Origin of the sequence: Bacillus sp. SW14, from assembly GCF_047608225.1 — a bacterium.
Lineage (GTDB): Bacteria > Bacillota > Bacilli > Bacillales > Bacillaceae > Bacillus > Bacillus subtilis_G.
In genome coordinates this window covers 3732501-3847070 of sequence record NZ_JBLKRW010000001.1, presented here as the reverse complement: position 1 = coordinate 3847070, position 114570 = coordinate 3732501, and the positions used below count along the sequence as shown (strand labels likewise).

Genomic DNA, 114570 nt, shown 5'->3' with positions numbered 1-114570 from the left:
AATTGTTGGGCACTGTTTATTTTTTGCCGAAAAAGGAGGAAGGCTTTATGGCTGAGCCGATTTTACATATTAAAGGCCTCGATAAAAAGATCGGGTCTAAACAGATTTTAAAACAGATCAGCATGGACGTCATGGAGGGAGAAATCATCGGCCTGCTCGGCCCGAATGGTTCAGGGAAAACAACACTCATCCGTATCATCGTCGGGCTGTTAAAACAAAACAGCGGAAGTGTGACAATCAGCGGATTCCAGCATGATACAGAGTTTGAACAAGCGATGGAAGCTGTGGGGGCGATCGTCGAAAACCCAGAGTTCTATCCGTACCTGACAGGCTGGGAAAACCTCAAGCACTTTGCGAATATGCACAAAAAAATAGCGGATGAACGGCTTGATGAAGTGGTGGAACGTGTCGGGCTGACGTCAGCGATTCATGATAAGGTCAAAACCTATTCCCTTGGCATGCGCCAGCGACTTGGCATTGCGCAGGCGATTCTTCACGGGCCGAAGCTTCTTATTTTAGATGAGCCGACAAACGGTCTTGATCCCGCGGGCATGAAGGATTTTCGCGATCATATTAAAGAGCTCGCGGAAAAGGAAGGGACAGCAGTCCTATTCGCCACCCATTTATTGCGCGAGGTTGAAGATCTGTGTGACCGTGTCATCATCATTCAAAAAGGCGAGATCAAAGCGGAAGTCAGCTTATATGGAACAGATCAAACAACAGAAAAAGCAATCATTGAAGTGCAGCCGGAAGAAAAAGCACTCAATTGGCTGACAAGCAATCAATATCAAGCTGAGCGGCAAGACGGGGCGATTGTTGTTGAGGTAGCAAAAGAAAACATTCCGGAGCTGAACCGCTCACTTGTCGGACAAGACCTGGATGTATTTTCCGTTATGCCTTACACGCAATCACTGGAAGATGAATTCATAAAAGCGACAACTGTCCATCAAGAGGAGGGAGAAGAGCTTGTCTAAATTAGTTTGGAATGAACATATGAAACTGTTTAATCGGAAGGTCACATTGATATCTCTTATCTTGATGGCGGTCTTTCAATTTTTCATGGCTTTGATCATTAAACGGATTGTCATCAGTGCCGGGACAGATGAAAACTTCATCGGCTATTTTTCGTATACACCGAGCCTGAACATCCTGCTGCAGGCGTTAACGATCGTGATTGCAGCGACAATTGTTTCGATGGAGTTTGATAAAAAGACGATCAAATTTCTGCTCATTCGTCCGGTTAAACGTCAAAAGGTTTTTTGGTCAAAATTAATCACAATTGTGATGGCCAGCTTTTATTTGTATTTGGCATACTACATTCTGGCATTATTATTCGGTCTTATCTTTTTTGGCACATCCGTGACTTCAGAATCACAGGCATTGCTGATCAACACTTTGGAGCTGATCGGGTCAAACTGGCTTGAAGCCGTAATGATGGGATTGTTCGGGCTGCTTTGTTCTTCGCTGTTCCGCAACAGCGCGGTAGCTGTCGTCGTTTCTTTTGTCGTTTTATATGGAGCGAGTACACTTGTCCAGCTCATGAAGCTGTTTGAAAACAAATGGGGCAGCTTTTTACTTTTTGCGAACACTGACTTTACCCAATACAGCAGCGGCCAGACCGTGTTGTTTTCAGGCATGACACCATTGTTTTCAGTAGGGATTATCGTCATACATGCCATATTTTTCATTGCGGTTGGCTGGTGGTGCTTCTGTAAACGGGATGTCCGGGTATAAAGGCAAGGAATGACACTTTTGTGAAAAAAATTACGCAAATCAATATCAGCTGATATTTTGGTTTATACTAAAGGTACTGACGGAGGTGTCTCGATTGAGGAACTTTATTACCGCTTTACCGATCGTATTGCTGCTTGGATTCTCATTTGTGTCATTCATGTTTCAGTTTGAGCATCTTGTTTATTTCAGACTCGCGCTTGGATTGTTTTCTCTCGCGGGGCTGTACATGATATATAAAATGAAGACGGGCATCCGTTATTTTATCATCTATCTGTATGCAAGCTGGATTGTGCTTGCGGCAGTAACCGCTTTTGAAGAGCCGATTTTCTCGAGCTTTTTCTTTGGCGGCTTGGTGATGACAATGGGGTACCTGACATATATGCTGATTTATCTCGGCATGAAACAAGACCGGGATGCAAATCCTGTCTAATCGCGCTGTTCCCTTGCGGAACGGCGTGTTTTTTTTATCCCCGAAAAAAGGTTAACAGTTGCGGAATAATGGCAGGAAATCTATAATACATATTAAATTTATCGGAATTAAAACCTTGGGGGGCTGCCGGATGTCATTATTTATACAAAACGATCAACAGCGGCAATGGATGGAGAGAATCGGACGGATTGCGGATGAATTTCAGCAAACGGCCGCTGAAGATGACGAACAGGGACGTTTTCCTGCAGAAAAAATACAAAAACTGCGTGAAGCTGGGTATACGGCTTTAACATTGCCGGCATCTCATGGAGGAGGGGGCATTTCTGTTTACGATATGCTCCTGTATCAAGAACGGCTGGCACGGGGAGACGCTCCCGCAGCGCTGAGCATCGGCTGGCATATGAGCGTAATCGGAGAGCTCGGAGAAGGCAACAGCTGGGATAAAGACGTGTTTGCGTTTATTGCAAAGGAAGTTCAAAACGGAGCCGTTATCAACAGGGCGGCGACAGAAGCGAACACCGGAAGCCCGACAAGAGGAGGGCGCCCCGGTACAAACGCCGTCAAAAAGGATGGCAAATGGGCAGTGAACGGAAGAAAAACCTTTACGACGATGTCGCAAGCACTGGATTATTTTTTAGTCACGGCATGGATTGAAGAAAAACAATCAACAGGCGTGTTTCTTATTCATAAAGATGATCCCGGATTGTCGATTGAAGAAACGTGGGATATGATGGCGATGCGGGCTACTGGAAGCCATGATCTTGTACTGAATGGGGTAACGCTTGCTGAGGATAAACTGGTGGAATTGCTTCAAGGGCCTCGGGGAGCAAAGCCAAATGGCTGGCTGCTTCACATCCCGGCGATTTATCTTGGCATTGCTCAAGCAGCGCGAGACTATGCGGTGCAATTTGCGTCTGAGTATTCTCCAAACAGTTTGAAGGGACCGATCAAAAATGTTCCGGCCGTACAGCAAAGAACAGGCGAAATGGAGCTTGAACTGACTAATGCCAGACATTTTCTTTTCCATATCGCCCAATTGTATGACGATCCCGAGCGCCGCTCTCACTTGAGAAGCGAGCTCGGTGCGGCGAAACATATCGTCACAAATGCTGCGCTGGCTGTTGTCGATAAAGCGATGAGAATTGTCGGAGCCAAAAGCCTAGAACGAACCAACCCGCTTCAGCGCTATTATCGTGATGCGCGCGCAGGCCTCCATAACCCGCCGATGGATGATGCGGTAATCCAAAAGCTGGCCGCAGAAGCGTTTGAGTGATGAAAAAGAGCCTTCCCGGCTCTTTTTATGTATTGTTTTGCTCTTGCAGATTTTTTTGATGCTTGCGGTCGATTCTGTCATAAATGATATTCATCAGCTTTGGGTTGCCCATAATCGCCTCTTTGTTTTCCTGGATCAGCTGCTGGTAGGTTTTTACTTTACGCTTCGACATGCTCTGGTTCCCTCCTGACATGTTTGTATTCACTTTCTAACTCTGTAAGCGACAATTCATATAAATGACGCGTGGACTTTTTGTATATACCATTCTGTATTAACAGATGAATGAGCTGTTTTTTTCTGATTTCTCCAGACTGAGGTGTCATTGTGTCACCAACCTCCAATCGAACGATATTGATAATCATTATCAATTAACCACAGTATACAATGTCCCCAATAGCCTGTAAAGGTGAAAACAGTCCTATTCTTTCATGAATTTGCAATTATTCAACAGATCGACAAAATGTTTCCCGGGCAATAATTGCTGTCGAAATGTTCCTGTGCATTGAATGCTGCTGCTATTTTTTATGTTTTGAACCATACTATGTAACAGATTGGAGGCTGGTATTCAATGGAGCGGACAAAAAATCTGAAAAAGGGAGAAAAAGGGGCGCTCCTCAATATTTTCGCATATCTCATCCTTGCTGTTGTGAAGCTAGTCGTTGGGATTCTCTATCACTCCGAAGCGCTGAGAGCAGACGGATTAAATAATGGAACAGATATTGTAGCGTCAGTAGCGGTACTGATTGGATTGCGTATTTCTCAAAGGCCGGCTGACAACGATCATCCATATGGCCATTATCGGGCTGAAACGATTTCGTCCCTCGTTGCGTCTTTTATAATGATGGTTGTCGGCATTGAAGTGTTAATTGGCGGAGGAAGAGCGATTGCGGACGGAACAACAGAAACGCCAAGTCTTATTGCAGCATGGACGGCGTTAGGAAGTGCTGTGTTTATGTATGGCATCTATTTATATAACAAAAGGCTGGCGGCATCCATTAAAAGCTCTGCTCTGATGGCGGCGGCAAAAGACAGCAGGTCAGACGCCTTTGTAAGTGCCGGAGCGTTTATCGGTGTGATGTCAGCCCAGCTGCAGCTGCCGTGGATCGATCCGGTAACAGCTTTTATCATCGGCATCGTGATTTGCAAGACGGCGTGGGATATCTTTAAAGACGCTTCACATTCTTTAACAGACGGCTTTCACTTAAAAGATCTTGAGCCTTACAAACAGACTGTCGGCAGAATTGAGAATGTGCATCGTCTAAAAGATGTGAAAGCGAGGTATTTAGGCAGCACAGTTCATATTGAGATGGTCATTACGGTTGATCCGAAGCTTACAGTAGAGGAAGGCCATGGTGTGGCGGATGAAGTAGAAGACAAAATAAAACATGAACACGATGTTACTCATGTTCATGTTCATGTAGAGCCCGACGACATAAAATAAGGCTGTTTAACGAATTAGCTTATATGTTCAGATAAAAATTCAGTCACTTCTTCAGGCGTTTTGGCATTGGCGCTGTGAAGGTGAGCTGTTTTTTCACCGTTTTTGAAGATAAGTAAGCTGGGAATGCCCATTACTTGGTATTTTTCAGCCGGCTCAGGAAGCTCGTCCTTATTCAGCTCATACCAATCGTTTTGATTGTACTCTTCCAAAATATCGCCGATGAACATATTCATGCGTGTGCAGTCTGGGCACCAATCTGCATAAAACTTCACAATAATTTCTTTATCAGATTGAATCAGTTCATTAAATTGTTCGTTAGTCGTGATTTTTTTCATATGTCACATCTCCTTTTCAATGCCATTTTAATATAAAATAAAAAGGAATTACATACAAATGCATTCAGCATCAGCATGCCCAAAAATAATTAGATCATTTTCTCGTGAAAGTGATAAGATAGTAAAGATGAATTGTAGTGGGGGGAGTATCCATTGAAAACAAGTCTAGGATTAGTGTACGGAGGAAAGTCGGCTGAACATAATGTTTCACTGCAGACGGCTCTGGCTGTAATCAAAGCGCTTAATACTGAGAAGTTTGATATACATCCGATTTATATAACTGAAAAAGGCGAATGGGTAAGAGGCGCCCGTTTAACTGAGCCTGTTTCAAACGTGAAAATGCTTCAATTTGAGCAAGGAGGCAGTGCTTTTTCTCCAGCTGCCCTGAATCAGGAGATGTTTCCGCAGGAAGCGTCACAGCAAAATGAAGCCATCGACGTCGTATTCCCGCTCCTCCACGGACCGAACGGAGAAGACGGTACGATTCAAGGAATGCTCGAACTGTTGAATATTCCATATGTCGGAAACGGCGTGCTTGCTTCCTCAGCAGGCATGGATAAAGTCGTGATGAAACATCTATTCGCGCAAGCCGCCCTAGCTCAGGCTAAATACGCAGCTTTCCTTAAGAAAGACTGGACTCGTTCTCCGGAAGAAAGCTGTGAGCAGGTCGAACAGGAATTAGGCTATCCTTGCTTCGTAAAACCGGCGAACCTTGGCTCAAGTGTCGGAATCAGCAAATGCCGAAACCGTGAAGAATTGCAAAAAGCGTTCGAGCTTGCATTCCAATATGACCGCAAAGTTGTCGTTGAAGAAGGAATTAATGGCCGAGAAATAGAAATCGGCGTACTTGGAAATGATGATCCTAAATGCTCTGTTGTGGGAGAAATCGCACCGAAGACAGATTTCTACGATTACAAAGCGAAATATGAGGATGGAGATACTGATCTGGTGATTCCGGCAAATGTGACCGATGAGGAATACGCAAAAATCAGTGATATGGCAATTAAGGCGTTTAAAGCGATCGATGGTTCAGGACTTGTCAGAGCGGACTTTTTCTTGACTGCAGACGGCGAAGTTCTGATCAATGAAGTTAACACAATGCCTGGCTTTACTCCTTTCAGCATGTTCCCGCTGCTCTGGAAAGAGGCGGGAGTGGAATATGCTGACCTTATTGAACAGCTTGTGGAGCTTGCAAAAGAACGCCACGCTGAGAAACAATTGATTAAGCATACATTCTAATGAAGATGGACACTGCCGGTAAGAGGGCAGTGTCTTTTCCCGTATACAAAAAGAAAGAGAGGGACCGCACTTGATTAAGCGAACCATAAAAAATATTGCAGAGATGGTCAAAGGCACATTGATAAATCCGAAATACGAACAAACAGTCATTCATGGAGTGGCAACTGATACAAGGAAACTGGAACAAGATCAGCTTTTTATCCCGCTGAAAGGGGAACATTTTAACGGACACACATTTGTGCAGCAGGCTTTTGACGCCGGTGTAGCGGCCGTTCTTTGGGATCGGTCAGAACCAAATCCGCCCGAGGAACAGGCCGTCATCTTAGTTGACGACACCCTTTCCGCTCTTCAGCAACTTGCAAAAGCTTATTTACAGGAGCTTGGCACGCGTGTCATCGGGGTAACCGGAAGCAATGGCAAAACGACAACAAAAGATATGATCCACGCCGTCTTGGGAACCCAGTACCGTGTTCACAAAACAGGAGGGAACTTTAATAATCACATCGGATTGCCGCTGACGGTTTTAGCCATGCCTGAAGATACGGAGATCGCCGTATTGGAGATGGGAATGAGCGCTAGAGGAGAAATTGACCTCCTGAGCCGTCTGGCAAACCCGGATGCGGCTGTGATTACAAATATCGGCGAATCCCACATGCAAGATCTTGGCTCAAGAGAGGGCATTGCAGAGGCGAAGCTTGAAATCATTAACGGGCTTAAAGAAGACGGAGTGCTGATTTACATCGGGGATGAACCGCTCCTTCAAAAAGCATACAGCTGCCAAACGAAAACGTACGGATCGGGAGCGCAAAATGATTATCAGCTTCAGGATGTCAGCCAGAGTGAAGCGGGAACCCATTTTACAATCAAAGGGATGGAAAAATCGTTTTTTATTCCGGTACTCGGCAAGCACAATGTCATGAACGCTATGGCTGCGATCGCCGCGGGGGCTTATTTCGGCATCACTGCTGATGACGCGGCAAAAGGACTGAGCGGACTAAAGGTAACCGGCATGAGACTCGAACTCATCAAAACAGACAGCGGCCTTTCGATTATCAATGACGCTTACAATGCCAGCCCGACTTCAATGAAGGCTGCCATTCAATTGACAGAAAGCCTTGAAGGCTACGGGAAAAAAATGCTTGTGCTCGGCGATATGCTTGAACTCGGTGATCTTGAAGAAACATTCCATAAAGAGTGCGGCGCAGTCATCAGCCCTGAGAAAATCGACCGCGTCTTTACGTACGGAAAGCTGGGCGCTTTTATTGCGGAAGGCGCACTGAACCACTTTGAGAAAGAACGCGTCAGCCACTTCACCGAGAAAAAAGATCTCTTTCAAGCCGTGAAGGAAAGCGCGTCAAAAGGGGATTTGATTTTATTCAAAGCGTCCAGAGGTATGAAGCTTGAAGAAATCGTTAAAGATTTAATAGACAGCCCGCTTTCATAAAAAAATCCTGCGAAAAAACGCATATTGCATCATAAAATAGAATGATGTGCAAACACTAATGTATGCCGGCCTGAAATAATGTATGTCTGGCTGGCTGCGGCTATGATACAATAAATACAGGTTATTTTGCGATACGAAAATATTTGTCCGGACTTTCATTCGCCTGCCCGAAGTTCTCCCGCCGGACATTTGGGAGCGGATGAAACAGCAGCCGGCATATTCGAGAAGCCAATCTGCTTCTCATTTTATTGAAAAACAAATAGTGTAATGGTAAGATAAAACTTAGAAGTAATTCGGGCTTTGTATACGTATGGACCTGTCCTTTTTGTGGAAAGGGCAGTTTTTGGTGGTAAATCACGACATTACTGACACAGCAATTAGAAGGAGTTTGAATAATTTGACTATAACGTTTCAAGATTTTAATTTAAGTTCTGATCTCATGAAAGCAATTAACCGTATGGGATTTGAAGAAGCAACGCCGATTCAGGCACAAACGATACCGCTCGGACTTTCAAATAAAGACGTCATTGGACAAGCGCAAACAGGTACAGGTAAAACAGCTGCGTTTGGTATACCCCTTGTTGAAAAAATTAACCCCGAGTCTCCTAATATTCATGCAATCGTAATCGCGCCAACCCGTGAATTAGCCATTCAAGTATCTGAAGAATTATATAAAATCGGACAAGATAAGCGTGCGAAGGTTCTTCCTATTTACGGCGGACAGGATATTGGACGACAAATTCGGGCTTTAAAGAAAAACCCGCATATCATTGTGGGAACACCTGGACGTCTTCTTGATCACATTAACCGCCGCACAATTCGTTTAAACAATGTAAACACTGTTGTAATGGATGAAGCGGATGAAATGCTGAACATGGGATTCATTGACGACATTGAATCTATTCTTTCAAACGTGCCGAGCGAGCATCAGACACTTCTGTTTTCTGCTACGATGCCAGCGCCGATCAAACGTATTGCGGAGCGCTTCATGACTGAGCCGGAACACGTGAAAGTAAAAGCAAAAGAAATGACGGTTTCTAACATTCAGCAGTTCTATTTAGAAGTGCAGGAGCGTAAAAAATTCGATACACTGACTCGTCTTCTTGACATTCAGTCTCCTGAGCTTGCGATCGTCTTCGGACGTACAAAACGCCGTGTCGATGAGCTGGCTGAAGCTTTGAACCTTCGCGGATATGCGGCTGAAGGAATTCACGGTGACTTAACGCAGGCGAAACGTATGGTTGCGCTTCGCAAATTTAAAGAAGGCGCAATCGAAGTTCTTGTTGCAACTGATGTTGCCGCTCGCGGACTTGATATCTCTGGTGTTACGCACGTGTACAACTTCGACGTGCCTCAAGATCCTGAAAGCTATGTTCACCGTATCGGAAGAACAGGCCGTGCAGGAAAAACAGGTATGGCGATGACGTTCATTACACCGCGTGAGAAAAGCATGCTTCGCGCAATTGAACAAACAACAAAACGCAAAATGGACCGGATGAAGGAGCCTACACTTGATGAAGCGTTAGAAGGCCAGCAGCAGGTTACGGTTGAACGCCTTCGCACGGCAATCAGTGAAAACAACCTGAACTTCTACATGACAGCGGCAGCTGAGCTGCTTGAAGATCATGATGCAGTGACAGTGGTTGCGGCGGCTATCAAGATGTCTACAAAAGAGCCGGACAACACACCGATTCGCTTAACAGACGAAGCGCCGATGGTCGGCAAACGCCACAAGAACCAGCGCTCTTCTAAACGCAGAGACGGACAAGGCGGCGGCTATCGCGGCGGAAAAGGGAAAAACAACAACCGTTCTTCCTACGACAAAAAGCGTTCAAACGATCGCCGTTCTTCAGGTGACAGACGCCAGAAAAAATCTTACTAATTCTATCGATTAGAAGCCCAAAACATGTCGTTTTGGGCTTTTTTATGTTTACGACTTGGTATTCAGCAAACTTTCAGCTGACGGAAGCCGTTTTTCTCTGTATGCTTAAGAATGAAACCTTTCTGTATAAGAGACGTATAAGTAAAGATAAAAAAACGGGAGGTAGGTATTTTGAGAGAGCAGCCTAAAAACCAAATCAGTCCAGACGGATTAAAGGTTTGGCGACTTCAAGAGATCATCATATCCGCTGTCTGCTTGCTTATCGTCATAGCAGTTGCAGTGTTAAGCTATTATTTTCATTGGCCGTACTCGATCAGCGGCGTGCTCGGCGGGATTTGGCTGCTGGGTTCGATTGTGACGGTCTTTATCATTCCAAAGATCCGTCATAAAGTGTGGCGCTATGAAGTCCATGAACATGAAATCGATATTCAGTCAGGTATCTTTGTGGTGACGCGTGTGATTGTCCCGATGGTCAGGGTTCAGCACGTCGATACGTCACAAGGGCCGTTATTGAAAAAGTACAACCTGGCAACTGTGAAAATTTCCACGGCCGCGACCGTTCATTCGATCCCCGCTTTAGAGATGGAGGAAGCGGATCGACTGAGAGACTCTATTTCCCGTCTGGCAAGGGTGACTGAAGATGATGTCTGAACCGAAACGCTTGCACCCGGCGGCAGTCATTTTGAATTTATGCCATACCATTATTCAAACGATTAAAAATATCATTTTGCCATTCTTTTTTGTGTATATCGTTAATTCAAACCATACGATCCGTTTTTACGGAGCTATTGCGCTTGGTGTGCTGTTTATCTGGCTTGTGGCCGCAAGCATCATCAAATGGAGAAAGTTTACCTATCGAATCGAAGATGACGAATTCAGAATTGAAGAAGGCTTGTTTGTCACGAAAAAGCGATACATATCGATCGATCGGATTCAAACGATGAATACGAGCGCGGGCGTGATCCAGCAAATCTTTAAGCTTGTGAAGCTGCAAATTGAAACGGCAGGCGGAGGCAAGGAGGCGGAAGCTGTTCTGTCTGCTATTTCTGTTGAAGAAGCCGAACGCATCAAGGAATCCGTCTTTAAGAAAAAAGCAAAAAGTCACGAAAGCGAAAACGATGAAGAGCTGCTGGAAGCAGAACAGGAGCAGACTCCGGAAGTTGAGCCGCAAGAGCGCTATCGCATGAACATGAAAGAGTTGCTCATGGCCGCCTCTACCTCCGGCGGAATCGGAGTGATTATCTCCGCTGTATTTGCGCTTATTTCTCAGCTTGATGAAGTGCTGCCGATGGATTGGTTTTTCGATAAATTCTCCTTCCTTCAGCACGCCAGCATCGGTATTTATGCGGTACTGATTTTTATCGGTTTATTTATCGTCTGGATATTCAGCATCGCCGGTATGATGTTTAAATACGCGAACTTTCAAATTATAAAAAAAGAGCAGGAATTGGTCATTTCAAGAGGGATTATCGAAAAACATCAAGTCACGATCCCGCTCCGAAAAATACAAGCCATTAAAATCAAAGAAAATATCATCCGCCAGTTATTCGGCTATGTGACGGTGTCCATTGTCAGCGCGGGCGGCGGCGACCGGGAAAAAGAAGAAGGCGCTTTGACGATTCTTTTTCCGATGATTCATAAAAAGAAGCTTCCGCACATGCTTCAGGCATTTACGCCGGAATACACGCTGGAAGAAAACGTCCGCCGTCTGCCGCGGCGCGCGTTGAAACGATATTTGTTCCGCTCCGTCATTTTTTCATTTTTTTTGATTATCCCAATATGTATCTTCTTTCAGCCATGGGGCTACCTGTCGATCATGCTGCTGCCGATTGAATTGTTCTTCGGCTACCTCGCATATAAGGATGCAGCATGGACGATCAACGGGGAGCGTCTTCAGCTGACGTCAAGATTTATCGGCAGAACAACCGCGATTGTGCTGAAAAGACGAATGCAGATTTGCAAATTCAGCCAATCCTATTTTCAAAAGAAAGGCCGTCTGTATACCATTTCTACCGCGGTAAAATCGTCAAGCCATATGGAAGAATTAACAGTGAGGGATGTAGGTGAAAAGGATGCGGACTTCATTTTGAACTGGTACTCATATGAAAAAGCGGACGGTTAATACCGCCGCTCTTTTTTTTGCACACATAAAAAGGAGAGAAGAAACCCGCCGCAAAGTCCAAACAGATGGGCCATCATGTTAATATTGGAGTTGATAAACGACATTAGAACGGCAAATGCGAGCAGTGTGACAATCATTTTGGAGTGCTCCTGCCCGATCAGTTCTTTGTGAAAAAGAACCATAAACAGATACACGCCGAACAGCCCGAATATCGCGCCTGAAGCCCCGACATGCACGTAATCAAGCGGCTCTGTCACATATGTGCCGATATTGCCGATGATGCCGGAGCCGGCGTACACAAGGAGGAAACGCGCTTTTCCCAGCATACGCTCCAAAGCCGGGGCAAATAAAAAGATCGACATGGAATTAAACAGCAGATGGGTAAAACCGGCGTGCAGCAAAACCGGTGTGATCAGCCGCCACCATTCACCGTTTGCAACGCCTAGATTATAGCCTGTGACGGTATCTCTCCATAACACGACTGAATGGACAGGAAGTGAAAAAAATAGCCAGAGAACAGCTTGCAAAGCCAATATAAAGGTGACAACGGGATAAAGCCTGATAAACGTTTGAAAATTTTCGGTCCGTATAAACATTCCGAGCCCCTTTTCTTCATTTTGGTATTTCTATAGTAACACGTTTATGAGACAAACCATTCAAATAGTACATACGCAAAGGAGGTTATCACCCATGATATACGGCATAGGACTAGATATCACCGAGCTTAAACGGATCGCTTCTATGGCCGGCCGTCAGAAACGATTTGCTGAGCGGATTTTGACGCGAAACGAACTTGATCAATATGATGAGCTTTCAGAGAAAAGAAAAATCGAGTTTCTCGCGGGCAGATTTGCGGCAAAAGAAGCTTTCTCGAAAGCGTTTGGCACCGGTATAGGAAAGCAGCTTAGCTTTCAGGATATTGAAATTAAGAAAGACCAAAATGGCAAGCCTTATATCATTTGCGCAAAACTAAGCCAAGCCGCCGTTCACTTATCAATCACCCATACAAAGGAATACGCGGCCGCGCAGGTGGTGATTGAAAGGTTGTCAAGCTAGTCTGCATATTAGGGGCGCCCCACTCATATATTTGATAGTGCATTAAGGGAGACAAGTTGTTTGAGGCTTTTATGGTACGCATCCGTTCTGCCTAACGTGTACCGAGCGTACCGTTAAAGTCAAACAAGCGATTTCTTCCTTTTACATCAATTGAGAAAAAGGGGTTGAAAAAGGTGAGAAAAAGCTTTGTTTTGCTTTTAACGGGACTGCTTGCTGTCCTTATTCTTTCTGCCTGCGGGCAAAAAACACAGCAAGATATTGTGACCGGGTTAGATGAAAAGGCGAAAGAATATACCTCGTACAAAGCAAAAGCGAAAATGACCATCGAGACAGGGAGTGAGCCTCAAGTATACAATGTGGAAATCTGGCACAAAAAGCCGTCTCTGTACAGGGTTTATTTAGAAAATCCGAAAAAGGACCAAAACCAAGTCATTTTACGAAATGAAAACGGAGTATTTGTTCTCACGCCGTCTTTAAATAAGAGCTTCAGATTTCAAAGCGACTGGCCGAACAACAGCAGCCAGGTCTATCTGTTTGAATCGCTCGTAAAGGATGTTCAAAACGATTCAGATGCGGTTTTCACTGCGAAAGAAAAGAACTACGTATTTGAAACAAAAACGAACTATCAGCATAACAAAATGCTGCCAACGCAAGAAATCACGTTTAACAAAAAAGATATGAGCCCGTCATCTGTCAAAGTGATGGATACTGACCGAAAAGTCATGGTGAAAGTAGAATTCAGCAGCTTTGAATTCAATAAACATTTCGACAAAGAATCCTTTGACGAGAAGAAAAATATGACCCTTTCCCAAATGGACGTTGCCACAAGCGCGAAGCCATCCGATACATTCGCGGTCAAAACGCCGCTTGAACTGCCGCTTGGCGTAAAGCTGCTAGAAGAAAAAGATATCTCTACTGAAGACGGGAAGCGGATCATCATGACCTACGGAGGAGAAAAATCATTTACCTTAATTCAGGAAAAAGCCCAAATTGCCAAGGCTTCCTCTTCAGTTAGGCTGAACGGCGAACCGGTGAACCTCGGCTACACCATCGGCGCCTTGTCGGATGCATCATTATCATGGACGTATGATGGCGTAGATTACCTTCTCTCATCTAAAGATCTTACGAAAGAGGAAATGGTGACAGTCGCGAAAAGCATGCAGGGACAATCATCTAAATAACCGCCAAAGGCCAAACATGATTTGGCCTTTTTTTCGTCTTGCATCGTTTCCCTTCGGCCTTTAATTTTAGTATGATATGTAAATGATATTGAATAAAAGCTAGGAAGTGTCATAATGAGCACAAAACCTTTTTACAGAAATACGTGGGCGGAAATCGACTTGTCCGCGATAAAGGAAAATGTCAGCAATATGAAAGAACATATCGGCGAGCATGTCCACCTAATGGCAGTTGTGAAAGCAAACGCCTACGGGCATGGCGATGCAGAAACAGCGAAGGCGGCGCTTGACGCAGGTGCTTCATGCTTGGCAGTGGCTATTCTCGATGAAGCGATTTCACTGCGCAACAAGGGCCTGAAAGCGCCGATTTTGGTGCTCGGCGCGGTTCCCCCTGAGTATGTATCAATCGCGGCAGAATATGACGTGACAATAACAGCTTATTCTGTTGAATGGCTTCAGGAAGCTGCCCGCCATATGAAAAAAGGTTCTCTTCATTTTCATTTAAAGGTCGATACGGGGATGAACAGGCTTGGCGTAAAAACAGAAGAAGAAGTTCATCACATCATGGCGATTCTTGACCGTAACCCTCGTTTAAAATGCAAAGGGGTATTTACCCATTTTGCGACAGCGGATGAAAAAGAAAGAGGCTATTTTTTAAAGCAGTTTGAGCGCTTTAAAGAACTGATTGCTCCGCTGCCGCTCAAGAAACTGATGGTGCACTGTGCGAACAGCGCCGCCGGCCTCAGGCTGAAAAAAGGCTTTTTCAACGCGGTCAGATTCGGCATCGGCATGTACGGCCTCCGTCCATCAGCCGACATGACGGACGAAATACCGTTTGAACTGCGCCCCGCTTTCACCCTGCATTCAACGCTGTCGCATGTCAAACTGATCAGAAAAGGCGAGTGCGTCAGCTACGGAGCGGAATACACAGCGGAAAAAGATACATGGATCGGGACGGTGCCTGTCGGCTATGCGGACGGCTGGCTTCGAAAGTTGGAAGGAACCGAAATCCTTGTGAAGGGAAAACGGCTGAAGATCGCCGGCCGGATCTGCATGGACCAATTTATGGTGGAGCTGGATCAGGAATATCCGCCGGGCACAAAAGCCACATTAATAGGCCGGCAGGGAGAAGAATATATTTCCATGGATGAAATTGCAGGCAGGCTCGAAACCATTAACTATGAGGTGTCTTGTACAATAAGTTCCCGGGTTCCCCGTATGTTTTTGGAAAATGGGAGTATAATGGAAGTAAGAAATCCTTTAGTGCAGGAAAATACAAGCAAATAGCTCATCTCATAATGGAGAATTCATAAAACAGCTTTGCTTGAAGAGTGAATAATGGTATCATTATCACTGGATGGATAAAAGAGTCGTATCCGTAAGTTTGGTGGAGGTGTATGTTTTTTGTCTGAATCCAGCGCAAGAACCGAAATGAAAATCAGCTTGCCCGAAAACCTAGTAGCTGAATTGGATGGTGTAGCGATGCGGGAGAAACGAAGCAGAAACGAACTGATATCACAAGCAGTGAGAGCGTATGTCAGCGAACGAACAACTCGTCACAACCGTGATTTGATGAGACGCGGCTATATGGAAATGGCGAAAATCAACCTGAATATTTCTTCTGAGGCTCACTTTGCGGAGTGCGAGGCTGAAACGACAGTTGAGCGCTTAGTCAGCGGAGGATAATCATTTGATTGTGAAACGCGGCGATGTTTATTTTGCTGATTTATCTCCTGTTGTTGGCTCAGAACAAGGCGGGGTGCGCCCGGTTTTAGTGATCCAAAATGACATCGGAAATCGCTTCAGCCCAACTGCTATTGTTGCAGCCATAACAGCGCAAATACAGAAGGCGAAATTACCAACCCACGTCGAAATTGATGCAAAACGCTACGGTTTTGAAAGAGATTCCGTTATTTTGCTGGAGCAAATTCGGACGATTGACAAGCAAAGGTTAACGGATAAGATTACTCATCTGGATGATGAAATGATGGATAAGGTTGATGAAGCCTTACAAATCAGTTTGGCACTCATTGATTTTTAGACATATGTGCAGGTTGCTCAAATAGAGCAACTTTTTTTGTTTTCAAAAAACATAAACGATATAATAGTGTAATAACAAAAAATATGTTGTTTTTTATCGGGAGGTAAGCGAATTTGATGTCGAATCAGACTGTATACCAGTTCATTGCCGAGAATCAAAATGAACTGCTCCAACTGTGGACTGACACACTAAGAGAATTAAGCGAGCAAGAATCATACCAGCTGACTGACCAAGTGTATGAAAATATATCTAAAGAATATATCGACATTCTTCTGCAGTCTGTTAAGGACGACAGCGCGGCTGAAAGTCAGATCAGCGAACTGGCGCTGAGAACCGTCCAAATTGGACTTTCTTTGAAGTTTCTGGCTACGGCGCTTGCTGAATTCTGGAAGCGTCTCTACACGAAGATGAACGATAAGAGATTGCCAGATCAAGAGAGTACGGAATTAATCTGGCAGCTTGACCGCTTTTTCAGCCCGATTAATACAGAAATCTTCAACCAATACTCAATCTCGTGGGAAAAAACCGTATCCTTGCAAAAAATCGCGCTGCAGGAGCTATCTGCGCCGCTTATCCCGGTGTTTGAAAACATCACCGTGATGCCGCTGGTCGGAACAATAGATACCGAACGTGCAAAACGAATTATGGAAAATCTTCTTAACGGTGTCGTCAAACACCGGTCACAAGTCGTGCTGATTGACATCACAGGTGTTCCTGTCGTTGACACGATGGTTGCCCATCATATTATTCAGGCGTCTGAAGCGGTAAGGCTTGTCGGCGCGAAATGCCTGCTCGCCGGCATCCGTCCGGAAATTGCTCAGACCATTGTCAACCTGGGCATTGATTTATCCCAGATTATTACTAAGAATACCCTACAAAAAGGAATTCAAACAGCATTGGAAATGACGGATCGAAAAATCGTTTCATTGGGGGAATAACATTTGAGACATCCGAAAATCCCGATCTTGAAACTGTATAATTGCTTATTAGTGTCCATTCAATGGGAACTCGATGACCAAACAGCATTGACCTTTCAAGAAGACTTATTAAATAAAATATACGAAACAGGTGCCAACGGAGTCGTGATTGACCTGACATCTGTAGATATGATTGATTCATTTATCGCCAAAGTGCTGGGCGACGTCATTACAATGTCTAAGTTAATGGGGGCGAAAGTTGTCTTGACCGGCATTCAGCCCGCTGTGGCAGTGACGCTGATTGAACTTGGAATCGCACTTGAGGAAATCGAAACCGCGCTCGACTTAGAGCAGGGGCTTGAGACATTGAAGCGGGAATTGGGGGAATAGCGAATGAACGACCAATCCTGTGTAAAAATCATGACAGAATGGGATATTGTGGCCGCCAGACAACTGGGGCGAAATGTTGCAAAAGAACTTGGTTTCGGCACGGTAGACCAGGCTAGAATTACAACGGCTATTTCAGAATTAGCCAGGAACATTTATTTGTATGCCGGCAAAGGCCAGATTGGTATTGAACAGGTCGCTGACAGAGGAAAAAAGGGCCTGAAAATCATAGCGGAAGACCAAGGGCCGGGAATTCCTGATATCCGTAAAGTCATGGAAGACGGATTTTCAACGTCTGGCGGACTCGGAGCGGGACTTCCTGGTGTCAAAAGGCTGATGGATGAATTCAGTTTAAATTCCGTATCGGGGGAAGGAACAGAGATACAAGCCATTAAATGGCTTCGGTAGGAGGTAAGAAAGTGGATTTTAGGGAGGTTATTGAGCAGCGGTATCATCAGCTGCTTAGTCGATATATAGCTGAATTAACAGAAACATCTTTATATCAAGCACAAAAATTCAGCCGAAAAACAATCGAGCATCAAATTCCTCCGGAAGAAATCATCAGCATTCACCGAAAAGTGCTGAAGGAGCTGTATCCGAGTCTCCCGGAAGATGTTTTTCATTCGCTGGATTTTTTAATAGAAGTCATGATTGGATATGGAATGGCTTATCAGGAGCATCAAACCCTCAGGGGAATACAGCAGGAAATTAAATCAGAAATTGAAATCGCGGCGAATGTCCAGCAGACGCTGCTCGGAACAAAGATTCCGCAGGAAGAAGCGCTGGATATCGGTGCCATCAGTGTGCCCGCTAAACAGATGAGCGGTGATTATTACCACTTTGTCAAAGACAAGGAATCCATTAATATCGCAATCGCGGATGTGATCGGAAAAGGCATTCCGGCGGCTCTTTGTATGTCCATGATTAAATACGCGATGGACTCTTTGCCGGAAACGGGCATACACCCTCCTCAGGTGCTGAAAAATTTAAACCGGGTTGTCGAACAAAACGTTGACGCCAGTATGTTTATTACGATGCTTTATGCCAATTACAATATGGACAAGCATCAATTTACATATGCTTCGGCGGGACATGAACCGGGATTCTATTATTCTCAAAAAGACAACACGTTTTACGATTTAGAGGCCAAAGGGCTCGTTCTCGGCATCTCGCAGGATTATGACTACAAACAATTTGATCATCATCTCGATAAGGGCGATATGATTGTCTTATTTTCTGACGGCGTCACAGAATGCAGAACGGAAAACGGTTTCTTGGAGCGTCCTGATCTGCAGAAACTCATTGAGGAACATATGTGTTCCTCTGCGCAGGAAATGGTCAAAAACATTTATGACAGCCTCCTCAAATTGCAGGACTTTCAGCTTCACGATGATTTTACGTTAATTGTTTTGCGAAGAAAGGTTTAGCATCAGCCAGCCGGGGGTATACAACAATTAATGATTTGAAGGATAATTTGAGGTGATATGAATGAATATAAATGTTGATGTGAAGCAAAACGAGAATGATACACAAGTAAACATTGCAGGAGAAATAGATGTTTACTCAGCTCCGGTGCTCAGAGAGAAGCTCGTTCCTCTGGCAGAACAAGGCGCTGACTTAAAAATTTGCCTGAAAGATGTCAGCTACATGGACAGTACCGGACTCGGCGTCTTTGTAGGCATCTTTAAAACAGTGAAAAAACAAGGCGGGTCGCTGAAACTTGAAAATCTTTCTGACCGGCTGATTCGTCTGTTTGAGATTACAGGTTTGAAGGACATCATTGATATTTCTGCAAAGTCAGAAGGTGGAGTGCAATGAAGAATAACGCTGATTACATCGAAATGAAAGTGCCGGCCCAGCCTGAATATGTAGGGATTATAAGGCTGACGCTGTCAGGCGTCGCGAGCAGAATGGGCTATACGTATGATGAAATTGAAGATCTGAAAATCGCAGTCAGTGAAGCGTGTACGAATGCGGTTCAGCATGCTTATAAAGAAGACAAAAATGGTGAAGTGTCAATCCGATTCGGTGTGTTTGAAGACCGTTTAGAGGTCATTGTGGCGGATGAAGGAGACAGCTTTGATTTCGATCAAAAGCAGCAGGATCTAGGGCCGTACACACCTTCGCACACAGTTGATCAATTATCAGAAGGAGGGCTCGGTCTATATTTAATGGAAACGCTTATGGATGAAGTCAGAGTGCAAAACAACTCCGGCGTCACCGTAGCGATGACAAAGTATTTAAATGGGGAGCGAGTTGATCATGACACAACCATCAAAAACTACGAAACTAACTAAAGATGAAGTCGATCGGCTCATAAGCGAATACCAAACAAATCAAGATGAACAGGCGCAAGAAACGCTTGTGCAGGTATATACAAATCTTGTAGATATGCTTGCGAAAAAATATTCAAAAGGAAAAAGCTTCCACGAGGATCTTCGCCAGGTCGGCATGATCGGGCTGCTGGGAGCGATTAAGCGATACGATCCGGTGGTCGGCAAATCGTTTGAAGCTTTTGCGATACCGACGATCATCGGTGAGATTAAACGTTTCCTCAGAGATAAGACGTGGAGCGTTCACGTACCGAGACGAATCAAAGAATTGGGCCCAAGAATCAAAATGGCGGTTGATCAGCTGACGACTGAAACACAAAGGTCGCCGAAAGTAGAAGAGATTGCCGAATTTCTCGATGTTTCGGAAGAAGAGGTTCTTGAAACGATGGAAATGGGCAAAAGCTATCAAGCCTTATCCGTTGACCACAGCATTGAAGCGGATGCGGAAGGAAGCACCGTCACGATTCTTGATATCGTCGGATCACAGGAGGATGGATATGAGCGGGTCAACCAGCAAATGATGCTGCAAAGCGTGCTTCATGTCCTTTCAGACCGTGAAAAACAAATCATAGACCTTACGTATATTCAAAACAAAAGCCAAAAAGAAACTGGGGACATTCTCGGTATATCTCAAATGCACGTCTCGCGTCTGCAGCGCAAAGCTGTGAAGAAGCTCAGAGAGGCCTTGACTGAAGATCCCTCGATGGAGTTAATGTAATGATCCAGGTTGAAGAAAACGAGCATATTCAAACTCTTGTATACCAACTGAATAAAGAAGGAAAATCGATTTGCGGCGACAGCTTTTATATGAAAGCTGATGATAAGGAGTTAATTTGCGCGGTAGCTGACGGACTTGGAAGCGGATCGCTTGCCAACGAATCTTCTGCGGCCATCAAAGACTTAGTGGAAAACTATGCGAATGAAGACGTACAAAGCATTATTGAACGCTGTAATCAGGCGATGAAACACAAAAGAGGCGCTACAGCTTCTATCCTGAAAATCAATTTTAAACAAAGGCAGTTTACGTACTGCTCTGTCGGAAACGTACGGTTTATTCTGCATTCCCCGTCTGGTGACAGCTTTTATCCTCTGCCGATTTCAGGCTATTTATCAGGCAAGCCGCAAAAATACAAAACACACACCGCCACCTACGAAAAGGGTTCAAAGTTCATTATACATACCGATGGACTAAACGTACCCGATATCCGCTCCCATTTGAAAAAAGGCCAATCGGTAGAAGACATATCGAATTCACTGAAAATGTACACAACATCGAGAAAAGATGACCTGACCTATATTCTTGGACAGCTGTCCTAAGAGATCAGAAAAAGAAGCTGGAATCCGGCTTCTTTTTTTGTAATGGTGCATTCAATACGATGGGTGTGTGGAAACTGCCAGCAATCAAACGGAACTTTCCGGGTTGTTGAAGAATGAATAAAGTACGACTGCCCAGCTGTCTTTTTTTATGTGTTTCTTTCGGTTTTTGATACACTAGAGAAAGAACGACAAAATTGGAGGCAATGGTTACATGGAAACGTCAGCCCTTTTAAAACAGCAAATTGCGAAAGAAATCGGTTTGTCACAAAAACACGTTGAAAGTGTCATCCGCCTGCTTGAAGACGGCAACACAGTCCCGTTTATCGCCCGATACCGAAAAGAGCAAACGGGTTCAATGGATGAGGTTCAGATTCAGACAATTTCTGAACGCTGGCAATACATACAAAACCTGAATCAGCGAAAAGAAGAAGTCATCAGGCTCATTGCAGAGCAGGATAAATTAACAGATGACTTGAAACGTAAAATCGAGCAATCGGTGAAGCTTCAGGAAGTGGAAGACCTTTACCGCCCGTATAAACAAAAACGCAAAACAAAGGCGACAGTCGCGAAAAGCAAAGGCCTCGAGCCGCTTGCCGACTATATCCTGACACTTCCGCAAGATAACCGTCTGGCAGAAAACGCAGACCAATATATCAGCGAAGAAAAAGAAGTGTTCACACGGGAAGAAGCGATTGAAGGCGCCAAGCACATTATTGCGGAACAAATCTCAGACGAGCCGAGTTTCAGAAAGTGGATTCGCCAGGAAACCTTTAAAAAAGGAACCATGAAATCTGCAGCCGGAAAGTCGGCGGACACAGACGAAAAAAATGTGTATGAAATGTATTATGAGTACGAAGAACCAATCGCAAAAGTCGTTCCGCACAGAGTGCTGGCGATGAACCGCGGCGAAAAAGAAGACATTTTAAAGGTATCGATCGAACCGCCGGCAGATTATATCAAGGCGTATTTAGAAAAACAGATTATCAAAAACCGCACCACGTCTGTAAAAGAGATTTTGCAGGAGACGATTGAAGACAGCTATAAACGGCTGATCCAGCCGGCGATCGAGCGTGAAATCAGAAAAGAGCTGTCAGAAAAAGCGGATGAACAGGCGATTCATATTTTCTCTGAGAACCTGAGAAAGCTTCTGCTTCAGCCGCCGATGAAAGGCAAAACCGTTCTCGGTGTTGACCCAGCCTTCCGAACGGGCTGCAAGCTTGCTGTGTCAGATGAGACAGGGAAAGTCTTGAAAATTGATGTCATCTACCCGCATGCGCCAGTCAACAAAACGAAAGAAGCCCATGAGAAAGTCAAAGCGATTCTCGAGCAGTATCAAGTCGAGATGGTGGCGATCGGAAACGGCACGGCGTCCAGAGAAACAGAGCAATTCATCGTCAATGCACTGAAGGACATGCCGCGCAAAATTTATTATGTGATCGTCAATGAAGCGGGAGCAAGCGTGTATTCGGCTTCTGAGCTTGCCAGGGAAGAATTCCCTGGGCTTCAGGTTGAAGAGCGCAGTGCTGTATCCATTGCGCGAAGACTTCAAGATCCGCTCGCGGAACTTGTCAAGATCGATCCGAAATCTGTGGGGGTCGGACAGTATCAGCATGACGTCAGCCAAAAACGCTTAAATGAATCTCTGCGGTTCGTCGTCGAAACAGTCGTAAACCAGGTGGGAGTAAACGTCAACACAGCATCCGCCGCGCTGCTTCAATATGTAGCCGGATTATCAAAGTCTGTAGCAGGCAACGTTGTTAAAAAGCGTGAGGAAATCGGGAAGTTTTCGAATCGAAAAGAACTGAAGGACATCCCGAGACTCGGTGCGAAAACTTATGAGCAATGCATCGGTTTCTTAAGAGTGCAGGAAGGGACAGAGCCTTTGGACAGAACAGGCATCCACCCGGAAAGCTATAAAGAAACAAAAGCGCTATTGAAAAAGCTCGGTCTTTCAACAGAACAAATCGGCACGGCGGAATCGAGGGACAAAATCAATCAGCTGGCGCTTTCTGAAACGGCAAAAGAGCTTGGAATCGGCGAAATCACTCTGAAAGATATTTGTGAACAGCTGACAAGGCCGGAACGCGATCCCCGTGATGAGGTGCCTAAGCCTTTGCTGAAAACAGACGTCCTTCAGCTGGAAGATTTGAAAGAGGGAATGGAGCTGCAGGGCACCGTGCGCAATGTAGTGGACTTCGGAGCGTTTGTTGATATCGGAGTCAAACAAGACGGGCTTGTGCATATCTCAAAACTCAGCAATCAATTCGTCAAGCATCCTCTTGATGTCGTGTCCGTCGGTGACATTGTGACGGTTTGGGTTGACGGTGTAGATGTACAAAAAGGCAGAGTATCGCTGTCTATGATAAAATAAAAGCACTGCTTACGAGCAGTGTTTTTTCCTATAGAAATACCAGCATTGATTCAGCAGTTTAATTTGGTAATTATCTTTTTCAAGGAACGCTTTTTGCATCTGTTTTTTAAGCCAATTTGGCATAGGCTCATTCCTCCTCAGCTTTTATCATAAGAGGGACGGTGATTACCATATTGTATGCGAACGGTGAATTGTCCCGTTCAATGTTTTTTAAGTGAGGTGCACCATGGATAACAAAGAGCTTCAAAAGCTGACAGAGGATATTTCTGAAACGTATTTTAACAAGCCGTTCCGCCATCAGGCGCTTTTTAATGACAGGCTGAAAACGACGGGCGGAAGGTACCTGTTAACCTCTCATAACATTGAATTGAACAGGAAATATTTGATTGAACATGGCAGGGAGGAACTGATCGGCATCATCAAGCACGAGCTTTGCCATTACCATCTTCACCTAGAAGGAAAAGGGTACAAGCACAGAGACAGAGATTTTCGAGTGCTGCTGCAGCAGGTCAACGCGCCAAGGTTCTGTACGCCTTTAAAGAAAAAAACAGAAAACAAAAAAACTTATAGGTATATCTGTACGGCCTGCGGCCAACAGTATATAAAGAAGCGTGCCATGAACCCTGACAGATACAGGTGCGGAAAATGCCGCGGAAAAATAAAAAGATTTTTTTTGTGAAAAAGGTTGACGGATATGGCAAGCCTATGGTACATTATAAAAGTCGTCACGAGAGATAGACAAAAAACATATACCTCTTGACACTGCAAATCAAGGCTGATACAATAAGTCTTGTCTTATTATTCCACAGTAGCTCAGTGGTAGAGCTATCGGCTGTTAACCGATCGGTCGCAGGTTCGAATCCTGCCTGTGGAGCCATATTGGAGAAGTACTCAAGTGGCTGAAGAGGCGCCCCTGCTAAGGGTGTAGGTCGCGTAAGCGGCGCGAGGGTTCAAATCCCTCCTTCTCCGCCATCAGATTTCGATATAAGTTCTCAACCATCGGCCCGTTGGTCAAGCGGTTAAGACACCGCCCTTTCACGGCGGTAACACGGGTTCGAATCCCGTACGGGTCATTCCATTTTCGTTGGGCTATAGCCAAGCGGTAAGGCAACGGACTTTGACTCCGTCATGCGTTGGTTCGAATCCAGCTAGCCCAGCCATTTTTATTTTTTGAAATTTAATAGCAAGAGCCATTAGCTCAGTTGGTAGAGCATCTGACTTTTAATCAGAGGGTCGAAGGTTCGAGTCCTTCATGGCTCACCATTTGTCTTTTTGCGGGTGTGGCGGAATTGGCAGACGCGCTAGACTTAGGATCTAGTGTCTTACGACGTGGGGGTTCGAGTCCCTTCACCCGCACTTTAATTACAAAGTGCACGAAAAATCGGTTTTGCTAGGTTAAGAGCCTAATAAACCAGCACAAACAATTTAATGATCACGCGGTCGTGGCGGAATGGCAGACGCGCTAGGTTGAGGGCCTAGTGGGTGAATAACCCGTGGAGGTTCAAGTCCTCTCGGCCGCATCCCAATAATACCAAGGGTTTTGACACCCTTGGTATTTTTTTGTGTTTTTAAAAAAATTGTGTACTCCCCATGAACTGCCACTTGCCTAAAGGCTGCGGGGATGGCGAATATGAAACGGTTGGCATTGCACCGGAAGTTGAACGATTTAGGGCGGTATTTGAGAAATACGCCCGTCAGGAAGGCGTTTTTGATCAAGTGAATATTATAATGGCGCTCACCATGCAGGAAAGTGGTGGGCGTTCTTTAGATATCATGCAAAGTTCCGAAAGTATCGGCTTACCTCCTAACTCCATAACTGACCCGGAATATTCGATTGAAGTCGGCATTAAACATTTTAAGAAGGTTTTTAAACAGGCTGGCGGTGATATTCGTTTAACCTTACAGGCATACAATTTCGGTTCTGGATTTATTGACTATGTGAAAAAAACGGCGGGAAATACACAAAAAAATTGGCACTCGATTTTAGCCGATTGCAAGCTTTTAAAATGGGCTGGAAGAGCTACGGTGACCCAAGTTATGTTGATCACGTCATGAGGTATGTGAAAGGCTCTGATAAAAATGTGAAGCCTGTGAATGGTTCTATGGATTTCTATGAAACGGTCATGAAGGAAGCTTTGAAGTATGAAGGGCAACCGTATGCTTGGGGCGGTTCAAACCCGAAAACTGGATTTGATTGTTCGGGCCTTGTTCAGTGGTCTTTTGCGAAAGCTGGAATCACTCTTCCTAGAACAGCACAAGAACAACATGGGGCAACAAAGAAAATAAGTGAAAAAGAAGCGACTGCGGGTGACTTAGTGTTCTTTGGTGGCACATATGAAGGAAAAGCAATCACTCACGTCGGTATCTATGTAGGCAATGGGAGAATGTTTAATTCGAATGACAGTGGAATCAAATATTCTGATCTGAATTCAGGTTACTGGAGAGAGCACCTTGTATCTTTTGGACGCATTAAATAACTAGGAGTGAAAACATGAAAACACACATTGCATGGGCTTCAGCTTGTTTATTATTGATACTGCTGACCGGATTTTTTACGAATGGACAGCAAACGTATAAGATTGAAAAGTTAAAAGATAAAAATGAAGTTTTGAGCGAAAAAATTAAGGAATTGAACCATATAGAATCAACAAGCAGCGCTTCGGAAAATAAGCATTTTTTGAAGCGTTTTTTAATTACTCAGACATAGATAAGCGATATGAAACAGTTAAGAAGCATACAACAGAAAAAGGGTTTGATTATGCATTCCCTTCTCGATCTGATCAAAAGCACACAGTCAGCGTGCAAAGTGAATTACTTTCACTAGAGAGTTATTCAAAACCGTTGGATGAATCCCATGAATTGTATTTAAATGTTGTTGAAATCGCCACAACTGCGAATTCAGTTACAATGAATCAAGTGTTAATTGTTCAAACAACTATGAAAAAAGAAAAAGATGGTTGGTTAGTTGATAATGTGCAGGTCAAGGGAAATGGATAAAAGGAAAGGGGTTTAAGTCTTTCCTTTTTATCTATTATGTATGTCAGCAAATTTTCTGTGCCCTTCAACTTCTGTTTTCTAGATTATGTTTAATTTAACCAAGCACTTTTTAAAAGCTGTGAGCCAGATGTAATTTCATCAAAGTCGAGACGAGCGAAACCTAACTTTATGATTGGTTTATCAGGAATAGTGTTAACAAAATAAATAGAAGTGGGATATACTTTCACTCCGTACTGCAAAGCCCGCTGAATTAATTTCTCTTCTGAACAATGCAGATGAACTCTCACTAATATATATAATCCGGACTGCTCGCCGATGATTGTCACATGATCCCCAAACTCCTGCTTTATATTTGAAATTAAGTGTTGCATTTTGCGTCTATATACAATGCGCATACGTTTAATATGGCGAGTCCATTCACCAGCCTTCATAAATTCAGACATGGTTAGCTGATTAAGCAAAGAAGCAGTGTTTTCGAAATGAAGAAACCGTTTTTTATACTTATGCAAAATGGGTTGAGGTAAAACCATATAACTTATACGGATGCCGGGAAGAAAGGATTTTGAGAAATTCCCCAAATAGATCACTCGTTCGGATTGAATGGATGCAAGGGCGGGAAACGGCTGTTGCGTATAACGGAACTCACTGTCATAATCATCTTCAATAATATATCCCTCTCTATTATTCGCCCAATTGATCAGTTTTTGGCGATGCTGAATGGTCATGCTTACACCGTAAGGGCTATGATGGGAAGGAGTCACATAGATTAATTTCTCTTTCAGTGTATTTAATTGAGAAAAGTCAGCTCCACTTTCATAAACAGGAAGCGTTTCTAAATGAATTCCATGAAATTGAAAAGCTTCCCTGGCACCTTCATACCCCGGATTTTCAACTATAATTTCGTGAAATTCCTCTTTTAGAATGTGGCAAAGATATATTAGCATTTGTTGCGTACCACTGCCGATAATAATAGAATTAGCATCTGTTTTCACACCACGTGATTCCAAGAGATAAGTGGCAATTTGCTCACGGAGGTTCATTTCTCCGAATGGTTCACTGTACAGATAGCTTTTCTCTAATGACAAAACCTGATTGTATAATTTTCTCCATGTTTTCAGTGGGAAATGCTTTTGATCCACGGCTCCGGCGCGAAAATCAATCAGTACCGGTTGTGACGTTTCTGTTTTATCAGCTCGAACCTCAGCATTTTCTTGTCTTAAAAGGGGTCCTACTTCATTTGCAAAATACCCTTTACGTGATTCTCCGCGAATGTATCCCTCTGCTAAAAGAAGATCATAGGCCATTAGCGTTGTATTGCGGCTTACCTGCAGGGAATTGGCCAGTTCTCGAATGGATGGCAGCTGCTCATTTACTTTTATATTTCCATGCTCGATTAATGCCTTAAATTGCTCGTAAATTTGTTTGTATTTCGGAGTGTCGCTTTTGAAAGCGAAAATCATGCTTTTCATTCGTTTTTCTCCTCTGACATGTATATTTAACTAAAACTGTACCTTTTAAAATGTCAGTTGTTATTTTATCCTAAAAGTACTTTGTCAATCCATTGAAAATAAAGACATATGGTTAGTTTATGAAAAATATTCACTTGGGGGGATTTCTAAATGAAAAATTTAAATGTTGCTATTCCTACACCTTTTAATGAGGATGAAAGTCTATTCTTAGAAGGATTTGATCCTATTGTGGAACATTTAAAAAACAAGGGTATCAATTCATTACTAATATGCGGTACTACTGGTGAACAACATTCACTGAGCATAGATGAACGTATTCAGATCATTGAGTATTTCAGTCAGCGAAAATCCGATGATATCGAACTTATGTTTGGTGTTTCGGCTACGAGAACAAGTGATGCTATAAAACTAATTGAAAAAATTGAGAAAACTCATATTCATTCAATATTAATTGGTTTTCCGCCTTATATAAGACCTACACAAAAGCAAGCTATTTATTATGTTGACGAACTTCTTAGTCATACATCTAAAGAGGTTGCGCTTTATAATAACCCTACCAGGACTGGTTTTAATTTGAGTGAGAAAGCACTTAATGATTTACTAAGCCGACATTCAAATATAAGGGGACTTAAAGAAGGGGGCGATGTTCATCGGCATAAACAAACAGACTTCCCTAATAATTTTATTATGTTTGCAGCTGGAGATGTAAATCTTCCAGAAATGATTAAAAATGGATGTAATGGTCTATCAAGCTTGGTTGGAAATGTTTATCCTGATGAAATCAAAGTAATTTTCAATGACTTATTAGAAAATAAACAAGTAGATTTAAATAGATTAAACGAACTTATAAATGAAGTTATAAACGATCACACTCTTATTAATTTAAAAACTCACTATAAGAATATTGGTATAAATATAGGTAATTGCCGGTCACCAATTGTAAAAATATAAGATATATGCGTCGGTAAATTGGATAAAAGATGGAAAATTTAAAAAGGTTTGTTTATACTAAAAATTGAAAAAGGAGGGAATGTTTATTTTGAAAAACCTTTTTATTCTCCTTAGTTTGATGATGATGTTCTTTTTAACTGCATGCGGCGGCAATAAATATGATGATACGATTGATAATGTAACCAATCAATATAAAGAATATAAAGGCGATGATACTAGAGTAAATGTTTCGAGGGCTAATTCTATAGTTCGGGTTTACGATGGAGGAAAATATATTCAGTTCGCATTTTATATGCCTGATGATTCTTCTCGTGAATTAACTACTTTTAAATACTATGAAAAACTTGGAGACGAGTATATAGAAATGAGCGACATGCCCGGAAATGGTGAAAATGATCGTCTTGGCTTATCAAAGAAAACGCCTGACTATGAAGAAGCCAAAGGTAAAAAAACTAAGTTAGAGGAGTAAACCATGTGTTTACTCCTCTTTTTCTGTTTACAAAAGAATTGCCGTAATGTTGGCGTCAAGTCGCAAAAGTATTGATATAACCGCTAAGAGTAGATACAATGTATCTTTTTGTAATTCACCTTTGTAAAATTGAGGATGCTTTTTTCATTTGATCTTAAAAAGGATTACTTTTCAGAAGAGTTACCAAAAGTAATTCTTAAAACAATGCCCATAATAATAATTGCAATTAGTCCAATAATATTAACTATTGTTAAAATAGATTCATTATCTACAAAAATATTAACAATAAACGAGCCTGCAACGATCAATAGTATCAAAAAATATAAACTTTTTTTCATAAACACACTCCTATTTTTTAAAAAATATGTTATTATTTTCATTGCAAAATAATTCTATAAAAATATTGTAAAGGAGTTTTATCGTGAAGAAAAGCATTAAACAATTGGTCATTGTAATCTGTTTCTCTCTAATTTTCACTACTATAACAATACCAATAGCTAACGCAAAAGAAAATTCTAATGATGTTTCTTCTGAGCAAGTTAATGTAGAAGCTCAAAACATGAAAAGAACTCTCGAACCTCTATTAGAATTAATTGATCAAATGCCAGAGGATGTTGCGGTACAAGGAATAAACTCCGGTGTTGAATGGTTAAACGTACATAAAGGTAACGAATTTGAAGGTTATGAATTTGTTGCTGATGGAGAAAACCTAACTGCTGTTAAAACCGTCCAGGAAAGTATAGGACCATTTATAGTATTGAGTACATGGAGTTGCATTTCTAGTGCTGCTAAAGCTATAGCAGTAAATGCTATCCCCTGGGCAAAGATCTTAAAAGTTAAAAAAGCCGCAAAATTAATGGGCGGACTAAATTCAATGACAAAAACAATTATCACAGCTTATAAACATCAAAGAAACCTAGGACTTTCTAGAACAAATGCTATAAAAAAAGCCGTAAAAGTATCTACTAAAGCACTACCAGGTGAAACTCAAAAAGCCGTACTAGAATTCTTTAGTTTAGGTGACGTTGTTGATAATTGTTTCTAATTGTTTTAAAAACAGAATACAAACAGGTTTAAATTATCAAGACCTAAATTATAAAAACCCTTAAAATAAAGGAGAAAGCATATAGACATATATAATATGTTTTCTCCTTCGAAATTGATTACAGACACAGTCAAGATACTGTGGTTAAAGCCCACTCACCAATCGCTCACGGTGCAATTCTTGATATAAACGATACAGTGTATTTATAAAAGTTTGTGACGGAGGCAAATATATTCAATTTGCGTTTTACCTTCTGAAAGATCTTTTCGTGAACTGACATCGTACACCTATTATGAGAAAGTCCGCGATAAGTATCAAGAGATGGATGGTATGCGAATGAATGGTGAAAATGATCGTCTAGGCTTATCAAAGAAAACACCAGACTATGAAGAATCAAAAGGTGAAGAGACAAAGTTAAAGGAGTAAAACGTGTGTTTACTCCTCTTTTTTTACTCTTGGATTCATTTTTCTCATTCTAGGTGTTCGATGGGGTGCTCTTTTTTCGGTGAATTTTTTTCCTGTCACCATCTCCATTTGACGTCTAGCACTGGCCATTTCAGTAGGAAGAATGTAAACATATTCAAGTATCTTATTTGTGAATTTAAATAAAGGCTCAACGATAGTACTATTAAATTCTATATCATCACCATGAGCAGCTACATTCCCTGCCTCTTTAATCATCTTAGAAAGACCGCCCATTAAAGGTGGTAAAATGTTCCTTTCTTCTAAGTCGTTAAGTTTTGCATGAAGTGTTCTTCCGGTAGCCCCTTTATTTTTACAAACCATTTCCAAAGTTCTTCTAAGAGCCATTAGGCATACCATAGCATCAATCTTCCTTACTTTTAAAGCTGACTCATAAGCAGATTTAATGTTTTTAGGTAAGAGGTTTAAATTCACCTGCTCACTATATGGGAACAAAACTTGACCATCTTTATAAATAACATCACCCTCGTAGTATACTTCTTCAGTATTCCAATGAGTATGATACAGTTGAAATTCAAAACAAACAGGACAATCGAACACTTCAAATATGTCATTAAATTGGGCTTCATAAGAGGTTAATGGTACAAATGTATTTTTTTCATATCTGTTTAATAAATTCATAGGTGCCTTAGTTCCACAATGTGGGCAAGTGAGAATTATATTTTCTTCCATTTTTAGCTCCCTCAATAGATTTTTCCTCGTATTATAGCACTCTTGTTAAAATTGTAAAAATTTTTACCAATGATTTCAAAAGTTAATCAATTTATGTCAAGTCTCAAAAGAATTGCTGTGACCGCAAATAGGTAGTTACTATGTACCTTTTTGCAATTCATCTTTGTAAAATAAAGAGGGTTCTGACATAATACAATTAATGTAAATATTCGTACAATTTATGTAAGGATAGGGGAATTTTCTTGCGGGGTGTTTTCTTAGATAAAGATAAAATTCCGTACGACTTAGTCACGAAATTAAATGAATGGTATACATCAATAAAAAATGAGAAAAAGCAGAGATTATAAAAACAGAAGTAGAGAAAGAATTGCAAAACATGGAAGAAAACCAAGAATGCATTGTTATATTATCAGCTATTGGAATTTAGGCACGAGATAATTAAAGGGCCATAACATATTAGTATATAAAATATGTTATATACCTTCTAGTTCCACTAACGCACTCGTTACTTTAAGTGTAAATGTTCGCTATGTTACTTTATGTTACTTTATTATGGAATAAAAACAAGTATCAGTCAGCTTGCTGCCATCTGCGGATAAATCATCATTTCTTAAAGTGCCTTCGAATACAAACCCCAGTTTTTCTGGGATAGCACGACTTTTAAGATTTGTTGATTCACACCTTATTTCAATTCTTCTAAATTTTAAATTGTTTAACCCAAAGTCAGCTAATTTCTTTACTGCTTCTGTCATATATCCATTCCCGCTAAATTTAGAATTTATCCAGTATCCAATTTCACATTTAGGAATGGTCCAGTTAATTCTCTGAAGGCTAATTATTCCAATAAAGTCATTGCAATCTCTATCAAAAATAAGGAACCGAAAACTTTCTCTCTTTAAAAAATCTATATGAGCATTTCTTATATTGATCTCTGTCTCTTCAACAGTTGGAAGTTCTTGAGCAAATGGCAACCACGCTTTTAATTCACCAAAGGAATCTCTAATTGCTTGGTTTACAATATTCCCGTCTCCTGTTTGGTGTGGTGCTCGAAGAATGAGTCTTTCTGTTTCTAATTGTAAAGGAACATCTAACAACAAAGGATTCATTTGATTTCTCCTCTCTAAAAATTAATATTGTAATAAAAAACTCTCATCACCAAGAAATAATTCTTGAGGACGATAGTGCACCTTCGTGGTATCCTCTTCTATCTCTTGTTTATTTTTTATTCTAATCAAAGAATTTTTTCACTCTAGAGTAATTCACATTTCTCCTCACATACATTTAATTTTGGTTTGCAATTCATCGATCTTATTAAGTTCGTACTCATAATCACAGTTTTCTTCTAAAACGCAATTCATAGTTTCAAAGAAACTTTTCGCATTCTTTAAGAGTGATTCAAAAAAATCAAGTTTCGGTAGTAATACTTTTTGTTTTTGGTCAATCTCAAATAACAACATATCATTCGATATTGATTTCATTTTCAATAGAAGAGGTTGATCTGGAAAATAAGTTTCGCTTTCTCCTGTTTCAAGAGCTTCTTCAATTAGGTTCAAAAAATAAGCCTACAATTGGTCAACCAAGTCCCAGATAGTGACATCAAGCAAATCTTGTTCACCATATTTTAAAATAATCGCCCTAGATAAATAATAGGAGACTAACTCTCCTATTTTTCCGGATAGAATTGTCCTACTTTCCCTTTTTGAAAGCCAACAACATATTGTTGACCCTCATATGTTCCTCTAACTTGATAACTAAATTTAGTTCCTTTTTTTATTAACTTTTCACGGTTTTGTTTCATAATTGATTCTATCGCATCCGCCACATCGTTAACAGTCATCTCTTTATTGAGAAAAGATTGCTGAGACATAACTAAACCAACCCATAATTAGAATGATGGCGCTCTAAAATATGCTTCATTTTTCGTTTATTAATGAGGAATGATTATCCTCCAAAAATATATTTTCTGCTTTGAAACGTTTTAAGCTCGTTGACAACACCATGCGGGTTTGCTTTCTTTAAACCCCGTGTAGCAGACGAGTTCTTGAAAATTTTAAGTGCACATCTTTTACAACTATTAATCTTCTATATTAGTGTAAAATAATCTTACATCCCATTCATTACATATAAAGATTGGAGTTAAAAATGAAAAAAAGTAAGCATATTTTAGTAAGTATTGTTTCTGTTGTACTGCTGGTTTTTTTAGCATGGTTTATTTATGCTGGCACCCACCAGCCTCCTATTTTGAAGGGTAATTCAAAAGATGGAAAATGGAGTGTTATCTATTCTCCTGAAAAAGACATAGATCTTGCAAGGCAAGACTTATGGGCGGTTCATATTACATGGAAAAGGGATTCTGAGTTTTCAATAAAAGAGGTTGTGTTTAAAGAAAATGGTGTTGTTGAGGCATCAGGTGATGCAACAGATGAACCTAAGAATGCAAAAGAAATAGCAGTAGCGATAATGGCAGATCCACCAAATACGACCAATGATTATCAGGTAGAAGTCACTTGGGAAGAGAATGGGAAAACACAAAAAGACATTATTCAAGTAAATAAAGAGATCAAACGGTCATTTGTCATTCCTAATGTAATAAAAAGAGTTTTAAGTTTAGGATAAAGCTAAAACACTCTCATAGGAATATTTAACAAAGCAGGTGAACGCACCTGCTTTGTTAACCTTAACTGATTACTTCGAGCAGTGCTGTTACTAAGTAAAACATCAATAATAAGGTAACTTTTTTAAAAAGAAGGCTACTCCACTTCTACTCCTCAATATGAGTAAATCATTATAAAACCTCCTAATCAAAATAAACAAACACTGATATATAAAGGTTTTGTAACCGAAAACACAGATTCACTTTATTGAGGGCCTAGTGGGGGCAAACCCCGTGGAGGTTCAAGTCCTCTCGGCCGCATCAATGATACCAAGGGTTTTGACGCCCTTGGTATTTTTCATATTCATTTGTTTTTTTCCTCTAGTGCCCACTTACTTAAAATACCTTCTATATGGAATGCTTTTTATCTTGACCATCATTTGGTGATGTACTGGAGTTGGAGTTTGTTAATATGCGATCCAACACTTTTTCAGTAAAGGGCATGAAGTAATTAAGTATTAACCCACCTAAACAAACGGTTAGTATAGTTCCAACGCCAATTGGTCCATTCAAAATAAACGCCATTATCAAGAAGACGAGGTAAATGAATGTTCTCGAAAAAAATATATTGGTTTTCGTTAATTCTTTTATGATTAATGTTAGCCGGTCAACAGGAATCGGGGCGAATTTTGTGTGTAAATATGTTGCGGTTCCCAATCCTATAACAACTAAGCCAATTGCAAAACAAACAATTTTGCTGTGCAAAGTTTCAGGTGTTACAGAAAAATGCAATAAAAAAAGCCATATATCAATCCCCATACCCGTTATAAAGGCCGTTAACAACCCCGAAATTTCAGGTTTTTGTCTTTTTAAAAATGAATTACAACATATTAATATAAGAGCTATGATGACTTCCCAACTTCCCACAGTAAGCCCCACATTTATGGACAGTCCCACCAAAAGTGCGTCAAAAGGGGAAGCTCCAAGATCTGATTGAATCGTGAAAGAAATACCAAGGGTTAAGATTAAAATTCCTAATACATAAAAAACATATTTCACTTTACTCGACCTCTTTATCTTTATTTTTTGTTGTAAATACAACAAAGATGAGTTATATTTAATGTACGTTATTTTTATTGCAAATACAACAAAAACATATACGTAAGGAGTTTAATGATGAAGGATATTCTTCGTGAAATTGGAATGATTGCACGAGCATTGGATTCTATAAGCAATATCGAATTTAAAGAACATGACCTGACAAAAGGGCAGTATTTGTACCTTGTCCGAATATGTGAAAACCCGGGAATCATTCAAGAAAAGTTAGCTGAGATGATTAAAGTAGACCGAACAACCGCAGCTCGTGCAATAAAAAAACTTGAATTGAAGGGCTTTATTGAAAAGAAAGATGATGAACATAACAAAAAAATAAAAAAACTCTTTCCGACGGAAAAGGGGAATGAGGTATTTCCTTTTATAAAAAGAGAAAATGATCATTCGAATCGTGTCGCTTTAGAGGGATTTTCTGAAAGAGAAGCGGAGACCATTTTCAATTTTCTTCAAAGAGTAAGAAAAAATATAGAAAAAGATTGGGATTTTGTAAAAAAAGGGAACAAGAGAAATTATTGATGTTATAAAGGAGTGACATATTTAAATGACTATCAATATAAAAAAGTGCACACTTGAAGATTTGGGCAAACTTCAAGACATTAGTTATGAAACATTTAATGAGACATTTAAGGATCAGAATTCGCCCGAAAATATGAATGCCTATCTGGAAAAGGCATTTAACTTAAAACAATTAGAAAAAGAATTATCCAATATTTCTTCGCGCTTCTTTTTTGTTTATTTTCATCATGAAGTCGCAGGATATTTAAAGGTCAATATCAATGATGCTCAGACTGAAGAAATGGGTGTTGAATCACTTGAAATTGAGAGGATTTATATCAAGAACAAACTTCAAAAACATGGACTTGGTAAATATCTGTTAAATAAAGCTATGGAAATTGCGAAGGAACTGAATAAAAAGAAAATCTGGCTGGGCGTATGGGAAAAAAACGAAAATGCTATTGCTTTTTATAAGAAAATGGGGTTTGTTCAAACTGGAGCCCATTCTTTTTATATGGGGCATGAAAAACAAACGGACTTTATAATGGCTAAAACACTTATATAATTTTTGGAAGGAGGATGATTATGTATATTCCAAAATATTTTAAGGTCTCAAATGTTGATGAAATATGGGATTTCGTTCAAAAAAACTCTTTTGGCACGATCGTCACGACAGAACAAGGGAAACCAATTGCCACGCATTTGCCTTTGGGGTTAAATAAAAAAGGTGATGATTACTATATCACTGGGCATATCGCTTATGGAAATCGTCAGTGGAGAACATTTGAAACCTGTGAAGATGTGCTTGTTATGTTTCAGGGAACACACGCTTACATTTCTTCTTCTTGGTACGGGCATGAAGATGTTCCGACATGGAATTATCAAGCCGTCCATATATACGGTCAAGCACGTATTTTAGAGAGAGATGAATTAATAGAAGAATTAACAACAATGATGGAAAAATACGAAAAACATCGAGAAAATCCAATTTTATGGGATGAACTTTCTCCTGAACTCTTAGAAAGACAACTGAAAGCGATTGTCGGTTTTAAGATTAAGGTGGATGACATTCAGGCTGCATATAAATTAAGTCAGAACCGAAGTGAAATGGATTATATGAATATCATTGACCAATTGCAAAATGAAGGAAATCCAAATTCGAAACAGATGGCAGAACAGATGGAAAAGAGATTAAAAAAATTCGAGAATTAAAGAATGGAACTGGAGCAGTTATGTTTGCAGCTTCTATTCATTGCTCTTTCTTTCATTATATTGGGATGCGAACTTTAAATTAATCAGTGTGCTTACAGCCTAAAAACAGTGCCCATTTTATGCCCAAAATGAATATAAAACGATGAAAATACATGTAATAAATGAATTCAAATGCTTGAAATAACAGGCTTATATAACTGATAATAAGCTTCCACTTTATTGAGATCCTATTGGGTGAATAACCCATGGAGGTTCAAGTCCTCTCGTCATCATCCCAATAATATCAAGGGTTTAACCACCTTTGGTATTATTTTTTTGGTCGGAATACGATTGTGGAGTCTGTGAGTGTATTTGGCACTAAAAAAGTGCTGGCCTCTGCACAAAACCGTTGCGCGAGACTGCACTTTTATTCTGCAAGATACACTGCCCCTTATCATCGGTTAGGGGGATTTATTTAATCCGCTCCAAGCCGCGGTGACACTTGGCTTTTAGAAGCTTTTTTTAAGTGGCTAAAACCGACAAATTTTTTGCTTTCTTCATCCCATAGGCGGAACTTTAACGACTTAAGACTTGTTGCCAGTGTAATGGTCGGAACGTTTTGCAATGGTTCAGCGTTGTTATGCGCTTTTTCAAGCTTATAGTTTGGCACTCTCGGGCTTAAATGGTGAACATGATGGAAACCGATATTGCCTGTTAGCCATTGCATGACTTTTGGTAGCTTATAATAAGAACTTCCTTCAACTGCTGCTTTTACATATTCCCAATGCTCATCTTCTTCAAAATAAGAGTCCTCAAACGTATGCTGAATATAAAACATCCAAATGCCGAGAGATCCCGATATCAGAAAAATTGGCGCCTGAACCAGAAGGAAGTTTTGCCAGCCAATAGCCCAACATAAAAGTGCTGCCAAAGTGACGATCCCCAGGTTCGTTACATATGTATTCAGCCGTTCTTTACGTTTAGCCCCTTTACGATTAAAACGATTGGTAATTCCGAAGACGTAAAGCGGCCCAATCACAAACATAACAAACGGATTTCTGTACAAACGGTACATGATTTTTGTCTTAGTTGAGGCTTCCTTATATTCCTCAACGGTCAGTACCCAAATATCGCCTGTCCCGCGTTTGTCCAGGTTGCTGCTTGTCGCATGATGGACAGAATGGTCGTGTGCCCAATGATCAAAAGGATGCAGAGTCAGAATTCCTGTGATTGTTCCGAGGATTCGATTCGCCTTTCTGTTCTTAAAAAAGGAATAGTGGCAGCAATCATGAAAGATGATGAATGTTCTCACTAAAAAACCTGCAGCAACGGCAGAAATCGCTAATGTAAGAAAATAAGAAATCGACAAGCTCTTATATGCCAAACACCATAACAGGAAAAATGGTACCAATGTGTTCATGATTTGACAAATGCTTTTTTGTAAATCGGACTTTTCATAAGGTGTGACCAGTTTTCTCAAAGTCCTGAGGTTTTGTTCATTCATTTTTAAAAGGTTCCCCTTCCCTGATGATCTTCTGAGTATAGAAAATGTTTTATTGCCTTTGAAGACCCAGCGTCATACTCCATATATGAAGGTATCTTTCCCAATTATTTGTGAAATTATTGGAAATCCAAAATGTTTCAAGTTCAGTTAAATCTTTATTAGCAGAGCCAGCCGGGATACAAAAGGATATGAAGAGTATACCCGGCTATTTATCTGGCCAAACTCTCTCCCTGCTTCCCTATGGCGAACGGTTTATTGAGCCTGTGAACATGGATTGTTTGAGGAAATAGTAGAGAAAATTTGGATGGATTGATAATAATCAATAATGAAGTGCTAAAGAGCAAAGAAAGGCTTGAAGACACTCGTGATTCATTTTCACGGTGTTTTCAAACCATAGTTAGGAATAGACCTCTTAGACATATTAAAAAATTGGTGCAGTATGATTGGCATTTTCTGTTTTTTTACTGCTTCTGTACTGGATTCCATACATTTAAGAAATAATAATGAATAAAACGAAAATATTAATTTGGAATGATTTCCGTTTCGTGTTATGATAAAGAAGAATTATTTTTGTTCGGTGTAAAGGATAGTATGAATATTAACTTTTCGTCTTGATGATACTATGGGCAAGGATAGTATATACTGTGTGGTAACACACTAGGAGGCAACAATAATGGAACAAGGTACAGTAAAATGGTTTAATGCAGAAAAAGGTTTTGGCTTCATCGAACGTGAAAACGGAGACGATGTATTCGTACACTTCTCTGCAATCCAAAGTGACGGATTCAAATCTTTAGACGAAGGTGAAAAAGTAACGTTTGACGTTGAGCAAGGTGCTCGTGGAGCTCAAGCTGCTAACGTTCAAAAAGCTTAATCTTCAATCGTTTATACAAACAGGCTCTTTAAATAGGGCCTGTTTTTTTATGTTCTCAAAAAAACCCACTCAACGTTCGAGTAGGGAGATGGTACAAGGTAATAGAAAAAGATTTAAAGCTTCAAAGGTTTTTTTACAGTATAACATACTTTATTTACAATATATGGAATGTGTTTTCTTTTCCAATACGAACGAAAAGCCAGCGTAAATGTGTTGTGCCATCTGCCAAAAGCGTCACGCTAAACGAAGTACCGATGATAATCCCAACACTCGCCTTCCTTTTAATTCATCAGGATCAGATAAAATGTATGTTTATCCTATTATTACGACAAGTAAACAAAAAGGACCATCCCTTCTCGTAAAGAATCATCCTTTTCTTCGTTCATTCGGCAATTTTTAAGAATTCTTGATTTGCTAATTCTTGTGTAGACATATGTTTCGTATCTCCACACCCTCATTGTTTTATTTCAAAAAATTTCTTCATTTTTTATTGTTGACCATATATTTAGATGTTACCAACTCGTGAGGGGAAACCTAGAAATAATCACTAAGATCCTAAAACAATGAAAGCCCTCCCTTTCTTCCATCTTTGCGGCTCCTTGTCCGTGGCAGTGTGAATCAGGATTGAAAAAATCAAGACTATTTCGTTTTTTTCTTCAAATGTTCGCAGAAAAATTTAAATAATAAAAAGGGAATAGATGATAGGAATAACAAAAGGGGTTCATGTTCCAAAAGTAAGTTGAAGAAGTTGAACATATTTGAAATGATGTACTTTACTTGTAATCATAATATCATCAAAAAATTCAGGATATTTTTCAGAATGAAATACATGATCAATAATTAATATTAACAGAAACTTTTTATTTGGTTTTCAGTGATTCCTTTAATGACTTCCAGTTCACTAATCAAAAATTCTTGTGCATGATCCAACATTTTTTTTTCGCTTGTATTAAGTGCTTTTTCTTTCTTCATACGCCTTAAATCACGTACAACTTCAGCACCTTCTAGTATTTCACCCGTTTTTATTTTGTTCGTGTTTACTTGATACCTTTGTTTCCACGGCAGTAACCTATCTGATTCTCCATGCTGAAAAATGTGTAGAATGTGTTTTAATGCAAGTATATCAGTAACTGGTCGTATACTTGAACTCAATAGTTTACGCGCTGGAATCATAACTGTCATATTACTGATTGACATTTTGATGACATAATACTGTTGTTTTTCCTCTAAAAAATCTTTTTCTTCTATGGCTTCAATTATACCTGCGCCGTGCATTGGATAAACAATGTAATCGCCAACTTGAAACATATCATACACCTCCATATATGGTACCTTTCTTAAGGTTACCATATATGGAGGTGTAATATCAAATATTCAATGATAACATGATTATTTTTTTATTGTCAATAACTTTTTTGAAAAAAACAGATCGAGCACAATCAACATCAAAACAATAGGGAACGAGGTCTATTGGTCCGTGTATATCCTGAAAGCCGACTAATTTACATAAATCGGTTTGAGTTATTAAATCTCCTTTAGGAATTCAGACTTGGCATCAATTTTTTTATAGAAATGATGAAAATGGAGGATAGAAAGTGTAATGAAAACAATCTTTCATAATCAGTGATATGTTGAGGAGGGCTCAGTGAGTGAATAATCCGTGGGGTTCAAGTCCTCTCGGCCGCACGAACGATACCAAGGATTGCAGACCCTTGGTATTTTTTGTCCTATAACCGGAACAAAGAGATGTTAGTTGGCAAAATGAAATTGAGATATTTAAGCGGTAGTTGAAATAACGGGAATACCTATCTATTCAATTAATGAAGATGATACTTATGATGAAGTAGGTGATCATACAGGGGAGTTAGAATACAAAATTGTTTAATTTCTATATTTGATAAGCTGTTAGATAAAGGTTTTATCATAATTGGTAAAAAAGGAGGAAGGTAATTTCATCATCCAAGCAAAAAAAGAAGTGTATACCACAGCTAAGCCGCTATAAATACGACATTTATGTGGTTAGTTACCAACTGGTATCTGTTATGTCTTAATGATAAATAGTGGTTGTGGCGGCTATGTTAAAACTGCATATTCTTTATTGAATCACATAAAATGGTTATGGAAAGGACCCGTTATAGGTACATTTTAAAAAAAGGAGTCATAATGTTGTTTAAAAGGTTTTTTCTGGTTTTACTTACACTAATAATGTCTATAGTTGTTATGCTAGTGGCTGCTAAAAATTCACCTGGAGAGCATGTCATTTCATTTGATGAGCCTATTATTTTAATGATATCAATTGGGATCGTTGTATTTTTATTCATCCCTCCATTAGCCATGTCCTTTTTTGGCAACCTTGTTGTAAGAATCATATCTGCAGTATACCAATGTTTTATCGTTTTGACTTTTTTGGGGCTAATCCCAATTGGCTTTCTTATTCCCGATGGCTTTTGGACAATTCTTGTTTCTATTGCAGGAACGTTCGTTAGTATAGCTAGTGTTGTAGTAACCTTATTCATTGATCGGAATAGAGAAGTTACATTATAACTTTTATGATAAATAAGTGTAGTGAAGAACTCAAATGCTTGAAATCATGGGTTTTTCAAATAAGGTGACCAATACAACAGCTTTTCTTTATTAAGAAGTTATGTAAGTGGCACATTCCCACAACAAACGCATAGGGTAATATCATAAAATAAAAAAATGTGGGGATCGAAAAATGTATTATATACCTGTTACACATCAATATCCTTATTATGTGTGCTGCGATGGAAGATCGGTTTATTGGATGAATCCAAATAAAATGAAGCATGCAAACGCAGAACAAAACCTTCACTTGACAGATTATGGGCCGAAACCATTTGTTATTAATATTAACAAAGCGACAAAACAAAACAATACATTCCGTACCGCGCTATGGACAGGAGCGCACCTGCAAGTTACTGTAATGAGTCTCGATATTGGAGAAGATATCGGTTTGGAAATGCATTCTAACCTCGATCAATTTTTGCGGATAGAGCAAGGCCGCGGTATCGTTAATATGGGCAAGAGTAAAGATCAGGTAAACTTTCAGCGAAATGTCTATGATGATTCAGCCATTGTCATACCTGCCGGCACATGGCACAATCTGATCAATACAGGCAATACGCCGCTAAAACTATACTCCATTTATGCCCCGCCTAACCATCCATTTGGCACGGTCCATGTGACTAAAGCGGATGCAGAAGCTGTGGAAAAGGAGAACAATTCATACAAAAATTGAGCGGGTTAATGAGACTTTTTTACAAGATATTTCCCAACATTTATCTTTTCCGGTTTTAACACAGACCATTTCCGGCGTTGTTTATGTGGATTATTTTTGAGAGGGAATGAAACACGAATAAAAAACATACCCAAAATAGCGGTATGTTTTTTATTCGTGTTTATTATGAATCAAAATCATTCCAATTATCTAAATAACGGTACAGTGTTGTTTTACTGATGCCCGTCTCTTTGGTAATTTGCTGAATGGTATACGTTTTGCTTTGATACATTTCCATCGCGCGCCGGACATTATGGTCTGGTTTCCTCGGACGTCCTGTATTTTTCCCCTTTAATTTCGCCTCTTGAATGCCAAGCTTTGTGTTTTCACTAATCATGTCAAATTGAAATTCGCCGACTCTTTCTAAAAAATCGAAGAATATGGAACCGTTTTTCTTTGTGGTGTCCACTTTGTCTAATATTGAAATAAAGTGGATTTGTTTCCTTTTGAAAAAATCTGTGATATCGATTAGGTTTTTTGTAGAGTCCGCAATGCTGTATAACTTATAAATGATTACGGTATCTCCGGTATTTAAACTGTTGCATAATGACTCAAATTCTGGCCTGTTTTTTGCTGAATTTGTTTGTTCAATATATATTTTTTCACAGTTGAACCCTTTAAGTGCAGTTATCTGTTTTGTTACATCCTGATCTTGACTAAACGGACGTGCATATCCAAAAATCAAATCATCAACTCCTGATGAATTTTGTATATTTCATTATAACAAAATAAGATGGATAGCGCAGAATGCGCCGTCAGTTCCAAAAAAGATCTATTTTGGAACAAAAAATTGTAGACATTTGAATTCTTGTTTGTTACATTCTAAATAGTTACAAACGACCCTGGCTTCTATGAGAGTTAGAAGTCAACAAAAAATAATCATAAAGAGGTGTACTGTATTTTATGTTAAAAAAATTAAATATAGAGTGGTTCTCAAATATAAGAGGGGACTTATTAGCCGGGATTGTCGTTGCTTTGGCACTAATTCCTGAAGCCATTGGTTTTTCTATTATTGCAGGTGTTGACCCGATGGTGGGATTGTATGCCTCATTTTGTATTGCGGTGGTGATTTCTTTTGCGGGCGGAAGGCCTGCGATGATTTCTGCGGCTACAGGGGCTATGGCGTTGTTAATGGGAACGCTGGTAAAGGATCACGGATTACAGTATCTGTTTGCTGCTACGATCCTGACGGGTATCATCCAAATCATATTTGGGGTTCTCAAAGTGGCGCGATTAATGAAATTTGTTCCTCGATCGGTCATGGTAGGTTTTGTTAATGCGCTGGCCATTTTAATTTTCATGGCACAAGTTCCTCATTTTGTTGGTATATCCGGTCTGACATATGTGTTTGTCGGCATAACTTTAGTCATCATTTATTTGTTCCCGTTTATTACAAAAGCTGTTCCAAGTCCTTTAATCGCAATTGCATTTCTCACGGTTGTTTCTATTTGGGGTCACTTTAATGTTCAAACAGTTGGAGATTTAGGAACAATCAAACAAGCTTTGCCGAACTTTTTGATTCCCGATGTTCCATTAAACTTTGAGACGTTATCAATTATCTTCCCGACTTCTATTGCTCTAGCTGTCGTTGGTCTGCTTGAGTCGCTGTTGACGTCTTCCATTGTTGATGACATGACTGACACAGATAGTAATAAAAACCGGGAAAGCCGAGGGCAAGGGATTGCCAATATCGTTGCCGGATTTTTCGGCGGTATGGCAGGGTGTGCCATGATCGGTCAATCTGTTATCAACGTAAAATCTGGAGGGAGAGGGAGACTGTCAACCTTTACGGCTGGTATGTTCCTCATGTTTTTAATACTCGTTTTGGGTGAATGGGTTGTTCAAGTTCCTATGCCTGCACTGGTTGGCGTTATGATTATGGTTTCAATTGGAACTTTCGATTGGTCTTCAATCCGGACGCTTAAAAAAGTTCCGTTCACTGATTCGGTTGTCATGGTTGTCACAGTCATTACTGTAGTGGCAACAGATAACTTATCCATTGGCGTAATCGTAGGCGTCCTGTTAAGTGCTATTTTCTTCGCTTCTAAAATTTCACGAGTAAAGGTGGATTTGTCTTCTGTTTCTGAGAAAGAGGCTGTTTATGACATTAAGGGCCAAGTGTTCTTTGCTTCTGTTCAAGATTTTGTGAATTCATTTTCATATGAAGATGTAAAAGAGCGTGTTGTGATGAACTTTTCAGAGGCGCATATTTGGGATGATTCTGGTGTCGCCGCAGTGGATAAGGTTGTTTTGAAATTCAAAGAAAATCATGCAGATGTTACATTGGTTGGCTTAAACGAATCAAGCCAACATTTGATTGAAAAGCTGGCTACTTACAATCATCCTAACGCACAGCCGTCAAGCCACTAAGGGGAAGGTGAAGGGGTATGTATCAAAATATTTTGTTGGCAGCTGATGGATCAGATCATTCCATTCGATCAGCAGAACATGCAATTCGTATAGCGAAACTGGTGCCTGATGCAAGAGTGGAAATCATTTTTGTTAAAGATTATTCAAAAGCGAAAACCGAAGTGCTTCATACCGCGAGTTCTGCAGAGTTAGAAATGGAAAGGCGTAAAAAGTTGGAGCCGATTTTAGAAAAATTTGAGCAAGCTGGTGTCCGGCATGATGTAATGATGAAACACGGAGAACCAGGACCGACCATTGTTGCTTATGCAAATGAAAATCAATTTGATATGCTCGTAGTAGGCAGCAGGGGATTGAATTCACTGCAGGAAATGGTGCTGGGCAGTGTAAGCCATAAAGTGGCTAAGCGAGTAAATTGTCCTGTGCTGATTGTAAAGTGATGGATGGAACAAGCCGATTTTATATAAAATCGGCTTGTTTTTTTACTGTTGTAAATTTAGCTGGGCAAAAGTGATAGGTGGTTTTATTTACAGTCTCAAAACAGCACTTCGTATCAAAACGATCCGAAATCTAATTTTCACGCACTTGACTTTATACCTATGGGGGTATATTATTGGTTCATAAATAAGAAGCAGTTAAAAAGGCGCTGTAAATAAATTTCTTACTTGGCTGTCGCATTCCTGCTTATTTTGATATTGATCTATGCCATGTCTAGACGTTATTATTCTGCAGGTATTTTTGTCTCAATAAAGAAGAATTAGTAGCCATGGATGTGACCATATTAGATATCGTCATTTTAACGATGTAACCAATTTTTCAAAATGATTTTATTTTAAACATTCCATATGCCTATCTAAAACGTTTTTATTTAGAGATTCCGCGTGATAAAATACACATAATAGGTTTTGATAAGGCAGAATTAAATGTTGGAGTGTGTTTTCTAAAGAAGGTATTCATGTGAACAGTTATGAATTGCAAAAATTAATGAAAGAAAGGATTTCAACGATATGGAGTATGATCAAAAGGTTAAAAATCGCTTGCGCCGGATAGAAGGGCAAATTAAAGGTGTATTGACGATGATGGAGCAAGGAAAAGACTGCAGAGAAGTTGTGACTCAATTGGCAGCCTCACGCAATGCAATTGATAGAGCATTAGGTGTTATTGTTGGCACAAATCTTGAACTTTGTATTCGTGAAAGCTTGGATCAGGGAGAAGACACATCCAATTTAGTAAAAGAAGCAGTCGACTTACTGGTGAAGAGCCGATAAAAAATTCATCAACCTATCATTTTTAAGGTTGACGAATTTTTATATGTGTTATAATATACCCCTACCGGTATTTAATTGATTGAATTATAGCCTTAACTTTTAAAAAATTTTGCTTTCAATATACCCCTATGGGTAATTGGGGGTTTAGGAGGATAAACATGACAGAACAAACAAAACGCACAACGATTGTCTTATTCAGCGGGGATTATGATAAAGCGATGGCAGCTTACATTATTGCAAATGGTGCAGCCGCCTATGACCATGAAGTGACCATCTTCCATACGTTTTGGGGATTAAACGCTTTACGTAAAGAAGAGCTGGTCCCTGTAAAAAAAGGATTTCTTGAAAACATGTTTGGAAAAATGATGCCTCGAGGCGCTGATAAGATGGGCTTATCTAAAATGAACTTTGCAGGTATGGGCCCTAAAATGATCAAAAATGTGATGAAAAAGCATAATGCGCTAACATTGCCTCAGTTAATTGAGATGGCTCAAGAACAAGGTGTAAAGCTCGTAGCATGTACGATGACAATGGATCTGCTTGGTTTGCAGGAAAAAGAACTATTAGATGATATCGACTATGCTGGTGTAGCAGCTTATTTAGCTGATGCTGAAGAAGGTGCTGTTAACTTATTTATTTAATTGAAGAGAGGTGAATCGAATCCGATGGATAGCAGAGTCATCATCTATACCATACTCATTTTGTTTTTTCTATGGATATTGATTCGGAATGTTTCACCAGTAAAGGGTGTGAAACAAATGACAACGACAGTTTTAAAATCAGAGCTGAAAAGTCAAGGGAAACAATTTATAGATGTCAGAACACCTTTTGAGTTTCGTACAAAGCATATTAAAGGTTTTAAGAATATTCCCTTGTCAATACTGCCTCAACAAACAAATCAACTTTCAAAAGACAGGGAGATTTTCGTTATTTGCCAAAGCGGCATGAGAAGTATGAAGGCGAGTAAGGTATTGAAAAAACAAGGATTTAAAAGTGTTACAAATGTAAAAGGCGGCATGAATGCATGGCATTAATGTCGGTGAAAGGAAGAAGATCTCTTTTTTTGACGGATCATATACCCCTACCCCTATTAGATAAAAGGAGGAAATAACATGATACAAGCAAATGTTGTATTAGATGCTAAAGGTTTAGCATGTCCGATGCCTATCGTCAAAACGAAGAAGAAAATGAAGGATTTAAAAGCTGGTGAAGTATTAGAAATTCAAGCAACAGACAAAGGCTTTACGGCAGATTTGCAAGCATGGGCAAAAAGCACAGGTCATCAATATCTAGGTACTGAAACAGAGGGAGATCTATTTCGCCATTTTCTTCGCAGAGGAGGCGAGCCTGCATCAGAGAACGCATCTTCCATTCCGGACATTTCATTAGACACTTTCAAACAGAAAGTAGAAAGTGACGAGCCTCTTCACATTTTAGATGTTCGGGAGGCGGAGGAGTATGAAGAAGCCCATATTCCGGGTGTTGTGCATATCCCTCTTGGTGAAGTGGAAAAACGCTCTAGCGAGTTAAATAAAGATGATGAAATTTATATCATTTGCCATTCAGGAAGAAGAAGTGAAATGGCAGCCCAAACGATGAAAAAACAAGGTTTTAAAAAGGTAATCAACGTTGTCCCCGGTATGCGTGATTGGACAGGGGAAACAGAGTAATTAAAGGAGGGATTTAAACATGACTGTACAGGCAACTACCGCAAAAGAAGTGTCACAAAAAATTTTTAACAAAGAACCTTTATACATTCTTGATGTGCGTAATGAAAATGATTTTAGCGATTGGAAAATTGAAGGACATGATTTTGAACATTTGAATGTGCCTTATTTCGACCTTTTAGATGGCGTGGAAGATATCTTAGGGGAAATTCCTTCCGATAAAGAAGTGCTAGTCGTATGCGCAAAAGAAGGTTCATCTGTAATGGTATCCGAGATGCTTTCAGAAGCCGGTCTTTCTGTATCGTATCTTAAAGGTGGTATGAAAGCGTGGAGCGAGCATTTAGAGCCGGTAAAAGTCGGCGATTTAAAAGACGGCGGTGAGATGTATCAGTTTGTGAGAATCGGCAAAGGCTGTCTGTCATACATGGTGATTTCCAATGGTGAAGCGGCGATTATTGATGCGACACGTATGGCGGGTGTCTTTATGGATTTTGCAAAGGAAAAGGGTGCGGCGATTACCCATGTATTTGATACACACCTTCACGCAGACCATATTTCAGGCGGCAGAGTGATTGCCGAAAAAACAAAAGCAACCTACTGGTTACCGCCTAAAGATGCTGAAGAAGTGGTATTCGATTATCAGCCGTTGGAAGAAGGAAATGACGTTGTCATTGGAAAAACAACGATTAGAATTCAACCAATTTATTCTCCTGGGCATACAATTGGCTCCACTTCTTTCATTATAGATGATCGGTATCTCCTTTCAGGTGATATCTTGTTTATCGATTCAATCGGCAGACCGGATTTAGCCGGTATGGCAGAAGATTGGGTAGGAGATTTAAGAAAAACGCTTTATAACCGTTACAAAGCGTTATCAAAGGATTTAATCGTATTACCGGCACACTTTATGATCATTGATGAGTTAAATGAGGATGGAAGTGTAGGTAAAAAATTAAGTACATTATTTACCGAGAATCATGGTTTGAACATTGCGGATGAAACAGAATTTAGACACCTAGTGACAAATCATTTGCCTCCGCAGCCAAATGCATATCAAGAGATTCGCGAAACAAATATGGGGAAAATCAATCCAGATGAAGAAAAACAGCGTGAAATGGAGATTGGGCCAAACCGTTGTGCAATTCGGTAACACAACCATTCTATTAAAAGAGGAGAGAGATGAACATGAAATCAGCTAAAGTATTAGACGCAAAAGGACTGGCATGCCCTATGCCAATCGTCAGAACGAAGAAAGCGATGAATGAACTGGATTCAGGTCAAATATTAGAAGTGCATGTAACAGATAAGGGAGCTAAAAGTGATCTGGCAGCTTGGTCTAAATCCGGCGGGCATGACCTTTTAGAGCAAACTGAAGAAGGCGATGTACTGAAATTCTGGATTCAAAAAGGCTAATGAATGTGAAAGGGTATCGAATAAAAAGATACCCTTATTCTTTGAAAAGGAGGAAACCCGCATGGACATTGCCTTTATGATCACTCTTTTCATTATAGGGTTTATTGGTGCCTTTATTTCCGGAATGATTGGTATTGGCGGATCAGTTGTTAATTATCCAATGCTATTGTACATTCCTTCTTTAGTGGGAGTGATGTCATTAACCGCTCATGAAGTTTCAGGGATAGGAGCTATTCAAGTCTTCTTTGCGACACTTGGCGGTGTTTGGGCTTATCGTAAGAGTGGGTTTTTAAATAAAGCAATAATCATTTACATGGGAAGCAGTATTTTTATAGGGAGTGTATTAGGGAGTTACATTTCTCATCGCATATCTGAACAAGGAATGAACTTCGTATACGGTATTTTGGCTATTATAGCTGTTATATTAATGTTTATACCTAAAAAAGGACAAGAACATAGGGATGGCGAAGAAGTCATATTTCATAAATGGTTAGCTTCATCTTTAGCCTTTATCATTGGCGGAGTATCAGGTATTTTAGGAGCTGGCGGCGCCTTTGTCCTCGTTCCTATTATGTTATCAATTTTAAATATTCCTGTAAGAATCACCGTCGCTTCATCTCTTGCGGTTACATTTCTATCATCTATTGGCGCAACAGTTGGAAAGGTAATCACAGGACAGGTGCTTTTTGTACCAGCTTTGGTTCTTATGATCGCTAGTTTAATTGCTTCTCCTATTGGCGCAAAAGTTGGACAAAAGGTAAATACAAAATTCCTGCAATGGATTTTAGCGCTATTAATATCAGCGACAGCCATTAAAATCTGGATAGGGTTCCTTTGGGGATAAAATGTTGAGCGTTAACCTTTTGAATAAGGCCCAAGCGAACAAATGGCGGAAGGCGATTATTACTGTGATGTTGCTCAAAAGAATAATGGTTATACCATATACTGTTTACGTGAATGCAAAAATTTAACCGTGTTTAACCTCTTAGAGGCTGAAGGTATGAGTCTGACAAACTGCTATATGTAAAAGAAAAACAAGCATCATGTGAAATGCTTGTTTTTCTAAAGAATCATTCACTTACTGTGAGATGTTTCTTTTGATTAATATTGTATGCCACTAGACATACGGCGCTATAAAATACTAATGCGACACCCAGTAATAATATGATCCAATGAAAAGTACCAGATAATTCAATGGTATTGCTCACCACATTTAGAATGTTTCCAACTGATAGGAGAGCTAATAGAATAGGTAGATTTTTTAGCAAGTGATCACACTCCAAACTTTGTTCAATATGAATATATCATACTTTAAAAGCCTTTATTTATAGCAAGGAACTCAGGTGAAAAAAGTTTGGCGATAACTGATTAATGAATCACCATGATGTCAATGAGTCGCTTGATTTTTTCATCGTCTCCTGTATCGACGTACACTGTTTTTTTATTGTTAATGATATTCTCAGTCACTTCCCGCATTACGCCTTGATCTAAATCATCAGCGGAATCCCAGCGTAAAGGCACATTGTATACATGAATCGTGCCATCTCCGTTACCATGATAAGTGACTGATCCATCCACTAATCGAGAACCAGCTAACTGGATCATATCTTCTGGGTAGCTGGCACTGGTGTCATCATTAGGATTGATGGGTTCGCCAGCCGAAATGTGCCGAACATTCAATTCATCTATCTCTTGATTAGGTCCAAGCTGCAGCCAAACACGGGCATATTCGATTTTCTCAGAAGAATATGCTGCCAATACATCGTCTTCTTTGCCTTTCTCCTCATTTTTTGCTTTTTCTGAAGAGGTGTCATCTGATTCAACTGTTGCGAATTCTTCTAATCCCGTTGTTGGCTCTGATTCATCTTTGCTTATTTTGTTGCTGTCTTCATTATCATTACGATCTTCGTCAGTTTGTGCAGCAGTATCATCATTTGAAGTTTGTTGTGATTCTACGTTCTTACTGCCCGCACACCCAGCAAGCAATAAGGCGAGCAGCAGGAGGGCGGCATTGCAGTAAAATATCTTTCCGAGTTTCCTCATTCTTTCATTCCTCTCATCAACTAGGTTTCATCTTCATGTAAAAGTCATGGATCTAAATATTACCATACAATAGATATGATCGTTTGTTTGAAATTTGTTTGAAAAGAGATTTATGGTTAGCTTCGTACTTAAGAATTCTTAAAAACTTTTGCCCCTTTTTCTTCAGGTTTTCAATCTATGAGCGCAATAGAGAAAAAACGTATCATTGGAAGTGGCAAATGAAGAACAGCTTCGAGTTCTTCGGCCGCATGAAAAATATCGAGGACAGCAAACCCTTGGTATTTTTGTTTACCTCGCCTTACTTTGCAAATCGCCGAGCAGCAGCCACGCACATGATAACGGCGATATTCACTGCCACGAGTGCCCAGCCTACTTTCTCGTGCAGAATCACTGAGGCGAGCAGCAGTCCAAAGAATGGCTGAAGAAGCTGCAACTGCCCAACCGCCGCAATTCCGCCTTGGGCGAGACCTCGATACCAGAAGACGAAGCCGATCAGCATGCTGAATAAGGATACATAGGCAAGACTGAGCAGTGCTGGTATCCCGATGCTCGACCATGAGTCCGGTGTAAAAAAGAACGACAAAGGCAGCATAAGAGGAAGCGACAGAACGAGTGCCCAAGAGATCACCTGCCAGTTCCCCAGACGTCGAGAAAGCCTGGCGCCTTCTGCATAACCAAGCCCGCATACGATGATAGAAGCCAGCATGTATGCGTCGCCGAGCGGGGATGATCCACCGCCTTGGATCAGAGCGAATCCTGCTACTAGTAAGCTGCCAGCCGCTGAGAACATCCAGAAGACTGGCCGGGGACGTTCACCTCCACGGAGTACGCCGAAGACCGCTGTCGCAAGCGGAAGAAGCCCAAGGAAGACAATGGCATGTGCGGAGGTGACATACTGAAGCGCCAAAGCTGTCAGCAATGGGAACCCGATCACCACGCCGAACGCTACCACCAATAATGAAATGATGTCGCTTTTGGCAGGATGCTGTTGCCGAAAGATGAGAAGGAGGCCTCCAGCCAATACACCAGCTATCGCAGCGCGGCATACGGTGAGGAACAATGGGGTGAAGTCCGCCACAGCCAAGCGGGTTGCTGGCAGTGAGCCGCTGAAAATAAGGACGCCTATAAAACCATTTATCCAGCCATTTGTTGTTTTGTTCATTATAATCACTCCAAATAGGATTCTTTTCATTCTTTAACTGTTAATCTGAATTTTCTTAACAAAACTAGCATCTAAGGATTACAATGACTATAAACTGGAATTGACCTTTCATAAACAGCCAGTTTTCATAAAAAAATGCATACCAGTTAGGAGAACAATGTGTAAATGGATATCACGCCTTTTTTAAATAGAAATTTGGATATTCCGCTTTACCAGCAGCTTAATCAGGATTTCAAAGAAAACATGCATCAGGGGCGTATTCAAAAAGGAATGAAGCTCCCTTCAAAAAGACTCTTGGCGAGTCAGCTATCCATCAGCCAAACGACTGTAGAACGTGCCTATGAACAACTTGCTGCTGAGGGCTATATCGTGAGCAAGCCAAGAAGCGGGTGGTTTGCTGATTATGACGATTCTGATTTTGCCTATCGTAAAATGCCGCGCACATTACCCATTCAACAAAAAGAGCAGGAACATAAAGAGTGGATTGATTTTCACTATGGAAATGTAGATTCTTCTTACTTTCCTTTTTCCGCATGGCGAAAAAGCATGGTCAATAGTTTAGACCAATATGGACACGAGCTTTATCGGCCGGGACATGTTTTAGGAGAGTTTGAGCTGAGGACGCTCATTGCAGAGTATCTGTATCAATCACGGGGTGTTCATTGTGTCCCTGAACAAGTGATTATAGGTGCCGGGAACCCTATCCTTCTCCAAATCTTGTGTCAAGTTTTTGATCAGAATATTTTCATAGGATATGAGGATCCGGGTTATCCGAGAGCACGCGAGATTTTTGAAGCCAATCGTATGAATATTCTTCCTATACCAGTCGATGATGAAGGAATCTGTATACAGAAGATCAAAGAACAGCAGCCAAATCTTGTGTATGTCACGCCTTCTCACCAATTTACGCTAGGAACCATTATGACGATTAACAGAAGAATTCAGCTGCTTAAATGGGCTGCTGAGAATCAGTCATTTATCATAGAGGATGATTATGATGGGGAGTTTAGATACACCGGACAGCCGGTCCCATCCTTACAAGGACTGGACCAGGATAACCGTGTCATTTATATGGGCACTTTTTCTAAGTCTCTTCTTCCCTCGCTGCGTATCAGCTATATGATTCTTCCTTCGTCTCTTTTAAAAAAAGGCCATGAAATCGCGTCTTTATATAAGCAAACGGTGTCCTGCCACAGTCAGCTCACGCTAGCTGACTTTATAAAAAATGGAGAGTGGCAAAAACACATCAACAGAATGAGAAAGCTTTACCGTAAAAAAAGAGCCATTTTACTAGAGACTGTGCAAAGAGAATTAGGAGAGCATGTCAGGATTCGCGGAGAAAACTCTGGACTTCGCATCTTACTCGACGTTTATTTGCCATTTAGCGAAAAAGAGTTAATTGAGAAGGCGAAGGAACATGGAGTGAAAATTTATCCTGTTGCTCCTTCTTATCAAAACCATCCCCCTGCTAAAAGAGTGTCGCTTGGATTTGCAGGGGTTCCTGAATTTAACATACGAGAAGGTATAAAAAAACTGAAAGCTGCCTGGAAGATATAAGGAAGCTTTCAGCTGTTTTATTAAGTATGAAATAGAGTGGTACCAGCAATAGACAGCTTACAGAAATGATTGACGAATCCTTTTAAAAGGCATGTTTTTAGCGGGGAAATTCTATTATGGTATAGTTTACTTATAACAAAATATTTGAAATGAGGAATGGCATGAATACAAACGAAAAACATAAGAAATTTAAAGCGAAAATCATCCTGCAAGTCATCATGGTCATAATCGGAGGCATCATAGCGGCATATGGACTGGAAACGGTGCTCATTCCAAACAGCGTATCTGATGGAGGGGTGACAGGCCTCAGCATTGTTGGGTCACAGCTGTTCCATTTGCCGCTGGGGATTCTGATTGCCGCTCTTAACATTCCGTTTGTCTGGTTAGGATATAAGCAAATTGGAAAACGCTTTGCGTTATTATCAATTATCGGAATCGCATCACTTGCCGCGGGTACAAGTTTTATGCACCACACTCCAGCCATCATCGAAGGGGATACTTTGTTGATAACCGTTGTCGGCGGGATTATCCTTGGGTTTGGAATGGGGCTGGCGCTGCGTAATGGCGGCGCATTAGATGGAATTGATATGCTTGCAGTGCTGCTGTCCCGAAAACTGCCATTCGGAACGAGCGATCTCATTCTATTCTTAAACCTTTTTGTATTTATTTTTGTTTCCACCGTATTTGGTTTGCAAGGGGCATTGCTTTCAGTCATTGCTTACTACATTGCATCCAAAGTCATTCATGTTGTGGAGGAAGGCTTAAGCGGTTCTAAAATGTTTCAAATTATTACAACCCAACCTGAATTGATGGTAGAGACCATACGTGATCAATTAGGCCGAAGCGCCACATACAAAGAAGCTTACGGGGGTTTTTCCCATGAGAAATTCAAAGAAATCACATGTGTCATCAACCGGTTAGAAGAAACCAAACTAAAAGAAATTATTAATGACATTGATAAAACCGCTTTTGTTACCGTATATGACGTAGCTGAAGTGAAGGGCAGCAATTTTAGAAGGGTCAATCATCATTAGAAAAAAGAGTGACGAATGGCAAAACAGCCATCATATGTTTTGACGAGCCTTATGAAGCTGTTTGCTCATGATTTGTTGAAATCCTGTTCCCATCAAGCAGGATTTTTTCTTGTTTAGGTAAATATAAACGATTGATTATATAAGAATAAACTTATATAATGATGTTGTGAAAAACGTAATGTTCATTTTTATGTACGGACAGTGCCTCTTTTTTATTGGGGTGTATAATCACTGGGCCAATATATCATGATTTTATAATGTATTGGGTTAAAGGAGGAGTTCATTTGACTGTTGATACAAAAATAGGAGTTGCAGCAATGACTAGCTGTTTAAAAATACTTAGTGATCAAACAAGGCTGATGATGATGACATTATTTTTTGAAAAAGAATATTGTGTCTGTCAATTGGTTGATATGTTCGACATGAGTCAGCCAGCCATAAGCCAGCATTTGCGAAAATTAAAAAACGCAGGATTTGTGAACGAGGACAGAAGAGGGCAATGGCGTTACTATTCAATCAATCAATCATGCCCCGAGTTTGATACATTGCAATTGATTTTGCATCAAATCGATCAGGAAGACGAATTGTTACTGCACATCAAACAAAGGGAAACTCAAGCGTCTTGCCAGTAAGGAGGTATTAGATTGACTTCAGTCATTTTGGCTTTAGCTATATTTTTATTCACTTTAGTATTGGTCATATGGCAGCCGAGAAACTTATCTATCGGATGGTCAGCCTGTGGAGGAGCTGCTTTGGCTTTAATAGCCGGCGTTGTCGATTTTCAAGATGTGTTAACTGTGACAGGGATTGTTTGGAATGCGACATTGGCTTTTGTGGCCATCATTATTATCTCGTTAATCCTTGATAACATTGGTTTCTTTGAATGGGCAGCGCTTCATATGGCTAAGGCTGCAAAAGGAAACGGTGTGCGCATGTTCATTTATGTATCTATATTAGGAGCTATCGTCGCAGCATTATTTGCAAACGACGGCGCGGCCCTTATATTGACACCAATTGTATTAGCGATGGTCAGAGCTTTAAACTTCAATGAAAAATTAGTTTTTCCTTTTATCATTGCCAGCGGGTTTATTGCAGATACGACTTCGCTTCCGTTAGTTGTGAGCAATTTGGTCAACATCGTTTCAGCGGACTATTTTGATATTACGTTTATTGATTATGCATCCAGAATGATTGTCCCTAACTTGTTCTCATTACTGGCGAGTATCATTGTACTTTACCTTTTCTTCAGAAAAAGCATACCAAAACGTTATGATTTGACTGAGGTTAAAAGACCTGCAGAAGCAATAAAAGATCAAAATATGTTCAAACTATCATGGTATATCTTAGGGCTGCTGTTAATTGGATACTTTGCAAGTGAATTTTTCTCTATTCCCGTATCAGTGGTAGCGGGCATCATTGCCATCTTTTTCTTAATTGCTGCACAAAAGAGCCCAGCCATTCATACAAAGCAAGTGCTGAAAGGGGCGCCTTGGGCTATCGTGTTCTTTTCGATCGGCATGTACGTTGTTGTGTACGGTGTCCGTAATGCCGGATTGACAGATGTCCTTTCGGATGTGATTCAAGCTCTGGCTGATCAAGGGTTATTTGCGGGTACGATTGGAATGGGCTTTATCGCGGCGATTCTTTCTTCCGTTATGAATAACATGCCGACTGTCATGATTGATGCATTGGCTATTGCCGGCACAGATACACATGGAATGATGAGAGAAGCGCTTATATATGCAAATGTTATCGGTTCAGATTTAGGACCTAAAATCACGCCGATTGGTTCCTTGGCGACACTATTATGGCTCCATGTCCTTTCACAGAAAGGCGTGAAGATTTCCTGGGGCACTTATTTTAAAACAGGAATCATACTGACAATACCAACATTATTTATTACACTTGTCGGCCTGTATATTTGGCTGATGATCATCCATTAATGTTTCAAAAAGGAGCAGATTAATATGTCAAAGAAAACGATTTACTTTTTATGCACTGGAAATTCCTGCCGCAGTCAAATGGCTGAAGGATGGGGGAAAAAATACCTTGGAGACAAGTGGAACGTGTACAGCGCAGGAATCGAGGCCCATGGATTAAATCCTAATGCTGTGAAAGCGATGAAAGAAGCGGGGATTGATATCTCCAATCAAACCTCGGATATGATTGATCCGAACATTTTAAACAATGCTGATTTGGTTGTGACTCTCTGTGGTGATGCAGCTGACAAATGTCCAATGACGCCTCCGCATGTAAAACGTGAGCATTGGGGATTTGATGATCCGGCAAAAGCACAAGGAACAGACGAAGAAAAATGGGCGTTTTTCCAAAGAGTGCGTGATGAAATTGGCGAGCGCTTAAAACAGTTTGCTGAAACTGGGGAATAAGTAATAGATATACTCAGCGTGTATTGTTCAACAGGTGTCTGCGAGCTAAGTGCAGACACCTGTTTTTTGGTTTAACTTGACTGTGATCCGTGAACTGTCCGCTTTAAAAGGAAAGTTATTTAGCTTGTGACAGAGGAAAATTGATTTTGTAAACAGAATCATGAAGGAGACGCTGTTTTAAAGGAGTTGTCAGTTTGCAGGAGTTAACAAAAGAAAAATATAATGGCATAAAAACAAGGTTTCATGAAAAAGTTTGCCCAACATTTGTCTATTCAATATTAGAACAAACGATTCCGGGAGTTGTTTATGTAGATGACCACACCTTCCCTAAATCATTTTTGATAGGGACCGAATCCGGAATTTACTTTATTGCGGGAGAAGAGGGGAATCAAGATTTTAATGATTTCATTGCTGAATATTATGGAAAACAAGCGAAACCAACAAAAAGATTTACCTTGTTTAGCTCTAGCGATACATGGGACAGAGTAATGAAAACAATCCTGAAAGACGAATTGAATCAAATGAAAAGAGTCGCATTTTCTTTTCAGCAAAAACCTTCTATAACGGAATTACAACTTCCAAAGGGGTTTGTTTTAAAAAGGATAGACGAAGACATCATCTCAAACAGCACGGAATTTAACAAAACATATTATGAGGAGTATTGGGATTCTGTCTCGCATTTTTCATCAAAAGGCTTTGGGTTTGCCGTATTACATGATAATCATGTTGTGAGTGAGTGTACCTCGATATTTTCAGGGCGTAATCGTGCGGAAATGGATATCTATACACTTGAAGAATACAGAGGCATGGGTTTAGCTTATTGTGTAGGAAGTGAGTTTATCGATTTTTGTCTGAAAAATGGAATGGTGCCTAGTTGGGATTGTGATGTTAACAACAAATCTTCCTTTAGTTTAGCAGCAAAACTAGGCTTTAAGGCAATGACCGAATACTCTATTTTCTATTCTGGAAAATCGTAAAAACATTGATCTGAAAAAAGAGAGAAGAGATAAGCACTCTTCTCTACCTGAGTCAGCGGTTATGAATTTGTTTTAAGGTTCCAGATGTAATTGCCGGCGAAGTGTTTTCGATAAGTCCTTTATTTTTTTATCCTCACCTTTTATTTCGATCTATTTTACATGTTGAACGGCTTTTTTATAAGAATGTTGAATCTCGGTCATTTTATCCAATGTGAAGTTCGTTTGAATATTCTAATGCGGTCAAAATTCCTTGATCTTTTTTTAATGATTTTAATTGTGCGCCTTCGTGAATAATTTCGTTAATGATTTCGCGCTCAAAGAAGTTACCAAATGATATCGGTATCTTCTTTATTTGTGTCTAAGAGCGTTTTCGTGCCATTTCATTTGATTTTAAATAGGTGAAACATACCCCGCCGACTGTAACCACTCCGCCTAGCAGAGAAATAAATGCGGGTATTTCACCTATCCACAACCAAGAAATGATCAAGGCTAAAGCCGGTGTTACATAAAGTGAAAGGGTTGCTTCTGAAGCACCGACGAGTGAAGTGACATATGCAAGTGCAAAGTATGGCACAACTGTTGGCAATAAACCTAAATAAACAATAGACAGTGTTGCGCTCATGGAAGCGTTTATTACTTCCTCGCCTAAGCCGGGCAGAAACACAAGCATAGGTAATGTCCCGCCCCAAATGGTGAATGTGACGAATGGAATAAAACCATATTTTTTTATATAACGGGGTTGGAAAACGAAGTAAATACTCTCCGAAAAAGCTGCCAGCAGAATAAAAAGTATACCTTTCATTGAATATGTATAGTCTCCTGCCCCGAATGCAATCAATGAAACACCTAATAAACTGATCATAGAGCCAATCCACTTAGCGATTCCAAAATGCTCACCAAAAAGCAGGCGAGAGAACATGGCTGAAAAAATTGGTGCCGTGGTGACGAGTAAGCTTGCAACTCCGGCACTCACTGTTTTTTCACCGATATTCAGCAAACTGTGATAGAGTGCAAAACCTAAAAATCCTAAAAAGAAAATGGCAGGAATGTCCTTCATGTCAGGTAAGCGCATCTGTGTAAAAAACGCAAAAAGCAACAATGCCAGAGAGCCGACTAATAAACGAAATAAAGCAAGATGTTCTGGTGTGTAATCTTCCAGGCCTGCGCGAATCCCAGGAAAAGCTGATGCCCACAAACCGATCATCAGACTGTTAGATATGATCATTTGAACTGTTTTCTTTCTCATTTTTTCCACTCCTCTTTACAAAAGCCAACCAGTTATTTTAATGTGTTTCTATACTAATAAAGATTTGCTAATAGGGCTTCAACCAGTTAAACAGATTTTGACCCAACCAATTTAGTTGTAAGGAGACTGCTTTCATGAGCTTTCCAGAAGAAAAAAAGATGAAAAAGCTTCCTAAGTACAGACAAATCGTTCACTTTATTAAGGAGAAAATAGGAAATGGGGAGTGGCCGATTGGAAGCAAGATTCCAAGCCAGCGCACGCTTGCAAAAGACTTTCATGTAAATCGAAGCACCGTGATTACAGCCTTAGAGGAATTGATGGCAGATGGGTTAATAGAAGGCAGAATGGGGAAAGGCACAGTTGTTATCAACAATACATGGACACTACTAGCTAAGAATTCTGCTCCTGATTGGGATCAATATGTAACCTCTGGAATTCAGCAGCCCAGCCAAAAAATCGTGCAAGAGATAAACCAATCAGAATCAAATACGGACCTTATACAGCTCAGTAAAGGCGAGCTTTCAACTGAAATTTTTCCTTTGCGAACTATGCAAGAGATGATGGGCAAGGTATCTCAAAACATGGAAGCGTTCGGATACGAGGAGCCAAAAGGATACTTTCCGTTGAGAGAGGCATTAAGCAACTATTTAAAAACCTTTGGAATCAATGCCTCACCGTCTTCCATTCTGATTGTTTCGGGAGCATTGCAAGCCCTGCAACTGATATCAATGGGGCTTTTGCAAAGGGGATCAACCGTTTATCTTGATCAGCCATCCTACCTTTATTCATTACACGTATTTCAATCAGCTGGCATGAAACTGACTGGGCTTCCTATGGATAATGAGGGACTTTTGCCGGGAAATCTTCAGATGACAAGAGGGGAACGGGGAAGGGCTATATTATATACAAATCCTTGTTTTCATAATCCAACCGGTATTTTAATGTCAAAAAAGAGGCGGGAAGAAATCCTTGCGGCAAGTGGGAATACACAGCTTCCCATGATTGAAGATGACATTTATCGAGAGTTATGGATCGATGAAGTTCCGCCCTATCCTATCAAAACAATAGATAAAAATGGGCATGTGCTATACATAGGCAGTTTATCAAAAACGTTAAGTCCGGGCTTGAGGATTGGATGGATCGTCGGTCCGGAACCCGTGATTGAACGTTTATCCGATATTAAAATGCAAACAGATTACGGATCTAGTTCGTTATCCCAGCGAGTAGCGGCAGAGTGGTTTACATCGGGCCAATACCAGCAGCATTTAGAAAAGGTCAGAAAGCAATTAAAGGTGAGAAGAGATTTGGCCTTGAGTGCATTAGAAACCCATTTGAAAGATGTTGCGACATGGAACATCCCAAAGGGAGGATTCTTTGTCTGGATAAAAATATTGCCTCCAATATCAATGAAATTACTTTATACAAAAGCTTTATCAAAAGGCATTCTTCTCAATCTCGGCAGTATCTATGCTCAGGAAAAAGGGAATCATGTTCGCTTATCATATGCTTATGCATCTCTTGATGACCTCCAAAAGGGGATTTATGAGTTGGGTTTGATGATCAAGAAGTTGGCAAGTAAATAAACTTTATAGCCTTAAATGGATGTTTCACTAAAAAAGAGACCAAGCCAAATGATAGCTTGATCTGATAATCATAAGTCATGGCTCGGTCTCTAAAAAGGTAAAGATGGTCATGTTTCTGAACGAAAGGTCTTTCCTATTTCTCTTCCCAAGCCAAAATAATGTCTAAAATTATAGATAAGCGGACTCCATTTTGAAGGATTTATGTGGTTTTCGTTCAATATGATGCTTTCCTCGGCGTGAAAATGTAATGCCTGCGTCTCTACAATCGCAAATGATGGTTCATATTCAGGAATCCGAATATGCTTGACTTCGGCTTCAATTTGAATCGGGCATTCTTTAATGCGTGTTGGTGATACTGTCTTTGATTGTAAAGGTGATAACCCTGCTGACTCGTATTTTTCTTTTTGATATGTAAATCCGAGCTGTTTCTTCAAATGCGGTATATTCCTTTTTCCGCTATAAGACGAAATTCTTTCAACATTTTCCCATAATTCCGGGCTAGGCAAGTTTATGACACATTCTTTGTGTCTTTCCAAATTTTCAATGGCTTTTCCTCCTAGGCCTACTCCAAGGACAATATAGTTTCCAAGAGCCCAAGAAGAAGACATAGGACTAATATTAGTGGTTCCATCCTCATTCAATGTCGTCAGAATAAATGTTGAGGTGCCATAATACATGATTTTTGGTTTAATTTCTTTAAAATGAAGAGTGTCTTGTTTTTTAATGTCCAATGCTTATTCCTCCTTGTCATCATGACATTCATATTGTAAAGGTTTAACATTTCAACTATCATCGAAATATGAATGTAAGGAGGAAAAACATGAATCCTAATATCGCAAAAATCTCTGCATTGTTATCTGATCCCTCGCGTTCTTCCATTCTTCTCACCCTAATGGATGGAAGGATACACCCTGCGGGAGAGCTTGCATATCTCGCTAACATTAAACCTCAAACCGCAAGTTTTCACCTGAAAAAATTGCTTGAAGAAGAGCTGATCAGCGTAGAGAAGCATGGAAGACATAGGTATTACAGATTGTCTGACTCAGATGCAGCAAACGTGATTGAGCAATTGCTTCTGATTGCCCCTAAAGCCAAAGTCACATCTTTAAAAGATTCAAAAGAGAAAAGTGACTTGCATTTCGCCCGCACCTGTTATGATCATTTGGCAGGTTATGTGGGCGTGCAAATCACTCATTCACTGGTTGAGCAGGGGATGTTAAAAAAAGCCGATTTAGACTTTGAGGTAACTTCAGAGGGTTCTTTGTTCTTTTCGAATTTAGGCATTAACGAAGAGCAGCAGCGAAATAAGCGGAGAGCATTTGCCCGCTGCTGTTTGGATTGGAGTGAGCGGCAGCATCATATTGCAGGAGCGTTAGGAAACGCCCTATTGGTGCGAATGTTAGAGGAAGAATGGATCGTTCGTATGCCTAAAACAAGAGCGATTAAGATGACACAAAGCGGGAGAGCGGCATTTGAGAAATACTTTAAAATGAATATTTAGGGAATTTTTTATTAAGGGAATAAGAAAGAAGGAGTAAGATTCGTTAAGAATCTTACTCCTTCTTATTATCTTGAAGTTGCTTGGTTCCCCATTGCAATAGAAATGCGATTCCAACTGTTTATTTGATTGATGATGAAAACAAGGTCAACGTATTGTTTTTCATCATAATGTTCACGCACTCGATGATACAGCGCGTCGGAAACCCTTTTCGTTGGAATAAGCGTAATGTGTTCAGAGAGTTCGAGCGCTGCTTTCTCTTCAGGTGAATAAAAATCACATTCATTCCAAGCGTGTAAACAGTAAATTCGCTGTTCAGTTTCACCCATTTTGCGGGCATCGGAAGTATGCATATCTATGCAGAAGGCACAGCCATTTATTTGAGAAACTCTGATTTTGATTAGTTCTCTCGTCGTTCGGTTAATTGAAGATTGTTTCGTGTATTTCTCCATATCCATCATCATCTTCATACCTTCAGGTGCAACATCATATTAGGACACTCTTTGGCTCATAAGGCAAGACTCCTTTCCTCAAGATACATTAGATTGTATTCCGCTATTGATCATTTTACCAATATGCAATTTGTATGGCGTCTATTTCACTATCTTTTGGCAAGAAGCTGCTTTGAATAAAAATAGGGATAGCCAACAATGATGAGCGGAGCTGCTAATGCAAGCAGGATCCATGAGCCTGAGTGACTGTCTCTAATGACTCCAATGAATATACAAGTACCGATGAGAAAATATAATAAAGTAGCTAAAAACCAATACATATTCATTCCTCTTTTTCTTTACACGTGATCTTTGATTGAGTATTTTTGTTGCTATGCTTGTCTGTTTTTTCGTTCGCATGGCTTAATCGATCAGGGCACTGATTTTTTGACACTTTCTCAGTTCGGATACCTTTTCTTTTTAATGATAAAATGGTGTGATCAATCGATTTCAAGTTGATCATTCCTTCTATGAATAGTGACTTCTTCAGTATTGTAAATGTAAATTTGAAAAGATAAAACGTACATAAAGGCAGAACGCTTATGTACGTTTGGGCAATGATCACATGTTGGGAACGCTAATGCTTTACTGCATCTTTGTATTGTTGAGTTCTCTCTCTTCTTATAAAATGATGGGATAAATGTATGTCTGGTTCGAGTGTGTATCGCTTCTGTCAATGGAAAGGAAGTGGATGAGGTTTGCGTATAAGGAATCCTTTCGAAGAAAAATACTACTCACATGATAGACGGGCATTAAATATGCTTGCACTCAGAGTTCCGGGACTGGCTTTTATTCTCATGATCTATGTAGCCTCTATCGTGCTGCAATTTATTATTGGGAGCTGGTCCATTTTATTGCTTAACGTGTTTACAGTATTGACCGCCATTTTTGCTTTGCTGCATTGGCATTCATATCGCTGGGTTAAGAAAAGGGTCATTCTATATTTTGTGCTGCAAGGTTTGATCACTTTTATACTGGCTAATGTCATGACTGGCTTCTTAGTGCTGGTCATCATTGGCCTTTATGCATTTTTGATTGGGCAGATTGCAGGAATGGCAGACAGAAGAAGGGCTTTCCTCATACTTTATTTATTGCTTCTGCTGTCAATCAATGTACCGCATCAGATTCACAAAGGTGAATATTTGCATTTTCTTGTCATTGCCGTACCTATTATGATCGTGATTATTACTTATGCCGCTACATTATTTTCCCAAGTCGATGAAAAGATAAAAGCGCAGCTGACTCTTGAAAGGCTGGAGCTGGCTCATCAGCAGGTCGAACAGCTGACGCTGCAAAACGAAAGACAGCGTATGGCCCGGGACTTACATGATACGCTTGCTCAAGGGCTGGTCAGTTTAAATATGCAGCTGGATGCTATTCATGTTCATCTTACGAAAGGCAATACAGAGAGAGCAAAAGAAATCATTCAACAATCGATGAAAAGAGTGAGAGGCACATTAGCGGATGCACGTTCAGCGATTGATGATCTGCGCAGCAAATCAGAAGAAATCGGTTTTTTAAAAGAAAGAATTACCTCACTGATGGATCATTTTCAAGAGTCGACAGGCATGGGCGGTTTTTTAGACTACAGATTACATCAGGTGTTAGACGTTCGTACAGCTGAAAACTGTTATTCCATCATTGGGGAATGTATAACGAATGCAGCAAAGCATGCTGAAGCAGATACGATCTCGGTATCCATTTGGGATGATAACGGGGGGCTCCATTTAACGGTCAAAGACAATGGCAAAGGCTTTGATGTTGAAAAGGGCAAGAAAAAGAGAGGACATTATGGGCTTCTCGGCATACAAGAACGCGTCAGAGCAATGAAAGGCCATTTCAATATAAAGAGTACAAAATCTAAAGGAACACAAATTGAGATCACCGTACCAATTCAGGGAGAGATGCAAGATGAATAAGGTTTTAATCGTTGATGACCACCTTGTCGTGAGGGAAGGTCTGAAGCTTTTAATTGAAACGAATGATCACTACACCATTATAGGAGAGGCGGAAAATGGCAAATCAGCAGTCCGCCTTGCAGATGAATTAAAACCGGATATTATTCTCATGGATTTGTATATGCCGGTGATGAGCGGGTTAGAATCCATTAAACAAATCAAAGAAAAACACGACATCCCCATCATTATTTTGACTACGTATAATGAAGATCACTTCATGATCGAAGGAATTGAATTAGGGGCGAAAGGATATCTATTGAAGGATACGAGTTCAGAAACCCTTTTTCATACAATGGATGCAGCAATAAGAGGAAACGTGCTGTTGCAGCCTGATATCTTAAAACGTCTGCAAGAAATTCAATTGGAGCGGATGAAGAAGCAGAACAGTCATACCCAGCTGACAGAAAAGGAAGTCATTGTCCTAAAAGCAATTGCTAAAGGTTTTAAAAGCAAAGCGATCGCCTTTGATTTGGGCGTGTCAGAGAGAACCGTAAAGTCCAGGTTAACGTCCATTTACAATAAATTAGGCGCGAATTCCAGAACTGAAGCAGTGACGATTGCCATGCAAAGAGGCATTCTGACACTAGACAACTAACATCCTATATTAGAAATTTGCCCAAACGTACATGCCCGAATGTACGTTTTTTTTATTTCATTGTCCACTACAATGAGAAGGAATATGATCAAGCAATGTGTTGAAAGGGGATTATCATGTCAAGAATGTTATATAAATTAGGAGGATGGGTTGCTCGCCATCGCGTAAAAGTAATATGTGCGTGGATCGTTGTGTTAGTTGCGTCGATAGGCCTTGCAATCACGTTAAAACCAAGTTTTTCTGAGGATATGTCCATACCTGACACACCTTCGGAAAAAGCGCTGGATGTGATTCGAAAAGAATTTCCTCGCGGCCCTGATAAAGGAAGCATAAGGGTGATTTTCGGTGCTGAAGATGGAGAGAAACTTACTGCAAAGACAGCGAAAAAAGCAATCGAAAATACGTTCAAGGAAATCAATAAAGATGATTCCGTTGACTCGATCGCAAGTCCTTTTGTGACAGGAACAATCGCGAAAGACGGCACGGTTGCCTATGCTGATATTAAGTATAAATCTTCAGCAGATGATATAAAAAATTACTCTATCAAACACTTAAAAGACAGTTTGAAAATGGCTGATGATGAGGGACTACAAACTGAACTTAGCGGAGATGTACCGGGAGCCGAAATGGAGATAGGCGGAGTGTCTGAAATTGTCGGCATTATCTTGGCTTTTGTCGTTTTAGCCATTACATTCGGGTCTTTATTAATAGCTGGTTTGCCGATTTTAACTGCACTGATTGGATTAGGAGTAAGCATTGGACTGGTTTTGATTGGGACACAGGTATTCGATATTGCTTCCGTCAGTCTTTCATTAGCCGGAATGATTGGCCTTGCTGTTGGGATTGATTATGCTTTATTTATTTTTACGAAGCACCGCCAGTTTTTAGGCGAAGGTATACAAAAAAATGCATCAATTGCGAGAGCTACAGGAACAGCTGGGAGTGCAGTTGTTTTTGCCGGACTTACTGTTATCGTCGCACTTTGCGGATTGACGGTTGTTAACATTCCTTTTATGTCCGCAATGGGGCTGACAGCAGGACTTAGTGTATTGCTGGCTGTTCTCGCTTCAATCACGCTGGTGCCTGCCGTCTTGTCGATAGCGGGTAAACGGATGGTTCCGAAAGCAAACAAGAAAAAAGAAAAACAAAGCGCCGAAACAAATGTCTGGGGACGCTTTGTCACAAAAAATCCTATCATGCTAAGTATATGCAGCATTCTCATTTTGCTTGTTATTAGTATCCCATCTATGCATTTGGAGCTGGGCTTGCCTGATGCAGGGATGAAAGCGAAGGATAATCCAGATCGCCGGGCTTATGACTTGCTTGCCGATGGATTTGGAGAAGGATTTAATGGTCAATTAACAATCGTAGCGGACGCCACAAGTGTGGCAGAAAATAAGGCGGAAGCCTTCGCAGATGCAGTGAAAGAAATAAAGGAACTAAAACATGTAGCGAGTGTCACTCCCGCAATGCCTAATAAAGAAGGGAACTTTGCTATCATTACGGTCGTTCCTGAAACAGGTCCAAATGATGTGGTAACAAAGGATTTGGTACAGGATGTACGCAGCTTATCAGATAAAAACGGGGTAGATTTGCTCGTTACTGGATCGACTGCAGTGAATATTGATATTTCAGATCGGCTGAATGATGCGATACCGGTGTTTGCTGTACTCATTGTTGGTTTTGCGTTTGTATTGCTGACAATCGTATTCCGTTCGTTGCTTGTGCCGCTTGTTGCTGTTGCAGGATTCATATTGACGATGACAGCCACTCTTGGAATCTGTGTATTTGTCTTACAAGACGGGAATCTCATCGACTTTTTCAAAATACCTGAAAAAGGGCCGATACTCGCGTTCTTGCCGATTTTATCCATTGGGATACTGTTTGGATTAGCCATGGATTATCAAGTATTCCTTGTAAGCAGAATGCGTGAAGAATATGTGAAAACAAAAAATCCAGTCCAAGCGATTCAAGCTGGTTTAAAACACAGCGGGCCTGTTGTCACCGCAGCAGGCCTGATCATGATATTCGTTTTTGCAGGATTTATCTTTGCTGGTGAAGCGTCTATCAAAGCAAACGGATTGGCTCTTTCCTTTGGTGTGCTCTTTGATGCATTTATTGTACGAATGACACTCATTCCAAGTGTCATGAAGCTGATGGGGGATGCAGCCTGGTATTTGCCAAAATGGCTGGACAAGATCATTCCGAATGTAGATATAGAAGGGCATCAACTCACGAAGGGAATTCAGCCGGAGATCGATCAGGAACAAAAGAAACAAATCATGTAATAGAAAGCAGATCTTTTTGCGAGATCTGCTTTTTTGTGATGAAAAGAGGTAACGATGATTGCCTAATTGACACATATATTAGTGATTGCTAATATGATGTTAAACATATTAGCATTTTCTAATGTGAGGAGGGGAACACATGCAATTGCAAAATATCGACTTAGATATGAAAGTGAAGCTCATACATGGTTTTTCTAATAAAACAAGAATTCAAATTCTTGAAAGCATAAAAAACCAGGAAAAAACGGTTTCTCAAATTGTAGAAGAAATAAAAGGGAACCAGTCGAACATCTCACAGCATCTTGCGTGTTTAAAAGGGTGCGGAATTATTGTGGGAAGGAATGAAGGGAAATACTGCTATTACAGTGTGAAAACTCAGCATATTCGGGATTTATTAACCATGTTCGATGTTGTTCTCCAAGATGTTCAACATGATGTTGCCTGTTGTGAACGTCACATAGATGAGGAGGATTGAGTTGGCTGACAAATGTTGCCGTTCTACTAAAGAAGCTGAATATAAAGAGAAAAATTGCAGCAGCCATTCATCGAAAGAAACAGGTAATGAACAAGATCAATCAAGTTGTTGTCAGAGCAAAATCCCCACAGAGAATCATTCAATGAAAGCAAGCTGCTGCGGCAGTAAAGAGCATCACACAGCAGAAACACACCCGGAGCCTCTTCCTTCCGGGGAGAAGAGGTCATACAGGATTCATGGGATGGATTGTCCTGCTTGTGCAAAAACAATTGAAAAAGGGTTGCGTACATTAAAGGATATAGCTGATGTAAAGGTTCATTACAGTACTGCGAAAATGCAAGTGGCAGCAAGCAGCCCAGAAGCCTTTAACCCAATTGCCAGTGAAATAAAAAAACTTGGATTTTCTATTGAACCTTTACATCAAGGGGACATCAAAACGTTTGATATTGAGGGAATGGACTGCAGCAGTTGTGCTAAGAGTATTGAAAACCATTTAAATGGTCTTTCCTCCGTTAAACATGTTACTGTCCATTTCTCCACTGGAAAAATGAAAATTGAACATTCGGGCAGTGTCAAAGATATTATCAATGAGATTTCAAAAATTGGCTATCAAGCTTCCCTGCAATCAGGTAAGAAATCAATACAGAAAAATAAAAATGAACAGCGTGTAGTCATCTTATCTGGTGTACTCATCGCCCTTGGTTTTACCGGTTCCTTTTATGGGTTGCCTGCCATGATGTCAGCAGCGCTCTACTTTATCGCTATGGCGGTAAGCGGGTACAAGCCCGTGAAAAGTGCATACTATGCGATCAAAAGCCGTTCACTCGATATGAATGTTTTAATGTCAGCAGCGGCGATTGGAGCGGCTTTCATCGGGGAATGGCTTGAAGGCGCCACAGTTGTTTGGCTATTTGCCCTTGGCAATTACCTGCAAACGAAGTCAATCGAACGAACAAGAAATTCCATTCATCACCTTATGGAATTGGCACCTGCAGAAGCCTGGGCCCAAGTTGGTTCAGAGCTGATGAAAAAACCAGTTGAAGACATAACCATCGATGATATCATCGTTGTAAAACCAGGTGATAAGATTCCATTAGATGGTGAAATCACCCGCGGCGAATCCAGTGTCAACCAGGCTCCGATAACAGGAGAATCCATCCCTGTAGATAAGCAAATTGGTGATGCGGTATACGCCGGGACTATGAATGAACATGGTTCCCTTGAAATCAAGGTCACGAAGTTGGTTGAGGATACAGCCATTTCCAAGATCATACACTTGGTTGAAGAAGCGCAAGAACAAAAAGCGCCAACAGAAGCCTTTATAGATAAATTTGCAAGTATTTATACACCAGTTGTGTTTATTCTTGCATTGGCGATTATGGTGTTTCCTCCACTCATTGGGTTTGGCACTTGGAGCGGGTGGTTTTATAAAGGGCTTGAACTTCTCGTTGTAGCTTGTCCTTGTGCTTTAGTGATTTCTACGCCTGTTGCCATCGTATCAGCTATCGGTAACGCTGCAAGGAATGGCGTGCTCATAAAAGGCGGAACGTTTTTGGAAACCGCTGGGGCCATTTCTGCTGTGGCATTTGATAAAACAGGAACATTAACCGAGGGAAAGCCTAACGTATCTGACATTAAGGCTTTGCACCTATCTGAGGCAGAATTGCTATCGATCGCTTTCACATTAGAGGATTACTCTGCACATCCCATTGCTAAATCAATCGTTGATTACGCCAATGAAAAAGGAATCCAGCCTAAAAAGGGCGAGTTATTCAAGAATATCGTAGGAAAAGGCGTTCAAGCGGACATTCAAGGAGAGACTTTTTACGCAGGCAATCTAAAGCTATTTGAACAAATGAATGTGGATGTAAAGGATGCAAAAAAATATAGTCAAGAACAGCAGAACAAAGGCAGGACAACCGTTATAATCGGAACCCAAAATCAAATCATCGGGATGATCGCTGTTTCTGACACAATACGGAAAACGTCAGCTTCAGCTTTACAAGCGTTAAAACAAAGCGGAGTCAAACAGACAGTCATGTTGACCGGAGATAATGAAGGAACCGCAAAAGTGATTGCTTCAGAAGCTAATGTCGATCGTTATTTTGCAGAATTAATGCCGGAAGAAAAAGTAGAGGCTATCAAGACATTACAAAAAGAAGGCTATAAGGCAGCGATGGTGGGAGACGGTATTAATGATGCGCCGGCACTCGCAGCAGCAGATTTGGGTATTGCTATGGGCGGTGCAGGAACCGACACTGCAATGGAGACAGCAGATATTATTTTAATGGCTGATCACCTTGATAAACTTTCCCATACGATGAAGTTAAGCAAAAAGGCTTTAGCTATCATTAAACAAAATATTTGGTTCTCCATCATGATTAAAGTCATAGCATTGGTTTTCATCTTTCCAGGCTGGCTAACACTTTGGCTTGCTGTATTGAGTGATACAGGTGCCGCTTTGATTGTGATTTTAAATGCGCTAAGATTGCTGAATTATAAAGAATAGACATCAAGAAATCATTTACTGATCGCCATATCGCATATTGCTGATGTTATGTGATATGGCTGTTTTTTACATATAAACTGTGATTTTACCTTTCTTTCATAAGCTAAAATAATCTTATTTTGTGGTGATATTTAGAAGATAAAGTCGTGAGAAAAAGGAGAAGTCAATTTGGTGAGATCACTCATTTTCGATATGGATGGAACGTTGTTTCAAACGGATACAATTTTAGAATTATCATTAGATGATGCCTTCGATTATTTAAGGTCACTTGGCCAATGGGATACAGCGACCCCTATTGAGAAATACAGGGAGATCATGGGTGTTCCTTTACCTGAAGTATGGAAGATTTTATTGCCAAACCACTCCATTGAAATAAGAGAAAAGATGGATGCTTATTTTTTAGAAAGGTTAATAGCTAATATCAACCAAGGGAAAGGCGCATTATATCCTCACGTTGAAGAGATATTCAGTTATTTGAGAGACAACAATTATTCAATTTTTATAGCAAGTAATGGCTTAATAGAATACCTAAAAGCAATTGTGAGTTTTTATCAGTTAGACAGGTGGGTGACTGAAACGTTTAGTATTCAACAAATACATACACTGAATAAAGGCGATATAGTAAACACTATCCTGAAAAAATACGGCATTCAGCAGGCGGCAGTTATCGGGGACCGTCTGTCTGACATAAATGCGGCTAAAGATAATGGTTTGATGGCCATCGGATGCCATTTTGATTTTGCACAGGAAGAGGAACTTGCTCAAGCTGACTTTGTCATCCATGACTTAATCGAGCTGAAAACATTGCTGCCGGAGCTGAAAAAAGGAGATTCAGTTTTATTCAACCGTCAAACTTAAAAGAAAGAGAGAGTCAAGCCATGAAACAGCATATGAATCTCCTTCCTTTAAGTGTGACTTTAAATCCTGTCATTAAAACCGCAATCCAAATACATGAATCACGAAAATGACAACAGGCGGGATCAATAGGGAGGGCAGCAGATTCAGCGTTTTAAATTTCTTGATTCCCAGAATGCTTAACCCTGAGCTGAGGATGAGTATGCCTCCCACAATTGTGATTTCGTTTATAAGGTCTGTATTGATTGCGCTCTCCATTACTTTAGCAAATAAATAGATGGAGCCCTGCCAGGCAAATAACACAATGGCAGCAGCTGCTATTCCAAATCCAAAAGTCGAAGCGAGCACAATGGAGGTAATCCCATCTAACATACCGTTTGTCAGGAGGTACGTATAATTTTCATTCAGCGCGGCTTCAACAGGGCCCAATATTGACAGCGAACCTATACAAAATAATAAGATCGCAGTTGATAAACCTTCCGCTAAATTGCTTTTAGAGAATCTGTTCACCAGCTTGTTGAACCGTAATTCCAGGTTGATGATTTGGCCAAGCAAACCTCCAAGGGCTAAACTCACGATAAAAAGAATGGGGTATTTACTATCAGGCAAATGCTGTGTAAGGGCATTGATCCCCAGCCCGACAGCAGCGAACCCCATTGCCTGCATCAGGATATCCTGGTATTCGCCTTTAATGCCTTTTTTAAATATCCCTCCGATGACGCTTCCTGCAATGATCATAACTGTGTTAAAAATGGTTCCAAACATAAGTTTTCTCCTCCAATAACGCTTCCTGTATAAAAAATAAACCCTCAAGTTAGTAGAGAGTCAAGGGAGATTGAAAACATATTCATGAGATTGATTTGATTGGCAAGAGGATTTCAGTCACATAGCTGTCTAGATTATTCGTAATTCCATAATCAATGAGTGTAATTTCAATTGAGTCGGCTGCTACCTCATAATGATGTTCTTTCATGTATGCCAGCAACTTTTTGTAATAGGGTTCGGCTTCTGGATGTGATCCTTTAAACCTGATTTGCAGATATTCTCTTGAAGGGAAAATGGTTTCTGATAAAGTGTTTTCACTTTCATCTTCAAGAATCATGAATATACTGGAATATTTGTCAAACTGATTTGCTTTTACATGTGCTGCTGAAATGGATAAACCGATCTTGCCTATAAAGATATCCTCGTTTACATTCAGGCGGGTTCTCAATTCTGCTAATGAATGTTCGATATCATGGCCGAGAATATACTCATGCTCTAAATAAGCCACACGTAAGGCGGGAAGTTTGATTTTTGAAATGTGATCTAACGGCGTGTGAACGGCATCTTCTATTTGGATGATGCGGCGGGAGATCTTTTTCTCAATGCGTTCCAATTCTCTCTTTTTGCGATCAATGTCAGTCTGCTGGCTTTTCAGTATATGAATCAGAGTGTTGGTATTTTGAGAATTATAAAAGTCAAGAAGTTTATTGATTGGCAGGCCTAAAGCCCTCAAATACTTGATGGTATCCAGCCGCTCAAACTGTTGGGTGGAATAGTATCTATAGTTTGTTTGCTCGTCTTTATATTCCGGTTTCAAAAGGCCGATTTTATCATAATACCTAAGAGCAGAGATTTTCACATTGAATAACTTTGAAACTTCTCCAATCGAAAAAAATTTCTTCATTCTATCAACCTTTCTGTTCTTTGATTGGTGAACTCTTTATATATATCCCACATTATATATGATGGCAGAGGCCTAAAGGTAAAGTTTGCGGATAGATTTCAATCCGATATATTGTATGGTTGAAATTCAAAAAAGGCTGTCGAGAAAACCTCGCCAGCCTGGCTCCTTTATGAAAGAAGCTTTTCTACTCTTCAAAATAGGGATTCACATGGATGAGCACTTCTTCCACATCTGGAAACTGTCTTTTGATTTCATTTCGGATTTCGCGGGCAATATCGTGTCCCTGCTTAATCGTCAAATCATGATCTAAAGATAAACGCACATCAAGCAATTTATAGTGGCCATGTTCTCTCGCGCGGATTCTATCGATTCGTTTTACTTGATCACATTCAAAAATAACCGCTTTATATTCCGCTATCAGCTTGGGGTCAACACTTTTCTCCATGAGAACATCAACAGACGGCCTGATTAATTCCATTGAAATTTTAAAAATGAGGTAAGCCACGATCGCACTGGCAATTGCATCGGCGTACAACAGATAAGTCCATCCGCAGGTGTTCCCGATAATCGCCAATAGGACGCCGATAAAAGCGGCGAGAGAGGCAACGATATCGCCTTTATGATCGTATGCAATCGCTATAATCGCTTTACTGTTCCATTTTTCCCCCTGCTTGATGGAATAACGATATAAGATCTGCTTAGCTGCGTACGAAATCAGAGCTGCAAACAATGCGCTGTATTGTGGAACGCTTGGCCCTTCAACAAAGGACAGAATCGCTTCTATTAGGATATAAACGGATACGATCACTAAGATAATTCCTACAATCGCCTCACTAATGACTTCAGCTTTTCCATGACCAAACGGATGGTCTTGATCAGGCGGTTTATTGGAAATACCGATCACTGCCAGAACAGCAATCGAAGCCACGACATCCGCTGCAGAATGTATACCGTCTGCAAAAACGGCATCACTATCGCCTATAAGGCCAAAAAAGACCTTTCCGGCCATTAAGATCAGATTGGCTATTAATGCAATCAAAGCAACTTTTTTGCTTATTTGTTCTCTTTCACTTGCCATTTTTTCCCCCTGTAAAACTGCACAAAAAATAGGAGTGCTTGTTATTCACTCAACGTACCCTTTCTTGTGAAATCACTTTGCTTATCATACCAACTGAATTTCGAGTGGGTCTATAGCAACGTTGTTTCCTGTTTACTAATAAATAAGGTGGCAGAAAAAAAGTTGGAGCCGGGCTAAAAGCTAACAGAGAAAACCAATGCGTTATTGTGTAACAAGCTGTGATTAGCATGAATTAAAATTTTGCCTCAGTGAAAAATTCCCACCTGATTTTTAAAAACCTGTTGACATTAGACCATCTGTATTTTATCATTATCTCATATTCAAGATATTTTAATTCGAGATAAATAATTAACGATCAAGTGCAAACCTGAGTTTTGTTGAATAATGAAGAGATGTCACAAGCATTGTCTGTTCTTTTAAATGATATGCAAAGTGTTTTTTTATAAAATAATATCTCGAATTCGAGATAAAAAGAGGGGTATCGTAAATGGCTGAATTTTCACAGCTAGTCCATGAAAGAAGATCTGCAAGCAACTTCCTTCCAGATCATCCAATCACAAAAGAAGAACTCAATGAGATGTTTGAATTGGTTTCATTGGCTCCATCAGCTTTTAATTTGCAGCACACAAAATATGTGACGGTGCTTGACCCGGATGTGAAAAAAAAGCTGAAGCAGGCGGCAAACGGACAATATAAAGTGTTTAGCTCATCTGCGGTTCTTTTGGTATTGGGGGATAAGCAGGCATATCAGCAAGCGGCTGATATCTATGAAGGATTAAAGGTGTTGGGGGTATTAAATAAGCAAGAGTATGATCACATGGTTCAAGATACCGTTTCGTTTTATGAAAACAGGGGAGAACCATTTAAGAGAGACGAGGCGATAAGGAATGCTTCACTTTCTGCGATGATGTTTATGCTGAGTGCTAAGGAAAAAGGCTGGGATACCTGCCCTATGATCGGGTTTGATGCTGAAGCCGTGAAACGGATTTTGGATATAGATGACCAATTTGAAGTTGTCATGATGATGACAATTGGGAAAGAAAAAACAGAGAGCAGGAGGCCGCGCGGATACCGGAAACCTGTGAATGAGTTTGTTGAGTATATCTAAATAATAAACGTAAAGGAGCGGATAAATATGGCTAAAAAAACGATGGGAATCCATCATATTACAGCAATTGTCGGTCACCCTCAAGAGAACGCAGATTTCTACGCAGGAGTGCTGGGGCTTCGATTGGTCAAGAAAACCGTCAATTTTGATGATCCTGGTACGTATCATCTTTATTTTGGGAATGAAGGCGGGAAGCCGGGAACCATCATCACCTTCTTCCCGTGGGCGGGGGCCCGCCAAGGCATCATTGGAGACGGTCAAGTAGGCGTGACTTCTTACGTCGTGCCGAAGGGGGCTATGGCTTTTTGGGAAAAGAGACTTGAAAAATTCAACGTTCCATACACAAAAATCGAGCGTTTTGGAGAACAATATGTGGAATTTGATGATCCGCATGGCCTGCACTTAGAAATCGTGGAAAGAGAAGAAGGAGAAGTTAATACTTGGACTTTTGGAGATGTAACACGTGATGTTGCCATTAAAGGTTTCGGAGGTGCAACCCTGTTGTCAGCACAGCCTGAAAAAACAGGTGAACTGTTAGAAAACATCATGGGGATGGAACGAGTCGGCAAGGAAGGAGACTTCATTCGTTATCGTTCTGCCGGTGATATCGGAAATGTGATTGACCTTAAATTAACGCCTATTGGCCGCGGACAAATGGGAGCAGGCACGGTACATCACATTGCTTGGCGGGCTAACGATGACGAAGATCAATTAGATTGGCAAAGATATATTGCGTCTCATGGTTATGGTGTGACTCCTGTTCAGGATAGAAACTATTTTAATGCCATTTACTTCAGAGAACATGGAGAAATCCTGTTTGAAATCGCAACTGATCCTCCGGGCTTTGCACATGATGAATCACAAGAAACAATGGGCGGAAAATTGATGCTGCCTGTGCAATATGAACCGCATCGGGCACAAATTGAACAAGGGCTGCTGCCGTTTGAAGTAAGAGAGTTAGATTGATTTTAATGAATGCTGACGCATGAAGAAAAATAAAAAGACATATAGTCAATAGATGATTGCTGGACGGTACTGGAGGCAAGAAATCAGACTGCTGCCTTTCAGCACATCATGTTACATCAAAAATAAGGAGAGATAAAAATGGAAGATGCAGGACTTTTGCTTATTCGTATTATGATTGGTGTGGTGTTTCTGTTTTATGGATCACAAAAATTATTCGGCTGGTTTGGCGGATACGGGATTAAAGGAACCGGACAATGGTTCGAGTCAATTGGGGTTAAACCAGGTAACGTCGCGGCCGCTTTATCAGGTCTTGGGGAATTAGTAAGCGGAATTCTATTTATTTTAGGTGTATTCCTCCCGCTTGGAGCTGCTATCATCACGATTATTATGTTAGGTGCCATCGTAAAAGTCCATGGAGCGAAAGGATTTGCGAATGGCGCAGGCGGTTTTGAATATAACTTGGTACTGATTGCAGTCTCCATCGGGGTTGCACTCATCGGTTCAGGGGCTTACGCTTTGCATTTTTAATACGCAAGTATGTAAGAACAGTTACTGGCAAGCGGTAACTGTTCTTTTGTTTTGGGATTTTCAAGCAAACTTGCGGGTACCCTGCAAAGCAAAAAAGCGGATATAAAAAATATAAATGTGTATAGTGAATGATACGTATCAATGAGCTTGGTCATGAAAGGCAGGCCAATTTGAAGGAGTAAATTGATGAAAGAGATGACAGAATTACATTCATTAGATGCTATAGAGAATTTTATTACACAGCATCAATTCAGTTTTATCTATATATCAAGACCCGGCTGCACAGTATGTCACGCAGTTCTGCCGCAGCTCAGAATATTATTGGGTCAGTTTCCAAATATCACATTGGGGCATATCAATGCTGACGATGTAGAAGAGGTCGCCGGCAGATTTTCAGTCTTCACTGTCCCTGTGCTTCTTTTGTTCATTGATGGGACTGAGTTTTTGAGAGAAGCCCGTTTTGTTCATTTTGAACAGCTTGAAGAAAGGCTGAAAAGGGTTTATCGGTTATATCAAGATGAATAAAGTTTACGCAAGCCCCCTTTAAGGGGGTTTTTGTTCTTTGAAAGGGGACAATGTCATGCCGCCCTCTATGCCTGTTTTAAAGACTGAACACATGTGTTATGTCATCAAAACTCAATTTCAACAGCAATTGATCAGAGACAATCATCGAAACGGCAATTGCTCAGATCCTCAGCTAGATTCCTGCTGATTTGGATCGGTAACGGGATGGCTGTTTCAAAGATAAAGAAATCATGCATTGCAAGCAAAACCCTTGAATAAAGAAAGTTGGCAGTTTGAAATTCATTGACATAAAATCCAATGGCATGAAATAATACTCATAAATAATATTACTTTTGAGTATCTTTTTGTGGAGGATGATCCTAGTTGAAAAGCAAAAAAGGACGTAAAGGGGAAGAAAGCCGGAAACGATTACTCAAAGCAGCTGCCAATGATTTTGCGAGTCGGGGATTTCATGAGACGAAAGTAAGTGACATTGTGAAAAGAGCCGGACTGACGCAGCCTTCTTTTTATCTGTACTTTCAAAGCAAAGAAGCCATTTTTGAGGAGTTAATCACCGATTTTCACTCTCGTGTAAAAAAGCTGACAGAGTCACTTCTTCTGGAAAACGGATTAAATACGAAAGATGTGTCACAACGGGTGCTGTCCGCTGTGGAAACTGTTTTTCAATGTCTGGCTGAGGACAAGGATGTAACCAAGATCGGCTTTTTTCTGAACCCAGAAGCGAAACAAATGAAAAAAGACTTGGCGATGGTTTTGAAAGAGAACTTAGAAGCAGAACAACGGCTGGGTTATTTTCACTCCGAACTCGACATGGAAACGGTGGCTGAGTGTTTGATCGGCATGATTGTACATTTAACCGATTCATTTTTGTTAACCGGTATCAAAGATCCGGCAAGTCTCGCCGCACAGGTTGTGAATCTTTTAATATACGGGATGCTTCCGAACGGGCGTGACGTAAGATGATATCTATGATTATGAAAGCCAGTTTGGCAGTTTTTATGCTCGCGGGAGGCATCATAAAGGTGTTCCGCGTTCCCTTTCAAGTGGAGCATTGGCGGCATTATCAATATCCATTATGGTTTCTGACTGTTACTGGCATTCTGGAAATAGCCGGGGCACTTGCCATGACAGCGGGAATTTGGAATCGGTATGCAGCGTTGGGGGCAGGCGTGCTGTTTATCGTTCTCATGGCGGGAGCGGTTCATGCGCACATGTTTCGAGCGCGTCAATCGGTTCTCATGACGATGCCTGCGATGATTTGTTTGATTGCTTCTATCATGATCATTATTCGGGAGCTCATGTAATGTTTAAAAAGTCTTTTATTTTGATTTGCAGGAAATTGATTTCTCTTATCGAATGATAGAGAGTCAGAGGCTTATAACGGCTTATTTTTTATTTGTACGCAGTGATTGTCCGGCACCAGCTGGACTTTTTTTATAAGGAGGAATACAGAATGACGTTAACCTTGGAAGACATGACTGTGGAAGAGTTCGAGGCATTTCGCGGAATGTCCGTGCAAAATTATGCGAAGCAAAACATAGCGTCGGGAACTTGGACGGAAAAAGAGGCGTTTGAGAAATCGGAGCAGGCATATGAGAAAATGATTCCGAATGGACGAAACAGCAGTAATCATTTCTTTTGGAACATCACAAATGAACAAGGGGAAGGGGTGGGCTGGCTCTGGCTGTATGCTGATCCGCACCATCCGCAGAAGGAAGCGTTTATCTATTCCTTTGGATTGTATGAAGCATTTCGCGGAAAAGGGCTGGCTCAATCGGCGCTTCAAACGCTGGATGAAAGAGCAAGAAAGCTTGGTGCGGAAAGACTTGCTCTTCATGTGTTTGCGCACAACGAGACAGCCGTCCATCTTTATCAGAAGATGGGCTATGCCATGACCAATATACGTATGCGGAAACAGCTGCACGGACCAAAGCCGCTTACTTAAGCGGTTCTCCAAACACAATATGCCAATGTAAATGTTTAGAGTCCTGGTAAGCTCCTAAGTTGGTGATCACACGGCATGCGCCTTTTTCTTCCGTCACCATGGAAGCGACCTTTTGAATGACATCCATTAATTCAAGAAGCAAGCCATGATCGTGGTCTTCCAGGGTGATCAACGAGGAGATATGCTTCTTGGGGACAGCCACAATATGGACTGGATAAAAAGGCTTCGTATGGTAGTAAGCCAATACGTTATCTGTCTCTAGAACCTTATGTACTTTCGTTTTGCCGCTAAATACTTCATCACAATAAAAGTCTTCAGTCATATGATCCATCCTCACTTTGGTTGTTTGATTGATTCTTCTGTCTCCTTCTGTTATTTACCTTCTTTTTTGTATTCATTTTACATGAATTGGGGATTTCGGTTCGTTAGATCAAGGGTTTAGATGTTTGAAAATAATAAGAAAAAAGGACAGCGTGTGCTGTTCTTTTTTATGTAATGAGGTGAAATTGTCAACATTCTATGGAGCTTCTTCGGCTGTAACGACTAATTTTAGTCCATTTGAACGAATCTGACTATTGTCAGTTTTGTCAGAGATAAATAATTAAAAACAGATGTTTATCATAAATTTTTTGAGATTTAAAGTTTACAATCTGACTTGGGTCAGATAAAGTGAGTGTGATAGATCAAAAGAAAAGGAGAAGAACTGATGGAGTTACAGGCGAAAAAAATACACACTGCAAAAATGTGGTCGTTATCATTTATTTTTGTCACGCTTTCAAATGCATTTTTATTTATGGTGTTTGAAATGTTATTGCCGACATTGCCTTTGTTTGTTACTGCTTTAGGGGGTGGGGCAAAGCAAGTCGGGTTGGTTACAGGTATTTTTATGATATCTGCCATTGCCATACGTCCTTTTGCAGGGGTTTTGGCTAAACGATTTAACAAAAAATATTTACTTATATTTGGAATTGTTATCAGTGCCTGCTCAACCGGTGCATATTATCTTGCGTCAGATGTGAGCGTCCTATTGCTCATTCGCTTCATACATGGTGCCGGTTTTGGATTAGCAACTACTTATTTTGCGACGATTGCCGCAGAAATTATTCCGAAGGAGCGCCGAGGTGAGGGGATTGGATATTTTGGGGTAGGCGAAACAATTGCGGTTTCGATTGGACCGATGATTGGTATCGTGGCACTGGAGCTTTATGATTTTCAGAGACTTTTTCTAGGCGGGATGTCTATTCTATTACTGGCTGTGCTAATGGCTGTATTTGTGCGGAGGCGGTCTGAAGGAAAAGACACGGCTGAAAAGGGAATGGTAAAGGTCAAGGTGTTAGAAAAACGTGTGCTGTTTCCTTCGTTTCTCATATTACTAGTCGGAATTGCTGCATCTGCGATCATGTCCTTCTTTTCACTCTATGCGCTGGAAAAGGGTTTCCGAAGTGTCGGAATGTTTTTCTTTCTGATTGCGGCAGCCAGTTTTTTTATACGCCTGATCTCAGGGAAAATGTTTGACCGGTTTGGAGCGGCCGCTATCCTTATCCCCGCTTCAATTTTCTCTTTAGCAGGGCTGTCCATACTGTATCTTGCCCAAACCGATGCTATGTTTTTTGCTGCGGCGATATGTTACGGGTTTGGATTTGGTTCAATATTTCCGGCTATCCAGACATGGTGTATTAATCTTGTTGAAGAGCATGAACATGAGGATGCTATGGGGACATTCTTTAATTTTTTTGATATGGGAATTGGCGGAGGCTCGTTGTTATTAGGTGTAGTGGCAACGATCTATTCTTATCGGGAGATTTATATCGTTTCCATTTTGGTGTACCTGCTGTTTCTTTTATTATATATTTTATTTATCTATTCCAAGAGAAAAGAGAAAACGGATTTAAATAATTAGGGGAGGGCAGAACAGTGACCCGTGAGAATATAAAACGCACAGCCGTTCGCCAATTTAATGAGCTTGGCTACGAGGGAGTCAAAATGGCGCATATTGCAAAAGAACTGGGGATTCGGAAACAATCTCTGTCCTACCATTTCTCGTCAAAAAAGGATCTGTTGATGGAAGTATACCCCGAGATTGTTGAAGAAGAAGTAGCGTTTATCAATGATTTTTTTGAATCCCGAAAGCATATGCCAGCCAAAAATCTTATATATGCTTTTTTAAAAGAAACACAGGCGCGCTTTCATGCCATGCCCAATGTAGCCTTTTTGCAGGCGATGTCGTTTAAGGCTCCTGTTGAAGTAAGTGATTTTATTTCAGCCCAGTATCTGCTGTTTCTGCATGCTTTGAAAAGCCGAGTTGCACTTGTTTTTAAAGAAGCGGGCATCACCTGTCCGCCCGAAAAGTGTGCGATAGCCTTTATCACTCTTTTCGATGGGCTGAACATTCAGCTGGTTTACGAGAATAAACAATCATTTGAGCGATCTTTAGAGATTTCCTTCGATATTTTTTGGCAAGGGCTGAAGGCGAAAGCTTGAAAAATACCAAGGGCGAACAGCCCTTGGTATCCCTTAACGTTATTGATCCAGCTCTTTCATTTGTTTCGTAAGTTCATTGAAAGCCTGATCAAGCTCTTTGTATCCTTTATCATTTGGCGCCATAAAACTGATCTTTCCCAGCACTTCTTGTCTTTCTGTCTCAAGCTTTAAACGAAGTTCTTCTCGGTCATTTCTTTCTGATGGAGCGTCATTCAATTGCTTTTCGATGCCATTGTCCGAGATGACGAGTTTACTGTTGGTTGTTTTTTCGAGAAAGTATCGGTCATGTGACACTGCCAGCAATGTGCCGCTGTAGTGTGACAATGTTTCTTCCAGCTGTTCGCGTGACGGCAGGTCGAGATGGTTTGTCGGCTCATCTAAAATCAGCACGTCTTTTTCCTCCAGGATATAAGCCATCAGTTTAATCTTTACACGCTCGCCCATACTCATATGCTTGATCGGCTCAGTCCATTGGGAAGCTGTAAAACCTAAGTGCTTCATCAGATTTTGAACGTGTCCCCTTGCTTCGTATGTTTCATTTTCAAATAACTCTTCCGGTGTTTGTTCTAAAGGCAAATCAAACACCTCCTGCGTTAAATAGCCGATGTTTGCAGACGGCGACACCCATACACTCCCATCAGCTGTTTCCTGTCCCAGAATGATTTTCAGTAATGTCGTTTTTCCGCTGCCATTAGGGCCTATGATCGCAACCTTTTCACCGTGTTGAATCGTAAAATGTGCATTTTTAAAGAGTAGCCTTTCGCCAAAAGCCTTCGTTACATGCTGAACTTCTAAAAAATGTTTTCCCGTTTTATGGGTTGTATCAATTGAAAAGTGTACATGATATTCTGGCTTAAGGGATTCCGCTTTTGCTTTTTCCAGCTCTTGTTCAAGCCGCTTCCGCTTGGATTTCATTTGGGCATCCGTACGCTTCGCTTTTACACGGTGATATTCTTTAAATCCTTCCTTTTTCGTCGATTGGGCGTGCGCTTTTTCCGACCATGAAGCCAGCTCATTCATTTGTGCTTCAATTCGTTCAACCATTTTTTGCTGCTTTTCATATTCACGCTGCTGGGTGAGTCTTTTCTTTTCCCGGAACTTCATATACCCAGAGTAATTTCCTTTGAATTCAATCAGCGATTGAGCTTCGAGAGACCATATTTTTGTTGCGGATTCGTCTAAAAAATAACGATCGTGAGAAACAAGAATCACAGTGCCTCTATAGCTTTTCAGCTGTTGAATGAGAAATTGCAGGCTTTTTTCATCAAGGTGGTTTGTCGGTTCATCTAACAGTAAAAGATCTGCATCCTCTGAAAATCCTTTTGCCAGCCGTGCTTTCAGTTTTTCGCCGCCGCTTAATTGATGGAAATCTCGAACGGGCACACACCATTTCTCCAGTAATTTCTTTTCGGCAGGCGTCTGATCCGCAAAGGAATACGACGCGGTTTCCTGTTCTACCAGCGTCATTTTTAAATCCTGCCGAAGTCTTCGGATTTGTCCTTGTGCAGGGGTTAAGTCATTGTGAATGAGGTGAAGCAGCGTCGATTTCCCAGCGCCATTTTTGCCGATAATCCCAATGACATCTCCTTGATGAACACTGGCATTTACGTTTTTAAAAATAGTCAGATTCATCACTTCATAGCTGACATTTGTTAATGTTACAATCTCTTTCATTCATATCCCTCGCTTTAAAGGGAGAATCAAAAAATCCTCCCAAATGTGTTGGAAGGATTAGCCGCGCCTGTGCATGATCAAATAAGCTATTGTTCATAAATAGCAGTGTCATCTATATAGAAAATGGGCAGACTAATCCTATTTTTTCTGATTTGAAATATTGATTTCAAACGGTAAAAATAAGATTAGTTAATCATTGTCCACCCATCATCCCTTCTTGTTTTGATTACACACACTATAGCATAACTTCAAATTCGAAAGCAAAGGCCATTTGGGATATTTTTCATCAAAAAACTCCTGCTCTCATTTTTGAGGCAGGAGCTGCGAGTCTTATTGATGCTTTGCTTTTCTCACTTTATAAACCACAATCAGCAAAATAAACCAAACCGGCGTGATAAATAAGGAAATTCGAGTATCCTGAGCTAATGCCAAAACAACAATGATAAACGCCAGAAACGCAAGAATCAGGTAGTTTGAAAACGGATAAAGCGGAAGCTTAAACTTATTTGTTTTCGCTAATTCAGGTCTTGTTTTCCGGTATTTCATGTGGCAGATGACCGTAATACCCCAAATGTAGATAAAGCAGACGGTGGAAATGCTTGTGATCAGGGTGAATACGCCTTCTGGCATGATGTAGTTTAGCGTGACACCGATTAAAATCACGATAGCTGAAAAGAACAACGCATTTCTGGGTACTTTACGCGGAGTCAGTTTCGCCATTGATTCAGGCGCATTATTATCTTTCGCCAGGGAATAGATCATACGGCTTGTACTGAACACAGCGCTGTTGCATGCAGAAGCAGCGGATGTCAACACAACAAAGTTAATAATACTTGCTGCCGCGACGATGCCGACCGCGACAAATACCTGTACGAATGGGCTTTCGCTGGGATTGATAACATTCCAAGGATAGATGCTCATAATGACAAGAAGAGCACCGATATAGAAAAGCAGCACCCGGATAGGGATATTGTTGATCGCCTTAGGGATGACTTTTTCAGGGTTTTCTGTTTCACCGGCTGTAAGTCCGACCAGCTCAATGCCGACAAAGGCAAACACAACCATCTGGAACGAGAGGATAAACCCGTGCATTCCATTCGGGAACATACCTCCGTGGCTCCAGAGATTTGTGAAACTGGAGGCTCCTGAGCTAGTGGGAAACCCTTTAAAGATCATCACAAGACCGATAGCGATCAGCGCCAAAATGGCAATGACTTTAATTAAAGCAAACCAAAATTCTAATTCTCCAAAAAGCTTAACAGTTGCCAGGTTCATAATCATTAAAACAATCAGAGCGATTAAGCCGGGCACCCATTGCGGCACACCCGGAAGCCAATATTGAGTGTAAAGCCCGACGGCTGTCAGATCTGCCATCGCAATGGAAATCCAGCAGAACCAGTATGTCCAGCCGGTGATAAAGGCTGCCATATCGCCTAAATAGTCTTGTACAAAATCAACAAAAGAGTGATAGTTCAAATTCGATAACAGCAGTTCACCAAGAGATCTCATAATTAAGAAGCAAATGATTCCTGTGATCAAGTAGGCAAATAAAATCGACGGGCCGGCAAAATGAATTGATTTTCCTGAGCCGAGAAATAACCCCGTCCCAATAGCACCGCCGATGGCGATGAGCTGGATGTGCCTGTTTTTTAAGCCTCTCTCCAAGGTTTGCTGATTTATATTATCTTTCGTCATATCGTCTGTCACTTTGTGTGTTCCTCCATTGAAAATTGTTTTGAGTCAGCAATACGTTTTTAATGATTATTATAACACTAAAATTTCTATCTTTTTTACTATAAAGGTAAATGAAAAGAAATTTTAATGTTTTTTGAAAAAATTCATTATAAAAAGCGGCTCCATTTAGTGAGCCGCAGTCGTTTTATGCCATTTCTGTTTTTTTTAAATACAGGTAGAGCCCATAATCTGTCGGAACGGATGCATATCCTGCCTGCCGCAGCATTGCTGTGATATTGCCGCGGTGGTATGTCCCGTGATTAACAACGTGAGGAACCAGCTCGGAAACAGTCGTTTGCATGATTCCGGCTGAGGGGTTTTGAATCTGGAGGGGTTTATCGATCTGTTCGTTTTGCTGTAAACATAATGTGTAGCGCTCGGATAACTCCAGAAACAGAGCTTCCATCTCCTCCATTTCTTTTGCCTCTGTCTGTTCTTTAAGTTGTTCAGCTAATGCGAGAGCATCGTTCATGCTTTTGCCGGAAAACACTTCAATCCAGCCGAGGTCGGAGAGGTAAACATGAGACAAGACATGGGCTATCGACGGAAACACACTTTGAATGTCCTGGCGATAGACCTCTTTTGGAAGCTCTTTTAACCGGTTGAATATTTGCTGATTAGCCCATATGTTATATTCATAAAAATGTAGTGGAAAATCTGGCATGTGGATTTTCTCCCTTCGTGTTTATAATTTTATTGTACACGAACAGGTGTTCTTTGTGGAGTGTTTGTGAATAAAATAGGTTGACAGACATAGTTTAGAGGGATAAACTAATTGACATTGATCATATAGTTTAGAGGGATAAACTATAATGAGGAGGGGAAGATGTTGAATGAACAAAAGCTATGTCAGGCGATAAACCTATTTGTGGAAGTATTACTAGAAGGGACAGAGTTTGTGCATCGTGAAATCAATCAGGATGTCTTCAAGCATATCTCCAGAGAACAGGCGGACCTGTTAAAAATTTTAAAAGTCAAAGGACCAACCTCTCCCGGCAGCCTGGCCATGTATCAAAATGTACATAAGAGCGCGATTTCGAACAGACTGAAAAAGCTGCTTGAAAAAGGATTGGTTGAATGGGATGACTGTCCGGCAAAAAGTGATAAGCGCTCTAAGCTTATTCATATCACAGCCAGCGGTGAAAACATCCTGGAAAAATTAGATTCAGCCATCTTTAACGCTCTTAAAGAGCTAATCGATGATATAGATGAGGAACACTTAAACTCTATCATAGAGATATTCACCATTCTAAAAAGCAAATTTAAAGGAGGAGATCCTGCCGAATGAGAGCAATCATCAAATTCAAGTGGGCGATTGCAGCCTTTATATTAGCACTTACCGTGATACTGAGTTTGTTTTCTCCGAACGTAACGGAGCTGGCGAATCAAAAGGGGCAGGCCCAGCTTCCCGCTGATGCTGTTTCAGAAAAAGCAAATGCCATTTTAAAACAAGCGGGAGAAGACAATAATTCGATCAGTATGGTCTTTACATTAGACCACGCTTTGAAAAAAGAGACAGAAGATCAGCTCCGCACAATGATCGATAAAGTCAAAAAGATCGACGGTGTAGAAGATGTAACGTCTCCTCTTACAGCGGAAAAAGAAGTAAAAGACCAATTAATCTCGAAAGACAAGAAAACCATCCTCGTTCCTGTCACGATTACAGGTTCTGATAAAAAGGCGGAAAAAATCGCGAATGACATGTATAAAATCGTCCCTGATGATTTGACGGCATATATAACGGGAGCCTCCCTCATCAATCAGGATTTCGCCCACAGTTCAGAGGAAGGGCTCAAGAAAACGGAAGTGATCACAGTCTGCTTGATCATCGGTTTACTGCTGATCGTGTTCCGCTCTGTTGTGACGCCTTTTATCCCGATTGTGGTTGTCGGGTTTTCATATCTGATCAGTCAATCCATATTGGGCATTCTCGTGTACAATGTTGATTTTCCTATCTCGACGTTTACGCAAACCTTCTTAGTCGCCATCCTGTTCGGCATCGGAACAGATTACTGCATACTGCTTCTGACCCGATTCCGTGAAGAATTGGCAAATGGACATGACAAAAAAGAAGCGGCGTTAATCGCTTATCGTACAGGGGGAAAAACCTTATTTATCAGCGGATTTGCGGTATTGATCGGGTTTTCTGCCTTAGGCTTTGCGAAGTTTGCGATTTTCCAATCAGCAGTAGGAGTCGCAGTCGGTGTGGGAATTTTAATGATCATCCTCTACACACTGCTGCCATTATTTATGGTGACACTGGGTGAAAAGTTATTCTGGCCTTCTAAGAAAGTGCTGTCGCACAGTGATAATAAATTATGGGCGTTTCTCGGCAGACATTCGGTTGTGCGTCCGTTTCTGTTTATTGTCATTACGGTGATCATCACGCTTCCGTTCATCTTGACCTATGATGACCAGATTTCATTCGATTCGACTGCAGAGATCAGCAGCGATTATAAATCAATAAAAGCTCTTGAGGCCATCAAAGATGGATTCGGTGAAGGGAAAGCGTTCCCGATCAATGTTGTCGTGAAAGAAGACAAAGAACTTACAACAGCTGATACAATCCCTTATCTCGGAAATGTCAGCAAAGCGATTGAGAAAGTCGATCATGTGGACTCTGTCATGACCATCACGCAGCCGACTGGAGAAAAAATCAAAGATTTATATATTGATAAACAGCTAGGCTTGGTTTCAGACGGGCTGGATAAGACGGGTAAAGGAATTGCCGATGTCCAGAGGGGTTTAACGGATATAGAAAACGGAATGAATCAAATGGCGGGGCAAACGGGCTCAGCCTCAAATAGCAGCTCCGGCGGTTCACTGGGCGATGCGGCAGACGGTTTAGACAAAATCAATCAGCAGCTGCAGCTTGTGAGCAAACAGATTTCCCAAACCGGCAATACCGCACAGACCGTACAGCAGCTTACGGCAATCAGCGGACAGCTTGGACAGATTCAAACCGGCCTTGAACAAGCGGACCAGCAGTTCTCAGGCCAGAAGGCACAAGCCGGAACGCTGACAGAAAGCCTGAAGAAGCTGGCTGAAGGCGTGAAGAGCGCAAATGATGGCCTGACGAAAATCACTGACGGCATAACAGCTTCCAGTGATATGTTAGAGGATATGAGCAAAAGCTCAACCGTAAGGGATACAGGCATATTCATTCCTGATCAAGTCATGAAAGATAAAGACTTTAAGAAGTCAATTGACCAATATTCATTTGCAGATGGCAAAGGCGTGCAATTAAGCGTCGTCCTGGACTCTAATCCTTATTCAGAACAGGCCATTACAACAATGAACCAAATCAAAAAAGCTGTAGCAAACGAAGTTGACGGCACTCCTCTCGAGGACGCACAGATCGTATACGGCGGGGTCACGAGCGTGAATGCGGACTTAAAAGAGCTGTCCACAACGGACTTCTCCAGAACAATGGTAATTATGATTATAGGTCTGTTTATTGTATTAACCATTTTATTCCGCTCGATGATCATGCCGATTTATATGATCGCGTCATTGCTGCTGACATACTATACGTCGATCTCCATAACAGAATTGATTTTTGTGAACGGCCTGGGAAATGCCGGCGTCAGCTGGGCAGTACCGTTCTTCAGCTTTGTCATCTTGATCGCGTTAGGCGTAGATTATTCGATCTTCTTGCTTGACCGATTTAAGGAAGAGGTGCACCTTGGCATTGAACAAGGTGTCATCAGATCAATGAGCAAAATGGGATCAGTCATTATTACTGCGGCCATTATTTTGGCCGGCACGTTCGCGGCGATGATGCCCTCGGGCGTCAATACGCTGATGCAGGTGGCAAGTGTTATCATTATCGGGCTGCTGCTTTACGGTCTTGTCATTCTTCCGCTCTTTATGCCGGCAATCATCGTAACCTTTGGAGAAGGAAACTGGTGGCCGTTTGGCAGGAAGAAAATCAAAGAATAATAGAGACAAGAGGTGGGAATTTCCATCTCTCTTGTCTGATTGTTGACAGCAACAAAATGAAAACAGAGCCCAGAACATACGTCTGGGCTCTTTGTTTTATTTCCATTCTGCAATTGTATCAATCGGCAGACGGTAGGAAGCATAGCCTTCGTCTGCTGCTTTTCCGATAGAAAGAAGCATGACCGGTACATAACGTTCTTTATCTAATCCGAAGGTTTCCGCGATGTTTTCTTTATCGTATCCGCCGATCGGGTTTGTATCGTAGCCGTGCGCGCGTGCAGTCAGCATCAGCTGCATTGAAACGAGACCGCCGTCAATCAGGATCGTTTCGCGGTTCACCTGCGCCGGAAGCTTTTCAAAATGAGCTGTCAGCGCGGCTATTTGTCTGTCTTTTACCTCCTGCGGCATATAACCGAGTTCCACCGCTTTTGAATAGATTTCTTCTAGATAGTCAGCATTGTTCATGTCTGCAAATACAGCGATGACAGCAGATGATGTTGTGACTTGCGTTTGGTTGAAGCTTGCAAGCGGTGCGAGCTTTTCTTTTCCTTCCGGGCTGTCGATGACGAGAAAACGCCATGGCTGAGCGTTGACAGAAGATGGCGCCGTTGTTGATTCTTCTAAGATTGCTGTCATCTCTTCTTTGCTGATTTTCACCGTCGGATCATAGTTGCGAATAGAACGGCGGCCTTTCATAATCTCCATAAAATCGTTTGTTTTGATCATGTTGATACACTCCTCTTAAGCTTCGATATTGTCTATGTTGTTACGCATACGCGCCAGCACATCAATGAGCAGGCGGCGCTCGTCTGCACTTACATTTGCGAGCATTTCCTTCATGAAACGCTCCTTTTCTTGCTTAGAAGACTCGATCCGCTCTCTTCCTCGATCTGTTAACCGAACAAGGGTGATGCGGTTGTCCTCGGGTTTGCGCCGTCTTGAGACCATGCCTTTGGCTTCCAGCTGTTTTAGGTGTCTAGTGACGGCGGCGCTATCAATATTTACTTTCTTTTGAAGGTCGCTTTGACTGATCTCATCTGCATGATAAAGCAATGACAGCAATTCCAAACGAGATTGGCTGATGCCCGTGCATGCCTCGAATTTCACGCCAATCACCTTGTTCACGCCTTGCAGCTGATATAAAATCTCGGCTTCCTCTGAACAAAATGACGCCAAAACCCATCCCTTCTTTCTTGTCAACATAATTAATTGATATATCAATGATTGACCTATCAATAAATATACAATGATTGATTTCAACTTGCAAGCCATTTGCATATTTGAAAAACCCCCCAGATGTGAAGGGAGGTTTTGGGCTATTCTTGCGGTTCAGGATAAAACATCAGCAGAAAAAAGCTGGCCGTTTCTTCAGAAGAATTGATGTAGCTGTGCGGGGTTGACCCTGTAAACTGCAGGGCGTCTCCTGAAGCGAGCATGTGCTCCTGGCCCTGCAGATTAACCGTTAATTCGCCTTCTTTAATGAAAAGATATTCTTCTCCTAAATGTGTTTTTGCTTCATGAATACATCCAGGTTTCAGATCAACAACGTAAATTTCAAACTTTGTTTCAGGATTGTAGGGGAAAAAAGGGTAGACGCTGTAGTTTTCTTCATTATCTGTAACAGGTTCAATATCCCTCAGATTAATTTTTCTAACTATCGGCTTGTCTTCTTTCAGAAATACAGAAAAGGAGACTTGAAGCCCGTTTGCGATCTTCCATAGTGTAGTGACAGTCGGGGTGGACTTTCCTTTTTCGATTTGTCCGAGCATGGCTTTGCTGACACCCGTTAATTCAGAAACTTGATCAAGAGTCAGGTTTCTGTTTTTTCTAAGTTTGACCAGATTCATTGCAATAATGGCTTGGATATCATCCATACATGTATCTCCTTACGTCCATATTCGCTTTCATTATAACATAGGGAAGTCTGTTATCACATTCTGTTGTCAGTTATAACATACGTGTGTATAATATGTTAGACGAGGAGGAGGACAGAATGATATCTGAAAAAGAAATGAATCATGCAAAAACTGACGAGCCAACATTCCTGCAGGGATTTCAAGATTGTGTTCCGACGCTGATCGGTTACATCAGTGTAGGCTTGGCTCTCGGAATCGTGGGGGTTGCGTCGCATTTAAGCGTAATGGAAATTGTGTTAATGTCAGGATTGGTTTTTGCAGGCGGCGCCCAGTTCATTATGTGTGCGTTGTTAGCGGCAAACAGCCCGATGTCCGCCATTATTCTGACTACGTTTATAGTGAATTCGCGGAATTTTCTATTAAGCGCCGCGCTTGCTCCTCATTTTTCAAAGTATTCACTGGCGAAAAATGTAGGTATCGGCATGATGGTGACAGATGAATCGTTCGGTGTTGCTTCAAATAAGATTGTCAAAAACGAGCCCATTAACGATCGCTGGATGTTCGGGTTAAATCTTACAGCATATGCGTGCTGGGTGCTGTCTTGTGTGGCGGGGGCTGTTTTTGGCAAGTGGATTACCGATCCGGAATCGTTCGGACTGGATTTTGCGGTGACGGCTATGTTTTTAGCGCTGCTGGTTCTTCAACTGGAACATGTTGTGCCGGCGAAGCTTAAACATTATGTATCACTCATGATCTATATGGTGATTGCCATGGTTGTTTTTTCTTTCTTTATGCCGTCTCATCTTGCGGTCATCATATCAACGGTTATCGTAGCCACAATCGGGGTGGTGACGGATAAATGAGTGTCAATACATACATCTTGATGGTGATTATCGGCTGTGCGCTGGTCACGATGATTCCCCGCGTCATTCCCTTTTTAGTTGTTCGGAATATCACTTTGCCGGAGCCCGTGCTCAAGTGGCTTTCCTATGTGCCGGTCTGTATATTGACAGCACTTGTCGTAAAGGATTGTATGATTCAGTCAAATGATACTCTTCAATTGAATTGGCCCGCAGCCGTTATCTTGATCCCGACTCTTTTGATTGCGATGAAAACGAAAAGCTTATCCATTACTGTGATCACCGGTGTACTTCTTATGGCGGGTTTGCGATTATGGGCATAAAACAAGAGGATCGGCACTTACTTGATCAGGGCAGAAGACCCTGATTTTTTGTGTCTTTCGTTCAAGCTTTAAGCGGCTTTCACAGACTGAAAGTTATGATACAATATACTAATGTTTTTATAGCTTCAATCTATCGTTGAAGTTGACATCTTACATAAGGACTAGGTTGAAGGGAAGGTTTGATAACATGCTGCAAAACCCAACTGGAAAAGAACGCTTGGCATTGGCGTTTCTGCTCGGCATGCTTGCTATATTGGGCCCGCTTAATATCGATATGTATTTGCCAAGTTTTCCTGAAATCGCGAATGATTTATCAGCAAGCGCTTCACTTGTACAGTTAAGTTTAACAGCCTGTCTGGTCGGGCTTACCATCGGCCAGCTGATTGTCGGGCCGGTCAGTGATGCGCAGGGAAGACGGAAGCCGCTATTAATCTGTATTTTTTTATTTGCGTTATCTTCTCTGTTTTGTGCGCTGTCGCCCAATATTACAACATTAGTGGCTGCGCGTTTTTTACAGGGGTTCACCGCTTCAGCAGGGCTTGTGCTGTCTCGCGCCATCGTCCGCGATGTGTTTACTGGAAGAGAGCTTTCTAAATTTTTCTCACTGTTAATGGTCATTACAGCAGTTGCGCCAATGGTAGCACCTATGACAGGCGGCGCCATTTTGCTTTTGCCATTTGCAACGTGGCATACGATTTTTCACGTGTTAACGATCATCGGATTTTTACTTGTTCTTTTGATTGCATTTAGACTAAAAGAAACGCTGCCGCCGGAAAAAAGGATTCCAAGCTCAATCGGAACATCTGTCAAAACGATGGGCAGCCTGCTGAAGGATCGGTCCTTTATGGGGTACGCGTTAACTGTTGGGTTTATACATGGAGGAAGCTTTGCATATGTGTCCGGTACCCCATTTGTATACCAGGGTATTTACGGGGTGTCGCCGCAGGTGTTTAGTATTCTTTTTGGCATTAACGGCCTGGCGATTATATCGGGCAGCTTTATGATCGGGCGCTTTGGCGGAATCATCCATGAAAAAAAACTGCTTCGCATAGCGGTCATTACAGCTATGATTGCGACGGCTGTGCTTTTGACTATGACCATGATTCACGGCCCTCTGGCCACATTAGTCATATCCATCTTCATTTACATGATTACAATTGGCATGGTTTTGACCAGCACGTTTACGCTGGCCATGGAGAAGCAGGGGCACCGAGCCGGAAGCGCAAGCGCGCTGCTCGGCATGCTGCCGCTTCTCCTCGGATCGATCGTCTCCCCGCTTGTAGGCATTAATGAAACGACTGCCATTCCAATGGGAGCGATCATGTTTGTGACAGCGGTCATCGGCTCGCTGGCGTTTTTTGGATTAACGAAAGAACGAGCGGAGCAAAAAACCTGACATGGCGTCAGGTTTTTTGAGTTTATTTAAAATAACAAAAGCAGGCCCGCAATCGCCGGAGTCAAGAAGATGGCCGATTTCAGAACCACCTTTGGCATAAGGTTGGTGAATTTCGCGCCTACATAAGCACCGCACATTGTACCGACCAGAACTTTGATCAACAATACATAATCGACAAATCCTTCTGTGATATATCCAATGCCTCCACCTACAGCGAGGGGAATGATCACAAGCATTGTCGTTCCGACAGAATGGCGGATGGAAAGGTTCAGCATAATCATTAAACCGATTTGAATAAAAGGCGCCGATCCTATGCCGAATGTGCCGGAAAGAACGCCGGAAACAATTCCTAAGATGACTGCTCTCGTATACGTTGAAAGATGGCTCTGATTCGTTTGAACCTTCTCTTTTAAAAGAAACAATCTGATTAAAATGAGCATCGCTGATAAAAACAACATCCCAGCCGTCAAGTAATGTAGCAAATCAGACGGAATGAACGATGTCAGTTTGGCGCCGAAAAATGAGCCGACCGCAGCAAAGCATCCGACTATTAAGCCGATTTTCATTTGAATGTTGCCTTCACGATAGTGGCTGTACGCCCCTGATAAGCTGGTGAAAGCCATCCCGGCGAGGGAAGTGCCTAAAGCCGTATGAATAGGAACATGGAAAAGAAGAGTTAAAAGGGCAATGACAAAGCCTGCACCCCCGGCACCAATAAAGCCTAAAATTATCCCGAGAAGAAACATAACAAGAATAATGAGCATATTTTTTCCTCCATTGAAAAGATCTAAAAATGTAATAAGTGCTATTCTGGCGGAGGTATGGTGTTCTATTGACGATGAAAAAACATGCCGATTTTTCAGTTGCCAGTAGTCCGTCGACCGTCGTTCAGTAAACATATCGTACCCCGAATTCTGAGATTTGACAAGGCAGTTTATTGCTTCCCATTACCATCTGTTATATGATTTTCATGAAGAAAAGCCCATGAATATATTCAAAAGAGGTATTATATATGGACGATTTTAAATTAGACAAACCGACTCCTTACTACCTGCAATTTTATAACCAGCTGAAAAAAATGATCTTCAACGGAACTTTTAAGCCGGGGGAACGGATAAACGAAACCCAGCTGGCGAAAAGCTTTGGTGTCAGCCGCTCTCCAATAAGGGAAGCCATGCGGCTCCTTGAGAAAGACGGTTTGTTAAAAGCAGATGACCGAAATGGATTTTCTATTACGTCGTTAACGGCAAAAGATGTAGATGAGATTTATAAAATCAGAATTCCGCTGGAGCAGCTGGCAGTTGAGTTAGTCATAGACGAAGCGGATGAGGAAGAGCTTGCCATTCTTGAAAAACAGCTTGAAGAAACAGAAAAAGCCATTCACAACGAAATGGAAGATACGGAAATCATCAGTTTAAACCAAAAGTTTCATGAGCTGCTTGTCGATTTTAGCCATAACAGACATTTGAAAAATTTGCTTGAGCATGTAAATGATCTGATTCACTTTTGCAGAATCCTTAATTATACTGGCGACCACCGTGCAGAAACGATACTGAGTGAACACCGCAAAATATTTGAAGAAGTGAAAAAGAAAAACAAAAAACCAGCCAAACAGTATGTGGAGGCTCATTTCAATCATGACTGTGAGCACTTGAAGCATGTACTTGAAGAAAGAAAAGAGAATTGATTATTGTGTGATCCGTCCCAAGGGGAATCTTGCCCCTTGGTTTTTTTGTGCTCACTAACATATATAAGGGATTATGGTAATAAGATTTTATGATAGATTGACTAACGAATAATGGGGGTTACACATGTTTATCCATATCGTCCGACCTGGTGATTCTTTGTTTTCCATAGGCAGAAGATACGATGCTGCTGTTGATCAAATCCGGGGTGTGAATGGGTTAGACGAAACGAATATCGTGCCGGGGCAGGCTCTGCTAATCCCTCTTTATGTATATACAGTGCAGCCGGGAGACACGCTGACCGCCATTGCGGAAAAAGCGTTTGTTCCATTAGAGCGACTGCGGGCCGCAAACCCGGGCATCAGCCCAAATGCTTTACAAGTCGGATCAAAAATAACGATCCCTTCTATCTCAAGTTACATTGCGGGGACGCTGAGTTTTTATGTGCTCCGAAATCCTGATCTCGATCGGGAGTTAATTAATGACTTTGCGCCATACTCGTCTTCGATTTCGATTTTCGAATACCATATTGCACCTAACGGCGACATTGCAAACCAATTAAATGATAAGGCCGCGATTGAGACAACATGGCAAAGACGAGTCACACCGCTGGCAACGATCACGAATCTCACATCAGAAGGCTTCAGTACGGAGATCGTTCACCAAGTCCTGAACAACCCGACAGCGAGAACCAATCTGGTTAACAATATTTATTATTTAGTTTCCACAAGAGGATATGGGGGGGTGACAATCGATTTTGAACAGGTAAGCGCCGCGGATCGCGATCTATTTACCGGGTTTTTACGTCAGCTGAGAGACCGCCTTCAGGCAGGAGGGTATGTGCTGACGATAGCTGTTCCGGCAAAAACAAGCGATCAGATCCCATGGCTGAGAGGCTACGATTACGGAGGGATTGGAGCAGTTGTCGATTATATGTTTATTATGGCTTATGATTGGCATCATGCAGGAAGTGAGCCGGGCCCGGTAGCGCCGATTACTGAGATCAGGAGAACCATTGAGTTTGCGATTGCGCAAGTGCCGCGCAGAAAAATCATCATCGGAGTCCCTCTCTATGGGTACGACTGGATCATCCCGTACCAGCCGGGAACTGTTGCTTCAGCCATTTCAAATCAAAACGCAATCGAAAGAGCGATGAGGTATCAAACGCCGATCCAATATTCAGCCGAATATCAATCACCTTTTTACCGGTACAGTGATGAAGAAGGGCGGACGCATGAGGTATGGTTTGAAGATGTTAGAAGCATGAGCCGGAAAATGCTGATCGTCCGGGAATACGGATTGCAAGCTATAGGCGCTTGGCAGTTAACCTTGGGTTTCACGCCAGGCCCATGGCTTTTGCGGAAATTTTTTACGATCAGAAAGGTATAAAAAAAGACACCAAAGCCAGGTGTCTTTTCGGGTTTTAGACCAGAGACGCAGAATAATTCAATCAATTGTCCCTTGCATGGCGTTCCGTCCCCATTTTACGATTAGTAGTAGTCTGATCAAACAAAGCGTGTGAGAGGGAGTAGTCAAAATGAAAACAGTATTGATTTTAAATTTCCCCGCAGAAGGCCATGTGAACCCTACTTTAGGCATCACAAAAGCATTTTCCGAAAAGGGGTATGACGTCCATTATATTTCAACTGAAAAATATAAAAAACGATTAGAAGCGGCGGGAGCAACTGTCCATCTACATCAGGATCTGCTGCGAACAACACCTATTCAAATCGCTTCACCCAATGGAATTCTTGAGTTTCTTAAAATCCATATCAAAACCTCGCTGGATATTTTACATATTGTGAAAGACTTATCTAAGAGCATTCAATTTGATTTTGTTTATTATGATAAATTCGGCGCGGGGGAATTGGTGAGGGATTTCTTAGATATTCCTGGAGTCTCTTCATCGGCGTCCTTCCTGTTTGGCGAAGAGCATCTGAAAATCCTGCCTCTGCATCCGGAATCCGGAGCGCCGCTTGAATTGGATCAAGAGTGCGAAGAGCTTTTGGCAAAAATGAAAGAAACGTACGGTGTTGCCCCGAAAAACATGGTGCAATTCATGAACAATAAAGGGGAATTAAATGTAGTGTATACAAGCCGTTATTTTCAGCCGGAAAGCGATCGCTTTGGGGATGACTGTCTGTTTATCGGTCCCAGCTTTCCAAAGAGAGCGGAAAAAACAGATTTCCCGATTGAACAGTTAAAAGATGAAAAGGTCATTTATATCTCAATGGGAACTGTTCTGGACAATACGGAAGAATTCTTCAATCACTGTATAGATGCATTTTCCGGCTTCAACGGAAAAGTCGTCATCGCTGCCGGGGAAAAAGCGGATCTGACCAAACTAAAGCAGGCGCCGGAAAACTTTATCATCGCCCCGTATGTCCCTCAGCTTGAAGTGCTGGAGCAAGCTGATGTTTTTATTACACACGGCGGAATGAACAGCGTAAATGAAGGCATTCATTTCAATGTGCCTCTGGTTGTAATGCCCCATGACAAGGATCAGCCGATGGTGGCGCAGCGTCTCTCGGAACTCCATGCAGGCTATGTCATTTCTACAGATGACGTCGATGTACAAAAATTAAAACAGGGCGTAGATGAGGTTTTGCATCACGATCAATATACGGAAGGCATTCAAAAAATCAATCAAAGCTTCCAAGAGTGTATGGACATGGATGAAGTGATGGAGCGGATTGATGAATTGATTCGTCAAAAAACCAAATAAGCAACAAACTCCCGTACCTGGTACGGGAGTTCGTCATTTAAAACTCGATTTTGATCTTTTGAGCATCACTGATTTTCTGATGGTTGTGGTCAAAGACGTCACTTGTTGTGATTTCGATCCACTTGATCTCTTTTTCTTTCTTCTTATCATCAGCATCTTCATCATGAGCATGGCCGCTTGATGCATTTACAATAAAGCCGAGATTTCCGGACTTTTCTGCTCCGCCTTCCAATTCGCCATTCAACTCTTCAAGATAAATATCTTTGTTCCAATCAAAGGTTTCCCCTGTATTTGTTTTCATCAAGGCAACCGGCGCAACATTTACTTTTTTTGAAGATGTGTTCTTGATGTCAACGAAGACCTTAACGAAATCAAACTCTTCATCGTGCGTTAATACATGAAAATAATCAATCATGCTGTAGTCCGGGCGCAAGTGGATCAGCTTCATTTCTTTTACTGTTAACTCTACGTCGCCAATCTTATAGGTTTGATTCACTTGCTTGATATTCTTTAAAACAGCTTTTCCCTTGTCATCAGAAAACGTTTGGCCCGCCTTCATCAAAGATCGGTCATCGGTGACTTGTGAATTGGGCTGATAATCATCTCTGCTGTCTTTTTGAGATGACGTGCTTTGCGGTGTGGCTTTTACCGCTTGCTCTCCGCCCGCATTTTGTTTTTCTGTATTGACGTTTGATGAGCAGCCCGCAAGCATGACGATAAAAACAGCAATCGAAATAATTCTTCTCATCATGATTCCTCCATTAAAAAGAGAGCCCGTTACTTCATACAAGCAACGGGGCACCTTGTATTCTTTTACTTATCGTTAATCTTAATCTTGTATTGTAAAGCGCTGAAAACTTTTTTCGCGATTTCAGTATTATCAATTTGGCCTGCAAAATCCTCGCTTGACGGTCCGTACGCGTAGACGGGAACATCTTCACCGGTATGTCCGCCTGTCGTCCATCCAGTGTGGGAGCGTTTATTGAAAATCTCCTCAATCGCGTTATCGATTTCAAGTACTTCTTTTGTTTTTGCGGCTTTTTCAACAGATTGAATTTCTGATTTAGTTAAAGCCAATTTCTTTTGGTCAATATACGTTTTTAATGTTTTTTCAACACCTGCGCCGTCAGCGATTTTTTCTGCCATAAAATCAGGTGTGCGCTTTGCGGCTTTAATAGGTTCACTGAACCAGTTGTAGATGCCGTCCGCACCGATTGAGTATCCGCCTGTGGAGTGGTCAGCCGTTGCGACAACCAATGTGTGTTTGTCTTTTTTGGCGAAATCAATAGCCGCCTTAAAAGCTTGTTCAAAGTCTTCCATCTCACTCATGGCGGCGACGATATCATTGTCATGTCCCGCCCAGTCAATCTGGCTGCCTTCCACCATGAGGAAGAAACCGTCTTTATCCTTGCTTAATTTTTTAATCGCAGTGTTTGTCATATCTTTTAATGAAGGGATATCCTTCGTACGGTCCATCATTTTAGGCAGGCCGCCGTCAGCGAATAGGCCGAGAACTTGGCTGTCTTTATTTTTAAGCATGCTCTTGCGGTTATCCACATAGCTGTAACCCGCTTTTTTGAATTCCTTAATTAAATTGCGGTCCTTGCGGTCAAAATTGCTTTTTCCTCCGCCAAGAAGCACATCAATTTTGTGCTTGCCGTTTACCATTTCATCAAAATAATCATCGGCAATCGAATTCATGTTTTTCCGGCTGTGATCGTGGGAACCGAAAGAGGCGGGAGTGGCGTGTGTAATTTCTGAAGTCGCCACAAGGCCTGTTGATTTTCCTTTTTCTTTCGCTGCTTCAAGAACCGTTTTGACCTCTGACCCGTCGTTATCCACCGCAATCGCATTGTTATATGTTTTCACTCCAGCTGATATAGCCGTTGCCGCAGCTGCAGAATCTGTTACGTTTTGTTCGGGATCTTCAGGGTAAGTCGTTTGCTGGCCGACAAGGTATTGATCAAAAGCGGTAGGCTCTACAAACTTTGTCTTTTTATTATCCTTTAAGTAACGATAAGCGGACGTATACGATACACCCATACCATCACCAATCAGTACGATCACATTCTTAATTTCGTCTTGATTCCCCTTTTTCTTTTCCTTGGCGCTGGCTTCAGGTACACTGCCGCCGGCGAAGCTGCTGAACGCAATACATGATAAAACTGCGATAGGCAGTAATTTCTTCGGGAATTTTTTCAACTGGATAACCTCCTAAAATATATGTTTCTCAATGACAACCCCATTATATTTTTTAAGTGTTAAGCAAGTATTAATCGATTATAAAGATTGGATTTACAAGAATCACAGAGTGGGGGACAATGGGATCCTTCCGGCTGAGCGAGGATGAGCATATAGAAAAAAGATTGGCTGGATGCCCGTGGGGACAAGGGGGATCAAGAGACTGGGAGATATGACAATTTGCAAAAAGAAAGCAGGGACCTCTATAAAAATCCCTGCTTTTATTTAATGATCAAACAAGGTCTTTTCATTAAGGGAAAACTGACTCGCAGTATAATGATCATCTTGCTTCCATTTCACTTCAACCGTAATATCATGGCCTTCAAGCTCATGTTCATCTAATCGCTCCAAAAAAGAAACGGACTTCTCTTTTGCGCTTCCATCGCGGGAAGTGCCGCCGGAATAATCTCGGATGGAGATTTCTGTATCAGAATTCAGCAGAACCTCATCATCTTTTTTTACAATCAGAGATTCCACATAAGTGTTGTCAGCTTTAGCCGTATCACCGATCCAATAAAGATTGCCGCTGTATTCGTTAAAGGCATCTTCATTTTTGGTAAAAACAGCTTCCCAATTTCGATCTTTGCTTTCTCCCCGCCAATTCGGATATTCCAATCGCAGATGATGAATAAGCTGATAGGAAAAAAAGATCAAGCAGAAAGCCAATAATAGGGATGCCGTGAAAATGAGAGGGTATTTATAATGATTAGACATAATAAACTCCTATTCGTTTAATTAATTACCTTTGAATCCCGGATCAAAATGCCGTTTTCTTCGGCTTGAGTAGCCTCGCTTTTTCAACTGCGTTTGGAAACAATGCGGCAAATTGATAGCCCCTCTTTTAATAAAACGCCATCGGGTACATTATCGTTCGTTGTGATAAGCTTTAGCCATCTTTTCAACCTGCAGCAGTAAAGCTGTGTCGATCCCATTCTTTTCAATGATACTATCTAATGAAATCATTTCACAATCTTTACCACCTATCACGTATGTAAGCCATCTTCATCTATAGTGTCATAGCCATCTCATTCATTGCATCGAAAAATGCCGCTGGAAATCACCATCTCGGGTGTGCCCTAATGCTCGGCAAAAAAATCGGTCAGCATATGTTTCGACAACTCACTGCTCGAGATGATCTTCATCGTCCTCCTCCTAGAAATGTGTAATATCAATATATACAATATATAACAATAAGAAAATAAATATTGAGGTGACGGTATGGAAATCAATGATGTCATTTACGGGCGGCACCATATAGACGGAGTGCTGGAAGAGCTTATCAAAAGCGCGCCGATGCAACGATTAAAAGGAATCTATCAAGGCGGAGCAAGCTTTTTAGTCAATCAAAAGTGGAATGTGACCCGGTATGAGCACTCCATCGGCGTGATGCTCCTCATCAAAAAGCTTGGAGGAACAATAGAGGAACAGATTGCAGGCCTGCTCCACGATGTGTCACACACCGCTTTTTCTCATGTAATCGATGTTGTCTTTGAAAATGAAGAGGAAGATTATCATGAAAACATCTTTCAACAAGTCATTGTTCACTCTGAGATCCCGGGTATTCTAAAAAAACACGGTTACGATGCCGAAGAGCTTTTATCAGACGATACGAGATGGACATTGCTGGAACAGCCAGCGCCGGAGCTTTGTGCCGATCGGATAGACTATACGCTGCGCGACATGTACCGATATGGACACATTAGTCTGCTCGAAGCGCAAAGCTTTTTGGATCATCTTATTGTGAGAAACGGAAGGACGTTTCCGGATGGTATCGAAGCCGCCGAATGGTTTGTCGGGGTGTATTACATGGAAGTGATTGATTTCTTTTTGAATCCTGTGAATGTATATGGCTATGAATACTTAGCAAGAACGTTGAAGGCTGCGCTGCGGCACAATATCATATCCGCAGAAGATCTGATGAAAACGGATCAAGAGGTACTCCACATTCTGCATGCATCAAAACATGAAGAAGTACTCAGCTTGCTTAAGCATATTCATCCCGGCATCCAAGTAAAAGAAGATGACATCCAGTACGATTTCCATCAAAAGAAGAAAATGCGTCTCATCGATCCATCCATTTTTCATGAAGATGAATGGATCAAAGCCTCAGACGTTTCTGAAAAGGTGAGAAAGATGGGGAAGGCGGCTTATCAAAAAGCAAAAAAAGGTGTGTATATAAAAGTGTTGCATCACTAGTTGCCGCGTGACAGCGGCTTTTTTCATGTTTGGTTATGTAAATCAAGGGGAATAGGACAAACTGTGGGATCGTTTTATGAGAATATCAGCGTATTTACATACCGTTCGGGGGTATAGTATTATCAAAAGGACATATTTGCTTGCAGTTATTCGTTTTATTGTCTGCTGGCAAAAATAACAGTAAAAAATGAAGCAAAGGAGAATGAACATGAAACTCTCTAAAAAAGCACTGGGAATTCTGATGTTATCTCTTGTTTTTGTTTTATCAGCATGCGGCAATAACAATAGCACAAAAGAAAATAAACATGAAAATCATTCAGATTCATCATCACATGAAGAAATGGACCATTCCGGATCAGCTGACGTACCAGAGGGATTACAGGAATCTAAAAATCCGAAATATAAAGTAGGCAGCCAAGTGATCATCAATGCATCTCATATGAAAGGCATGAAAGGTGCCGAAGCTACAGTGACCGGCGCCTATGACACAACGGCGTATGTTGTCTCTTACACTCCGACAAACGGAGGACAGCGTGTAGATCATCACAAATGGGTGATCCAAGAAGAGATCAAAGATGCGGGAGAGAAAACTTTAAACCCCGGAGATCAGGTGATCTTAGAGGCTTCTCATATGAAAGGCATGAAGGGAGCAACAGCCGAGATCGACTCCGCCGAAAAAACAACCGTATATATGGTCGACTATACATCGACAACTAGCGGTGAAAAAGTGAAAAACCACAAATGGGTCACCGAAGACGAGCTTTCAGCTAAATCATAAAAAATCCTCCTTTTACAAGGAGGATTTTCAGCGTGTCGACAAACCCTTGCATTCGTTGTCAAGCCTGTGCGTTGGTGCTCACGAATTAGGACATTCGCTCCGCTCCAATGCTCGCCTTTCCTAGACTTCAAGGGTTTTCAACCACGCTGAAAAGATGACAAAATCCTAAACTAAACCGTTTTAGGATTTTGTCAACAATCTGAAATCCTCCTTTTACAAGGAGGATTTTTTTGCTGTCTGGACAGGTCTTGTTAAAGAAATTAAGGCAAACAGGACAGCGATAATGACAATCGATCCGCCGCACCAGGCCGTTGAGACAACACTACCCGTCTGATCCAAAACAACACCGCCAATGGCTGAGCCAAGGGCAATTCCGACTTGGAGGGCAGACGTGTTAAAGCTTTGCTGAATGTCAGACGAATCTGGCGCAATTTCTATCAAATAGCTTTGCTGAGCGGGGGCGAGGCTCCAGCTCAGAAGTCCCCAAATCACCATGACAGGCAAAAAGAAAATCATAGACGATGTTGACAACGGCAGTAAGAACATAATGATGGCGAAGGAACCGGTCACCAGCAAAATGCTCTTAAACGAACCAAGCCGGTCAGAAAGCGCTCCTCCGAAAGGACCTCCGCACACAGCAGATATCCCGAAAAGGAAATAACAAATGCTGACCCAGAAAGAGCCCAGGTGAAGGGTTTCTTCTAAAAACGGCGCAAAGTAGGCGTATAGCGTGTAGTGCCCCGCTAAAGTAAACATCGTGACAAGGTGTGAACTCGCGATTTTCAGATTGCCAATCGTCTTGAGCTGATCTCGGAAAGGTATCATTTTTTCCGTCGGTATCTTTTCAAAGAAGATTGAAATAACCAGCATGGAGACTAGCGCCAAAATTCCAATGCCAAGGAACAAAATGCGCCATCCGAAGGAATCACTGATTAAGATTCCGAGCGGCACGCCTAATGCGATAGCAGAACTGAATCCCATAAAAATAATGCCGATTGCGCGCGCTCTGTATTCAGGCGCTACAATCTTCGGGGCAATCGTTAAAGAAAGCACAACAATCAGCCCCGCACTCATCGCAGCCAATACCCTTGACACCATCAGCGTGGCAAAATTAGGGCTGAAATAGGCCACAAGATTGCTAAGGAAGAAAACAAATAAGGAAATTAAATATAAACGTTTGCGCTCAATCTTCGCAGTCAATGCCAAAAGAAGCGGGCCTGACACTGCATAGCCAAGCGCAAACACACTGATCAGCTGCCCGGCTGAGACAATGGAAATGTCTAAATCATTTGCGATCTGAGGAAGAATTCCTCCCACAATTAACTCAACCAATCCGACTGCAATCGTAGAAGCTGCAAGCAGGAAAACTTTAAAATTCATAACAAACTCCTTTACTAAAATGTTTTGACAAATAAAAAAATCCTGATTACAAAAAATGTCATAAACAATTTTTGTAATCAGGATTTTACGGTTCCTGGTAGACACCCTCAAACCATATTATTGAGGTTATACAAGTGATCATAGCTATTCAATTGATTCGTTTCTGTTGATGAGTGTAACACATTATGAATGAATCTTCCATAGAAAAATGTACAAGCGATGAACTGTACCAATATATGATTATATTTATTTTTTAAAAGTATAGACATTTAAAAAATAATGACTATAATAATGGTTGTAAGCGTTTTAATCACAAGGGGGGATAGCAGTTGAAAAAAATATTACTTGCGTGCAGTTCAGGAATGTCCACCAGTTTATTGGTGACAAAAATGAAGGAATACGCACAATCCATCGGAGAGGAAGCAGAGATTTGGGCTGTCGGCCAAGATAAGGCGAAAGAAGACATGAGAAAAGCGGATGCCGTTTTGATCGGACCGCAAATGAGCTTTCTGAAAAGCGAACTGCAAAAAGAGGCGGATCAATACAATATTCGAGTTGAAGTTATTGACATGATGGCCTACGGAATGGCAGATGGCAAAAAAGCGTATGAGCAGGCAGTGTCATTAATGGAGAATCAATAATGGAGCACATAAAAATCACGGATTTAACAGACGAACAAATCAGTTTTCAGCTTATCCTGCACAGCGGGAATGCCCGCAGCTGCATCATACAATCACTGCGCGCCTACAAGGAAGGGAACAAGGAAGAGGCGGATGCCCTCATTGCCAAGGCGGAGCGGGATTTATCCGCGGCCCATGACATTCACTTTCAAATGATACAGAAAGAATCAGGCGGGGAAGCGGCGGATTTCTCCTTGCTGCTCATGCATTCGGAGGATCACCTGATGTCAACATTGACCATGAAAGAATTAGTGAAAGAACTGCTTGATCTCTTTCAAACAAAGAATCTATAAAAAATCGGGGTGGATAGGGTGTTCGAGAAAATCAGCCAATTCCTTGTTCCAATTGCAGGGAGGTTAAACAATAACCGCTATTTGCAAGTGCTGCGAGATGCGTTTATGCTGGCCTTCCCGCTTACGATATTCGGATCCATTTTTGTGGTGTTAACGAACTTGCCGTTCTTAAACAAAATTATGAATGCGTCAATGCTTACATCGTTTCAGTCTCAATTCGGCATTGCCTCCACGGCGACTATGGGCATTATGTCTGTCTTTGTCGTGTTCGGGATAGGCTATTACCTGTCAAAAAGCTATCAAGTCGAAGCCGTATTTGGGGGCGCGATCGCTTTGGTGTCCTTTTTGCTCTTAACGCCTTTTATCGTTCAACCGGAAACAGGGGATGCCATTACAGGGGTTATCCCGGTCGATCGTCTCGGTGCAAAAGGGATGTTTCTTGGTATGATTACGGCATTTCTTTCTGCTGAAGTCTACAGAAGAATCGTTCAAAAAAACCTGACGATCAAAATGCCTGCGGGTGTTCCTCCTGCGGTAGCAAAATCATTCGCCGCACTTATTCCGGCATTTATTACATTGACCGTATTTTTGCTGATTAACGTTCTGGTGACGCAGCTATTTAAAACAAATATGCACGACGTCATTTATCATGCGATTCAGGCTCCTCTTGTCGGACTTGGAAGCGGTATCATTCCGACGCTGATTGCCGTGTTTTTCATTCAAATCCTTTGGTTTTTCGGGCTGCACGGACAGATTATTATCAACTCCGTGATGGACCCGATTTGGAATACACTGCAGGTAGAAAACCTTTCAGCTTACACGGCGGGAAAAGAAATCCCTCATATTATTTCAAAGCCGTTTATGGAGATTTATACAGTAGGCATGGGCGGAACGGGGATGACGCTTGCGATTGTCTTTACCATTCTTATATTCATGAAAAGCAGGCAGATGAAGCAAGTATCAAAACTCGGCCTTGCTCCCGGTATTTTTAACGTAAATGAACCGATTATATTCGGGCTTCCGATTGTCATGAACCCGATCATTATTGTGCCTTGGGTATTGGCGCCAATGGTTGTTACGCTCGTCACCTATCTCGCCATGTCAGCCGGGCTCGTTCCGCCTCCGACTGGTGTTACAGTGCCGTGGACGGTTCCTTTATTCATTAATGGCATCATGGCGACGAACTCGATCATGGGGGGCGTGATGCAGCTTGTCAATCTGCTGATTGTCTTCGTGATTTGGTTTCCGTTCCTAAAAGCAATGGATAAATTAAATTTGGCAAAAGAAAAGGAACAGGCTGTACAGGAAACAGCTGCTCAGCAAAATGATAACAGTATCAAAATGTGACATAAGGGGAGAGAGACTTGGCACAAACAGAACAATATCGTTTTCCAAAAGATTTTTGGTGGGGGTCATCCGCTTCAGCAACACAAACGGAGGGTGCCGCCGATAGAGACGGAAAAGGGCAGAATATATGGGATTACTGGTTTGAAAAAGAATCCCATCGTTTTTTTGATCATGTCGGGCCCGCAGCGACATCTCAATTTTACGACAATTATAAAGAAGATATCAGGCTGATGAAGGAGCTTGGCCACAACTCGTTCCGGATGTCGATTTCCTGGTCGCGTTTAATACCGGATGGAACAGGAGAGGTCAATGCCAAAGCTGAAGATTTCTATAAGAGAGTCATTGATGAGCTGATCGCTAACGGAATAGAGCCTTTTGTCAATTTGTTTCATTTCGATATGCCGATGGAGCTTCAAAAAATCGGCGGATGGGTAAACAGAGAAACGGTTGACGCTTATGAAAACTATGCGAGAACGTGTTTTCGTTTGTTTGGAGACCGGGTTAAAAAATGGTTCACGCATAATGAACCGATTGTCCCCGTAGAAGGCGGATACTTATATGATTTCCATTATCCAAACAAGGTCGATTTTAAAGAGGCTGTCCAGGTCGGTTTTCATACGATGCTATCGAGTGCACGTGCGATTCAGGCTTACAAGGAGATGAAGCAGGACGGAAAAATCGGCATCATTTTAAATTTGACACCGTCCTATCCGAGAAGCAGCCATCAGGCGGATGTGAAAGCGGGAGAAATAGCAGACGCGTTTTTTAACAGATCCTTTTTAGACCCATCTGTCAAAGGAGAATTTCCAAAAGAGCTGGTTGACATTTTAAAGAGCGAAGGCTTTGTTCCTGATTATAAGAAAGAAGATCTTGAGGTCATCAAACACAATACGGTTGATCTGTTGGGGGTGAATTATTACCAGCCGAGACGTGTAAAAGCAAAAGAACATCTTCCGAACCCCGACTCTCCTTTTTTGCCGGACAGGTATTTTGATCCTTACGTCATGCCGGGCCGCAAAATGAATCCGCATCGCGGCTGGGAGATCTACGAAAAAGGCGTTTATGATATTTTGATCAATCTAAAAGAAAACTACGGGAACATCGAGTGCTTTATTTCTGAAAACGGCATGGGGGTCGAAGGCGAGGAACGCTTCAGGGATGAGCAAGGCATCATTCAAGATAATTACCGGATTGAATTTATAAAAGAACACCTTAAATGGATTCACCGCGCCATACAGGAAGGGTCAAACGTAAAAGGCTATCACCTATGGACGTTTATGGACAACTGGTCTTGGACCAATGCTTATAAAAACCGATATGGGTTTGTATCAGTCAATCTCGAGAAGGACGGGGAAAGGACCATCAAAAAAAGCGGAAAATGGTTCAAGGAGATTGTTGAGCAAAACGGTTTCTAAATTTACAGATCTTCCGGCAATTATCATGATGATTAGAGTCCACGGCCAGCCGCAACATTGATGAAATAGGCAAAAGAACTTATGATATCCGTACAAGCTTATGTGATATCAAACTCTAACAGCTGCCGGAGGAGACCAATGAATAAATACGAAATCATTGCAAATGAAATGAGAAATAGAATCAAAAATAACGTCTATCCGATCGATCAGCCGATTCCCGATGAAGTATCTCTTGCGAAAGAGTTCAACTCAAGCCGCATGACGATGAAAAGAGCTTTGGATAATTTAGTTGCCGAAGGGCTGCTGTTCAGAAAACGAGGGCATGGCACGTTTATTATTCAATCAGCGATACAGGATGACCATGTCCATGTGGTCAGCAATGAAATCCTCGGATTGACCAACTTGCTGAAAGATAAGAAAATCAAAAGCAAGGTCATTCAGTTTGAAGTGCAATTTCCCACAGAGGAAGTGGCCGCCCATTTGTCTATTGATCAGAAAACACCTGTTTATTATGTCGTACGGCTGCGGATTGTAGAGGGCGAGCCCTATGTATTAGAAAAAACATATATGCCGACTCATTTAATACCGGGCATTAATGACGATGTCCTTTATGATTCGATCTACAACCACATCACAAACGAGCTGCAGCTCAAAATCGCCGGAACACACCGGAAAATCAGAGCCTGCAAATCTGATCATATTGACCAGCAGCATCTGGGCTGCAAAAAGGATGATCCAATTCTGGAAGTCGAACATGTGGGCTTCTTAGATAACGGCATTCCATTTGAATATTCCTTTTCCCGTCATCGGCATGACAAATTTGTCGTCACTTCGGTAAACATACGGCGCTGATCGCGGAGATAACAAGGAGGCCATCTGCATGCTTGGCGGTATTGAAGCAGGCGGCACAAAGTTTGTTTGTGCCGTCGGTAAAGAAGATGGAACGATCATTGACCGAGTTGAGATCCCTACAACGATGCCGGATGAAACGATAGAGAAAGTGATTCAATATTTTCGCCAATTCTCATTACAGGCTATCGGCATCGGTTCCTTTGGTCCCGTTGATACCGATAAAACCAGTAAAACATACGGAACCATTATGGCCACGCCGAAAGACGGATGGAGACACTATCCCTTTTTGCAAACCGTTAAAAAGGAAATGAAAATCCCAGTCGGATTTCATACGGATGTCAACGCTGCGGCGCTGGGTGAATTCCTTTTCGGTGAAGCGAAGGGCCTAGACAGCTGCCTGTATATAACGATTGGAACTGGCATTGGTGCAGGAGCAATTGTAGAGGGCCGGCTCCTTCAGGGGCTTTCACATCCAGAGATGGGCCATATTTATATCCGGCGGCACCCGGATGATGTATACCAAGGGAAGTGCCCGTATCATAAGGATTGCTTTGAAGGCCTGGCTTCTGGTCCCGCCATAGAAGCGCGCTGGGGAAAAAAAGCTGCTGATTTATCAGATATAACCCAAGTTTGGGAACTGGAAGGGTACTATATTGCCCAAGCGCTGTCTCAATATATTTTGATCCTTGCGCCTGAAAAAATCATTCTTGGCGGCGGCGTGATGAATCAGCGACAGGTGTTTGCTTATATTTATCAATATGTACCGAAAATCATGAACAGTTATCTTGATTTTTCCGAATTGTCAGAAAATATAAGTGATTATATTGTACCTTCATGTTTAGGCGGTAACGCCGGAATCATCGGCACGTTTGTTTTAGCGGATCAGGCCTTACAAGAAGCATCAGCATCCGGGGAGGTGCGGTCATGAAGCACCCTTTATTTTTGGAGCCTGTCTTTAAAGAAAGAATATGGGGAGGAACACAGCTTCGTGACGCTTTCGGCTACGCGATCCCCTCGGAAAAAACAGGTGAGTGCTGGGCCGTTTCTGCACATGCCCATGGCTCGTCGGCTGTTAAAAACGGCCCGCTGGCAGGAAGGGCACTTGACCAAGTATGGCAGGATCATCCGGAGATTTTCGGTTTTCCAGATGGAAAGGTTTTTCCGCTGCTGGTAAAGCTGCTGGACGCCAATATGGACCTCTCCGTGCAAGTACATCCTGATGATGATTATGCGATACTGCACGAAAACGGCGATCTCGGCAAAACGGAGTGCTGGTATATTATTGATTGCAAAGATGACGCCGAAATGATTTTGGGCCATCACGCAAGCACAAAGGAAGAATTCAAACAAAGAATGGAAAGCGGCGATTGGCACGGGCTGCTGAGACGCCTCAAAATCAAGCCCGGAGATTTCTTTTATGTCCCAAGCGGTACGCTCCATGCTTTATGTGAGGGAACCCTTATCCTTGAAATCCAGCAAAACTCTGATACAACGTATCGCGTTTACGATTATGACCGCTGCGATGATAAAGGCCAAAAAAGAACTCTCCATATAGAAAAAGCCATGGAAGTCATAACGATACCGCATATTGATACAGTGCATACACCGGCAGTGAAAGAAGTCGGTAATGCCGTAATCACTGTTTATGTACAATCGGATGATTTCTCCGTGTACAAATGGAAGATTAGCGGCCGAGCTGTTTTTCCTTCTCATCAAACCTATTTGCTGGGGAGTGTCCTGAATGGATCAGGCCGAATCGTAAATAATGATATTCAGTATGAGTGTAATGCAGGCTCACACTTTATTCTGCCTGCGCATTTTGGCGAGTTTTCAATAGAAGGAACGTGTGAGTTGATAATATCTCATCCTTAATGAATGGGGGAATTGCATTGTTCAAGAAACATACGATTTGTTTGCTCATCTTATTTTTACTTGTGTCTGCTGCTTTGGCAAAACCAATTGAAGCGCATACTGTGCCGCCTGTTAATCCTAATGCACAGCAGACAACAAAAGAAGTAATGAATTGGCTTGCGCATCTGCCGAATCGAACAGAAAACAGAGCCCTTTCCGGAGCGTTTGGAGGCTATAGTCATGACACATTCTCTATGACTGAAGCTGAAAGAATTCGAAACGCTTCCGGACAATCACCTGCTATTTACGGCTGTGATTATGCCAGAGGATGGCTTGAAACTGCAAATATTGAAGATTCGATAGATGTAAGCTGCAACAGAGATCTGCTATCGTATTGGAAAAGCGGGGGAATTCCGCAAATCAGTCTGCACCTGGCGAATCCGGCTTTTCAATCAGGACATTTTAAAACATCAATTACAAACGATCAGTATAAAAAAATATTAGATTCTTCAACAGCGGAAGGGAAGCGGCTGAATGCCATGCTCAGCAAAATTGCTGACGGACTTCAAGAACTGGAGAACCAAGGCGTGCCTGTTCTGTTCAGGCCGCTGCATGAAATGAACGGTGAATGGTTTTGGTGGGGACTTACTTCATATAATCAAAAGGATAATGAAAGAATCTCCCTCTATAAACAGCTCTATAAAAAAATCTATCATTATATGACCGACACAAGAGGACTTGACCATTTGCTTTGGGTTTACGCCCCCGATGCCAACCGAGATTTTAAAACCGATTTCTACCCGGGTGCGTCTTACGTGGATATTGTCGGATTAGATGCGTATTTTCAAGATGCCTATTCGATTAACGGATACGATCAGCTAACGGCGCTTAACAAACCATTCGCCTTTACGGAAGTTGGCCCTCAAACAGCAAATGGCAGCTTTGATTACAGCCTGTTGATCAATGCAATAAAACAAAAATATCCTAAAACCATTTACTTTCTGGCATGGAATGATGAGTGGAGCCCAGCTGCAAACAAGGGTGCTTCAGCTTTATATAACGACAGCTGGACACTTAATAAGGGAGAGATATGGAACGGTGATTCTTTAACGCCTATTGTTGAATGAATAGGAAGCATTGTACACTTTAAGAAGGTGCTCATGAATGTCTTGAGCATCTTCACACCCTGATCAGGCATTCATATCTATTTGTAAGATCAGATAAAGTATACACATGACAAAGCGTGAAAGAATGAAATAAAAAAATGTAGAAAAGGTGTTGACCTAATAAAATACACATGGTATATTATTAAACGTCGCTGATGAACAGCACACAACAACACGAAAAAAAAGTTTTTCTAAGGTGTTTACAAGTTTAAAAAAACGTGTATAATAAGTGAAGTCGAATTAAAAAAGATTCGATTAACGAAAAAACATTCTTAAAAAAACTTCTTGACTTCAACATCAAATGATAGTATGATAGTTAAGTCGCTTGATAAGCGCCCGTAGCTCAATTGGATAGAGCGTTTGACTACGGATCAAAAGGTTAGGGGTTCGACTCCTCTCGGGCGCGCCATTATAAAATACCACGCGGGTGTAGTTTAGTGGTAAAACCTCAGCCTTCCAAGCTGATGTCGTGAGTTCGATTCTCATCACCCGCTCCATTATTGAATGATCTTTGAAAACTAAACAAGACAAAACGTACCTGTTAATTCATTTTTTTATAAATCGCACAGCGATGTGCGTAGTCAGTCAAACTAGGCCTGCACGACGCAGGTCACGCAGGTGTCACCGCAGGATGCGGTGAACTTAACCTGTGATCCATTTTATCGGAGAGTTTGATCCTGGCTCAGGACGAACGCTGGCGGCGTGCCTAATACATGCAAGTCGAGCGGACAGATGGGAGCTTGCTCCCTGATGTTAGCGGCGGACGGGTGAGTAACACGTGGGTAACCTGCCTGTAAGACTGGGATAACTCCGGGAAACCGGGGCTAATACCGGATGCTTGTTTGAACCGCATGGTTCAAACATAAAAGGTGGCTTCGGCTACCACTTACAGATGGACCCGCGGCGCATTAGCTAGTTGGTGAGGTAACGGCTCACCAAGGCAACGATGCGTAGCCGACCTGAGAGGGTGATCGGCCACACTGGGACTGAGACACGGCCCAGACTCCTACGGGAGGCAGCAGTAGGGAATCTTCCGCAATGGACGAAAGTCTGACGGAGCAACGCCGCGTGAGTGATGAAGGTTTTCGGATCGTAAAGCTCTGTTGTTAGGGAAGAACAAGTACCGTTCGAATAGGGCGGTACCTTGACGGTACCTAACCAGAAAGCCACGGCTAACTACGTGCCAGCAGCCGCGGTAATACGTAGGTGGCAAGCGTTGTCCGGAATTATTGGGCGTAAAGGGCTCGCAGGCGGTTTCTTAAGTCTGATGTGAAAGCCCCCGGCTCAACCGGGGAGGGTCATTGGAAACTGGGGAACTTGAGTGCAGAAGAGGAGAGTGGAATTCCACGTGTAGCGGTGAAATGCGTAGAGATGTGGAGGAACACCAGTGGCGAAGGCGACTCTCTGGTCTGTAACTGACGCTGAGGAGCGAAAGCGTGGGGAGCGAACAGGATTAGATACCCTGGTAGTCCACGCCGTAAACGATGAGTGCTAAGTGTTAGGGGGTTTCCGCCCCTTAGTGCTGCAGCTAACGCATTAAGCACTCCGCCTGGGGAGTACGGTCGCAAGACTGAAACTCAAAGGAATTGACGGGGGCCCGCACAAGCGGTGGAGCATGTGGTTTAATTCGAAGCAACGCGAAGAACCTTACCAGGTCTTGACATCCTCTGACAATCCTAGAGATAGGACGTCCCCTTCGGGGGCAGAGTGACAGGTGGTGCATGGTTGTCGTCAGCTCGTGTCGTGAGATGTTGGGTTAAGTCCCGCAACGAGCGCAACCCTTGATCTTAGTTGCCAGCATTCAGTTGGGCACTCTAAGGTGACTGCCGGTGACAAACCGGAGGAAGGT

120 protein-coding genes, 9 tRNA genes, 1 rRNA gene, 7 pseudogenes and 1 riboswitch (1 of these 138 cut by a window edge) are annotated in these 114570 nt (G+C 41.4%); of the genes and pseudogenes, 99 read left to right on the top strand and 38 right to left on the bottom strand.

The window, feature by feature from the left end; genetic code table 11:
* Window positions 1–47 precede the first annotated feature (47 nt).
* From ACMX2I_RS19505 to ACMX2I_RS19490, 4 genes are all read left to right on the top strand, one after another.
* Entirely contained in the window at window positions 48–974 is a 927-nt protein-coding gene (locus ACMX2I_RS19505) for an ABC transporter ATP-binding protein (protein ID WP_394717039.1), read from the top strand.
* Window positions 967–1734: an ABC transporter permease gene (locus tag ACMX2I_RS19500; RefSeq protein ID WP_087992972.1), complete on the top strand. Its 768-nt coding sequence runs from the start codon at window positions 967–969 to the stop codon at window positions 1732–1734. The genes ACMX2I_RS19505 and ACMX2I_RS19500 overlap by 8 nt, the downstream gene beginning before the upstream one ends.
* Before the next feature lie 94 nt (window positions 1735–1828).
* Window positions 1829–2164: a hypothetical protein gene (locus ACMX2I_RS19495; RefSeq protein ID WP_019257527.1), complete on the top strand. Its 336-nt coding sequence runs from the start codon at window positions 1829–1831 to the stop codon at window positions 2162–2164.
* A 130-nt stretch (window positions 2165–2294) separates the two neighbouring features.
* Entirely contained in the window at window positions 2295–3437 is a 1143-nt protein-coding gene (locus tag ACMX2I_RS19490) for an acyl-CoA dehydrogenase family protein (protein ID WP_414958068.1), read from the top strand.
* A 25-nt stretch (window positions 3438–3462) separates the two neighbouring features.
* On the opposite strand, the gene fbpB is transcribed toward ACMX2I_RS19490, so the two are convergent.
* Entirely contained in the window at window positions 3463–3642 is a 180-nt protein-coding gene (fbpB, locus tag ACMX2I_RS19485; protein WP_087992970.1) for a Fur-regulated basic protein FbpB, read from the bottom strand.
* Complete coding sequence (locus ACMX2I_RS19480; RefSeq protein ID WP_087992969.1) at window positions 3596–3760, bottom strand: Fur-regulated basic protein FbpA; 165 nt, start codon at window positions 3758–3760, stop codon at window positions 3596–3598. Before ACMX2I_RS19480 ends, fbpB begins: the two co-directional genes overlap by 47 nt.
* Window positions 3761–4005: 245 nt before the next feature.
* Between ACMX2I_RS19480 and ACMX2I_RS19475 the strand changes: the two genes are divergently transcribed.
* Window positions 4006–4878, top strand: coding sequence for a cation diffusion facilitator family transporter (locus tag ACMX2I_RS19475; protein WP_414958067.1), 873 nt, complete (start codon window positions 4006–4008; stop codon window positions 4876–4878).
* A gap of 14 nt (window positions 4879–4892) precedes the next feature.
* Here ACMX2I_RS19475 and ACMX2I_RS19470 read toward each other — a convergent pair whose 3' ends face one another.
* The gene (locus tag ACMX2I_RS19470) at window positions 4893–5213 is read right to left on the bottom strand and encodes a thioredoxin family protein (RefSeq protein WP_019713385.1); all 321 of its coding nucleotides are present in this window, start codon (window positions 5211–5213) and stop codon (window positions 4893–4895) included.
* Window positions 5214–5366: 153 nt separating this feature from the next.
* Here ACMX2I_RS19470 and ACMX2I_RS19465 point away from each other — a divergent pair, with 153 nt between their 5' ends.
* From ACMX2I_RS19465 to ACMX2I_RS19445, 5 genes are all read left to right on the top strand, one after another.
* A complete protein-coding gene (locus ACMX2I_RS19465) occupies window positions 5367–6452 on the top strand; it encodes a D-alanine--D-alanine ligase (protein WP_087992966.1) in 1086 nt (361 codons plus the stop codon).
* Between the two features lie 70 nt (window positions 6453–6522).
* The gene (locus ACMX2I_RS19460; RefSeq protein ID WP_414958066.1) at window positions 6523–7896 is read left to right on the top strand and encodes a UDP-N-acetylmuramoyl-tripeptide--D-alanyl-D-alanine ligase; all 1374 of its coding nucleotides are present in this window, start codon (window positions 6523–6525) and stop codon (window positions 7894–7896) included.
* Window positions 7897–8293: 397 nt separating this feature from the next.
* On the top strand, window positions 8294–9778 hold the full coding sequence (gene cshA, locus ACMX2I_RS19455; RefSeq protein WP_414958065.1) for a degradosome RNA helicase CshA: 1485 nt from the start codon (window positions 8294–8296) through the stop codon (window positions 9776–9778).
* 171 nt (window positions 9779–9949) lie between these two features.
* Window positions 9950–10429, top strand: a complete 480-nt coding sequence (locus ACMX2I_RS19450; RefSeq protein ID WP_087992964.1) for a PH domain-containing protein — start codon at window positions 9950–9952, stop codon at window positions 10427–10429.
* Window positions 10419–11900, top strand: coding sequence for a PH domain-containing protein (locus ACMX2I_RS19445; protein WP_414958064.1), 1482 nt, complete (start codon window positions 10419–10421; stop codon window positions 11898–11900). The genes ACMX2I_RS19450 and ACMX2I_RS19445 overlap by 11 nt, the downstream gene beginning before the upstream one ends.
* Here ACMX2I_RS19445 and ACMX2I_RS19440 read toward each other — a convergent pair.
* Entirely contained in the window at window positions 11897–12496 is a 600-nt protein-coding gene (locus tag ACMX2I_RS19440) for a rhomboid family intramembrane serine protease (RefSeq protein ID WP_087992962.1), read from the bottom strand. The genes ACMX2I_RS19445 and ACMX2I_RS19440 overlap by 4 nt on opposite strands.
* A 94-nt stretch (window positions 12497–12590) precedes the next feature.
* On the opposite strand from ACMX2I_RS19440, the gene acpS reads away from it, so the two are divergent.
* The 14 genes from acpS to ACMX2I_RS19370 all read left to right on the top strand — a co-directional run bounded on the left by acpS (window position 12591) and on the right by ACMX2I_RS19370 (window position 23500).
* Entirely contained in the window at window positions 12591–12956 is a 366-nt protein-coding gene (gene acpS, locus ACMX2I_RS19435) for a holo-ACP synthase (protein WP_414958063.1), read from the top strand.
* 164 nt (window positions 12957–13120) lie between these two features.
* Window positions 13121–14137: a LolA family protein gene (locus ACMX2I_RS19430; RefSeq protein ID WP_202328952.1), complete on the top strand. Its 1017-nt coding sequence runs from the start codon at window positions 13121–13123 to the stop codon at window positions 14135–14137.
* 114 nt (window positions 14138–14251) lie between these two features.
* Entirely contained in the window at window positions 14252–15421 is a 1170-nt protein-coding gene (gene alr / locus ACMX2I_RS19425) for an alanine racemase (protein WP_414958062.1), read from the top strand.
* Window positions 15422–15538: 117 nt separating this feature from the next.
* Complete coding sequence (gene endB / locus ACMX2I_RS19420; protein ID WP_003225183.1) at window positions 15539–15820, top strand: type II toxin-antitoxin system antitoxin EndoAI; 282 nt, start codon at window positions 15539–15541, stop codon at window positions 15818–15820.
* A gap of 4 nt (window positions 15821–15824) precedes the next feature.
* Window positions 15825–16175, top strand: coding sequence for a type II toxin-antitoxin system endoribonuclease NdoA (ndoA, locus tag ACMX2I_RS19415; RefSeq protein WP_003156187.1), 351 nt, complete (start codon window positions 15825–15827; stop codon window positions 16173–16175).
* 113 nt (window positions 16176–16288) lie between these two features.
* Window positions 16289–17113 (top strand): RsbT co-antagonist protein RsbRA, encoded by an 825-nt coding sequence (gene rsbRA / locus ACMX2I_RS19410; protein ID WP_148963060.1) that lies wholly within the window; start codon window positions 16289–16291, stop codon window positions 17111–17113.
* 3 nt (window positions 17114–17116) lie between these two features.
* Window positions 17117–17482: an RsbT antagonist protein RsbS gene (gene rsbS, locus ACMX2I_RS19405; RefSeq protein ID WP_003225190.1), complete on the top strand. Its 366-nt coding sequence runs from the start codon at window positions 17117–17119 to the stop codon at window positions 17480–17482.
* A 3-nt stretch (window positions 17483–17485) separates the two neighbouring features.
* Window positions 17486–17887: a serine/threonine-protein kinase RsbT gene (gene rsbT, locus ACMX2I_RS19400; protein ID WP_003240352.1), complete on the top strand. Its 402-nt coding sequence runs from the start codon at window positions 17486–17488 to the stop codon at window positions 17885–17887.
* A gap of 11 nt (window positions 17888–17898) precedes the next feature.
* Complete coding sequence (gene rsbU / locus ACMX2I_RS19395) at window positions 17899–18906, top strand: phosphoserine phosphatase RsbU (RefSeq protein WP_414958061.1); 1008 nt, start codon at window positions 17899–17901, stop codon at window positions 18904–18906.
* A 61-nt stretch (window positions 18907–18967) separates the two neighbouring features.
* Window positions 18968–19297, top strand: coding sequence for an anti-sigma factor antagonist RsbV (rsbV, locus tag ACMX2I_RS19390; protein WP_148963061.1), 330 nt, complete (start codon window positions 18968–18970; stop codon window positions 19295–19297).
* Window positions 19294–19776 carry an anti-sigma B factor RsbW gene (gene rsbW, locus ACMX2I_RS19385; RefSeq protein ID WP_024714444.1) on the top strand — a complete coding sequence of 161 codons (483 nt, stop codon included), beginning with the start codon at window positions 19294–19296 and terminating at the stop codon, window positions 19774–19776. The genes rsbV and rsbW overlap by 4 nt, the downstream gene beginning before the upstream one ends.
* Window positions 19742–20530 (top strand): RNA polymerase sigma factor SigB, encoded by a 789-nt coding sequence (gene sigB, locus ACMX2I_RS19380; RefSeq protein WP_394717058.1) that lies wholly within the window; start codon window positions 19742–19744, stop codon window positions 20528–20530. Before rsbW ends, sigB begins: the two co-directional genes overlap by 35 nt.
* Complete coding sequence (rsbX, locus tag ACMX2I_RS19375) at window positions 20530–21129, top strand: phosphoserine phosphatase RsbX (RefSeq protein ID WP_367387179.1); 600 nt, start codon at window positions 20530–20532, stop codon at window positions 21127–21129. The genes sigB and rsbX overlap by 1 nt, the downstream gene beginning before the upstream one ends.
* Before the next feature lie 211 nt (window positions 21130–21340).
* Window positions 21341–23500: a Tex family protein gene (locus ACMX2I_RS19370; protein WP_414958060.1), complete on the top strand. Its 2160-nt coding sequence runs from the start codon at window positions 21341–21343 to the stop codon at window positions 23498–23500.
* A gap of 9 nt (window positions 23501–23509) precedes the next feature.
* On the opposite strand, the gene cmpA is transcribed toward ACMX2I_RS19370, so the two are convergent.
* The gene (cmpA, locus tag ACMX2I_RS19365) at window positions 23510–23623 is read right to left on the bottom strand and encodes a cortex morphogenetic protein CmpA (RefSeq protein WP_003225207.1); all 114 of its coding nucleotides are present in this window, start codon (window positions 23621–23623) and stop codon (window positions 23510–23512) included.
* Window positions 23624–23726: 103 nt separating this feature from the next.
* On the opposite strand from cmpA, the gene ACMX2I_RS19360 reads away from it, so the two are divergent.
* The 10 genes and pseudogenes from ACMX2I_RS19360 to ACMX2I_RS19315 all read left to right on the top strand — a co-directional run bounded on the left by ACMX2I_RS19360 (window position 23727) and on the right by ACMX2I_RS19315 (window position 26497).
* Window positions 23727–24179 carry a SprT family protein gene (locus ACMX2I_RS19360; protein ID WP_414958059.1) on the top strand — a complete coding sequence of 151 codons (453 nt, stop codon included), beginning with the start codon at window positions 23727–23729 and terminating at the stop codon, window positions 24177–24179.
* Between the two features lie 123 nt (window positions 24180–24302).
* A tRNA-Asn gene (locus tag ACMX2I_RS19355) sits at window positions 24303–24377 on the top strand.
* Between the two features lie 4 nt (window positions 24378–24381).
* Window positions 24382–24472 (top strand) — tRNA-Ser (locus tag ACMX2I_RS19350).
* Window positions 24473–24501: 29 nt separating this feature from the next.
* Window positions 24502–24573, top strand: a tRNA-Glu gene (locus ACMX2I_RS19345).
* A gap of 12 nt (window positions 24574–24585) precedes the next feature.
* Window positions 24586–24660: transfer RNA gene (locus tag ACMX2I_RS19340), tRNA-Gln, on the top strand.
* 27 nt (window positions 24661–24687) lie between these two features.
* Window positions 24688–24763, top strand: a tRNA-Lys gene (locus ACMX2I_RS19335).
* A gap of 11 nt (window positions 24764–24774) precedes the next feature.
* A tRNA-Leu gene (locus tag ACMX2I_RS19330) sits at window positions 24775–24856 on the top strand.
* Between the two features lie 80 nt (window positions 24857–24936).
* Window positions 24937–25020: transfer RNA gene (locus ACMX2I_RS19325), tRNA-Leu, on the top strand.
* A 91-nt stretch (window positions 25021–25111) separates the two neighbouring features.
* A pseudogene (locus ACMX2I_RS19320) lies at window positions 25112–25977 on the top strand (lysozyme family protein); the annotation flags it as partial.
* Between the two features lie 14 nt (window positions 25978–25991).
* Window positions 25992–26497, top strand: a pseudogene (locus ACMX2I_RS19315) (hypothetical protein).
* 89 nt (window positions 26498–26586) lie between these two features.
* Here ACMX2I_RS19315 and ACMX2I_RS19310 read toward each other — a convergent pair.
* Window positions 26587–27966 carry a PLP-dependent aminotransferase family protein gene (locus ACMX2I_RS19310; protein WP_414958058.1) on the bottom strand — a complete coding sequence of 460 codons (1380 nt, stop codon included), beginning with the start codon at window positions 27964–27966 and terminating at the stop codon, window positions 26587–26589.
* 150 nt (window positions 27967–28116) lie between these two features.
* On the opposite strand from ACMX2I_RS19310, the gene ACMX2I_RS19305 reads away from it, so the two are divergent.
* Window positions 28117–28917, top strand: a complete 801-nt coding sequence (locus ACMX2I_RS19305) for a dihydrodipicolinate synthase family protein (protein WP_414958057.1) — start codon at window positions 28117–28119, stop codon at window positions 28915–28917.
* An 88-nt stretch (window positions 28918–29005) separates the two neighbouring features.
* Complete coding sequence (locus tag ACMX2I_RS19300) at window positions 29006–29386, top strand: cystatin-like fold lipoprotein (protein WP_333561341.1); 381 nt, start codon at window positions 29006–29008, stop codon at window positions 29384–29386.
* A 164-nt stretch (window positions 29387–29550) separates the two neighbouring features.
* Here the strand turns inward: ACMX2I_RS19300 and ACMX2I_RS19295 are convergent, their stop codons facing one another.
* Complete coding sequence (locus ACMX2I_RS19295) at window positions 29551–29724, bottom strand: hypothetical protein (RefSeq protein ID WP_333561166.1); 174 nt, start codon at window positions 29722–29724, stop codon at window positions 29551–29553.
* 83 nt (window positions 29725–29807) lie between these two features.
* On the opposite strand from ACMX2I_RS19295, the gene ACMX2I_RS19290 reads away from it, so the two are divergent.
* A complete protein-coding gene (locus ACMX2I_RS19290; RefSeq protein WP_333561165.1) occupies window positions 29808–30431 on the top strand; it encodes a hypothetical protein in 624 nt (207 codons plus the stop codon).
* A gap of 211 nt (window positions 30432–30642) precedes the next feature.
* Window positions 30643–30857 (top strand): annotated as a pseudogene (locus tag ACMX2I_RS19285) (cystatin-like fold lipoprotein); the annotation flags it as partial.
* A gap of 9 nt (window positions 30858–30866) precedes the next feature.
* On the opposite strand, the gene ACMX2I_RS19280 reads toward ACMX2I_RS19285, so the two are convergent.
* Window positions 30867–31586, bottom strand: a complete 720-nt coding sequence (locus ACMX2I_RS19280; protein WP_414958056.1) for a DUF4145 domain-containing protein — start codon at window positions 31584–31586, stop codon at window positions 30867–30869.
* A 242-nt stretch (window positions 31587–31828) separates the two neighbouring features.
* On the opposite strand from ACMX2I_RS19280, the pseudogene ACMX2I_RS19275 reads away from it, so the two are divergent.
* Window positions 31829–32026 (top strand): annotated as a pseudogene (locus ACMX2I_RS19275) (tetratricopeptide repeat protein); the annotation flags it as partial.
* Window positions 32027–32128: 102 nt separating this feature from the next.
* On the opposite strand, the gene ACMX2I_RS19270 reads toward ACMX2I_RS19275, so the two are convergent.
* From ACMX2I_RS19270 to ACMX2I_RS19260, 3 genes are all read right to left on the bottom strand, one after another.
* The gene (locus tag ACMX2I_RS19270) at window positions 32129–32692 is read right to left on the bottom strand and encodes a GNAT family N-acetyltransferase (protein ID WP_414958055.1); all 564 of its coding nucleotides are present in this window, start codon (window positions 32690–32692) and stop codon (window positions 32129–32131) included.
* Window positions 32693–32857: 165 nt separating this feature from the next.
* On the bottom strand, window positions 32858–33139 hold the full coding sequence (locus ACMX2I_RS19265) for a hypothetical protein (protein WP_414958054.1): 282 nt from the start codon (window positions 33137–33139) through the stop codon (window positions 32858–32860).
* A gap of 110 nt (window positions 33140–33249) precedes the next feature.
* Window positions 33250–33453 (bottom strand): hypothetical protein, encoded by a 204-nt coding sequence (locus ACMX2I_RS19260; RefSeq protein WP_414958053.1) that lies wholly within the window; start codon window positions 33451–33453, stop codon window positions 33250–33252.
* 275 nt (window positions 33454–33728) lie between these two features.
* Between ACMX2I_RS19260 and ACMX2I_RS19255 the strand changes: the two genes are divergently transcribed.
* On the top strand, window positions 33729–34202 hold the full coding sequence (locus ACMX2I_RS19255; protein WP_414958052.1) for a hypothetical protein: 474 nt from the start codon (window positions 33729–33731) through the stop codon (window positions 34200–34202).
* Window positions 34203–34587: 385 nt separating this feature from the next.
* Here the strand turns inward: ACMX2I_RS19255 and ACMX2I_RS19250 are convergent, their stop codons facing one another.
* The gene (locus tag ACMX2I_RS19250; RefSeq protein ID WP_414958051.1) at window positions 34588–35238 is read right to left on the bottom strand and encodes a YczE/YyaS/YitT family protein; all 651 of its coding nucleotides are present in this window, start codon (window positions 35236–35238) and stop codon (window positions 34588–34590) included.
* Window positions 35239–35355: 117 nt separating this feature from the next.
* Here ACMX2I_RS19250 and ACMX2I_RS19245 point away from each other — a divergent pair, with 117 nt between their 5' ends.
* The 3 genes from ACMX2I_RS19245 to ACMX2I_RS19235 are packed head-to-tail and all read left to right on the top strand — an operon-like array spanning window position 35356 to window position 36999.
* Complete coding sequence (locus ACMX2I_RS19245) at window positions 35356–35808, top strand: MarR family winged helix-turn-helix transcriptional regulator (RefSeq protein WP_414958050.1); 453 nt, start codon at window positions 35356–35358, stop codon at window positions 35806–35808.
* A 25-nt stretch (window positions 35809–35833) separates the two neighbouring features.
* Complete coding sequence (locus ACMX2I_RS19240) at window positions 35834–36352, top strand: GNAT family N-acetyltransferase (RefSeq protein WP_414958049.1); 519 nt, start codon at window positions 35834–35836, stop codon at window positions 36350–36352.
* A 20-nt stretch (window positions 36353–36372) separates the two neighbouring features.
* A complete protein-coding gene (locus ACMX2I_RS19235) occupies window positions 36373–36999 on the top strand; it encodes an FMN-binding negative transcriptional regulator (protein WP_414958048.1) in 627 nt (208 codons plus the stop codon).
* A 454-nt stretch (window positions 37000–37453) separates the two neighbouring features.
* Here ACMX2I_RS19235 and ACMX2I_RS19230 read toward each other — a convergent pair whose 3' ends face one another.
* The gene (locus ACMX2I_RS19230) at window positions 37454–38482 is read right to left on the bottom strand and encodes a fatty acid desaturase (RefSeq protein WP_414958047.1); all 1029 of its coding nucleotides are present in this window, start codon (window positions 38480–38482) and stop codon (window positions 37454–37456) included.
* A gap of 673 nt (window positions 38483–39155) precedes the next feature.
* Between ACMX2I_RS19230 and cspC the strand changes: the two genes are divergently transcribed.
* Window positions 39156–39356 carry a cold shock protein CspC gene (gene cspC / locus ACMX2I_RS19225; protein WP_087993913.1) on the top strand — a complete coding sequence of 67 codons (201 nt, stop codon included), beginning with the start codon at window positions 39156–39158 and terminating at the stop codon, window positions 39354–39356.
* 846 nt (window positions 39357–40202) lie between these two features.
* On the opposite strand, the gene ACMX2I_RS19220 is transcribed toward cspC, so the two are convergent.
* Window positions 40203–40664, bottom strand: coding sequence for a CarD family transcriptional regulator (locus ACMX2I_RS19220; RefSeq protein ID WP_414958046.1), 462 nt, complete (start codon window positions 40662–40664; stop codon window positions 40203–40205).
* A gap of 858 nt (window positions 40665–41522) precedes the next feature.
* Between ACMX2I_RS19220 and ACMX2I_RS19215 the strand changes: the two genes are divergently transcribed.
* Both ACMX2I_RS19215 and ACMX2I_RS19210 read left to right on the top strand, forming a co-directional pair.
* Window positions 41523–41900: a hypothetical protein gene (locus tag ACMX2I_RS19215; protein ID WP_414958045.1), complete on the top strand. Its 378-nt coding sequence runs from the start codon at window positions 41523–41525 to the stop codon at window positions 41898–41900.
* A gap of 172 nt (window positions 41901–42072) precedes the next feature.
* Window positions 42073–42615 carry a cupin domain-containing protein gene (locus tag ACMX2I_RS19210; RefSeq protein WP_414958044.1) on the top strand — a complete coding sequence of 181 codons (543 nt, stop codon included), beginning with the start codon at window positions 42073–42075 and terminating at the stop codon, window positions 42613–42615.
* 163 nt (window positions 42616–42778) lie between these two features.
* Here the strand turns inward: ACMX2I_RS19210 and ACMX2I_RS19205 are convergent, their stop codons facing one another.
* Window positions 42779–43339 (bottom strand): recombinase family protein, encoded by a 561-nt coding sequence (locus tag ACMX2I_RS19205; protein WP_202328992.1) that lies wholly within the window; start codon window positions 43337–43339, stop codon window positions 42779–42781.
* A gap of 218 nt (window positions 43340–43557) precedes the next feature.
* Here ACMX2I_RS19205 and ACMX2I_RS19200 point away from each other — a divergent pair, with 218 nt between their 5' ends.
* The 9 genes and pseudogenes from ACMX2I_RS19200 to ACMX2I_RS19160 all read left to right on the top strand — a co-directional run bounded on the left by ACMX2I_RS19200 (window position 43558) and on the right by ACMX2I_RS19160 (window position 50213).
* Complete coding sequence (locus ACMX2I_RS19200) at window positions 43558–45024, top strand: SulP family inorganic anion transporter (RefSeq protein WP_414958043.1); 1467 nt, start codon at window positions 43558–43560, stop codon at window positions 45022–45024.
* A 17-nt stretch (window positions 45025–45041) separates the two neighbouring features.
* Window positions 45042–45461, top strand: coding sequence for a universal stress protein (locus tag ACMX2I_RS19195; RefSeq protein ID WP_202328995.1), 420 nt, complete (start codon window positions 45042–45044; stop codon window positions 45459–45461).
* Between the two features lie 567 nt (window positions 45462–46028).
* Complete coding sequence (locus ACMX2I_RS19190) at window positions 46029–46289, top strand: metal-sensitive transcriptional regulator (RefSeq protein ID WP_087993538.1); 261 nt, start codon at window positions 46029–46031, stop codon at window positions 46287–46289.
* A gap of 158 nt (window positions 46290–46447) precedes the next feature.
* The gene (locus ACMX2I_RS19185) at window positions 46448–46930 is read left to right on the top strand and encodes a DsrE/DsrF/DrsH-like family protein (protein ID WP_087993539.1); all 483 of its coding nucleotides are present in this window, start codon (window positions 46448–46450) and stop codon (window positions 46928–46930) included.
* Between the two features lie 24 nt (window positions 46931–46954).
* Complete coding sequence (locus ACMX2I_RS19180; RefSeq protein WP_087993540.1) at window positions 46955–47323, top strand: rhodanese-like domain-containing protein; 369 nt, start codon at window positions 46955–46957, stop codon at window positions 47321–47323.
* Window positions 47324–47401: 78 nt separating this feature from the next.
* Entirely contained in the window at window positions 47402–47959 is a 558-nt protein-coding gene (locus tag ACMX2I_RS19175; RefSeq protein WP_414958042.1) for a sulfurtransferase TusA family protein, read from the top strand.
* 15 nt (window positions 47960–47974) lie between these two features.
* Window positions 47975–49106: pseudogene (locus ACMX2I_RS19170) on the top strand (MBL fold metallo-hydrolase); the annotation flags it as partial.
* A gap of 35 nt (window positions 49107–49141) precedes the next feature.
* On the top strand, window positions 49142–49369 hold the full coding sequence (locus ACMX2I_RS19165; RefSeq protein ID WP_414958041.1) for a sulfurtransferase TusA family protein: 228 nt from the start codon (window positions 49142–49144) through the stop codon (window positions 49367–49369).
* Window positions 49370–49430: 61 nt separating this feature from the next.
* Entirely contained in the window at window positions 49431–50213 is a 783-nt protein-coding gene (locus ACMX2I_RS19160; RefSeq protein ID WP_414958040.1) for a sulfite exporter TauE/SafE family protein, read from the top strand.
* 524 nt (window positions 50214–50737) lie between these two features.
* Here the strand turns inward: ACMX2I_RS19160 and ACMX2I_RS19155 are convergent.
* Complete coding sequence (locus ACMX2I_RS19155; RefSeq protein WP_414958039.1) at window positions 50738–51412, bottom strand: hypothetical protein; 675 nt, start codon at window positions 51410–51412, stop codon at window positions 50738–50740.
* Between the two features lie 298 nt (window positions 51413–51710).
* Complete coding sequence (locus ACMX2I_RS19150; RefSeq protein WP_414958038.1) at window positions 51711–52574, bottom strand: DMT family transporter; 864 nt, start codon at window positions 52572–52574, stop codon at window positions 51711–51713.
* A 165-nt stretch (window positions 52575–52739) separates the two neighbouring features.
* Here ACMX2I_RS19150 and ACMX2I_RS19145 point away from each other — a divergent pair, with 165 nt between their 5' ends.
* The 6 genes from ACMX2I_RS19145 (at window position 52740) to ACMX2I_RS19120 (ending at window position 58529) form a co-directional block, all read left to right on the top strand.
* Complete coding sequence (locus tag ACMX2I_RS19145; RefSeq protein WP_414958037.1) at window positions 52740–54131, top strand: PLP-dependent aminotransferase family protein; 1392 nt, start codon at window positions 52740–52742, stop codon at window positions 54129–54131.
* Between the two features lie 161 nt (window positions 54132–54292).
* Complete coding sequence (locus ACMX2I_RS19140) at window positions 54293–55165, top strand: YitT family protein (protein WP_414958036.1); 873 nt, start codon at window positions 54293–54295, stop codon at window positions 55163–55165.
* A gap of 317 nt (window positions 55166–55482) precedes the next feature.
* Complete coding sequence (locus tag ACMX2I_RS19135) at window positions 55483–55797, top strand: ArsR/SmtB family transcription factor (protein WP_414958363.1); 315 nt, start codon at window positions 55483–55485, stop codon at window positions 55795–55797.
* 12 nt (window positions 55798–55809) lie between these two features.
* Window positions 55810–57108, top strand: coding sequence for an arsenic transporter (locus ACMX2I_RS19130; RefSeq protein ID WP_414958035.1), 1299 nt, complete (start codon window positions 55810–55812; stop codon window positions 57106–57108).
* Window positions 57109–57132: 24 nt separating this feature from the next.
* The gene (arsC, locus tag ACMX2I_RS19125) at window positions 57133–57552 is read left to right on the top strand and encodes an arsenate reductase (thioredoxin) (RefSeq protein WP_087993550.1); all 420 of its coding nucleotides are present in this window, start codon (window positions 57133–57135) and stop codon (window positions 57550–57552) included.
* Between the two features lie 194 nt (window positions 57553–57746).
* A complete protein-coding gene (locus tag ACMX2I_RS19120; protein WP_414958034.1) occupies window positions 57747–58529 on the top strand; it encodes a GNAT family N-acetyltransferase in 783 nt (260 codons plus the stop codon).
* A 358-nt stretch (window positions 58530–58887) separates the two neighbouring features.
* Here ACMX2I_RS19120 and ACMX2I_RS19115 read toward each other — a convergent pair whose 3' ends face one another.
* A complete protein-coding gene (locus ACMX2I_RS19115) occupies window positions 58888–59775 on the bottom strand; it encodes a DMT family transporter (protein WP_414958033.1) in 888 nt (295 codons plus the stop codon).
* A gap of 134 nt (window positions 59776–59909) precedes the next feature.
* On the opposite strand from ACMX2I_RS19115, the gene ACMX2I_RS19110 reads away from it, so the two are divergent.
* Window positions 59910–61358, top strand: a complete 1449-nt coding sequence (locus ACMX2I_RS19110; RefSeq protein WP_414958032.1) for a PLP-dependent aminotransferase family protein — start codon at window positions 59910–59912, stop codon at window positions 61356–61358.
* A gap of 107 nt (window positions 61359–61465) precedes the next feature.
* On the opposite strand, the gene ACMX2I_RS19105 is transcribed toward ACMX2I_RS19110, so the two are convergent.
* Window positions 61466–62089, bottom strand: coding sequence for a flavin reductase family protein (locus tag ACMX2I_RS19105; RefSeq protein ID WP_414958031.1), 624 nt, complete (start codon window positions 62087–62089; stop codon window positions 61466–61468).
* A gap of 89 nt (window positions 62090–62178) precedes the next feature.
* On the opposite strand from ACMX2I_RS19105, the gene ACMX2I_RS19100 reads away from it, so the two are divergent.
* Entirely contained in the window at window positions 62179–62859 is a 681-nt protein-coding gene (locus ACMX2I_RS19100) for an ArsR/SmtB family transcription factor (RefSeq protein ID WP_087993553.1), read from the top strand.
* 65 nt (window positions 62860–62924) lie between these two features.
* On the opposite strand, the gene ACMX2I_RS19095 is transcribed toward ACMX2I_RS19100, so the two are convergent.
* The 3 genes from ACMX2I_RS19095 to ACMX2I_RS19085 form a co-directional block, all read right to left on the bottom strand.
* Complete coding sequence (locus ACMX2I_RS19095; RefSeq protein WP_414958030.1) at window positions 62925–63326, bottom strand: carboxymuconolactone decarboxylase family protein; 402 nt, start codon at window positions 63324–63326, stop codon at window positions 62925–62927.
* A 131-nt stretch (window positions 63327–63457) separates the two neighbouring features.
* Window positions 63458–63634: a hypothetical protein gene (locus ACMX2I_RS19090; RefSeq protein ID WP_289346539.1), complete on the bottom strand. Its 177-nt coding sequence runs from the start codon at window positions 63632–63634 to the stop codon at window positions 63458–63460.
* Window positions 63631–63801 carry a hypothetical protein gene (locus tag ACMX2I_RS19085; RefSeq protein WP_414958029.1) on the bottom strand — a complete coding sequence of 57 codons (171 nt, stop codon included), beginning with the start codon at window positions 63799–63801 and terminating at the stop codon, window positions 63631–63633. Before ACMX2I_RS19085 ends, ACMX2I_RS19090 begins: the two co-directional genes overlap by 4 nt.
* Before the next feature lie 244 nt (window positions 63802–64045).
* Here ACMX2I_RS19085 and ACMX2I_RS19080 point away from each other — a divergent pair, with 244 nt between their 5' ends.
* The 6 genes from ACMX2I_RS19080 to ACMX2I_RS19055 all read left to right on the top strand — a co-directional run bounded on the left by ACMX2I_RS19080 (window position 64046) and on the right by ACMX2I_RS19055 (window position 72030).
* Entirely contained in the window at window positions 64046–65266 is a 1221-nt protein-coding gene (locus ACMX2I_RS19080; protein ID WP_414958028.1) for a sensor histidine kinase, read from the top strand.
* On the top strand, window positions 65259–65900 hold the full coding sequence (locus ACMX2I_RS19075; protein ID WP_414958027.1) for a response regulator: 642 nt from the start codon (window positions 65259–65261) through the stop codon (window positions 65898–65900). Before ACMX2I_RS19080 ends, ACMX2I_RS19075 begins: the two co-directional genes overlap by 8 nt.
* A 116-nt stretch (window positions 65901–66016) precedes the next feature.
* Window positions 66017–68188 carry an MMPL family transporter gene (locus ACMX2I_RS19070; RefSeq protein ID WP_414958026.1) on the top strand — a complete coding sequence of 724 codons (2172 nt, stop codon included), beginning with the start codon at window positions 66017–66019 and terminating at the stop codon, window positions 68186–68188.
* A gap of 139 nt (window positions 68189–68327) precedes the next feature.
* A complete protein-coding gene (locus ACMX2I_RS19065; protein WP_414958025.1) occupies window positions 68328–68663 on the top strand; it encodes an ArsR/SmtB family transcription factor in 336 nt (111 codons plus the stop codon).
* Window positions 68664–68805: 142 nt separating this feature from the next.
* Complete coding sequence (locus ACMX2I_RS19060; protein WP_414958362.1) at window positions 68806–71172, top strand: heavy metal translocating P-type ATPase; 2367 nt, start codon at window positions 68806–68808, stop codon at window positions 71170–71172.
* A 168-nt stretch (window positions 71173–71340) separates the two neighbouring features.
* Entirely contained in the window at window positions 71341–72030 is a 690-nt protein-coding gene (locus ACMX2I_RS19055) for an HAD hydrolase-like protein (protein ID WP_414958024.1), read from the top strand.
* A gap of 72 nt (window positions 72031–72102) precedes the next feature.
* Here the strand turns inward: ACMX2I_RS19055 and ACMX2I_RS19050 are convergent, their stop codons facing one another.
* The 3 genes from ACMX2I_RS19050 to mneP form a co-directional block, all read right to left on the bottom strand.
* Window positions 72103–72792 carry a DUF554 domain-containing protein gene (locus ACMX2I_RS19050; RefSeq protein WP_087993560.1) on the bottom strand — a complete coding sequence of 230 codons (690 nt, stop codon included), beginning with the start codon at window positions 72790–72792 and terminating at the stop codon, window positions 72103–72105.
* Window positions 72793–72874: 82 nt separating this feature from the next.
* The gene (locus ACMX2I_RS19045; protein ID WP_414958022.1) at window positions 72875–73696 is read right to left on the bottom strand and encodes a MerR family transcriptional regulator; all 822 of its coding nucleotides are present in this window, start codon (window positions 73694–73696) and stop codon (window positions 72875–72877) included.
* Window positions 73697–73880: 184 nt separating this feature from the next.
* Complete coding sequence (gene mneP / locus ACMX2I_RS19040) at window positions 73881–74774, bottom strand: manganese transporter MneP (RefSeq protein ID WP_333516762.1); 894 nt, start codon at window positions 74772–74774, stop codon at window positions 73881–73883.
* 487 nt (window positions 74775–75261) lie between these two features.
* On the opposite strand from mneP, the gene ACMX2I_RS19035 reads away from it, so the two are divergent.
* The 7 genes from ACMX2I_RS19035 (at window position 75262) to ACMX2I_RS19005 (ending at window position 79846) form a co-directional block, all read left to right on the top strand.
* On the top strand, window positions 75262–75882 hold the full coding sequence (locus ACMX2I_RS19035) for a nitroreductase family protein (protein ID WP_414958020.1): 621 nt from the start codon (window positions 75262–75264) through the stop codon (window positions 75880–75882).
* A 27-nt stretch (window positions 75883–75909) separates the two neighbouring features.
* Window positions 75910–76848 (top strand): ring-cleaving dioxygenase, encoded by a 939-nt coding sequence (locus tag ACMX2I_RS19030; protein ID WP_414958019.1) that lies wholly within the window; start codon window positions 75910–75912, stop codon window positions 76846–76848.
* Window positions 76849–76986: 138 nt separating this feature from the next.
* The gene (locus ACMX2I_RS19025) at window positions 76987–77376 is read left to right on the top strand and encodes a DoxX family protein (RefSeq protein WP_087993565.1); all 390 of its coding nucleotides are present in this window, start codon (window positions 76987–76989) and stop codon (window positions 77374–77376) included.
* A 186-nt stretch (window positions 77377–77562) separates the two neighbouring features.
* Entirely contained in the window at window positions 77563–77901 is a 339-nt protein-coding gene (locus ACMX2I_RS19020; RefSeq protein ID WP_202329021.1) for a thioredoxin family protein, read from the top strand.
* 363 nt (window positions 77902–78264) lie between these two features.
* On the top strand, window positions 78265–78864 hold the full coding sequence (locus ACMX2I_RS19015; protein ID WP_414958016.1) for a TetR/AcrR family transcriptional regulator: 600 nt from the start codon (window positions 78265–78267) through the stop codon (window positions 78862–78864).
* Complete coding sequence (locus ACMX2I_RS19010) at window positions 78861–79205, top strand: DoxX family protein (RefSeq protein WP_087993568.1); 345 nt, start codon at window positions 78861–78863, stop codon at window positions 79203–79205. The genes ACMX2I_RS19015 and ACMX2I_RS19010 overlap by 4 nt, the downstream gene beginning before the upstream one ends.
* Window positions 79206–79354: 149 nt before the next feature.
* The gene (locus tag ACMX2I_RS19005) at window positions 79355–79846 is read left to right on the top strand and encodes a GNAT family N-acetyltransferase (protein ID WP_087993569.1); all 492 of its coding nucleotides are present in this window, start codon (window positions 79355–79357) and stop codon (window positions 79844–79846) included.
* Here the strand turns inward: ACMX2I_RS19005 and ACMX2I_RS19000 are convergent.
* Complete coding sequence (locus ACMX2I_RS19000) at window positions 79839–80168, bottom strand: HIT family protein (protein WP_087993599.1); 330 nt, start codon at window positions 80166–80168, stop codon at window positions 79839–79841. The genes ACMX2I_RS19005 and ACMX2I_RS19000 overlap by 8 nt on opposite strands.
* 384 nt (window positions 80169–80552) lie before the next feature.
* On the opposite strand from ACMX2I_RS19000, the gene ACMX2I_RS18995 reads away from it, so the two are divergent.
* Both ACMX2I_RS18995 and ACMX2I_RS18990 read left to right on the top strand, forming a co-directional pair.
* The gene (locus tag ACMX2I_RS18995; protein ID WP_414958013.1) at window positions 80553–81746 is read left to right on the top strand and encodes an MFS transporter; all 1194 of its coding nucleotides are present in this window, start codon (window positions 80553–80555) and stop codon (window positions 81744–81746) included.
* A gap of 14 nt (window positions 81747–81760) precedes the next feature.
* Complete coding sequence (locus ACMX2I_RS18990; RefSeq protein ID WP_414958011.1) at window positions 81761–82327, top strand: TetR/AcrR family transcriptional regulator; 567 nt, start codon at window positions 81761–81763, stop codon at window positions 82325–82327.
* Between the two features lie 39 nt (window positions 82328–82366).
* Here ACMX2I_RS18990 and vmlR read toward each other — a convergent pair whose 3' ends face one another.
* The 3 genes from vmlR to dinB form a co-directional block, all read right to left on the bottom strand.
* Window positions 82367–84001 (bottom strand): ABC-F type ribosomal protection protein VmlR, encoded by a 1635-nt coding sequence (vmlR, locus tag ACMX2I_RS18985; protein WP_414958010.1) that lies wholly within the window; start codon window positions 83999–84001, stop codon window positions 82367–82369.
* 330 nt (window positions 84002–84331) lie between these two features.
* Window positions 84332–85708, bottom strand: a complete 1377-nt coding sequence (locus ACMX2I_RS18980) for an amino acid permease (RefSeq protein ID WP_087993573.1) — start codon at window positions 85706–85708, stop codon at window positions 84332–84334.
* A 172-nt stretch (window positions 85709–85880) separates the two neighbouring features.
* Window positions 85881–86399: a damage-inducible protein DinB gene (dinB, locus tag ACMX2I_RS18975; RefSeq protein WP_414958008.1), complete on the bottom strand. Its 519-nt coding sequence runs from the start codon at window positions 86397–86399 to the stop codon at window positions 85881–85883.
* 165 nt (window positions 86400–86564) lie between these two features.
* Between dinB and ACMX2I_RS18970 the strand changes: the two genes are divergently transcribed.
* Together ACMX2I_RS18970 and ACMX2I_RS18965 are read left to right on the top strand one after the other, a co-directional pair.
* A complete protein-coding gene (locus ACMX2I_RS18970) occupies window positions 86565–87023 on the top strand; it encodes a MarR family transcriptional regulator (protein ID WP_148964506.1) in 459 nt (152 codons plus the stop codon).
* The gene (locus ACMX2I_RS18965; RefSeq protein ID WP_414958005.1) at window positions 87020–89677 is read left to right on the top strand and encodes an MMPL family transporter; all 2658 of its coding nucleotides are present in this window, start codon (window positions 87020–87022) and stop codon (window positions 89675–89677) included. The genes ACMX2I_RS18970 and ACMX2I_RS18965 overlap by 4 nt, the downstream gene beginning before the upstream one ends.
* Window positions 89678–89773: 96 nt before the next feature.
* On the opposite strand, the gene ACMX2I_RS18960 is transcribed toward ACMX2I_RS18965, so the two are convergent.
* The 3 genes from ACMX2I_RS18960 to ACMX2I_RS18950 form a co-directional block, all read right to left on the bottom strand.
* Window positions 89774–90403 carry a nitroreductase family protein gene (locus ACMX2I_RS18960; RefSeq protein WP_087993576.1) on the bottom strand — a complete coding sequence of 210 codons (630 nt, stop codon included), beginning with the start codon at window positions 90401–90403 and terminating at the stop codon, window positions 89774–89776.
* A 15-nt stretch (window positions 90404–90418) separates the two neighbouring features.
* Complete coding sequence (locus ACMX2I_RS18955) at window positions 90419–90913, bottom strand: MarR family transcriptional regulator (protein WP_414958361.1); 495 nt, start codon at window positions 90911–90913, stop codon at window positions 90419–90421.
* A gap of 80 nt (window positions 90914–90993) precedes the next feature.
* The gene (locus ACMX2I_RS18950; RefSeq protein WP_333561116.1) at window positions 90994–91551 is read right to left on the bottom strand and encodes an XRE family transcriptional regulator; all 558 of its coding nucleotides are present in this window, start codon (window positions 91549–91551) and stop codon (window positions 90994–90996) included.
* A gap of 119 nt (window positions 91552–91670) precedes the next feature.
* Here ACMX2I_RS18950 and ACMX2I_RS18945 point away from each other — a divergent pair, with 119 nt between their 5' ends.
* The 3 genes from ACMX2I_RS18945 to ACMX2I_RS18935 all read left to right on the top strand — a co-directional run bounded on the left by ACMX2I_RS18945 (window position 91671) and on the right by ACMX2I_RS18935 (window position 94112).
* Window positions 91671–92396, top strand: coding sequence for an AzlC family ABC transporter permease (locus ACMX2I_RS18945; RefSeq protein WP_289346561.1), 726 nt, complete (start codon window positions 91671–91673; stop codon window positions 92394–92396).
* Window positions 92393–92716, top strand: coding sequence for an AzlD domain-containing protein (locus ACMX2I_RS18940; RefSeq protein WP_414958002.1), 324 nt, complete (start codon window positions 92393–92395; stop codon window positions 92714–92716). The genes ACMX2I_RS18945 and ACMX2I_RS18940 overlap by 4 nt, the downstream gene beginning before the upstream one ends.
* Window positions 92717–92903: 187 nt before the next feature.
* Complete coding sequence (locus ACMX2I_RS18935; RefSeq protein WP_394716804.1) at window positions 92904–94112, top strand: MFS transporter; 1209 nt, start codon at window positions 92904–92906, stop codon at window positions 94110–94112.
* Window positions 94113–94138: 26 nt separating this feature from the next.
* Here ACMX2I_RS18935 and ACMX2I_RS18930 read toward each other — a convergent pair whose 3' ends face one another.
* The gene (locus ACMX2I_RS18930; RefSeq protein WP_414958001.1) at window positions 94139–94876 is read right to left on the bottom strand and encodes a sulfite exporter TauE/SafE family protein; all 738 of its coding nucleotides are present in this window, start codon (window positions 94874–94876) and stop codon (window positions 94139–94141) included.
* Between the two features lie 248 nt (window positions 94877–95124).
* On the opposite strand from ACMX2I_RS18930, the gene ACMX2I_RS18925 reads away from it, so the two are divergent.
* The 3 genes from ACMX2I_RS18925 to ACMX2I_RS18915 all read left to right on the top strand — a co-directional run bounded on the left by ACMX2I_RS18925 (window position 95125) and on the right by ACMX2I_RS18915 (window position 98522).
* A complete protein-coding gene (locus ACMX2I_RS18925; RefSeq protein WP_414957999.1) occupies window positions 95125–95799 on the top strand; it encodes a GntR family transcriptional regulator in 675 nt (224 codons plus the stop codon).
* A 124-nt stretch (window positions 95800–95923) separates the two neighbouring features.
* On the top strand, window positions 95924–97186 hold the full coding sequence (locus tag ACMX2I_RS18920; protein WP_414957998.1) for a glycoside hydrolase family 18 protein: 1263 nt from the start codon (window positions 95924–95926) through the stop codon (window positions 97184–97186).
* 148 nt (window positions 97187–97334) lie between these two features.
* Window positions 97335–98522, top strand: a complete 1188-nt coding sequence (locus tag ACMX2I_RS18915; protein WP_414957996.1) for a macrolide family glycosyltransferase — start codon at window positions 97335–97337, stop codon at window positions 98520–98522.
* Between the two features lie 37 nt (window positions 98523–98559).
* Here ACMX2I_RS18915 and ACMX2I_RS18910 read toward each other — a convergent pair whose 3' ends face one another.
* The 4 genes and pseudogenes from ACMX2I_RS18910 to ACMX2I_RS18895 all read right to left on the bottom strand — a co-directional run bounded on the left by ACMX2I_RS18910 (window position 98560) and on the right by ACMX2I_RS18895 (window position 101905).
* On the bottom strand, window positions 98560–99270 hold the full coding sequence (locus ACMX2I_RS18910; protein ID WP_414957995.1) for a membrane lipoprotein lipid attachment site-containing protein: 711 nt from the start codon (window positions 99268–99270) through the stop codon (window positions 98560–98562).
* A gap of 65 nt (window positions 99271–99335) precedes the next feature.
* On the bottom strand, window positions 99336–100724 hold the full coding sequence (gene phoB, locus ACMX2I_RS18905; RefSeq protein WP_414957993.1) for an alkaline phosphatase PhoB: 1389 nt from the start codon (window positions 100722–100724) through the stop codon (window positions 99336–99338).
* Window positions 100725–100988: 264 nt separating this feature from the next.
* On the bottom strand, window positions 100989–101477 hold the full coding sequence (locus ACMX2I_RS18900; protein WP_414957992.1) for a DUF4944 domain-containing protein: 489 nt from the start codon (window positions 101475–101477) through the stop codon (window positions 100989–100991).
* A 17-nt stretch (window positions 101478–101494) separates the two neighbouring features.
* A pseudogene (locus ACMX2I_RS18895) lies at window positions 101495–101905 on the bottom strand (GNAT family N-acetyltransferase).
* Window positions 101906–101981: 76 nt separating this feature from the next.
* Here ACMX2I_RS18895 and ACMX2I_RS18890 point away from each other — a divergent pair.
* Window positions 101982–102959, top strand: a complete 978-nt coding sequence (locus ACMX2I_RS18890) for an HD domain-containing protein (RefSeq protein WP_414957990.1) — start codon at window positions 101982–101984, stop codon at window positions 102957–102959.
* A 158-nt stretch (window positions 102960–103117) separates the two neighbouring features.
* Window positions 103118–103737: pseudogene (locus tag ACMX2I_RS18885) on the top strand (YdhK family protein).
* A gap of 213 nt (window positions 103738–103950) precedes the next feature.
* Here ACMX2I_RS18885 and pbuE read toward each other — a convergent pair.
* Window positions 103951–105117, bottom strand: a complete 1167-nt coding sequence (gene pbuE / locus ACMX2I_RS18880; protein ID WP_414957988.1) for a purine transporter PbuE — start codon at window positions 105115–105117, stop codon at window positions 103951–103953.
* 54 nt (window positions 105118–105171) lie between these two features.
* Window positions 105172–105271: riboswitch (purine riboswitch) on the bottom strand.
* A 175-nt stretch (window positions 105272–105446) separates the two neighbouring features.
* Here pbuE and ACMX2I_RS18875 point away from each other — a divergent pair.
* From ACMX2I_RS18875 to ACMX2I_RS18825, 11 genes are all read left to right on the top strand, one after another.
* Window positions 105447–105758 (top strand): PTS sugar transporter subunit IIB, encoded by a 312-nt coding sequence (locus ACMX2I_RS18875; RefSeq protein ID WP_087993591.1) that lies wholly within the window; start codon window positions 105447–105449, stop codon window positions 105756–105758.
* Window positions 105758–106090 (top strand): PTS lactose/cellobiose transporter subunit IIA, encoded by a 333-nt coding sequence (locus ACMX2I_RS18870; protein ID WP_087993592.1) that lies wholly within the window; start codon window positions 105758–105760, stop codon window positions 106088–106090. Before ACMX2I_RS18875 ends, ACMX2I_RS18870 begins: the two co-directional genes overlap by 1 nt.
* Window positions 106091–106108: 18 nt before the next feature.
* Window positions 106109–107437, top strand: coding sequence for a PTS cellobiose transporter subunit IIC (gene celB, locus ACMX2I_RS18865; protein ID WP_202329034.1), 1329 nt, complete (start codon window positions 106109–106111; stop codon window positions 107435–107437).
* Between the two features lie 17 nt (window positions 107438–107454).
* Window positions 107455–108852, top strand: a complete 1398-nt coding sequence (locus ACMX2I_RS18860) for a glycoside hydrolase family 1 protein (protein WP_414957986.1) — start codon at window positions 107455–107457, stop codon at window positions 108850–108852.
* A gap of 138 nt (window positions 108853–108990) precedes the next feature.
* On the top strand, window positions 108991–109704 hold the full coding sequence (gmuR, locus tag ACMX2I_RS18855) for a transcriptional regulator GmuR (protein WP_414957985.1): 714 nt from the start codon (window positions 108991–108993) through the stop codon (window positions 109702–109704).
* A 28-nt stretch (window positions 109705–109732) separates the two neighbouring features.
* Window positions 109733–110632 carry an ROK family protein gene (locus tag ACMX2I_RS18850; RefSeq protein ID WP_414957983.1) on the top strand — a complete coding sequence of 300 codons (900 nt, stop codon included), beginning with the start codon at window positions 109733–109735 and terminating at the stop codon, window positions 110630–110632.
* The gene (gene manA, locus ACMX2I_RS18845) at window positions 110629–111576 is read left to right on the top strand and encodes a mannose-6-phosphate isomerase, class I (protein WP_414957981.1); all 948 of its coding nucleotides are present in this window, start codon (window positions 110629–110631) and stop codon (window positions 111574–111576) included. Before ACMX2I_RS18850 ends, manA begins: the two co-directional genes overlap by 4 nt.
* Before the next feature lie 17 nt (window positions 111577–111593).
* On the top strand, window positions 111594–112682 hold the full coding sequence (locus ACMX2I_RS18840; RefSeq protein WP_333519249.1) for a glycoside hydrolase family 26 protein: 1089 nt from the start codon (window positions 111594–111596) through the stop codon (window positions 112680–112682).
* A 371-nt stretch (window positions 112683–113053) separates the two neighbouring features.
* Window positions 113054–113130 (top strand) — tRNA-Arg (locus ACMX2I_RS18835).
* Window positions 113131–113144: 14 nt separating this feature from the next.
* Window positions 113145–113218 (top strand) — tRNA-Gly (locus ACMX2I_RS18830).
* Between the two features lie 162 nt (window positions 113219–113380).
* A 16S ribosomal RNA gene (locus ACMX2I_RS18825) occupies window positions 113381–114570 on the top strand; it runs 360 nt beyond the window's last position.

Excerpts from the sequence above, each read along its gene's own strand:
- ACMX2I_RS19505 (WP_394717039.1), top strand. The coding sequence starts at position 48 with ATGGCTGAGCCGATTTTACATATTAAAGGCCTCGATAAAAAGATCGGG.
- ACMX2I_RS19490 (WP_414958068.1), top strand. The coding sequence starts at position 2,295 with ATGTCATTATTTATACAAAACGATCAACAGCGGCAATGGATGGAGAGA.
- ACMX2I_RS19480 (WP_087992969.1), bottom strand. The coding sequence starts at position 3,760 with ATGACACCTCAGTCTGGAGAAATCAGAAAAAAACAGCTCATTCATCTG.
- ACMX2I_RS19475 (WP_414958067.1), top strand. The coding sequence starts at position 4,006 with ATGGAGCGGACAAAAAATCTGAAAAAGGGAGAAAAAGGGGCGCTCCTC.
- ACMX2I_RS19470 (WP_019713385.1), bottom strand. The coding sequence starts at position 5,213 with ATGAAAAAAATCACGACTAACGAACAATTTAATGAACTGATTCAATCT.
- ACMX2I_RS19445 (WP_414958064.1), top strand. The coding sequence starts at position 10,419 with ATGATGTCTGAACCGAAACGCTTGCACCCGGCGGCAGTCATTTTGAAT.
- ACMX2I_RS19440 (WP_087992962.1), bottom strand. The coding sequence starts at position 12,496 with ATGTTTATACGGACCGAAAATTTTCAAACGTTTATCAGGCTTTATCCC.
- acpS (WP_414958063.1), top strand. The coding sequence starts at position 12,591 with ATGATATACGGCATAGGACTAGATATCACCGAGCTTAAACGGATCGCT.
- alr (WP_414958062.1), top strand. The coding sequence starts at position 14,252 with ATGAGCACAAAACCTTTTTACAGAAATACGTGGGCGGAAATCGACTTG.
- rsbT (WP_003240352.1), top strand. The coding sequence starts at position 17,486 with ATGAACGACCAATCCTGTGTAAAAATCATGACAGAATGGGATATTGTG.
- rsbV (WP_148963061.1), top strand. The coding sequence starts at position 18,968 with ATGAATATAAATGTTGATGTGAAGCAAAACGAGAATGATACACAAGTA.
- rsbW (WP_024714444.1), top strand. The coding sequence starts at position 19,294 with ATGAAGAATAACGCTGATTACATCGAAATGAAAGTGCCGGCCCAGCCT.
- sigB (WP_394717058.1), top strand. The coding sequence starts at position 19,742 with ATGACACAACCATCAAAAACTACGAAACTAACTAAAGATGAAGTCGAT.
- rsbX (WP_367387179.1), top strand. The coding sequence starts at position 20,530 with ATGATCCAGGTTGAAGAAAACGAGCATATTCAAACTCTTGTATACCAA.
- ACMX2I_RS19370 (WP_414958060.1), top strand. The coding sequence starts at position 21,341 with ATGGAAACGTCAGCCCTTTTAAAACAGCAAATTGCGAAAGAAATCGGT.
- cmpA (WP_003225207.1), bottom strand. The coding sequence starts at position 23,623 with ATGCCAAATTGGCTTAAAAAACAGATGCAAAAAGCGTTCCTTGAAAAA.
- ACMX2I_RS19360 (WP_414958059.1), top strand. The coding sequence starts at position 23,727 with ATGGATAACAAAGAGCTTCAAAAGCTGACAGAGGATATTTCTGAAACG.
- ACMX2I_RS19310 (WP_414958058.1), bottom strand. The coding sequence starts at position 27,966 with ATGAAAAGCATGATTTTCGCTTTCAAAAGCGACACTCCGAAATACAAA.
- ACMX2I_RS19305 (WP_414958057.1), top strand. The coding sequence starts at position 28,117 with ATGAAAAATTTAAATGTTGCTATTCCTACACCTTTTAATGAGGATGAA.
- ACMX2I_RS19295 (WP_333561166.1), bottom strand. The coding sequence starts at position 29,724 with ATGAAAAAAAGTTTATATTTTTTGATACTATTGATCGTTGCAGGCTCG.
- ACMX2I_RS19280 (WP_414958056.1), bottom strand. The coding sequence starts at position 31,586 with ATGGAAGAAAATATAATTCTCACTTGCCCACATTGTGGAACTAAGGCA.
- ACMX2I_RS19270 (WP_414958055.1), bottom strand. The coding sequence starts at position 32,692 with ATGAATCCTTTGTTGTTAGATGTTCCTTTACAATTAGAAACAGAAAGA.
- ACMX2I_RS19260 (WP_414958053.1), bottom strand. The coding sequence starts at position 33,453 with ATGTCTCAGCAATCTTTTCTCAATAAAGAGATGACTGTTAACGATGTG.
- ACMX2I_RS19255 (WP_414958052.1), top strand. The coding sequence starts at position 33,729 with ATGAAAAAAAGTAAGCATATTTTAGTAAGTATTGTTTCTGTTGTACTG.
- ACMX2I_RS19245 (WP_414958050.1), top strand. The coding sequence starts at position 35,356 with ATGAAGGATATTCTTCGTGAAATTGGAATGATTGCACGAGCATTGGAT.
- ACMX2I_RS19240 (WP_414958049.1), top strand. The coding sequence starts at position 35,834 with ATGACTATCAATATAAAAAAGTGCACACTTGAAGATTTGGGCAAACTT.
- ACMX2I_RS19235 (WP_414958048.1), top strand. The coding sequence starts at position 36,373 with ATGTATATTCCAAAATATTTTAAGGTCTCAAATGTTGATGAAATATGG.
- ACMX2I_RS19230 (WP_414958047.1), bottom strand. The coding sequence starts at position 38,482 with ATGAATGAACAAAACCTCAGGACTTTGAGAAAACTGGTCACACCTTAT.
- cspC (WP_087993913.1), top strand. The coding sequence starts at position 39,156 with ATGGAACAAGGTACAGTAAAATGGTTTAATGCAGAAAAAGGTTTTGGC.
- ACMX2I_RS19220 (WP_414958046.1), bottom strand. The coding sequence starts at position 40,664 with ATGTTTCAAGTTGGCGATTACATTGTTTATCCAATGCACGGCGCAGGT.
- ACMX2I_RS19210 (WP_414958044.1), top strand. The coding sequence starts at position 42,073 with ATGTATTATATACCTGTTACACATCAATATCCTTATTATGTGTGCTGC.
- ACMX2I_RS19200 (WP_414958043.1), top strand. The coding sequence starts at position 43,558 with ATGTTAAAAAAATTAAATATAGAGTGGTTCTCAAATATAAGAGGGGAC.
- ACMX2I_RS19195 (WP_202328995.1), top strand. The coding sequence starts at position 45,042 with ATGTATCAAAATATTTTGTTGGCAGCTGATGGATCAGATCATTCCATT.
- ACMX2I_RS19190 (WP_087993538.1), top strand. The coding sequence starts at position 46,029 with ATGGAGTATGATCAAAAGGTTAAAAATCGCTTGCGCCGGATAGAAGGG.
- ACMX2I_RS19185 (WP_087993539.1), top strand. The coding sequence starts at position 46,448 with ATGACAGAACAAACAAAACGCACAACGATTGTCTTATTCAGCGGGGAT.
- ACMX2I_RS19180 (WP_087993540.1), top strand. The coding sequence starts at position 46,955 with ATGGATAGCAGAGTCATCATCTATACCATACTCATTTTGTTTTTTCTA.
- ACMX2I_RS19175 (WP_414958042.1), top strand. The coding sequence starts at position 47,402 with ATGATACAAGCAAATGTTGTATTAGATGCTAAAGGTTTAGCATGTCCG.
- ACMX2I_RS19165 (WP_414958041.1), top strand. The coding sequence starts at position 49,142 with ATGAAATCAGCTAAAGTATTAGACGCAAAAGGACTGGCATGCCCTATG.
- ACMX2I_RS19160 (WP_414958040.1), top strand. The coding sequence starts at position 49,431 with ATGGACATTGCCTTTATGATCACTCTTTTCATTATAGGGTTTATTGGT.
- ACMX2I_RS19155 (WP_414958039.1), bottom strand. The coding sequence starts at position 51,412 with ATGAGGAAACTCGGAAAGATATTTTACTGCAATGCCGCCCTCCTGCTG.
- ACMX2I_RS19150 (WP_414958038.1), bottom strand. The coding sequence starts at position 52,574 with ATGAACAAAACAACAAATGGCTGGATAAATGGTTTTATAGGCGTCCTT.
- ACMX2I_RS19145 (WP_414958037.1), top strand. The coding sequence starts at position 52,740 with ATGGATATCACGCCTTTTTTAAATAGAAATTTGGATATTCCGCTTTAC.
- ACMX2I_RS19140 (WP_414958036.1), top strand. The coding sequence starts at position 54,293 with ATGAATACAAACGAAAAACATAAGAAATTTAAAGCGAAAATCATCCTG.
- ACMX2I_RS19135 (WP_414958363.1), top strand. The coding sequence starts at position 55,483 with ATGACTAGCTGTTTAAAAATACTTAGTGATCAAACAAGGCTGATGATG.
- arsC (WP_087993550.1), top strand. The coding sequence starts at position 57,133 with ATGTCAAAGAAAACGATTTACTTTTTATGCACTGGAAATTCCTGCCGC.
- ACMX2I_RS19115 (WP_414958033.1), bottom strand. The coding sequence starts at position 59,775 with ATGAGAAAGAAAACAGTTCAAATGATCATATCTAACAGTCTGATGATC.
- ACMX2I_RS19110 (WP_414958032.1), top strand. The coding sequence starts at position 59,910 with ATGAGCTTTCCAGAAGAAAAAAAGATGAAAAAGCTTCCTAAGTACAGA.
- ACMX2I_RS19100 (WP_087993553.1), top strand. The coding sequence starts at position 62,179 with ATGAATCCTAATATCGCAAAAATCTCTGCATTGTTATCTGATCCCTCG.
- ACMX2I_RS19095 (WP_414958030.1), bottom strand. The coding sequence starts at position 63,326 with ATGAAGATGATGATGGATATGGAGAAATACACGAAACAATCTTCAATT.
- ACMX2I_RS19090 (WP_289346539.1), bottom strand. The coding sequence starts at position 63,634 with ATGAATATGTATTGGTTTTTAGCTACTTTATTATATTTTCTCATCGGT.
- ACMX2I_RS19075 (WP_414958027.1), top strand. The coding sequence starts at position 65,259 with ATGAATAAGGTTTTAATCGTTGATGACCACCTTGTCGTGAGGGAAGGT.
- ACMX2I_RS19070 (WP_414958026.1), top strand. The coding sequence starts at position 66,017 with ATGTCAAGAATGTTATATAAATTAGGAGGATGGGTTGCTCGCCATCGC.
- ACMX2I_RS19065 (WP_414958025.1), top strand. The coding sequence starts at position 68,328 with ATGCAATTGCAAAATATCGACTTAGATATGAAAGTGAAGCTCATACAT.
- ACMX2I_RS19060 (WP_414958362.1), top strand. The coding sequence starts at position 68,806 with ATGAAAGCAAGCTGCTGCGGCAGTAAAGAGCATCACACAGCAGAAACA.
- ACMX2I_RS19050 (WP_087993560.1), bottom strand. The coding sequence starts at position 72,792 with ATGTTTGGAACCATTTTTAACACAGTTATGATCATTGCAGGAAGCGTC.
- ACMX2I_RS19045 (WP_414958022.1), bottom strand. The coding sequence starts at position 73,696 with ATGAAGAAATTTTTTTCGATTGGAGAAGTTTCAAAGTTATTCAATGTG.
- mneP (WP_333516762.1), bottom strand. The coding sequence starts at position 74,774 with ATGGCAAGTGAAAGAGAACAAATAAGCAAAAAAGTTGCTTTGATTGCA.
- ACMX2I_RS19035 (WP_414958020.1), top strand. The coding sequence starts at position 75,262 with ATGGCTGAATTTTCACAGCTAGTCCATGAAAGAAGATCTGCAAGCAAC.
- ACMX2I_RS19030 (WP_414958019.1), top strand. The coding sequence starts at position 75,910 with ATGGCTAAAAAAACGATGGGAATCCATCATATTACAGCAATTGTCGGT.
- ACMX2I_RS19025 (WP_087993565.1), top strand. The coding sequence starts at position 76,987 with ATGGAAGATGCAGGACTTTTGCTTATTCGTATTATGATTGGTGTGGTG.
- ACMX2I_RS19020 (WP_202329021.1), top strand. The coding sequence starts at position 77,563 with ATGAAAGAGATGACAGAATTACATTCATTAGATGCTATAGAGAATTTT.
- ACMX2I_RS19010 (WP_087993568.1), top strand. The coding sequence starts at position 78,861 with ATGATATCTATGATTATGAAAGCCAGTTTGGCAGTTTTTATGCTCGCG.
- ACMX2I_RS19005 (WP_087993569.1), top strand. The coding sequence starts at position 79,355 with ATGACGTTAACCTTGGAAGACATGACTGTGGAAGAGTTCGAGGCATTT.
- ACMX2I_RS19000 (WP_087993599.1), bottom strand. The coding sequence starts at position 80,168 with ATGACTGAAGACTTTTATTGTGATGAAGTATTTAGCGGCAAAACGAAA.
- ACMX2I_RS18995 (WP_414958013.1), top strand. The coding sequence starts at position 80,553 with ATGGAGTTACAGGCGAAAAAAATACACACTGCAAAAATGTGGTCGTTA.
- vmlR (WP_414958010.1), bottom strand. The coding sequence starts at position 84,001 with ATGAAAGAGATTGTAACATTAACAAATGTCAGCTATGAAGTGATGAAT.
- dinB (WP_414958008.1), bottom strand. The coding sequence starts at position 86,399 with ATGCCAGATTTTCCACTACATTTTTATGAATATAACATATGGGCTAAT.
- ACMX2I_RS18965 (WP_414958005.1), top strand. The coding sequence starts at position 87,020 with ATGAGAGCAATCATCAAATTCAAGTGGGCGATTGCAGCCTTTATATTA.
- ACMX2I_RS18960 (WP_087993576.1), bottom strand. The coding sequence starts at position 90,403 with ATGATCAAAACAAACGATTTTATGGAGATTATGAAAGGCCGCCGTTCT.
- ACMX2I_RS18950 (WP_333561116.1), bottom strand. The coding sequence starts at position 91,551 with ATGGATGATATCCAAGCCATTATTGCAATGAATCTGGTCAAACTTAGA.
- ACMX2I_RS18945 (WP_289346561.1), top strand. The coding sequence starts at position 91,671 with ATGATATCTGAAAAAGAAATGAATCATGCAAAAACTGACGAGCCAACA.
- ACMX2I_RS18940 (WP_414958002.1), top strand. The coding sequence starts at position 92,393 with ATGAGTGTCAATACATACATCTTGATGGTGATTATCGGCTGTGCGCTG.
- ACMX2I_RS18935 (WP_394716804.1), top strand. The coding sequence starts at position 92,904 with ATGCTGCAAAACCCAACTGGAAAAGAACGCTTGGCATTGGCGTTTCTG.
- ACMX2I_RS18930 (WP_414958001.1), bottom strand. The coding sequence starts at position 94,876 with ATGCTCATTATTCTTGTTATGTTTCTTCTCGGGATAATTTTAGGCTTT.
- ACMX2I_RS18925 (WP_414957999.1), top strand. The coding sequence starts at position 95,125 with ATGGACGATTTTAAATTAGACAAACCGACTCCTTACTACCTGCAATTT.
- ACMX2I_RS18920 (WP_414957998.1), top strand. The coding sequence starts at position 95,924 with ATGTTTATCCATATCGTCCGACCTGGTGATTCTTTGTTTTCCATAGGC.
- ACMX2I_RS18915 (WP_414957996.1), top strand. The coding sequence starts at position 97,335 with ATGAAAACAGTATTGATTTTAAATTTCCCCGCAGAAGGCCATGTGAAC.
- ACMX2I_RS18910 (WP_414957995.1), bottom strand. The coding sequence starts at position 99,270 with ATGAGAAGAATTATTTCGATTGCTGTTTTTATCGTCATGCTTGCGGGC.
- ACMX2I_RS18900 (WP_414957992.1), bottom strand. The coding sequence starts at position 101,477 with ATGTCTAATCATTATAAATACCCTCTCATTTTCACGGCATCCCTATTA.
- ACMX2I_RS18890 (WP_414957990.1), top strand. The coding sequence starts at position 101,982 with ATGGAAATCAATGATGTCATTTACGGGCGGCACCATATAGACGGAGTG.
- pbuE (WP_414957988.1), bottom strand. The coding sequence starts at position 105,117 with ATGAATTTTAAAGTTTTCCTGCTTGCAGCTTCTACGATTGCAGTCGGA.
- ACMX2I_RS18870 (WP_087993592.1), top strand. The coding sequence starts at position 105,758 with ATGGAGCACATAAAAATCACGGATTTAACAGACGAACAAATCAGTTTT.
- gmuR (WP_414957985.1), top strand. The coding sequence starts at position 108,991 with ATGAATAAATACGAAATCATTGCAAATGAAATGAGAAATAGAATCAAA.
- ACMX2I_RS18850 (WP_414957983.1), top strand. The coding sequence starts at position 109,733 with ATGCTTGGCGGTATTGAAGCAGGCGGCACAAAGTTTGTTTGTGCCGTC.
- manA (WP_414957981.1), top strand. The coding sequence starts at position 110,629 with ATGAAGCACCCTTTATTTTTGGAGCCTGTCTTTAAAGAAAGAATATGG.